This window comes from Caballeronia glebae (assembly GCF_001545035.1).
GTDB classification, from domain to species: domain Bacteria; phylum Pseudomonadota; class Gammaproteobacteria; order Burkholderiales; family Burkholderiaceae; genus Caballeronia; species Caballeronia glebae.
The window spans coordinates 55,897-151,454 of the sequence record NZ_FCOJ02000012.1 but is presented as its reverse complement, the minus strand read 5'-3'; the positions used below and the strand labels follow the sequence as shown (position 1 = coordinate 151,454).

The window sequence follows — 95,558 nt, the reverse complement described above, 5'->3', positions numbered from 1 at the left end:
TTAGTTGGGACTCCGCGTCGCGTTGCCTCTTCCGAGTGAGCGGGCGCGCGTTCAAGAAGGGATATTTCAACAGCCTGCTAGGGGTGACGACGGCGCGAAAAGCCTTCCGTGCGACGGCTGAGAACCGCTCGCTCGCGCCGGGCGGTATTTGAAACCATCCGAAGGCAGCGGCCCTACGAGAGATTTTTCGCACGACCGCTTTACCAAGCTCAACATTGGTGCGCGCGGTGTCGGGAAGGCGATACGAGCAAAAGAGGTCGAACCTTTCGGCGCGGCCGATGCGCTTTCGCGAGGACGCTACCTTTCGGCCGTTCGCTTCCTTTCCGTTTGCTTGATCGACAGCGACCTAACGAGCGTCCGTACAACAGTTATTAGGGCATCCGGGCACATATGTCACTTCTACGCGCTGCCCCCCCGGCTCAGAGAAGCTTCTAGGCTCACTCTCTACATAGACTCGCCCGTACACCGATAAGCTTGTGCTATGTAGCCCAAATTGCTGCATAGCGTTCCACACTCTTGTGGCGCGCTCTTCCGAAAGCTTGCTCGGGTTCGTTTCTGACGGTTCTGCCAACCCTCTCACAAGGATGCCGTCTGTGACTTCGAACTGACGCATATCGGCCGCCCACTTAGACAGTCGCGAAAGCTCACTTACCATGACATCGGCCGAATTCTTCTGGAACTGCACATCGATCTGCCTTCCCGGTTGATTCTGAGATCCGTCGCACGCATTTGATTGCGTACACCACGCCAAAGCCGCTACCGCTAACGCTTTCTTAATCGGAATAGACACAGTAACCCGCAACGCTGTCGGCATTCTTAATCGCAAGTTCTGGGTCCGCTCGACCCCATGTTTTGAGCATTGGAACAATTCCATACTTAGGATCTTCTGTCGCCATGGTATCGAGGAAATGGGTAGCTTCGTGGATTATCGTCGAGACACGAGAATCGCCTCCGCCGCTCCTTGGTCTCATTGTGCAAAAGCCGAGACTGATGGCGATTGTGTGTGTTGCTGTATCAGGGGCGCACACGTGCGCGGCCTCCGCATCTCGGCCACGCGGATTGGGCAAACATCCAGTCGCCTTGTCCCCTTCGCTATCGGAACGGACAACATTCTCAGGGCCGAATTCGCGCACGACCTCAAGCACCCTTCCTAGACCATTGAGAAGATGCTCGCGCATACTTTCGTCATTGCGCCCGAACCATTGGAACACTCGATCTTTCTCGCTTGTGTGCCACGCGTTTAAAGCTTTCAGCCGTACTCCTATTTTCGCGACGGCTTCCGCCTGTGCATCGGCAAAGACCTTTCTAAATTCCGCATTAGTCATGTTCGGACATATGCGTTCGGTGTTCACATCTATGACCACCGACGAACCCTCGATTGTGTTGGTCATCGACGAATGAATTTCAAAGAATTCCTTTGCCATTACTCTGCTTCCTCAACCTCGACCGTGATTTTTTCGGCCGCGCTGGTCTTGATGCGTTGTGTCCGTCCTGCTTGGTCAGTCACACCTTCCACGATTACGCCGTTACTGCTAACCAAGCGATAGGGCACGCTAGCAAGGGGTCTACCGCTCGTTCTGTCGCGAAGCACGTACTCTTCGTCGAAAACGGAAGCGGCTGGCAGCGCACTCGCGAGCGGCAACGCGCTCGTGCCGCGCGCATTGCCGCTATCAACTCCGCTTTTTAGAAAAATGCCTGGATTCTTCCCGATCAGGACTCGATTCTGTTTACACGGACAAAGCACAACATCGTTATCAACGACGGCACAGCGGCCCTTTTCCTTTATGCCCCGTCCGGTCCCATGTATCTTGTACTTGCCTTTGCAGTTCCCGCATGTTGCTTCGTCGTCGCTGAGAGCAACTCTTCTTCTATCGTCGCGAATTGTCGATGAACCAGCGATGACGATGCCGCCTGTAGTCGTTGGGTCGCCTTCGCGTATTGCTGCCTTACGCATGAGCCGATCCCGCGCCGCAAAGGCTGGGCGGCACATATCCCGGTTCGAACAGTCCTGGAATGGTCATGCCTTCTTTTTTCGAGGCGTCACACACCAATTGCGGTGCCGTCGCGATCTTGTCGCCGCTGCTCAGACGTGAGCCAACAAGGGCAGCTTCGAAGCCATCGAATTCCGCGCCACTTGATACTTGCAGAATTCTTCGACCACGTCCGCTTGTTGCCCCAACGGTCGCGAGCCAACACATGAGTTCGTCTCGTTCTTGCATGACGTCTTCCGCAATTTTGTTATGGATAACAAAGTTATCGGATTTGAACGCCGAACGGAACAGACACGCGTCATTTTGTGTCGATGAAACCATGCAAAAAGCCACGCAAATTATGAGCAAGCGGTGCACGGCAGAGATGCTCGACTAGAGCGCAAGATTGTGCCAATGTGATTGCCTGATGGCATCTACAGATTCGGTGAATGCGTGCGATCCCGGATCGTTACTTCGTATTCCGAGGGCGGCGTTCATTGCACGGTCGCGTGGCGCACACGGGGCAGTGCTAGTAGACCGACGCGAAACCGGGAGCCGGCTAAAGTAACTAAAGTAACAAAACAAGAAAGCAAAAAAAAGCGCCGCAGGCAAAACTCCACCCGCGACGCCCAGCGTTGCCCAACGCTCAAAGCCCTTTACTTGGTCCAGGAATCCACCCGATCCCCATGCGCGCTGATCCACGCGTCGGCGGCAGCCTGAGGCTTCTCGCCATTCTGCGTGGCGAGCATCACGCTATCGATCTCACCCGGCTTCCACTGAAACTTCTTCAGGAACGCCACCACCTGCGGCGCCTTCTTCTCCAGCTCCGGGTTGATCACGTTATCCACGTGTTCCGACTCGCCGAACACCTTCTTCGGGTCTTCGAGGAACTTCAGCTTGTACTTCGCGAACATCCAGTGCGGCTTCCAGCCCGTCACGATGATCGGCTTCTTCGCCGCCTCCGAACGCGCCAGTTCCGCCGTCATAGCCGAGCCCGAACTCGGCAGCAGCTTGTAGTCGAGGCTATAGGCCTTGATCGCTTCGCTCGTCTTCTGCATCACGCCCGCGCCCGCATCGATACCGACGATGCGCGAATCGAATTCCGCCTTCTTCGCTTCGAGATCGGCCAGGCTGTTGACGTCGACATTCTCCGGCACGATCAGGCCAATCTTCGCGTCCTGAAAGTTCGGGCCGAGATTCACGACCTTCGACTTGAAGTTGTTCCAGTACGCGCCGTGCGTGACCGGCAGCCACGCCGAAAGCGTCGCGTCCAGATCGCCGCGCGCCACGCCTTGCCACATCACGCCCGCCGCCACCGGCACGAGCTGCACCGGATAACCCAGCTTCTTCTCGATGATGCGCGCTGCCACGTTCGACGTCGCGACGCTATCGTCCCAGCCCTCGACGTAACCGATTTTGATCGTCGGCTTATCCGCGGCGTTCGCCATCAGGCTCGAAGCGAGGGCGGCGCTCATCGCCCCCAGAACGAGCATTCTTCTCATCGGTTTCATTTGGTTTCCCCTTAGCGGCCCACGCCGTGTAGCGAACAGAATCACCAGCCAGAATTGGCCCGTAGCGCACTTTTCCGACACTCAGTTGTCAAGAAACGACGCGTCCCTTCAGGGTTTTACTTATCGACGACGAGGTCGCTCAAAGGCTTGCTGCAGCACAGCAGCACCATGCCCTGATCGATCTCGCGCTGACGAATGCCACCCGCATGCTTCATGCTCACTTCGCCGGACACGAGCTTCACCTTGCACGTTCCGCACATGCCCTGCGTACACGACGAAGGCAGACGCACGCCCGCTTTCTTCGCCGCATCGAGCACGTGTTCGCTGCTGCCGCATTCGATGTCGCGCCGGCTCTTCGCGAAGTTCACCTTGAACTTCGTATCGACGGGCGCGGCTTCGATCGTTTCGATCGTTTCGATCTTTTCAACCGTTTCGATCTGCTCCGCCGGCGCGGGCGCGAAGCCGAGCGCCTCTTCATGCGCCGCGACGAAATCAGTCTGCGTCGCGAGCGCCTCGCCGACGTGCGCCGTCGTCAGTTCAGCCGCGACTTCCTCGATAACGCCGAACGAGAAGCTCTCCTCGTGATAATGCTTGCGATCGAAACCACCCGCGTCGAGTAGATCGCGCACCGCCTTCATATACGGCGCGGGGCCGCACGTGAAAACCTCGCGTTCTAGAAAGTCCGGCGCGATCAGCTTGAGCAACGGCAGGCTCAAAAAGCCCGTCACGCCGGGCCAGTTCGTGCGCGCGCCGACGCGCTCGCAGACGAACGCCGTGCGAAAGTTCTTGTGATTCGACGCGATCAGATCGAGTTCGCGCGGGAAGATGATGTCGTCGGGCGTGCGCGCGCTATGCACGAACACGATGTCGGCATCGTCGCCGAGTTCGTGATGCGCGCGGCTCATCGACATCAGCGGCGTAATGCCCGAACCCGCCGATAGAAACAGATACTTGCGCGCCGGATGACGCGCGCACGTGAACTCGCCCGACGGTCCGAGCACGCGCACCGTCGCGCCCGCCACGAGGTTGTCGTGCAGCCAGTTCGACACCGGGCCGCCCGGCACGCGCTTCACCGTGATGGAGATCGTGTGCGGACGCGTCGGCGCGGACGAGATCGTGTAGCAGCGGTTGATCCGCTCGCCGTCGATATCGAGTTCCAGCGTGATGAACTGTCCCGGCTCGAATGTGAACGTGCGCTCGCCGGGCGCCTTGAAGAAAAAGCTTTTGACGTCGTGCGTTTCCTGCCGGACGTGACAGCAGACGAGCGTTTCGTCCGTGTCGCAATCCCAGCGCACGGGCAGCGTCCCCCAGAACTTCGCCTGGGTGACACGGCTGTCGGTCGGCTCGAACGTAGCCTGATCGCGCATCATGTTCTACTCCTGCTACGACTGCTTCAGCGCATGAAGGAAACGACTTTCTCACCGTGCGACGCATCGACGCCGTGCTCGGGCGTGTCGGCGTAATCGGCAAGACGTCCGATATACCACTCGCAAAACTTCTCGACGAGACCTTCCGTGAACGGCGAGTACGGGCCCGGTTCGTAGGCGTTGCTCGCGACGCCGAGCTGCGAGTACTCGACGAGCGTGCGGTCCTGATCGTTCGTCGCGCGCCACACGGCGGTGAGATTGTCGACGTCGTAATCGATGCCCTCGCGCGCATCTTTGTGCACGAGCCATTTCGTGCGCACGAGCGTTTCGCCCGACGCGAGCGGAATCACGCAGAACGTCACGATGTGATCGCTCATGAAGTGATGCCACGAGTTCGGCTGCGTCCAGAACGACAAGCCGCCCAAGTCCGCGCGCTCGAAGCCGCCGAGCAGTTTCTTCGATGCGACCTTCGCGTCGAGCGTCTGCGATTCGCCGTCGCGATCGAGCGGCAGGCGTTGCGTGCGAAAGCCCGTGACGAGATCGGCGAGACGCTCGATTTCCGCGGACGGCAAGCACATCGCCTCCCATTGCTTCGCGCGCTCTTCCACGGTCTTCTCGAACGCCGCCATGCCTTCTTCGTTCGCGGGCGAGCGCTGATAGCCGAAGCCGTATTCATAGAGCGAAATGGTCAGTTCGGGATGGTTCGCGACGCAGTGATAGCACTCGCGATTGTTCTCCATCGTGAGCTTCCAGTTGCCTTTCTCGACGATATCGATGCTCGCCGCGATCTTGCATTCCCTCAGCCCGTGCGGCGCGAGATACGGCTCCATCGCTTCGCGCATCACGGCGAAATCGGCGGGCGGTTCGTCGGCGAGACAGATGAAGATGAGGCCCGCGAGATTCTGCACATGCACCTTCTTCAGGCTGTGCTTGCAGCGGTCGAACTGGTCGCCCATATGCTCGGCGAACATCAAGTCGCCGGAGAGGTTGTAGGTCCAGCTGTGATACGGGCACACGATGTTGCCGAGCGAGCCCTTCTCCTGATTGCACAGGCGCGCGCCGCGATGCCGGCACACGTTGTAGAAGGCGCGGATTTCCATGTCGTCGTCGCGCACAATCAGGATCGAGTCGTTGCCGATCTCGACCGTCGTGTAATCACCCGGCTCGGGAATATCCGGTTCGATGGCGACCTGAATCCAGGTCTTGCGGAAAATAGCGTCGAGATCGAGCGCGTGAATTTCCGCGCTCGTGTAGAACGGCGCTTCGAGCGTGTGGCCCTTTTTGCGGCGTTCGATCATTGCGCGAACGTCTGCCGAAACTCTCATCGTGTGCTCCGTTTTGCGTCACGTCTGGTGCCCCGCCAAACACCTTTGAACGCGGGCTGCTGCAAGCGTATGTGAGTCAGAAAAGCTAGTAATCGACGAGTTGATGTTCGCGCAAATACGCCAGAATCACTTGTGCTTTTTCGACGGGACTCCCTTCAATTACGACGCTGCCGCCGCGACTTTCCGTCGTCGTCGCGCCGAGCATGCGCGCATGGCCCGAGCGCTTTTCGGGCGCGGCCAGCTTCTTTGGTTTCGCTGCGACCGGGCCGATGCTCCACGCCGCGCTTTCCTTGTCGACGGGCGCACTCGCCGCGACCGGCGCGACGTGGCCTTCGCGCATGCGCGCATACGCATAGCGCGGCGCGGCGTTGGCGAGCGGATGCACGGCGACGAGCGCGGGCATTGGCGCGCGCACGCGGCGTCGCAAACCCTTCGGCATGAACTGGCGCACTTCGATGCCTTCGGTCGTGACATCGACATCGACGGCCGCGCCGACGAGCGGAACGTTCAACGCATCCGCGAGCTTGTAAGGCAGCGTGCCGCTGTCGTAAGCGCCTTCGGCGCGCGTGCCGGTGAACACGAGGTCGTAGCCCGCGAGTCGTGCTGCGAGCGCCGCGCACGCATCGCCCTGTGTGTTGAGCACTTCGACTTTCGGCGCGCCGAGCGCGAGATATTCGGTGAGCGCGGGATTCGCCGGATCGCCCGCATGAAGCACGTCGAGTTGCGCGCCGTGCGTCCTGGCGATGCCGATGGCGATGGTCAGCGCGGCGGCATCGTTGCGGCTGTAGCGCGCGACGCCGCTGACGGGATGACGTCCGGTGGAAACCAATACGGCGATCTTCATGCGGCGACTCCTTCGACAAGCTGCGCGGTCTGCGCGATCGAAGCTCCGCTGGCACGCGCGGCGCGCGCGGCGGCGGCGGCATCGGTCAGCGCTTTGATCGTTTCCTGCGTATCCGCGACGACCGTGAGATTCGCGCGCTTCGCGATCGGCGCGCTGGCGTCGAGATTCACGGCGATCACGTGACGGCAATCCTTGATGCCCTGCAAGTGCTGCACCGCGCCCGAAATGCCGAACGCGATATACACGCTCGCCTCGACGGTCTTGCCCGTCGCGCCGATCTGCTTGTCGCGCGTGAACTTGCCGTCGTCGACGGCCACGCGGCTCGCGCCGATCGCCGCGCCCAGCGTGACCGCGAGCGCTTCGAACGCGGCGATGTCCGACACGCCGTTGCCCGCCGACACGATGAAGTCGGCTTCCTCCAGCGCGACCTGCGCCGCGTCCATCTCTTCGATGCCGAGATCGACGTAAGCGCTCGCTTTCGATGCCGGCGCGATCCCTTGTGGATTCACCGCCTCGCCCGCGCCGACGAAGGGCAGCTTCGCATCGACGGCATTGATGGCGAGCAGCACGATGTCGGGCAATGCGCGCGAAGCCAGCGCGCGGCCCGCATGCGCATACGACGCAACATGCGCCGCATCGATTTCGACGACCTGCGTGGCGATGGACGCATCGGCGCGCGCGGCGTAACGGCGGCCGAGATCGCCGTCGCCCGTCGCGTTGTCGGGCATGAAGATATGCGCGGGCGCGAACGCCGCGACGCAGGCCGTCAGCGCGCGCACTTCTTCATCGGGCGCGTAATTGCGGCGATCGAAGGCGGGCAGCTCGACGTAGCGATCCGCGCCCAAAGCCGCGGCATCGTCCTTGAACTCGCCGAACGCGATCAGCACGACTTCCGTGCGATCGTCCGCGAGCAATGCGGCGGCGGCGAGCGCCTGGCGCGCGTGATCGTCGAGCGCGCCGCGATCCGTGTGCGCCGCGACGAGCAGCGCGCGCGTCGCGGGCTTCGTCGTGCGGCGCGGCTTCGTCGCTTCCTTGTGGCCGCCGTTCGTGAAGTTCAGCACGACGCCATTGCCCACTTCGCCGAGCGTGATGCGCTTGAGCCCCGCCGCCGTGACGATGAACGGCCGGCGCGGATCGATTCGTTTGATGTCGTTCATGTCTTCACTCCAGCGCGGCGGCAACCAGCTCCGCCACGTCGAGCACTTCGGGACGAGGACCGACCACGCCTTCGAGCATCGCGGTGCATTGCGGGCAACCGACCGCGACGATCTCCGCGCCGATCGACTTCGCATCCGCGATACGGATATCCGGAATGCGCTGTTTGCCGGGGATATCCGTCAGCGGCGCGCCGCCGCCACCGCCGCAGCAACGCGCGCGCATGCCGTGACGCTCCATCTCGACGACCTTGATGCCGATGGTCTTCAACAGCTTGCGCGGCGCTTCCGTTTCGCCGTTGTAGCGGCCGAGATAGCACGGATCGTGATACGTGATCTTCTTGTCCGCGAGCACGGCGGCGGCTTTGGGCGTGAGCTTGCCGCTCGCGACGAGTTCCGCCATGAACGCGCTGTGATGCTGCACTTCGTAATAGCCGCCGAGCGCGCGATATTCGTTGCGCAGGCTATGCAGCACGTGCGGATCGGCGGTGACGATGCGACGGAACTGGTATTGCGACAACGTGTTCATCAGCTTCGATGCGCATTGCTGGAACGTGGCTTCATCGCCGAGACGCCGCGCCGTGTCGCCCGTATCCGTTTCGACGCCGCCGAGCACCGCGTAATCGACGCCGGCCTTGTTCAGCACCTTCGCCAATGCGCGCAGCGTGCGCTGATAGCGCATGTCGAACGCGCCTTCGCCGGCGATCAGCAGGACATCGACGGGACGTCCGGGCTGCGCGACCTGCACTTGCAGATCCACCGACCAGTCGTAGCGCGCGCCGATGTCGTAACCGTTCTGGCTGCCGGTCTCGCGCAAGTTCGCGAGCGTGATCGGGCCTTTGCCGGGGACATCGCCCTCCACGAGCGTCTGATTGCGGCGCATGTCGACGATCGCATCGACGTGCTCGATCAGCATCGGGCACTCCTGCACGCAGGCGCGGCATGTGGTGCAGGACCAGATCGTGTCCGCTTCGATCATCTGCGAGATGAGCGGTTTGGCCGGACCGCCCGTGTGCTTGCCGACCGGAATGCCGGGCGTCGGGCTGCCCGCGTATTGCGAGTCCGATCCGCCGACCATGCCGACGACGAGATCTTGAATGAGCTTCTTCGGATTGAGCGGCTGACCCGATGCGAACGCGGGGCACGCGGCTTCGCACTTGCCGCATTGCACGCAGGCATCGAAGCTCAGCAGTTGATTCCAGCGAAACTCGACCGGCTTGCCGACGCCGTATTCCTTCGCGTCGAGCACGGGCTTTTTCAGGGCCGTGGGCGGCACGACTTCCTGCTCATTGCGGCTCTTTGCGTGAAAGCGTTCCTGACGCGGATGAAACGCGAGATGCAGAAGGCCCGCCATCGCGTGCTTCATCGGGCCGCCTTGCGCCGCGCCGAAGGTCATCGTGTACGCGCCGGCCGCGATCAGCAACGCGACGATGATCGCGAGCGCGCCGGACATCCACGATGCGGGCAGCAGCATGAACAACGCGAGGCCGAGCGCGAACGAGCCGAGCAAAAGAGGCAGGCTGTCCCACGGTCCATGCGACAGACGCGCGGGCACGTCCTTCGCGCGACGGCGCTTGTACACGAACACCGCGCCGACGAGCATGACGATCGCCGCGAGGAAGATCGCGCGGTCGAGCCACACCGAGTAGATCGCGAGCCCGTAGTTGAGGAAGACGAGCGCCATCGCGAGGATCGCGCCGCCCGCCGTCGCGACGTGCGTCTTCGCGATATACGGATCGCGCGCCACGACATGATGCAGATCGACGAAATAGCGCTTCGGAATGGTCAGCAGATTGGCCCATCCGTACAGGCCGGCCGCCGTCGCGCGGCCTTCGCGCCAGTAGGCTGCGCGCTTCAGCAGGGCGAACGCTAGGCCCGCCATCGAAAGCCACAGCAACGCGGTGATGACAAACACGGGGTTCATCGTCGATTACCTTGTCAGAAGTCTTTGCAGAGGCGCAGCGAATCGTAGATCGCGCTATGGATGTTGTGCATCGAGATGCAGTCGCCGACGCGAAACAACAGGAAGCGTCCGTTGCCGAGTTCTTCGCTCAATGAAGGCTGCGGCTCCGATGCGAACAGCTTGTGCACGTCGACTTGTCCGCGATTGAGCGCCTCGGGCTTCAGCTTCCAGTAGAGCGCATCGTTCGGCGTGATGCCGTTTTCGATGATCACCTGATCCACCGCGCGCTCTTCCTGTTCTTCCGTGTACTCGTTGCGAATCACGGCGATCTTCTTGCCGTCTTCCTCGTACACTTTGTCGAGCCAGTAGTTCGGCGTATGGATCACGCCTTGCGCATAGAGCCGGCGATAGAAGATCGGGAACGTGGTGCCGCCGGTGTCGTCGGCGACCTTCACATCCGGCGTGACGATCTCGACGTTATTGCCACGCGACGCGATGAAGTCCGCGACGCCCGCACCCGCATGCGTACTCACGCCGTCGTAGACGAGCACGTTCTTGCCCGGCTCGACCTTGCCCGAAAGAATGTCCCACGAACTCACCGCGAGACCTTGCTCGACGCCCCACGCGCTCACCTGATTCGTGAACGACGAGCCGCCCGTCGCGAGCACGACGATGTCCGGCTTCTCCGCCATGATCATCTTGTCGTCGGCGGCGACACCGAGACGGCGATCGACGCCGAGGCGCTTCGTCTCCATGTCGAACCAGCGCACGATGCCCGCCATCTGCTCGCGCTGCGGCGCTTTCGCGGCGAGCATGATCTGGCCGCCGACATAATCGTTCTTCTCGAACAGCACGACGTCATGACCGCGCGAACGCGCGACACGCGCCGCTTCGAGTCCCGCCGGCCCCGCGCCGACCACGACGACCTTGCGCTTCGGCCCGCGCGTCTTCTCGATGACATGCGGCATCGTCTCTTCGCGCGAGGTCGCCGCGTTCTGCACGCACAGCACGTCGAGCCCGTTGTATTGGCGGTCGATGCAATAGTTCGCGCCGACGCACTGCTTGATTTCATCTTCACGGCCATCGCGAATCTTGATGACCATGTGCGGATCGGCGATCTGCGCGCGCGTCATGCCGACGAGATCGACCATGCCGTTCGCGAGCAGACGCTCGGCCTGACCCGCATCGCGAATGCTTTGCGCATGCATGATCGGCAGCTTGACCACCGACTTGATGCCCGCTGCGAGATGCACGAACGGCTCGGGCGGCAGCGCCATCGGCGGCATGCAGTTGGCGAGCGTGTTGTGCGTATCCGCGCCGGAACCGATCACGCCGACATAATCGATAAGGCCGCTTTCGGACATCGCCTGCGCGATCTCCTTCAGGTTCTCGTGCGAGAGGCCGTCTTCGTGAAACTCGTCGCCGCACATGCGCAGGCCGACGCAGAAATCCGCGCCCACTTCTTCACGCACGGCCTGCAGCACTTCCACGCCGAAGCGCAGGCGATTTTCGAGCGAACCGCCCCACTCGTCCGTGCGAAAGTTGGTGCGCGGGCTCCAGAACTGATCGATCAGATGCTGGTGCGCCGCCGAGATCTCGATGCCGTCCATACCCGCATCCTTCACGCGCTTCGCGGCCGCGGCGAAGTCCTGGATGATGCGCTTGATCTCTTCCACTTCGATGATCTTCGCATTGCCGCGATGCACCGGCTCGCGCACGCCCGAAGGCGACATCAGATGCGGCCAGTGCTCGCCGTGCCATGCGGAACGGCGGCCCATGTGCGTCGCCTGGATCATGATGAACGCGCCATGACGATGCATGGCTTCGGCGAGACGCGAGAGCGGGTCGATAACCTTGTCGGTCGCGAGATTCACCGACTTCCACCAGCCTTGCGGACTGTCGATCGAAACCGGACTCGAACCGCCGCACACGGCGAGGCCGACGCCGCCCTTCGCCTTCTCCTCGTAATAGCGGATATAGCGGTCGCCAGGCAAACCGCCCGGTTCGGCATAGACCTCCGCGTGCGCAGTGCTCACGATGCGGTTGCGCAACGTGATCTTGTTAAGCTGGAGAGGTTTGAAAAGGTTCGGGTAACGCATTGCGATCGACCTCGGGATGAATGGGCTCTCGTACTTTTTCAGCGCTTACGCTGCAATCGGCGACACTTCGAACACGCAGTGATCGTGTCCCTCGGCCGCGCATTGCGTCTCGATCGATTTCGAGCGCGGGCCTTTCTTCGCGCTGTCGGGCGCGGTGTCGTTCACCCAGTCCATCGCGCCCGCGAACCAGCCCGAGAACATGTAGCAGAGCTTGCCCTGTTTGCCCGGCTGCGCGAGCACAAACGACGAGTTATGCAGATGAATGCGCGCATGCGATGTGGTCGGATCGGCTTCGACGATAGTGAAGAGGCCCCAGCCGCGCTGCGACAAACGCTTCAGGTAATGCTCGAAGCACGCCATCCCGCTGATGCCGTGCTTCTCGGCTTCCTTGTCGCACCAGTGATAAGCGGACTTATAGCCCGCCTTGTAAAGAATTTCGGCATAGGTCTCGCGGCCGAGCGCGTCTTCCACCGCGACGTGATTGTTCGTGAAGAAGTGACGCGGCACGTAGAGCATCGGCAGCGCGTCGGTGGTCCAGACGCCGGTTTGCGGATCGACGTCGATAGGCAGTTGCGGTTGCATCGCGGGATTCCTGTGTATTTATCGTTGATGGTCAGACGTTCCAGACTTCACCGAAGAAGCGCATCCAGTTATCGCCCATCACCTTCTTGATGCGCGACTCGCTCCAGCCGGCCTTTTCCATCGCGGCGGTGAGGTTCGGGAATTCGCCGATCGTGCGAATGCCTTCCGGATTCACGACCTTGCCGAAGTTCGTCAGACGGCGATAGCGGCCCTTGTCGTGCGTGATCCAGTCGAAGAATTCGGTGCTATAGCCTTGCGTGAAATCCGTGCCGATGCCGACGTTGTCTTCGCCGATAACATTAATCGTGTATTCGATAGCTTCGAGATAATCGTCGACGGTCGCGTCCGGACCTTTCTTGAGGAACGGCGAGAACATCGTCACGCCGACGAAGCCGCCCGCATCGACGATCTCGCGCAGTTGATCGTCCGTCTTGTTGCGCGGATGATCCTTGAGGCCCGAGGGGCAGCAGTGCGAGTACGTCACCGGCTTCTTCGAGCAGGCGATCGCATCGGAGGAAGTCTTCGCGCCGACATGCGAGAGATCGACCATGATGCCGACGCGATTCATCTCGTGAATCACTTCCTTGCCATAACCCGAAAGCCCGCCGTCCGGTTCATAACAACCCGTGCCCACGAGGTTCTGGGTGTTATAGCAAAGCTGAACCACGTTCACGCCCAGCTCTTTGAATACTTCGATATAGCCGAGGTTATCCTCGAACGCATACGAGTTCTGGAAGCCGAAGATGATGCCGGTCTTGTTCTCTTTCTTCGCGCGCAGGATGTCGTCGGTCGTGCGCACGAGCGTGAGAATTTCGCTGTATTCGCGGATCTGCTGCTTCATTTCCGCGATGTTGTCGATGGTCTTCTGGAAGTCTTCCCATACCGAGACGGTGCAGTTCACGGCGGTGACGCCGCCCTTGCGCATATCTTCGAACACGGAGCGCTCGAACTTCGAGATGTTCAATCCGTCGATGATGATGCTGTCGTTGTGGAGGGTGCTCATCTTCATGTGCTCCGTGTCGCCTGAAAGGTGGGGTGTTCGACGTAGCGCCGGCAGACTTTTCAGCGATGTCGTGGTGCGTTCGCCGTTGCGTCTATTCTTGACTTTCGCCTCGCCGGTCAATTTATGAATTTAGACGTGTTCTTTACCTTTTCCGACATGCGCGTCTGTTTTCGACAAGTGGCGAATTCCGTTTCGGTGTAGCGCTTTTTTTGTTTGGTCTGTTGCACTGCGCCGGAACGATCGTGCGCTTGCACGGTGCACGCCTTGCCGCGCATGGCCCCGTGCCAGTGCGGAGCGCAGCGGAGCATGCGCGATGCCTTGCATTGCTCAGGGTTTAGCCTGATGGCATGGTAGTTGCAATCGAAATCAAAATTAGAAAAGTGGCGCGCGCTGCGCATAACGGCGCCAATCAATAGATTCCAAGGAATCAGTTCTCACATGTCCTCCGATCGCACGGCGTCGCTGTCGCACTTCGCGTTCATGCCGCTCCCCAACTTCACGATGATTGCGTTCACCAATGCGATCGAAGTCCTGCGCATGGCGAACTACCTGACGGGGCAGCCGTTGTATCGCTGGTCGATCGTGAGTCCGGAAGGCGGACCGGTGACGGCGAGCAACGGGCTTGCTGTCGATACCGGTCCGGTGGAATGCGTGGGGCAACCCGACATCGTGTTCGTGGTCGGCGGAATCGACGTGCAGCGTTCGACCACGCCCGCGCATCTGTCCGCCTTGCGCCGTTTCGCGCGCACGGGCAGCGTGCTCGGCTCGCTTTGTACCGGCACTTATGCACTGGCGCGCGCGGGCTTGCTCGCCGGCTATGCGTGCGCGATCCACTGGGAGAACATGTCGGCGCTCAAGGAAGAGTTTCCCGACACGCGCTTTCTCAAAGAGTTATTCGTGATCGATCGCGATCGCGTGACGTGCACGGGCGGCGTCGCGCCGCTCGACATGATGCTGAACCTGATCGCGGCGCGCGTCGGCACGGCGCGGGTCACGCAGATCGCGGAGCAGTTCATCGTCGAACATGTGCGCGATACGAACGCGCAGCAACGCATGCCGCTCGTCGCGCGTCTCGGGTCGGCTAACAAATCGCTCTTCGAAGTTATCTCGCTGATGGAGAACAACATCGAAGAGCCTTTGTCACGCGAAGAACTGGCGCGGCTGGCGGGCATGTCGCAGCGGCAATTGCAGCGGCTATTCCGCGAGCATCTGGGCATGACGCCGACGCATTACTACCTGACCTTGCGCTTGCGGCGCGCGCGCGAGTTGCTGCTGCAGACCGACATGTCCATCATGCACATCACGATGGCGTGCGGCTTTCAGTCGGCGTGTCATTTCTCGAAGAGTTATCGCGACGCGTTCGGCACCGCGCCGACGCGCGAACGGCGCAAGCAGGTGCCGCCGTTGTCAGCCGTTCCCGCGATGGTGGCCTGAGCGCTCAGATCGACATGTGAAGCCGCGTTTCGCAGACTTCGCATCTGCCGACTCTTTCCGTGCGGAATACGCCGTCCAGCGCAAAGCCGAGCGCCTTGTAAAAGCGCAGGCCACGCGCGTTTTCTTCGAGCGCCCAGAGCGTCATTTCCCGATAACCTTCGCTTGCCGCCGCGTTGATGGCTTCGTCGATCAGCATCCTGCCCGCGCCCTTGCGCCAGTGCGCCGGGTCGATATAGATGGCTTCGATTTCGGCGTCGGTGCTGCCTTTGTCGTGATCGCGCGAGGCGCCCCATGCGATCCAGCCCAGCGTAACGTCGTCGCGCTCCGCGAGCATCACGCGTGGCATGCCGCGCGCGATCAGCTCGGACCATAACGCCCGGCGTTTCGGAATGGAAAGCGAATCGAGGTATTCGGCGGGAAAGATCGAGCGATACGCGGCCTGCCAGGCCTTGACGTGGATGCGCGCGATCTCCGCGGCATCGGTGGGATGCGCGAGGCGGACGGACAACGCGGTGCGGAGGTAATCGGCCTTCATGCGTGAAGTATGACGCCGATTTTCGTTCGCGGGATTGGTTTCGCTTAGCTTTGGTTTATCGCCCCCGCAGCAAAAAACAACCGCGGGGGCCACCAACTTCAAGCCGCCTTCAACAGCCCATGCGGGTCGAGGACGAATTTGCGCGGCGCACCACCATCGAACTTGCGATACCCTTCCGGCGCTTCATCGAGCGGTACGACCGTCACATTCACGATATCCGCGATCGGCAAACGGTCCCACAGAATCGCCTGCATCAGATTGCGGTTGTACTTCATGACCGGCGTCTGGCCCGTGTGGAACGAATGCGACTTCGCCCAGCCGAGACCGAAGCGGATGCTCAGGCTGCCCTTTCTCGCGGCGGCATCGGCCGCGCCCGGATCGTCGGTCACATAGAGGCCCGGAATGCCGATCGCGCCCGCCGCGCGGGTGATTTCCATTAGCGAGTTGAGCACCGTCGCGGGCGCTTCGTGGCCGGCGTCGCTGCCGTGTCCGTGCGCTTCGAAACCCACGCAATCGACCGCGCAATCCACTTCCGGCTTGCCGAGAATCTGCTCGATCTGCTCGCCGAGCGTAGCGTCCTTCGACAAGTCGATAGTCTCGAAACCCATCGCGCGCGCATGCGCGAGCCGTTCCTCGTTCATGTCGCCGACGATCGTGCAGGCCGCGCCCAGCAAGCGCGCCGACGCAGCCGCCGCCATCCCGACCGGTCCCGCGCCCGCGATATAAACCGTCGAGCCCGGGCCGACGCCCGCCATGACCGCGCCGTGATAACCCGTCGGAAGAATGTCGGAGAGACAGGTCAGATCGCGGATCTTCGACATCGCCTGCGCCTTGTCGGGAAACTTCAGCAGATTGAAGTCCGCGTAAGGGACCATCACATATTCCGCCTGGCCGCCGATCCAGCCGCCCATATCGACATAGCCATACGCGCCGCCCGCGCGCGACGGATTCACGTTGAGGCACACGCCCGTGTGTTGCGCCTTGCACGTCGGGCAGCGGCCGCATGCGACGTTGAACGGCACCGACACCAGATCGCCGATGGCGAGCGTCTCGACATCGCGCCCCACTTCGATCACTTCGCCGGTGATTTCATGGCCGAGCACGAGGCCGACCTCGGCGGTCGTGCGGCCGCGCACCATGTGCTGGTCCGAGCCGCAGATGTTCGTGCTGACCACTCTCAGAATGACGCCGTGGCCGATGTCGCGGCCGCGTGGATCGACCATCCTCGGATAGTCGATGGATTGCACTTCGACCTTGCCCTGCCCCAGATAAACGACGCCGCGATTGCTGCTCATTGATCGTCTCCTTGTTTCGTGGACGGCACGCGCGATACATCTGAGCGATGACCGCGCCCGTGCAACGAGGGTAGCGCTCTCGTGAAGCCGCGACCGTCACTCAATGCGACGCACGTTTGACTGAAACCGACATCGCACGCAGCAAACCTTTCGACCCGGTTTTTATTGATTGACCGTTCAAAATAAAAAAACTAGTATCGGCGCAAATCGTCAGTCACAGAACCGCCATGCCCAAGCTCGGAATGCGCGATATCCGCCGCGCGCAACTCATCGACGCCACGCTGCATACCATCGACCAGTCGGGACTCGCGGGCGCGACGCTCGCCTCGGTCGCACAGCGCGCAAGTACGTCGACGGGCATCGTCAGCCACTATTTCGGCGACAAGGACGGCCTGCTCGAAGCCACGATGCGCCATGTGCTGCGCTCGCTGTGGCAAGGCACGTCGCGCCGCCGCAAAGCCGCGAAGACCGATCCGCGCTCGAAATTGCGCGCGGTGGTCGCGGCGAACTTCGACGTCGAACAAGTGAACGGACCGGTCATGAAAACGTGGCTCGCGTTCTGGTCGGAAAGCATGCACAAGCCGGAGTTGCGCCGGTTGCAGCGCGTGAACACGCGGCGTCTGCATTCGAACCTGTGCGCGGATTTCGCGCGGGCATTGGCGAAACCCGCCGCCCGCCGCGCCGCGAGCGGCCTCGCCGCACTGATCGACGGGCTGTGGCTGCGCGGCGCGCTAGCCGGCGAGCCGTTCGACACGAAGGGCGCGCTGCGGCTCGCTTACGAATACATCGACCTCGTGCTGGAAGCGCGCGGTTGACCGCACAAACTTAAAGTTAAAGGAGCGCGACATGACCGCATTCGGAGAGCAACGGCTTTACATCGGCGGCGAATACGTCGATGCGACGAGCGGCGAAAGCTTCGACACGCTCGATCCCGCCACGGGCGAAACGCTCGCGCGCGTGCAGCAGGCATCGCAGGCGGACATCGATCGCGCGGTGCGATCCGCGCGCGAAGGCCAGCGCGAATGGGCCGCGATGACCGCGATGCAACGCTCGCGCATCCTGCGCCGCGCGGTCGATCTGCTGCGCGCGCGCAACGACGAACTCGCCGCGCTGGAAACGCGCGATACCGGCAAGCCGATTGCGGAGACGCGCGCCGTCGATATCGTCACGGGCGCGGATGTCATCGAGTATTACGCGGGGCTCGCGACGGCCATCGAAGGCGAGCAGATTCCGCTGCGCGAATCGTCGTTCGTCTATACGCGGCGCGAACCGCTCGGCGTATGCGCGGGCATCGGCGCGTGGAATTACCCGATTCAGATCGCGTGCTGGAAGTCGGCGCCCGCGCTCGCAGCCGGCAACGCGATGATCTTCAAGCCGAGCGAAGTCACGCCGCTCACCGCGTCGAAGCTCGCGGAGATCTATACCGAAGCGGGCATGCCCGCGGGCGTCTTCAACGTCGTGCAAGGCGACGGACGCGTCGGCGCGATGCTCGCGGAACATGCGGGAATCGAAAAGATTTCGTTCACGGGCGGCGTCGAAACCGGCAAGAAAGTGATGGCGCGCGCCGGCGGCTCGACGCTCAAGGAAGTGACGATGGAACTCGGCGGCAAGTCGCCGCTCATCGTGTTCGACGATGCGAATCTCGAACGCGCCGCCGATATCGCGATGAGCGCCAACTTCTTCAGCTCGGGCCAGGTATGCACGAACGGCACGCGCGTGTTCGTGCAACGCGGAGTGATCGGCGCGTTCGAAGCGCTCGTGCTGGAACGCGTGAAGCGCGTTCGCATCGGCGCGCCCGACGATCCGCGCACCAACTTCGGTCCGCTCGCGAGCGCGGCGCAGTTGCAGAAAGTGCTCGGTTATATCGAGAGCGGCAAGCGCGAAGGCGCGCGGCTCGCCGCGGGCGGCGCGCGCATGACCGAGGGCGCGTTCGCGCGCGGCCAGTATGTCGAGCCGACCGTATTCGCCGATTGCCGCGACGGCATGCGCATCGTGCGCGAGGAAATCTTCGGCCCGGTGATGAGCCTGCTCGCGTTCGATGACGAAGACGAAGTCATCGCGCGCGCCAGCGATACGGACTATGGCCTCGCGGCGGGCGTCGTGACGGAGAACTTGTCGCGCGCGCATCGCGTGATTCATCGGCTCGAAGCGGGCATCTGCTGGATCAATACGTGGGGCGAGTCGCCGGCCGAGATGCCGGTGGGCGGCTACAAGCAATCGGGCGTCGGACGCGAGAACGGCATCGTCACGCTGAATGCCTACACGCGCATCAAGTCCGTGCAGGTCGAGCTCGGCCCCTATCAGCCCGTGTTTTGAGGAGCATGGCGATGAGCGCGAACGAATACGATTACATCATCGTCGGCGCGGGATCGGCGGGCAACGTGCTCGCGTCGCGTCTCACGGAAGACGAAGACGTGACCGTGCTGCTGCTCGAAGCGGGCGGCCCGGATTATCGCTTCGACTTTCGCACGCAGATGCCCGCGGCGCTGGCGTATCCGTTGCAGGGGCGACGCTATAACTGGGCGTATGAAACCGAGCCCGAGCCGCATATGAACAACCGTCGCATGGAATGCGGGCGCGGTAAGGGGCTGGGCGGATCGTCGCTCATCAACGGCATGTGTTATATCCGCGGCAATGCGCTCGATTACGATAACTGGGCGTCGATGCCCGGCCTTGAAAACTGGAGTTATCTCGACTGTCTGCCGTATTTCCGCAAGGCCGAGACGCGCGATATCGGACCGAATGCGTATCACGGCGGCGATGGTCCCGTGCACGTGACGACGAGCAAGCCCGGCAACAATCCGCTCTTCGCCGCGATGGTCGAGGCCGGCGTGCAGGCGGGCTATCCGCGCACCGAAGATCTGAACGGCTATCAGCAGGAAGGCTTCGGTCCGATGGATCGCACCGTGACCGCGAAAGGACGACGTGCGAGCACGGCGCGCGGGTATCTCGATCGCGCGAAGCAGCGCGGCAATCTCACGATAGTTACGCATGCAACTACCGACCGCGTGTTGTTCTCGGGAAAGCGCGCGATCGGTGTCGCTTATCTGCATGGCTCGGAGCGCGTGAGCGCGCACGTGCGGCGCGAGGTGCTCGTGTGCGGCGGCGCGATTGCATCGCCTCAGGTGCTGCAGCGCTCGGGCGTGGGAAGATCCAGTTGGCTCAAGGAGCTGGAGATTGCCGTGGTGCACGATCTGCCGGGCGTCGGTGAGAACTTGCAGGATCACCTCGAAATGTACATGCAGTACGAATGCAAGGAGCCGGTGTCCTTATATCCGGCGTTGCGGTGGTGGAATCAGCCGGCTATCGGACTGGAGTGGATGCTGAACGGGACGGGCGTCGGCGCGAGCAATCAGTTCGAAGCGGGCGGTTTTATCCGCACGCGCGACGATGATCTTTGGCCGAACATTCAGTATCACTTTCTGCCGGTCGCGATCAATTACAACGGTTCGAATCCGATCGAGATGCATGGGTTTCAGGCGCACGTCGGATCGATGCGCTCACCGAGTCGCGGACGCGTGAAGCTCAAGTCGCGCGATCCGAATGCGCATCCGGGCATTCTCTTCAACTACATGGCCGATCCGCTCGACTGGCGCGAGTTCCGCGATGCGATTCGCATCACGCGGGAGATCATGCGGCAGCCTGCTTTGGAGCGGTATCGCGGGCGCGAGCTTCATCCTTCCGACGATCTGCAAAGCGATGCCGATCTCGACGCGTTCGTGAAGGCGAAGGCGGAGACGGCCTTTCATCCTTCGTGTTCCTGCAAGATGGGATATGACGATATGGCGGTCGTCGATGGGGAAGGACGCGTGCACGGGATGGAAGGATTGCGCGTCGTCGATGCGTCGATCATGCCGCAGATCACGACCGGCAATCTCAATGCGCCGACGATCATGCTCGCGGAGAAGATCGCGGATCGGATTAGGGGAAGGGAGGGTTTGGCGCGGGTTGATACGGATTATTTTGTGGCGGGGGGGAGAAGGGCGCGGGGTTCCGCGTAGGTGGAGGAACCATCAATGAGGCGTGCCGCGCCGTGATGCTCGCGGGCCTATCTCCGCGCACGCGGAGGAACCTCGACGTCATTCGCGAGCGTGGCCATCGCCGGCGGTCTATCTCCGCGCACGCGGAGGAACCGTCATCGACCTGCTGATGCCGCCCCTCGACAAGGGTCTATCTCCGCGCACGCGGAGGAACCTTGACCGACCTCGTCAATCTCGACGTGATCGCGGGTCTATCTCCGCGCACGCGGAGGAACCGCTGTCGGCACGTAGAAGGGCATCCACCGAAAAGGTCTATCTCCGCGCACGCGGAGGAACCTCAATGTCCCGCCAGAACAATCGCGCAAGGCTGGGTCTATCTCCGCGCACGCGGAGGAACCGAAGCCGCCGCCGAAGACATTGATTCGTTCGCGGGTCTATCTCCGCGCACGCGGAGGAACCCAGATGGTGAGCGGCGAGATAACGCCCCGCCAGGGTCTATCTCCGCGCACGCGGAGGAACCCCCTATCTTGAGACTGAGGGTTACGGCGTCCCGGGTCTATCTCCGCGCACGCGGAGGAACCATTTTCCTTCCGCCGATGTGTTTTCCGATGTAGGGTCTATCTCCGCGCACGCGGAGGAACCGAGGTCTTCGCCCATTCGATCGCCTGCCAGACGGGTCTATCTCCGCGCACGCGGAGGAACCTTCGCGAAGACGCGGAAGCAGTACGGAAACATGGGTCTATCTCCGCGCACGCGGAGGAACCGGACTCCGACGAATGGCTCGCGAAGCGCACCGGGGTCTATCTCCGCGCACGCGGAGGAACCTCTACCTCATAACATCCTGATCGCAAAGCAAAAACCGCCAAACCGACCCAATCTCAAAACCGTATTTTCAAAGAACGAAATACACCTAACCCGATAACATCCGCCGCACGACATACATCCCATCGACATCGACAAGCTCTCGCGGCGGCACACCAAGATGCGCGATGCCGATGCCACCCACCGCGTCCAATTCGCGCCACACCATCACGACGCTACCCCGCGGCTCATGCCCATGCCAATCGGCAAGCATCGACCACGTTCTCTCACGCACTCCCTTGTTCATGCGCGGCGCCACATAAACACCCGCCGACACCTCCAGCATCACCGACGCCAGAAAGCCGCGAAACCGGTCCGCGACATCAGACGTCACCACCACGACCAGCGCCATCGTTGTCCTCCAGCTTCTCATCCAGACGCAGCACTTGCTTCACGCGATCGATCATCGCGGGAATGACGGCCTTCTTGCGAAACACGCGCGACGCCTCGCGCCGCACGATCCGGTCGATGGTCTGATCGCTCCGCTCGGCCTCCTTCGCAGCGGCGAAAGCGATCGAAAGCGTGATGTCATCGCGAAAGAGATCGGCGATATCGAGAACGAACGCCTGTCCCGAATCCTCGTGAATGAACCCGAGTTGCGGTATCGCCGCGAGCAACTGCACGGCGATGGCCGCCGCTGCCTGCACCGCCGTCGCCGCATGATTGATCGCCTGATTGGGCAGATCGGCGGCCCCGGGATTCGCACGGTCATAACGACGCCCATCCCAGTCGATGCCGAACTGCTGCGCCCGCAGCCGATAGATCGTCTTCACGCGCGCGCCTTCGATGCCGCGCAGCGTGTCGAGATCGCGGTGCGGCAGCACCTCGCCCAGACGCAACGCATACATGTGCCGCGCGACGCTCAGGCGCCTGCGCGGACTGCCCCACAATTCGGCCTGCCGGCGCGCGACGCTCGAACGGTCCGGCATCAGCGGCGGCGCAGTGTAGGTGCGCACGCCGTCGACGCCTACCGCCGCGAGCAAGGTCCCGTGACGCGCGAGCAGACGCAATGCGTCGTGAGTCACACTGCTGCCCGGGCCGAGCAAAATCATCGACACCGATTGATGCGGAATCTGATCGACGTGTTGTCCGCTCGTGAAATGCAGACATCCGTCGATCACGTTCAGCTCACCGCGTTCGAGCCACAAAAGGCCATGACGATCCGCATGCGGAACGCGCGATGTATCGAGTCCGAGCCGGCCCTTCAGCACGGGCTTCTCACCTGACTCACGCCGATATCGACGCCGGGCTGAGCAGCAACATCCCGAACCCGAACGCGCGATGACGCCCCACGCCGCGCATGAGCAATCGCGCGAACGCCTCCGTATTCTCGACGCGAAGATGACCGCTGAAAGTGGCATCCGGACCGGTAATCGTGCGTGACTGGCGCAGTCCGTCGCCTTGCGTGGCCGCCTGTGTCCGCCGCATCACGGCCGTGAGCTGGAAGCGCGTCATGCGCGCTTCCACGAGTTTCGCGGCGCCGGTGGTCTCGAACTGCTCGGCGAGCCAACGTGTGTAGACGCCCTCGCGCGCGAGGTCCTTCTCGTCTTCCCGGCGCGCTTCGGGCTCGCGATACGCATCCCGCTCGCTTCCGTGCTTGCGATCGTTCACTTTGACGCGACGCATGGGCCGCACCCGCACTTCGAAACCCAGCACGCGGCCAGCGTCCCATTGCAGCGGAAACGCGCGCACACCGAGTCCGGGACTTCGCGGCCCTGCATCGAGACCCAGCGCTTCGGCCAGATCGGGAGCCGCGCACAGCGCAGCCGCCTCGCGCAGTTCTTCGGCCGAGTTGCGCGTATAGGCGAGAAGGCCGGCGCGCTCATCGCGATAGTAAAACGGCTTGGGCGCACACGCGCCGAACACGCGATGGAGCGCCGCATGCAATGCGTAGCCGAGATCGCCGCCCGCCGGCAGCCCGCCTTGCCGTGAAGCCCACAGCACGAACTTGCGCGGGTCGGGCTGGCAGTGCATCAGATTGAACGTGGTCATGCGGATCTTTCCAGCGAGTTCGATTGTTTCGGTGAGGCCGTCGCGCGCGGGTCGCTGCCTTCGAGCACCCGCCGCCATCCGCCATGCACGCCGGTCTTCCAGTTGCGTTCGTCGCATACGTCACGCGATTGTGCGTGACGCAGCGCGCCTTCGCCCTCGGGCAACTGAAAATGGAATTCGCTCTGTGCGGGCGCGGGCGCGCGTTGCAGCGCGTCGAGCACGTCATCGGCATCGATCATGTCGACGAACACGCGCGTCGTCGGCAGGCAAGGCTTGCGGCCGATGAAAAGCGGACGCTTCGGCCGATCGAGCGCGACCGCGATGTCATCGAGCGTCGGTTGCTCGTGGGCCGGTTCGAGCCGGATGGCGACGAGCGCATCGAGTCCCGCGTGATATTCGCGATGGCGCAAGTGCGGGCTCTTGTACGAGTCCTCGCCGCCCTGACGCGTCTCGGGCTCGCCACGCGTCGTCCATGCCTCGTCGCGCTTGCCGAGTTGCGCCGTCTGAAAATCGACGAGCCGCGCGCCGCTGGCATCGAGCCGCGTGCCCATCACGAGGCGCGCCTGCAAGCGGTCGTGCAAGGCGAAATCGGCGCGATCGTAGCCGAGCGCATTGGCGATCAGACCCGTCACCATCGACAAGGCCGGGAAGTCGCGGATTACGCCATAGCTGTCGATCGTTTCGCCGCCGAACGCAACGAGCGGTGCGCGCAAGCGCATCAGCAGATGTCGGGGCATCTCACGCTCCTTCGACGATGCGATTCCGAACCCATTTGCCGAGTTGATCGAGCGAGAGGCGCTCGGCCTTCGGTATCGGCGTCTCGTCGTCGAGCGCGAGATAGCGCCGGTCGAGCGGCGCGCCATACGCGGCGTCGTGTTTTTCGATTTCCCGCGCGAGTTGCCCAATTGCTTGACCGCGAATATTCGCGCCCTTCAGCTTCAGCGCCGTTTCGAACGCGCCCGCGAGACTGCGCGGCTGCCAGTCGCCCGTTTCGACGAGCATCAGGCTCGCGTGAGCGAACGGCGCGGTCGATCCGCGCTTCGCGCCCGGACTGACGGTCGCGATGAGATGCAACAAGCTGTTGACGACCTGTCCCGTCAGTTCGCGCCGCTCGGGATGCGCGTCGAAACACTCGGCCATGCCGATGCCTTCGAGATTCGCCACGAGTTGCGGCACGTCCACGACGACATAGCCGTAATAGAGGCCCGACGCGAGTTCCGTGTCGAAAATGCCTGCGGAGCCGCGCTCGCCGGTCTCGCGCAAGAGATCGTCGACGACCGTGAAATAGTCGTTCTCCACCTGCGCTTCATGGACGGTGAACGCGTGCGCGACGTACACGGCGGCATCGCGCGATGCGAGTACATCCGAAGTCACCATGCGACCGAACAGCGCCGCTTCGAGACCGCTGCCGTGCCTGAGCGCTTCGATGTTCGACTTCTCGTCCTTGAGAAACTTGGCGACAGCGGATGCCAAAGCCTTCTCTTCCGGGCATTCGCGCGCGAGCGTTGCACAACGCTGCACGAGATAGTCGACTTCCGCCTTGCCGAGCAGAACGGCCTGTCCGGTTTCCAGCGCATCCTTTCCCTTGAGGCTTTTCCCGCCCTTGTCGAGCAGGCCTGCGTCGCGCAAGGCTTCGGCCGCGGCCTGAGCGAGATTCTCGGGCACGTCGTGTTTGATCATTTCGTCGCGGATCATCGTGAGCGTGCTGCGCGAGCGAATCGCCATCGGCACGCCGAGCCGCGCAAGCGAATGGTGATCGTCCGCCGTGCGCCAGTGGCGTTTGAGACATTGCGACGAAATGCGTGTGCGGATGGCATCGCCCATCGGGAGGCGTTTGGCGAGGCCTGAATCGTCGCGATTGAGGAGCGCGGCGGAGTAGCTTTGCAGCGTGTGGATCTGGACGAAGCGCGGGAGGGCCATGTTCGATTCCTTCTGTTTCTGTTTCTGTTTGAGTACGCGTGTTGATGAATGGCGACGGTCAAGGCTTCTTTGCGCTTTCAGGCTTGGCGCTCGCATGGTCATGAACGAACCTGATGCGCAACGCCTCCGCCCAGCGCTTGCCCTTGGGATGTTCCGCACTTTCGTTGAGAACGAATGTGCCCAGATCTGCCCAGTTCGGCTTGACCTTCCTGCTTTCCATCAAGCGAAGAACACGTTGCAGGAGCGGGAAGAACGCGTCGCCACGCGCGTTGAAAAGCCGCGTGACGCGCGCGTCCGACACGCCCGCCCGCCTTAGCTGGTTTCCGAATTGCGAGCTCGCCTTGTCCGCGCCTTCCTCGGGAATGTGGTGGCCCGTCAGCGCGATGCCGTTGACGATCACGGCCCATCGTTTCCAGCGTTCGACGCTCAACTGGTCGCAGTCCACCTTCGCACGGTGCAATGCGCGCGTGAGGGCCGCAATCTGCTGCACTGTCAGCGCTTCGGCGTCCGGATCGAGACGTTTGAGCGCGACATAATCGGCCTTCATCGAGCCTTCGCCTAATCGGCCCGCATCAATGAAACGGGCGAGCGCTTGCGCCTGAAAAGCAAAGACGCGCCACGTGCTCAACGCGACGCCTTCAATTTGAGTCATTTGAAACCTCTTCGAACGATTCGGATTGCGCGTCGGGGTGCGCGTCGGATTGCGTGTCTTTACGCGCTTCATCGCGCTGCTTCAATACGCGAGCGAGTTGAGGGTGCGCTTTCTCGTAGCGCAAGCCACCGCGGAAACGCGCAAGCGCCGCACCGCGAGCGCGATAAACACGCTCCGCACTGCGGGGTCCCGCGACGAACGCTTGCTGCAACACCTCGGCGGCCCGATCAGCGAGTGCGAGAAGCCATCGATCGTGCTCGCTGACGCGGTCGTCGGCTTCGATCTCGTTGCCCAGATCGTCGAAGAAGCGCCGGTCTTCTCCTTGCTCGAACGCTCTCGCAAAGTTGCCGGCCCGGCTCTTGGTGTCGTCGCTCACGTTCTGATCGCCGTTGCCCAACAGCGCGCACAACGCGCCCCAGAGCGTCTTGCGGACTTCGCCGATTACTTTGATGCGCTCTTCCGCTGCTTTGGCGATCTCGTCGCTTTTTTGCCGCGACATCAGGCGGCGCATGGTTTTGGTTATGGGAATGCGTCGTTCGTGATACCCCTCGGTCTTTCCCTGACCGCGCGTGATACCTTGAGCGAGAATGAACACGCCTTCCGTGCCGTCGTCATCCAGCACTGTGCGGGCGATGTTTGTTGCGCATTCACCCGAGAACGCGAGCGTGCTCGCGAGCTTGTAGTCGAAGCCTTTCGCCGTGATCGAGAGCGCCTTGCCTTCCGCGACGTTGACCGGCGTCCAGGCGTCGCCCGTCATGCCGCAGCGCTCCTTCGCGGCGATGCGCGTAACCTTGCTGCCCGTACCGATCGCGCCGAGCGTTTCGCCTTGCGCCTCTATGCGCACGCGCCGGCACACTTCGATATAGAAGGGATCGAGTTCGGAGAAGGAAAGGCTGGCGGCGCCGTCCCAAGGCTGAAGCCACACGAGTGCGACGCCGCCTTTTTCCTTCAGCTCGACCTTCTCCACAATCCGCTCGCGGGCGCCAAGCAGAAGCTGTACATCACGCGCCCAACGCTTGCCCCACCGTCCGACTGGCACTACGCCGAACGCCGGACGACTGGCGAAACCACCGTTCATCCGCGAAATGCCATAGTTGCCCGCGCCAAGAAAACCCTCTTGCGTCTGCAAGCTGACGAGCGCGAAGATCCAGTCCTCGGCCGTTGCATGAACCATGCGCTGCGCCTTGAGATCGTGATTCCTCGATGTCACCAGCATGTCCAGCGCATCGGGCGTCTTGATCCGCTTCTTCCACGCACGCGTTGCCCCGCGTTCGCACGGCGGCTGCATGAAAGCGGGACGATCGTCCGGCGCGATGAGCGAGAACGCCGCGCCGTCGCTATCGCCGGGTGTCAGCGCAAGCAGAGCGGCGCGCCATTCGTTAGCAGTTTCGTAGGGCGTCTCGCGCTCGGCCGCATGAAGCGCGATTGCCGCCAGTTGCACGAGAAACGCGTGCCACGGATGCCGTTGGTGCGGACGCAGCGCGGGAAAGTCGCACACTTCATCAGCGTTGAAGGCAACAAACAGTTCCGGCAACGTCGCGTGCCGTTCCTGTCGATTGCTGTTTCGGTAGCGAATCAGCGCTTGATCGAGCAAGCTGAATTGAATGTCCATGAAGGGCTCTAGCTATTGTTTAAGCGGATCTTCTCGATCCCGAAACGGCTATACGAATAGCGAGCCGCGCCCAACGCAAACTCGAAACCGCCGTCATGACGGACGATGGAAGTCGGCGTCGCGTCCGGATCGAGCCCGCTCGGCAGCATGTGAAAACGGATAGCGATCTGACGGACGTCCGAGCCGAATGGCCCACGTTCGGGCGGATCGAATTCGACGAGACGATCCGCCGCGCCGAGACGCGTGGCGATGCGCTCGTCGCCGTCCGGGAATGCCAGTCCTTCGAATCCCTCGTCATACAGAAGCGTCTGGAGTTGCGCGATGGATCGCTTGGCGCTCGTGCCACCTTCAAGTTGTTGCGCCAGTTGCTCCCACGACGCGCCGAGTTCCCGTTGTATGGAATGCAGGCAATCGGGATGGGTCGCGCGTTCCACCAGCGCGCGGTTTTCGAGCGGAATCACGCGGCTGGATTGTTCGCGGATCAGGCGGCGCGTCGCTTCGATCATGCGCAGGTCGGGATAAACGCCGCCGCCGCCTTTTAGCCGCCCAAGCCCGTTGCGCGGCGCTTTGAGGCAATCGTCGAACGAGCCGTTCGCGGGTATCAGCACCCACGCGCGCGCTTCATGAAAGCCCTTCGGCCGTTCGTCCGCGTTGCGCTCATGACGGTGCAAACGGCCGATTCGCTGCAAGAGCACGTCCATCGGGCAGATGTCCGTGATGAGCAGGTCCGCGTCGATATCGAGACTTTGTTCGAGCGTCTGCGTGCCGACGACGATGCACGCCCGCATTCCATTGCGCACTTTGCCGACGCGTTCTTCTACTTTCGCATCGAGACGCGGCCGGTCCTGTCGGCTGAAGCGGCTGTGATGCAAGGTTGGCACGCCATCGAGATCGAACAGCCATGCGCGATCGCCGGATGCATCGACCAACGCTTCCACCGCCTTTTGCGTGGCGATTGCGGCCGGCACCGTATTGCGAACGATCAGCACGCGCGCGCCTTCTTGCGCCGCGTCGAATGCAAGGCGGGCGACGCGCTCGTGGTCGTCGATTGCGTTGAGGGTTTGCCAGTGGACTATCTTCGACGCGCCCGAGGCGGGCAGTGCTCGAACGGTACGACCGCTGGTGAGCGCAGGGTACGGCCATTCCAAGGCCTCTTCGATGTCCGACGCCGCGACTTGCTCGCCCGCGCTTGCGATGCGCTGAAACCGCACGCGCTGACTCGACCCAAGCGTCGCCGACAAAAGCAGTGCATGGCCGCCCGTTGCGCAATGCGCCTTCAGGAGTTGCTCCAGCACTTGCGACATATAGGCGTCGGATGCATGAACTTCATCGACGACCAGCAAGGACCGGCAAAGCGTTGCATGACGCAGATGCGCATGTCGCACTTTGAGCGCCGCGAGCAATGCCTGATCGATGGTGCCCACGGCGATCGTCGCCGCGAGAAACCGCTTCGGCGACTCGGCGGCCCAGCGCTGGTGCGCCTTCTCATCGCCGGGAAGATCGGACCACAAGACCTGGAAATCCGGCAATGCGGACTTTTCGTTGCCATCCGCGCTTTCATAGCCCGGCAAGGCGCGCACGACGACCGGCGCATTCGCGGGCCAGAGACGCCCGACGAATTTGCGGACGCGCTCATAGACTTGAGCGGCGGCCACGCGCGTAGGCAGCGCGAAATACAGCGAGTCGACCTTGCCTGCCTCGAAGAGCTTCGCGAACCGCCATAGCGCGGCTTCCGTTTTGCCACTGCCGGTTTCCGATTCGAGTATGAGCAGCGGGCCGAGTCCTTCCTCTCCCAGCGCGCTTTGAGCCGGGTGTGGCGCCTTCACTCCAAATGTGGATTGAAAAGAGAATCCGTCGCGAATCAACTGTGCGCGAAGCGCCGAAGTATCGAGCCCAATGGCTCCGACAGCCTTCGATGCCCGGTCGCGCGCGTCTTTCAGCGTGCGCGCGGAACCCGGTTCGCTGAACTCGAAGAAGCGCACGTCGGAGCCAAGCCAGTCCGCGAGTTGCACGAGGCCCGCGAACAAGTGGACGAAAGCCGGCGTGGACGGCAGCGGTTCGCCGCCGGGTTCGAACGCGAGCGGAAAGTGCTGGCGCAAGGCGTCGCCGATTTGTTTCAGCGTGTTGGCAGGACTGTAGAGTTCGCGACCCGACGCATCCCGCACGGGCCGCCATATCAGCGGATCAACTCCACGTCGATCCTGGACGGGACGACCGTGGTGGCCCAAGCTCGCACGCAAAAGGTCATCGACCCCGCCGTCCCATTTCAACATTGCTTCGATAGGCAGCCCTGCTAGCAACTCTTCTTCCAGGCCGAACGCAAAGACTGCCTCGACACCGTGCCCCGCTTTTTGCGGCCACTCGCGCGGCGCGGAAGCTTTCCATCGTTTCGCCTGAAAGCCGCTGTTGGCTTTACCGAAGTCGTGCAGATAGACGAGCGCTGCGAGCCGCTCGATATCTTGTCCGGTCAATGCGCGGCCGGCGGTGTGGATCAGGGCATCGCGAATGCGCCCGCACTCTGCAATCGCCAGGAAGCACGCCGCGACATCCAGCATATGATCGCAAAGCGGATGAAAGGGCGAGTGCTCGTCTCCGTCGCGCGGGCGCTTGCCCCACGCGATGAAGGTGTCGGTTTGGTTTGCTTCTGCTTTTGTATCCATGCGCCGTCGAGTCGTGTGTAATTGCCTCTTGGCAGAGATGTCACACTGCCGTCATTTAGTTTGGATACCTATTTTTTTACGATAAGAACAGGTCGGCCTCCATACGAATTTGCTGAATTTTCGTGGAGGAATGTCTGATTGTTTGTGCAGCGTCAGTTCGGAGTTGCGATGTTTGACAGCGGTCCGAAGGCTAGACATACTCTTGGCCGCGTGCCAAATTCAGAACATCGATTTGGTCGTTTGTTCTTTTAAATCACGAAGATAGTTGGTAGAGGTTCCTCCGCGTGCGCGGAGATAGACCCTGCATCGGCTGTGTAAAAGGCGGCATGGGGTAGGTTCCTCCGCGTGCGCGGAGATAGACCCGTGAACGTGCTCTCGATATTGGTAGGCGGCGAGGTTCCTCCGCGTGCGCGGAGATAGACCTCGGTGGCGAAATGATCTCGAAACTCTTTGGGGGGTTCCTCCGCGTGCGCGGAGATAGACCCGACGAGGCGCGCATCGATGCGATCAAATCCATGGTTCCTCCGCGTGCGCGGAGATAGACCCGCGCGCGTCAAACGGCATCAACAACCTTTTCGGGGTTCCTCCGCGTGCGCGGAGATAGACCCCGCACTGAGTCGCTCTATATCAACAATCGGACGGGTTCCTCCGCGTGCGCGGAGATAGACCCCAGCTGCCCGTCTTAGAGGCGCACTGGCGCACGGTTCCTCCGCGTGCGCGGAGATAGACCCTCGGACGAGAGTCCGCCGAGTTTCGAGTCTCGGGTTCCTCCGCGTGCGCGGAGATAGACCCGGCGTGAGCGGCGGCGGCATGTTCGCGTTCTCGGTTCCTCCGCGTGCGCGGAGATAGACCGGAGGGTTCTAGATGGCTCTCGATCCACGCATCGGTTCCTCCGCGTGCGCGGAGATAGACCCGTGTGCGACGACGATCAAGCGGTCAAAACGCAGGTTCCTCCGCGTGCGCGGAGATAGACCGTGACCAGAGGAGAAAAAATGTTCAGTGTGTCAGGTTCCTCCGCGTGCGCGGAGATAGACCCGAGGACGAACTCGATGCGCGCTCGCTATTCGTGGTTCCTCCGCGTGCGCGGAGATATACCTCGAAAATCTCCATGAACAAATCCCCGCCGTCGGGTTCCTCCGCGTGCGCGGAGATAGACCGTATGACGATCGACTACAGCACGCTGCTCGGCCGGTTCCTCCGCGTGCGCGGAGATAGACCCGCGCCCGCGATGCTTTTGGACGCCATCGCGCGGGTTCCTCCGCGTGCGCGGAGATAGACCGTACGCTGACAAGTACGAACTGCTGTTCGTATTGGTTCCTCCGCGTGCGCGGAGACAGACCTTCTGGCTATTGCCGAAAAGCATCACGCATTGCGGTTCCTCCGCGTGCGCGGAGATAGACCCCAGTAGACCGCGCAAAAACGCTTAAAGCCTTAGGTTCCTCCGCGTGCGCGGAGATAGACCCCACTCGCCCGCGTAGCAACTTTTGAAGGTGGCGGTTCCTCCGCGTGCGCGGAGATAGACCCACCCGATCGCGCGCATAGCCAAGCCGCTGGTAGGTTCCTCCGCGTGCGCGGAGATAGACCGTAGCGGGACGAACACCCGTGGAGTTTGAATTTGGTTCCTCCGCGTGCGCGGAGATAGACCCCTTGCTCATCTGATTTCCTCGAGCTCGTACGCGGTTCCTCCGCGTGCGCGGAGATAGACCCGCGCCCGATTCGACCCGGCGGCAGTCATTACGGGTTCCTCCGCGTGCGCGGAGATAGACCTCCAACGGTCGAAGTGCTGGAGCAAATCGCACGGGTTCCTCCGCGTGCGCGGAGATAGACCGCCATCGGTAGTAAGAAGCGAACTGCGCAGCCTGGTTCCTCCGCGTGCGCGGACATAGACCCAATAGCCTCGCTGCGGCCCGACAAGAGCGCGAGGTTCCTCCGCGTGCGCGGAGATGGACCCTGCGAGCCGCGATCAATGCCGAATTTGGCGTCGGTTCCTCCGCGTGCGCGGAGATAGACCCTTATTCGGCCTCGCTGCCGCTTTCTTTTGATGGGTTCCTCCGCGTGCGCGGAGATAGACCGTTTCTCGCGATCATTCCTGCGTGGAACCGCGCGGTTCCTCCGCGTGCGCGGAGATAGACCTCTGCTGAATGTGTGCGCATTGTTGAATATTTCGGTTCCTCCGCGTGCGCGGAGTTAGACCGCAGGCTGCGTTTGGTGAAATGTTCACAGAATTGGTTCCTCCGCGTGCGCGGAGATAGACCCGGCGGAATTCCGCCCGCCGCAGGCGGCGTCATGGTTCCTCCGCGTGCGCGGAGATAGACCCCGATGCGGGGTTATCGCGGACCGCCAGCTTGAGGTTCCTCCGGTGCGCGGAGATAGCCCCCCCTTGCCGTAGCATGTCGCGCACGAATCGCGGGTTCCTCCGCGTGCGCGGAGATAGACCCAAGGAGAACGCAGCATGAACTCGCCGCTTCGCGGTTCCTCCGCGTGCGCGGAGATAGACCTTTTCGCGGTCAATGCGTCGAGGTTGAACTTCCGGTTCCTCCGCGTGCGCGGAGATAGACCGCTGGCCCGAGACGAGCAGCGAGCAGTCCACGCGGTTCCTCCGCGTGCGCGGAGATAGACCCATGCCGCGTCCATTCCATCCCTTTCGAGCGAGGGTTCCTCCGCGTGCGCGGAGATAGACCCGAGATTGTCGGGATACGTCGACCTGCTCGCAAGGTTCCTCCGCGTGCGCGGAGATAGACCCTGATCCTCTGTCCAGTAATCGGGTGACGGCCCGGCTCCTCCGCCTACGCGGAGCCCACCGCTCCGGCCAAACCTCACCCCTCAAACCTCCCCCGCGCCGCCTTAACAACCCCCACCACCGCCTCCGCACTCAACCGCGCCGCGATCGCCCTCACATACTCATGATGCCGCGCCTCAAGCGGCGCATCGAGATACTGCGCATGCAGATAGCGAATCAACGCAATACGCCGATGCTTCAACGCGATGCTCCGATCCAGCAGCGCGAGCGCCGCGCCCGCGTCATGCTCCTTGCACACACGCTCGGACAACTGCGCCGCCGCATCGCGCGAAGCATTCATCGCACGATCGCGTGCCGCGCGTCAGCCCGCAGGCGCCACGCATCGAAATCCGCGCGACGCCAGTCGAGTTCGAGCCCGAGACGTTTCGTGCCCTCGCGAATCTTCGGCTTGTGCAGCGTCAGCGTGAGCGCATCGAGCGCGGGCCACTCCTCGAACGAGAGCGCGGCAATCTCCACCGCGAGCGTCTCAAGCAAACGCGTATGCGACTTCGCTTCGAGAAACGCACTCACACGATTGCACCACGCTTCGTAATCGATCAGACCATCGTTCGATTCATGCGGCATGCCGCGATAACGCAGGCTGGCGTCGATGCACACGGGCTGCGGTGCTTCATGCTCATGCTCGTACAAGCCGACGCGCGTCTTCACGATCAACTCGTCGACGATCACGCGCCAGCCTTGTCCGCCAGCTTCGAGCGGTTCGAACGGCTTCATGAGAGCAACGGCGCGGCGGCGTCGAGCATCATCTTCACGAAGTAATCGGCGAAACTGCGGCGCACGATCATCTCGAAGCGATCGCCGCCCAGCGGCACGAGCGTCAGGGAAGCCTTGAAATAATGGCTCTGCGCGCACTGTCCTTCGCTGAAAAGCTTCGGATGCAGATCGAGCGGACAGCCGCGCGAGAGCACTTCGCGCGTCTTCGGACCATCGATTTCGAGCACCGTATAACCGCTGCCGATATCCACCGCCGCCGAGAACTGCCCGACGAACGCCTCGCGCAGCTTCGCTTCGAGCGGCGCGGCACGCGATGCGTCGTGCGCCGTATCCGAACGGACGAGCCATTCATCGGGACCGAGCCACAGCATCGCGTAACCGTTGCCGCGCGCGATGGTGTTCGCCTTCTCGGGCGGCGTGCAGCCGATCACGTTCTGCACCGCGTTCACGAAGGCCGGATCGCGCGTATCGCCACGCACGTTCACGAGTGCGAGGAACGGCCGCTCCGTCAGACGAAACGCCTTCGGCGAACCGCTCTGATGCGCCTTCATCAACGCATCGGCGCCGACGAGCGGAGACTCCTGCCACACACCCTGTCCGCTGATTGCGCGATCGACGACCGTCGAAGAACCTTTGATCTCATTCAACATGTTGACGTGCTCCTTCGCTGTCGTAGAACACCGAACTGGTGATTTTCGCGTTGACCCGCTTGCCGTTCGCGAGCGGAATCATGACCGATTCGCCGATCTTGTCGAGACCGCCCTTCACGACGGCCAGCGCAATCGAGCGCTTCAAAACAGGGCTGTAATAGCTCGACGTGACGTGTCCGAGCATCGGCGCGGTCTCGCCCTGGAACGGACCCGCGACGATCTGCGCGCCTTCGGGCAGCACGAACGAGGGATCGTCGGTGAGCAGGCCGACGAACTGCTTGCGCCCCTGCTTGGCCGTATCCGAACGCGTGAGCGACCGCTTGCCGATGAAGTCCTTCGACTTCGCGACCAGGCCGCCCATGCCGAGGTCGTAAGGCGTCATCGAGCCGTCCGTATCCTGACCGACGATGATGTAGCCCTTCTCCGCGCGCAGCACGTGCATGGTTTCCGTGCCGTACGGCGTGATGTCGAATTCCGCGCCCGCGACCATGAGCGCTTCCCAGACCGCGCGTCCGACGTTCGCGGGCACGTTGACTTCATACGCGAGTTCGCCCGAGAAGCTGATGCGCATCACGCGCGCCGCCGCGCCCGCCACCGTGCCATCGCGATAGCTCATGAAGGGGAACGCCGCGTTCGCGAAGTCGATGTCGTGACACACCTTCTGCAGCACCTTGCGGCTGTTCGGGCCGACGACCGCGAACGTCGCCCAGTGATCCGTCACGGATGCGAGACGCACGCGCATGTCGGGCCATTCGGTTTGCAGCCAGCGTTCGAGCCACGTGAGCACGCGCGCCGCGCCGCCGGTCGTCGTCGTCATCATGTAGTGCTGTTCGCCGAGACGCACGGTCACGCCGTCGTCGAAGATCATGCCGTTCTCGTCGAGCATCAGACCATAGCGGCACTTGCCGACTTCGAGCTTGCTCCACGGATTCGTGTACATCCAGTTCAGCAGCTTCGCCGAATCCGGACCTTGAATGTCGATCTTGCCGAGCGTCGATGCGTCGAGCATGCCGACGCTCTGACGCACCGCGAGCGATTCACGCGCGACCGCCGCGTGCATGTCCTCGCCCGCCTTCGGGTAGTACCACGGACGCTTCCAGTTGCCGACATCCTCGAACATCGCGCCGTTCTCGACGTGCCATTCGTGGATCGCGGTCTTGCGCACCGGATCGAGAAACTCGCCCAGCTCGCGGCCCGCGAACGTGCCGAAAGTGACAGGCGTGTAATTCGGGCGGAAGGTCGTCGTGCCGGTCTCGGGAATCGTCTTGCCCAGCGCTTGCGCGAGGATCGCCATGCCGTTGATGTTGCCGAGCTTGCCCTGATCGGTGCCGAAGCCCATCGCCGTATAACGCTTCACGTGCTCGACCGATTCGAAGCCTTCGCGCGCCGCCAGATAGATGTCCGCCGCCGACACGTCGTTCTGGAAATCGACGAACTGCTTCGGGCCGCGCGTCGACATTTCCTTGTCGCCGACGATCCACAGCGGCAGCATCGGCGCTTCGACGATCTCGGCAACTTGCACGGGATTCGGCTTCACGACGATATGACCCGCCGCGCGCGCCGCTTCCACGCCGCCTTCGGCGCCGATGCGGATGCCGCGCGAGAGCGAGAACTCGCCCGCGCATGCGCCGACGCTGCTTTCCGGTTGCATCGCCTTGCCCGGCACGAAGCACGCTTTTTCTTCGTGCCAGTGCGCCTTGCCGCCCGATTGCGCGAAGAGGTGCAGCACCGGGCTCCAGCCGCCCGACATCGCGACGAGATCGCATTGCAGGTCCGTCTGCTTCTGGCCGACCTGACCCTTCGCGAACGAAGCCACTTCCACCGATGCGACGCGCAACTTGCCGCGCGCGGCGGTGACGACCGCGTTGTTCAGCACGCGCACGCCATAGCGACGCGCGGCGGCGGGCAACGTGCCCTTCGATTCGGCCGGACGCGGATCGACGACGGTCACGTCCGCGCCCGCCGCCTTGAGATCGAGCGCGCATTGATACGCGTCGTCGTTGTTCGTGAACACGACTGCGCTGCGGCCCGGCAGCACCGCATAGCGATGCAAGTACGTCGACACCGCCGACGCCAGCATGACGCCCGGCAGATCGTTGTTGCCGAATACGATCGGACGCTCGTGCGCGCCGGTCGCGAGCACGACGCGCTTCGCACGCACTTTCCACATCAGTTCGCGCGTGCCGCTGCGCCGGGAGATCGGCAGATGTTCCGTCAGACGCTGCGTGATCGTGACGAGGTTGTGATCCTGATAACCGAACGCGGTGCTGCGCGACAGAACCTTCACGTCGGGCATCTTGCGCAGTTCGGCTTCGATTTTTTGCACCCATTGCAGCGCGGGCTTGCCGTCGATTTCCGCGCGGCACGACAGCAGCGAACCGCCGAGTTCGCGCTGATCGTCGACGAGAATCACGCGCGCACCCGACAAACCCGCCGCATGCGCCGCCGCGAGACCCGAAGGTCCGCCGCCGACCACGAGCACGTCGCAATGCGCGAAGCACTTGTCGTAGCGATCGGCATCCAGTTGCTTGGGCGCTTCGCCGAGACCGGCCGCATCGCGAATCACTTCTTCGTACTTCGGCCACAACTTGCGTGGCCACATGAAGGTCTTGTAGTAGAAGCCCGCGGGAATGAAGCGCGCGATCTTCTGATTGACCGCCATGCGATCTTTCTCGATGTTCGGCTTCGCGTTCACGCTTTGCGCGACGAGTCCTTGATAAAGCTCGACTTCGGTAGCGCGCGCATTCGGCACCGTGTACGCGCCGGTTTCGAGTTGCACGATGGCGTTCGGCTCTTCGACACCCGCCGTGACGATCCCGCGCGGACGGTGATATTTCCAGCTACGCGCCACGAAGCGCTCGCCATTCGCGAGCAGCGCGGACGCGAGCGTATCGCCTTCGAATCCCTGATACGTCTTGCCGTTGAACGTGAAGGTGACGGGAATCGCACGATTGATGCGCCCGCCCATTCCGAGTCGGTCTTTCTGGCTCATTTCGACGTGCCTCCCTTGTTTGCACCATCAGCTTCCATCACAGCCAGCGGACGGTCGAACGTCTCGTAGCCCTGGATTTCATATGAAACCGTATCGCGCTGCACCTTGAACCAGCGGCGGCAGCCTTGCGCGTGCATCCACTGCTCGCGATGCACGCCGCGCGGATTCTTGCGCATGAAAAGGTAATCGCCCCATTCGCGGTCGGTGAGCTTTTCGGTGTCGAGCGGACGCGCGATGTCCGCTTCGCCGCCGCAGGAGAATTCGGTTTCGGCGCGCGGCCCGCACCAGGGGCATTCGATCAGCAACATGTCTTTTTCCTCGATGCGGTTTAGTGAGCCACGGCAGCCGCGCCGTGTTCGTCGATGAGATGTCCGGTATAGAAGCGCTCCAGCGAGAACGCCGCGTTCAGCGCATGCGGCTCGTCCTTCGCGATCGTGTGCGCATACGCCCAGCCCGAGCCCGGCGTCGCCTTGAAGCCGCCCGTGCCCCAGCCGCAGTTGAAGTAGAGACCCTTCACGTCCGTCTTGGAGATGATCGGGCACGCATCCGGCGACACATCGACAATGCCGCCCCACTGACGATTCATGCGCACGCGCGAGAACACCGGGAACATTTCGACGATCGCCTCCAGCGTGCCTTCGATGATGTGAAAACTGCCGCGCTGACCGAAGCCCGCGTACTGATCCACGCCCGCGCCGATCACGAGATCGCCCTTGTCCGACTGGCTGATGTACGCGTGCACCGCGTTCGACATCACGACCGTATTCACGACCGGCTTGATCGGCTCCGACACGAGCGCCTGCAACGGATGGCTTTCGAGCGGCAGACGCACGCCGGCCATGTCCGCGAGCGTCGTCGTGTTGCCCGCGGCAACGATCGCGACCTTCTTCGCCTTGATGAAACCCTTGGTCGTATCGACGCCCGTCACCTGGTTGCCGTCGCGCCGAATGCCCACGACCTGACAGTTCTGGATGATGTCCACGCCCGCACGGTCCGCGCCGCGCGCGAAGCCCCACGCGACCGCATCGTGACGCGCGACGCCGCCGCGACGCTGAATCGACGCGCCCAGCACCGGATAGCGGCTGTTGAGATTGATCGTCGGCTCGATTTCCTTGATCTGCTGCGGCGTGAGGAACTCGGCATCGACGCCATTGAGACGGTTCGCGTTCACGCGACGCTCGGTATCGCGCACGTCCTGCAGCGTGTGCGCGAGATTCATCACGCCGCGTTGCGAGAACATCACGTTGTAGTTGAGGTCTTGCGAGAGGCCTTCCCACAGCTTCATCGCCTTCTCGTACAACGCGGCCGATTCATCCCACAGATAATTCGAACGCACGATGGTCGTGTTGCGCGCGGTATTGCCGCCGCCGATCCAGCCCTTCTCCAGAATCGCGACGTTCGTGATGCCGTGTTCCTTCGCGAGGTAATACGCGGTCGCGAGACCATGGCCGCCGCCGCCGACGATCACCACGTCGTACTCGCGCTTGGGCTCGGGGCTGCGCCACTGGCGCTCCCAGTTCTCGTGATACGACATGCCGTTGCGCAGCAGGCTGAATATCGAGTAGCGGCTCATGGGTGTTTCCTTCAATGCGAGGTTTAAGCGTTTGGGCTAATCAGCATTCGATGACGTTCACGGCGAGGCCACCGCGCGACGTCTCCTTGTATTTCGTCTTCATGTCCGCGCCGGTTTCGCGCATCGTCTTGATGACCGAGTCAAGCGACACGTAGTGCGTGCCGTCGCCCTTCATCGCCATGCGCGCGGCGTTGATCGCCTTGATCGCGCCCATCGCGTTGCGCTCGATGCACGGAATCTGCACGAGGCCGCCGACGGGGTCGCACGTCATGCCGAGGTTGTGTTCCATGCCGATTTCGGCGGCGTTTTCCACTTGTGCGGGCGTGCCGCCCATCACCGCTGCGAGCGCGGCGGCGGCCATCGAACACGCGACGCCGACTTCGCCCTGGCAACCCACTTCCGCGCCGGAGATCGAAGCCGTTTCCTTGTAGATGATGCCGATAGCCGCGGCCGTCAGAAGGAAGCGCACGATGCCTTCGTCGTTCGAGCCGTGCATGAACTTCACGTAGTAAAGCAGCACGGCGGGAATCACGCCGGCGGCGCCATTGGTCGGTGCGGTGACGACACGGCCGCCCGCCGCGTTCTCTTCGTTGACGGCCATCGCGTAGAGATTGACCCAGTCGAGCATCGACAGCGGATCGCGCAGCGACTCTTCCGAATGCGAACGCAGCGACGCGGATAAATCCGCCGCGCGGCGCTTCACATGCATCGGACCGGGCAACTCGCCGCGCTCCTTGCAGCCGCGCTCGACACACGCGGCCATCACGCGCCATACAGCGAGCAGGCATTCGCGCACGTCGGCTTCGCTGCGATTCGCGCATTCGTTGCGCATCGTCACGTCGGCGATAGACAGACCTGTCTCCTGGCAGACGCGCATGAGATCGTCGCCGGTGCGAAACGGATGCGGCACGGTGTTGCCCGCACGCAGACCGTTCACGCGATCGCCTTCGCGATTCACCACGAAGCCGCCGCCGACCGAGTAATACTCCTTCTCGACGAGCAACTGGCCGCTCTCGTCGAACGCCTGAAAGCGCATGCCGTTCGGATGCACGATGCTCGAACCCGGCGCGCCCGGCATCAGCTTGCGATAGAAGCCGATATGTTCGCGCTCCTCGAACACCACATCGTGCTTGCCGAGCAACTTCAGACGCTTCGTCGCGCGAATTTCCGCGAGACGCGGCGCGATCGTGTCCGGATCGATGAGATCGGGCAGGTTGCCTTCGAGGCCGAGCAGCACGGCCTTGTCGGTGCCGTGACCCTTGCCGGTCGCGCCGAGCGATCCGAACAGTTCGGCGCGCACGCGGGTGACGAAAGCGAGCAGATTGGCGTCTTCGATATGCGACGCGAAACGGCACGCCGCGATCATCGGGCCGACGGTATGCGAACTCGACGGTCCGATGCCGATCTTGAACAGATCGAAGACGCTTACGTTCATTGGCGTGTCCCTTGGGTTGGCGAGGAGTTCCGGTATGGCGCTCATTGCACCAAACCCAGAAAAGACCCGATAGAACAAAAACGCCATCGAAATGGGACCGCGACGTCAGCGCCACATTTGGCGCGACGGCGGCGTCGTTTTCCGTGGAATTTGCGGCGCGGGGACGCAAGCCCGGCGCGCGGTTTTCGCCAAGAACCCGCGTAACAGAGCATTTCGCATCCAGGGCGTTTTTGCGCATCTTCGTTGCACTTTCAGGATGTTTGAGACTCGTCCGATGCGTCACGCGGGCGCGTATCGGTATATTCCCTAGGTCATCAGGCGAGCCACCCCGACACGCTTCGGATCGCTCCTCCTTCCGCCTTTTCATTCGTTTCTGGTGTGCATCGATGGAATCTCACGCCCTACCCGACCAGTTCCTCAAATCCTGGATCTTCGCCTTCCTCGTCGGCGCGGCTGTCGTCGCCGCGCTTCAGGCAGTCGATCTACTTGCAGTCGATCGCGTGCTCACGCGTCAGGCGCCCGTCTGGGCCACGCTGGCGCTGCTCTGCTCGATCGGTCCCGTGTTGCGCTACTTCGGCGTGTTGAAGGCCGAAATTGAGCAGCGCTGGGGCGACTACACGATCGCGAGCGTGCTCGGCCGCGCGACGGGCGCGCTCGTCGGCGGCGCTTTCGCGTGGGGCTTCGCCGTGCTCGGCGGCTGAAGCGCCCCTGTTCGCTTCGTCGCCGTTCACGCGGCCGGCCTCCCGCGAGGCCGGCCGCGTTCCATTTCTGACGCACGCCCGAGGCTCGCGGCCGAGTGTTATGCTCGGCGGATAACGTCCAGCCGCATGTCTCCCGCATGAATGCCGCAGAATCTCTTCCGCCGTCCTCCGTCGACGGTCAATCGAAATCGCGCATCCGCTTCGGCATCATTCTGCTGCCGAACTTCACGCTGACCGCGTTTGCCGGCTTCGTCGATCTGTTGCGCCTGTCCGCCGACGAAGGCGATTTCAGCCGCCCCGTGCGCTGCTCGTGGAGCGTGATCGGCGAGACGCTCGCGCCGGTGCGCGCGAGTTGCGGCATCCAGATCACGCCGTGGGAAACCTACGAGCAGGCGGAGCCGTTCGATTACGTCGTCGTCGTGGGCGGTCTGCTGCATTCCGGCCCCGCGACGAGCGAAGCGACGCTGCAGTTCATCCGCCGCGCGGCCGCGTCGAATGCGACGCTCGTCGGCATGTGCACGGGCGTGTTCTCGCTGATGCGCGCGGGCGTGCTCGACGGGCATCGCATCTGCGTGAGCTGGTTTCACTACTGGGACTTCGTGGAGCGATTCCCGCACGCCGACGAGCAATCGCTCATCGCGGACCGCCTGTTCGTGATCGACCGAAGGCGCATCACGTGCTCGGGCGGGCGTGCATCGATCGATGTCGCGGCCGCCATTCTTCTGCGTCACTTCGAAACGGCGACGGTGCAGAAGGCGCTGCGCATTCTGCTCGTGGACGACATGCAGAAGGGGAATGCGCCGCAGCCGCATCCGCCGGGCCTCGCGCCCGCGACGCATCCCAAAGTGAAACGTGCGATCCTGCTGATGGAGCAGCACGTCGGCCGCTCGCTCACGCTCGACGAGCTGGCGCACAAACTCGATCTCTCGACGCGGCAACTGGAGCGCCTCTTCAAGGCGGAGACAGGCAAGGCGCCGCAAGCGTATGCGAAGCAGGTGCGGCTGCGCACGGCGGCGTGGCTTCTGACCAGTTCCGACAAGACAGTCGCGGATATCGCGTCGAGCTGCGGCTTCTCCGATGCCTCGCATCTCGGCCGCGAATTCCGCAAGCAATTCGGCCTGCCGCCGATGATGTATCGCGAGCAAGGCGGCGCGCCGGATACGTCGGACGCGATTCAGGCAATGGATTACGACGAAACTTTCCCGGGCCGCGCTCAGGCGATCTAGCGCAATCTGTATACGTTTTCCGCGGCTCATCAAACCAAGGAGGAACGGCATGGAGACTCACGGCTACTCACAGGAAGAATGGCAGGTGCGCTGCGATCTGGCGGCGCTGTATCGCGTGATCGGGCACTTCCGCTGGACCGACATGATCTTCACGCACATCAGCGCGCGCGTGCCGGGCCGCGAACATCACTTTCTGATCAATCGCTATGGTGTGCTGTTCGACGAGATGCGTGCATCCGATCTCGTGAAGATCGATCATGAAGGACGACCGGTCGATCCGGGCGCGCGCGACGATCCCACTCGGTATCGCGTGAATCCGGCGGGCTTCACGATTCACTCCGCCGTTCATATGGCGCGGCACGATGTCGCGTGCGTCGTGCATACGCATACGGCGGCGGGCGCGGCGGTATCGGCGCAGAAGCAGGGCTTGTTGCCGATCAGTCAGCATGCGTTGAAGTATTACGGGCATATCGCGTATCACAACTACGAAGGCATTGCGCTGGATCTCGCCGAACGCGACCGCCTCGTCAACGATCTCGGCTCGCATAACGCAATGATTCTGAAGAACCACGGTTTGCTGACTTGCGGCAAATCGATCCCGGAGGCGTTTCAGGAAATGTATTTTCTCGAACGCGCCTGCGAGATTCAGATTCGCGCGCTGGCGGGGAATGCGGAATTGAATCTGCCGTCGCAGAAGGTGTGCGAATTGACCGCAGAGCAATATCGTCGCGATGAAGCCGACGGGATCATGGCGCTGCAGTGGGAAGCGGCGTTGCGAATGATCGAAGGCGGCGCGCGGACCGATTATCGAAGCTGACGCACGCTCCTAAGCGGTTTCCGGCTGCATGGCTTCGCGCCGCCGGAAACCGCGCAAGAGTGGGAATTTTCCGACTTTGCAATGCGCAATGCCTTGCCTGCTGAATTGCGCAATTCGTCTACGGTATAGTCATATTCTTCTTGGTACGAATAGTTTGTCGCGCTGAATAATAAGGCTTCCTATCCTTTTATTCGGGTGACACCGCTGCTTCAACAAAGAATGGAAGTTCAATGACTAAACGCAGACACCCTGCTTCGGCGCGCCTCGGCATGAAGGCGCTAATGGTCTATCAGGATTGCCGCGCAGGCGCAGCACGCGCGCGCACGGCGCAAGCACTCGTCGATGCCTTGCGCGAACGAGATGTAGACGTTGTCATGGCGGCGAGCGCCACGGATGCCATCGACGTCATCGGCGCCGATCCCGCCATTCAATGCCTGCTGCTCGACTGGGAACTGCCCGACGCACAAGACAGCGCAGCGCATCGCGGGCCGCTGGCCGTACTCGACGCCATGCGCAAACGCAGCGAGACCGTGCCCGTTTTCCTGATGGCCAGCCGCACGCGCGCCTCGGCCGTGCCGGTCGAAGCAATGAAGATGGCCGACGATTTCATCTGGCTGCTCGAAGACACGGAGTCGTTCATCAGCGGCCGCGTCATCGCGGCTATCGAGCGATACCGTGAAACCGTGCTGCCGCCCATGTTCCGCGAGCTGGTGCGTTTTTCGCGCGTGCACGAGTATTCGTGGCACACACCGGGCCACACCGGTGGCACGGCGTTTCTCAAATCCGCGCCGGGCCGCGCGTTCTTCGAGTTTTTCGGCGAGTCGCTGTTTCGCTCCGATCTGTCGATCTCCGTCGGAGAGCTGGGTTCGCTGCTCGATCACAGCGGCCCGATCGGCGAAAGCGAGCGGTACGCCGCGCGCGTGTTCGGTGCGCACCGCTCGTATCACGTGACGAACGGTTCCTCCACGTCGAATCGAGTCATTCTGATGGCAAGCGTCGCGCGCAATCAGATCGCCCTGTGCGACCGCAATTGCCACAAGTCGGTCGAACACGCGATGACCATGTCGGGCGCGATTCCCACTTACCTCGTGCCCTCGCGCAATCGCTACGGCATCATCGGGCCGATCATGCCTGAGCGCCTCACCGCCGCGGCAGTGCGGCGCGCGATCGAGCAGAATCCGCTCGTGAAGGAACGCGACGGCGTCAGCCCCACGCCCGTGCACGCGCTCGTGACGAATTCCACTTACGACGGGCTGTGTTACAACGTCGCGCGCGTCGAGTCGTTGCTCGGCGAAAGCGTGGACCGGTTGCATTTCGACGAAGCGTGGTACGGCTATGCGCGCTTCAACCCGATCTACCGCGAACGCCACGCGATGCACGGCGACCCCGGCGCGCACGATGAAACGCGACCCACGGTCTTCGCCACGCAATCCACGCATAAGCTGCTTGCGGCGCTGTCTCAGGCCTCGCTCATTCATGTCCGCGACGGCCGCAATCCGATCGAGCATGCGCGCTTCAACGAAGCGTTCATGATGCATGCGTCGACGTCGCCGCAATACGCGATCATCGCGTCGAACGACGTCAGCGCGGCGATGATGGACGGCAACGGCGGCCTCGCTCTCACTGACGAATCCATCCGTGAAGCTATCGCCTTCCGCCAGATGCTGAGCCGCTTGCACACGGAGTTCGAAGCAAACGGCGACTGGTTCTTCACCGGCTGGCAGCCCGATACGATCACGGATCGCGCCTCTGGCCAGCGCGTCGCCTTTCACGAGGCGAGCGAAGACTTGCTCGCGACCGATCCGTCGTGCTGGGTGCTGCATCCTCATGAGGACTGGCACGGCTTCGGCGATATCGAAAGCGGCTACTGCATGCTCGACCCGATCAAGATGTCCATCGTAACGCCGGGCGTCGCGCGCGAAGGCGGACTGCTCCCGACAGGCATTCCCGCGTGCGTCGTCACCGCGTACCTGGACGCGCACGGCATCGTGGTGGAAAAGACCGCCGACTTCACCATCCTCATACTGTTCTCTCTCGGCATCACGAAAGGCAAATGGGGCACGCTCGTCAATACGCTGCTCGACTTCAAACGCGACTATGACGCGAATGCGCTGCTCGATCATGTCCTGCCGGATCTCATCACGCGGTACCCGCAGCCCTATCGCGGCCTTGGCTTGCGTGATCTGTGCGGCCGCATGTTCGGCGCGATGAGGGAACTGGAAACAACGGAGCTGATGTCGCGCGCCTATTCGACGCTGCCGCGCCCCGACCTCAGTCCGACCGAAGCCTACGAAAAGCTCGTGCGCAACGACATCGAACGGCTGACGCTCGATCAGCTCGAAGGACGCACCGTGGCGACGGGCGTCGTGCCTTATCCGCCGGGCATTCCGCTTCTGATGCCCGGCGAGAATGCCGGCGCGGCGAACGGGCCCATCCTCGGTTATCTGAAAGCGCTTGAGGCCTTCGACACGCGCTTCCCGGGCTTCGCCCACGATACGCACGGCGTGGAAGTCGAAGACGGGGTGTATCGCATTGCATGCATCAAGGCTATCGAGGGGAAACAATAATGATTGAACGTACCAGCAAGCGGCTGCGGTATCGCGTGTTGATCGTCGACGAGACGCTCGCCAGTCCGTCGAGCATCGGGGGCCACGTCGTGCGCGATCTGACGAGCGAGTTCGAGGCGCGCGACATTGAGGTCATGCGCGCATCGACGCTGGATGACGGCGAGTCCATCGTCGCCGCGGATGCCGACATCGACTGCATATTCGTTCACTGGAACACGCGGCGCGCGGATCACAGCAGCGACGCCACGGCGCTGAGCCTTCTGCGCACGATTCGCGCGCGCAATGCGCAGGTGCCGATTTTCCTGATGAGCGATCGCTCGGGCGAGCGGCCTCCCGATCTCGAAGCGATGTCGCTCGCCAACGAATTTGTCTGGACGCTCGAAGACACGGGTCCGTTCATCGCCGGACGCGCGCTCGTCGCCATGCGCCGCTATGCCGAGAGCCTGCTGCCGCCGTTCACCAAAGCGCTGCTCGACTATGCGGCGACCCGCGAATATTCCTGGGCCGCGCCCGGTCATCAAGGTGGCGTCGCGTTCACCAAGTCGCCGCAAGGCCGCCTCTTCTTCGACTTCTTCGGTGAAAACATCTTCCGCAGCGACACCGGTATCGAGCGTACCCCGCTCGGTTCGCTGCTCGATCACGAAGGTCCGTGCGGCGAAGCGGAACGGTACGCTGCACGCATATTCGGCGCGCACGTCAGCTATTCCGTGCTGAATGGCACGTCGGGCTCGAACCGGACGATCATGTCGGCGGTCGTGGCCGACGACGAGTTTGCCGTGTGCGACCGCAACTGCCACAAGTCGATCGAGCAAGGGCTCGTCATGACGGGCGGCATTCCTGTTTTCCTTCTCCCCACGCGCAACCGCTACGGCATCATCGGGCCGATTGCGCCGGGCGAGTTCAGCGCGGCGTCGATCGAAGGCAAGATCGGCAATCACCCGCTCGTTTCGCGCGCGAAGAAGCGTAAGCCGGTCTATGCCGTCGTGACGAACTGCACCTACGACGGCATGTGTTACGACGCTTCGGCGGTGCAGCGACTGCTCGAAGAATCCGTGGACGTGATTCACTTCGACGAAGCTTGGTACGCCTATGCGCGCTTCAATCCGCTGTATGAGAACCGCTTCGGCATGCGCGGCGACCGGCGCGAGCACAGTGAGAGCGACGCCACCGTGTTCGTCACGCATTCGACGCACAAACTGCTCGCCGCGTTTTCGCAGGCATCCTACGTGCATATCCGCAACGGACGAAGGCCAATGGTCCACAGCCGCTTCAACGAAGCGTACATGGCTCAGGGCACGACCTCTCCGTTCTATCCGATCATCGCCGCGAACGAAATCGGCGCATCGATGATGGATGGCCCGCAAGGCCGCATGCTGACGCAAGAGGTCATCAACGAAGCGGTCGACTTCCGGCAAGCGCTCGCCCGCGCGCATCGGGAACTGTCGAACAAGGGCGAATGGTTCTTCTCGCCGTGGAATGCGCCCGAAGTCACCGATCCGCAAACCGGCGCGCGTATCGCTTTCGCCGATGCGCCAAGAGATATCCTCGCCACCGACCCGAACTGCTGGGTGCTTCACCCCGGCGATACCTGGCACGGCTTCGACGCCATTCCCGACGGCTGGTGCATGCTCGATCCGATCAAGGCGGGCATTGTCTGCCCCGGCATGGGCGAGGACGGCGAGCTCGAAGCGTCGGGCATTCCCGCCGCCGTCGTGAGCGCGTATCTCTACCGGCACGGAATCATCCCGTCGCGCACGACCGACTTCATGGTGCTGTGCCTCTTCTCGGTCGGCATCACGAAGGGCAAATGGGGCACGCTCGCGAACACCTTGCTGCACTTCAAGCGCGACTACGACGAGAACCGTCCGCTCGCTGAAGTCTTGCCCGATCTCGTTAAGGATGCGCGCGAGCGCTACGACGGCATGGGCCTGCGCGACCTCGCCAACGCGATGTTCGACATGATGAAAGCCACGGCGATGGATAAATCGCAGGCGGCCGCATTCGGCACCTTGCCCCGGCCGGTCCTCACGCCCCGCGCGGCGAACGCGAAGCTGATGAAGGGAGACGTCGAACTGCTTTCGCTCGAACAGATGTCCGGGCGCACGATCGCAGTCGGTGCGATTCCCTATCCGCCGGGGATTCCCATTCTCATGCCCGGCGAGGACACCGGTCCGCTGGACGGACCGTGGCTCGCGTATTTGCGTTCGCTCGAAGCCTGGAGCGCGGCGTTTCCCGGTTTCGAGAAGGAAGTCGAAGGCGCCGTGCTACAGCAAGGCAAATACCATTTTTGGTGCGTCAAAAAAAATAGGGCGTAACGATGAGCAATGTCGTAAGGAAAGTCGGCGTCGTGCCCGCCACGCTAATGGTCGCGGGAAACATCATGGGTTCCGGCGTGTTCATGCTGCCTGCCAACCTCGCCGCGACGGGCGGTATCGCGATCTTTGGCTGGCTCGTGACGATCACCGGCGCGGTCGCGTTGTCGCTCGTGTACGCGAAGATGTCGTCCATCGATCCCTCGGCGGGCGGCTCTTACGCGTTCGCGCGCAAGGCCTTCGGGCCGTTCGCGGGTTATCAGGTCAACATGCTGTACTGGCTCTCGGCATGGATCGGGAATATCGCGATCGCCGTGGTGGGAGTGGGCTATCTCAGCTATTTCATTCCGGCGTTGAAGCATCCGCTCGTGCTGACGTTCGCTTGCATCGCCGTCATGTGGCTGTTCGTGTTCGTCAACATCCTCGGGCCCTCGGTCATGACTCGCGTGCAATCGGTCACGACCGTGCTTGCGCTCGTGCCGATCGTCGGCGTGGCATTCGCGGGCTGGTTCTGGTTCAAGCCCGAGTTGTACATGAGCGCGTGGAACGTCAGCGGACATGACTCCTTCGACGCGGTTCAAAGCACGCTGAATGTGACGCTGTGGTCGTTCATCGGCGTCGAGACCGCGGCCGTTTCAGCGGGCATCGTCGAGAATCCGAAGAAGAACGTGCCGATCGCAACGGTCGGCGGCGTGCTCATCGCGGCCGTGTCGTATGTGCTTTCGTCCACGGCCATCATGGGCATCATCCCGAATCACGCGCTTCAGATATCGGCTTCGCCCTTCGGTGACGCGGTGAAGATCATGCTCGGCGAGAAAGGCGGTGCGATCGTCGCGTTATGCGCCGCGTTGGGCTGCCTGGGCTCGCTCGGCGGATGGATTCTGGTCACAGCGCAAACGGCCAAAGCCGCCGCCGACGACCGGCTGTTCGCGCCGATCTTCGGCAAGGTGAACAAAGAAGGCGTGCCGGTCGCCGGACTGGTCGTCGTCGGCCTGCTGATGACCGCGACACAACTCACGAGCATCTCGCCGAACGCGAGCAAGCAATTCGGCGTGGTGTCGGGCGTCAGCGTCATTTTCACGCTCGTGCCGTATATCTTCACGTGCGCGGCGCTGCTCGTGCTCGGCCAGGGACATCTGGGCGACTTGAAGCGCCGTTACACGGCCATCATGCTCGTCGCGTTTGTGTACTCGCTGTGGGCAATCGTCGGGTCTAACCCGCAGCAGGTGCTGTGGTCGTTCGTCGTCGTGCTCGCAACCACCGCGACCTACGCGGTGACATATAACCGCACGCACAAGGCGGCCTTTCCGCTCGATCCGCCGGCCGCTCAATGAAGCGCGCATTCGCCTGATCCAGACGAGCGCGCTTATCGGCGCTCAGTTGCCGGCGGCGACGTATGCCTTCACCGCCGGCAACCCCTCCTTCCCGTCGAACGTCTTCACGCCCGCGAGCCATTTGTCGAGCACGGCCGGATTCGCCTTGAGCCACTCGCGCGCCGCCTTGTTCGCATCCGTCTTGTTCATGATCGGCAGCATCACGTGGTTCTCGATATCTGTGGTGAACTGCAGGTTCGACACGAGCTTCGCGACATTCGGGCAGCGCGTGTCGTAGTCGGTCGGCGTGACGGTCAGCACTTTCGCCTCGCCATAGTTCGGACCGAATACATCGTCGCCGCCCGCGAGATAGTCGATCTTCATCTGCACGTTCATCGGATGCGGCTCCCAGCCGAGAAACACGATCGGCTTCTTTTCGCGAGTCGCGCGATTCACTTCGACGAGCATGCCCGCCTCGCTAGACTCCACCAGCTTGAACTTGCCGAGTCCGTACATGTTGTTGTCGATCATCTTCTTGATGAGCGCGTTGCCGTCGTTACCCGGCTCGATGCCGTAGATCTTGCCGTCGAGCTTGTCGTAGTTCTTCGCGATGTCGCTGAAGTTCCTGATGCCCGCCTGATACGCATAATCCGGCACCGCGAGCGTGTACTTCCCGCCCGTCAGGTTCGGCGTCGGCAAAACCTTCACCTGATTAGCTTTCCTGAACGAATCGATCATCGGGTCCATCGTCGGCGACCAGTAGCCGAGGAACACGTCGATCTGCTTGCTCTTCACGCCGGCGAACGTAATGGGAACCGATGCGATCGTCTTCGTCGGGTTGTAGCCCAGCCCCTGAAGAACGGTTGATGCAAGTCCGGTGGTCGCGGCAATATCCGTCCAGCCGACATCCGCGAAGCGCACGTTCCTGCACGCGGCGGGCTCGGCGGCGTTCGCCACGTAGGCACCCGACAGCATCGCCGCCGCCATCGACGCGATCCACAATCGTTTCATGTATCTCTCTCCCAGGTTTTTTGAAGGCATGGCGCGGCCCGCGCGCGAGGCCATCGAAGCCCGCGCGGACCGTAGAAAACAAACAGGAAAACCGTCAGGCCGATAAGCGCCGCTCGACGCTCGGCGCATGCCCGAATTGCGCGCGATATGCCTTGCTGAAGTGACAAGGCGAATGAAACCCGCACACGCTCGTCACGCGCGCGATCGACGCATCGGTGTTGCGCAGAAGTTCGCGTGCGCGGCGCAATCGCAGCGTCAGGTAGTAGTGCGTCGGCGACACGCTGAGGAACATCTTGAACATGCGCTGCAGATGCCGTTGCGACAGATGCACGAGCCGCGCGAGTTCTTCGAGCGACAACGGCTCTTCGATGTTCGCCTCCATGAGCCGCACGACCTCGACGAGTTCGGCGCGCGAAAAGCCGACGCGCGCATCGACGGGAATGTGCTGATAATCGGTCGATCCGCGTATGCGCTCGACGATGAACTGCTCCGACACTTGCGCCGCATGCGCCTGCCCGAGCCGCATGCCGACGAGATTGAGCATCAGATCGAGCGGCGCGGTGCCGCCCGTGCACGTCATGCGGTCGCGATCGATCACGAAGAGTTCGTCGGCAAAGCGCACGTGCGGAAAGCGCTTGTTGACCGGCGACATGTCTTCCCAGTGCAGCGTGCAGCGATAACCATCGAGCAGCTTCGCGGCGAGCAGCGCATACGGCCCGGTACAGATGCCGCCGAGCGGAATGCCCGCTTCATGCGCACGCTGCAAGAGTCCGATGATCGTGTCGTCGACATAATCGGCGACGTGCCAGCCCGCGCAGACGATCAACACGTCGGGCATGCCCGCTTCGTCGAGCGTCGTCGTCGGCTTCACAGTGATGCCGTTGCTCGCGCGCGCGGGCTCGCCGTCGGGCGTGATGACCGACCACGTGTAGTGCTGCGCGCGGCCGACGTAGTTGGCCATGCGCAGCACCTCGACCGCGCTCGTGAACGCGATCATCGAGAAGTTCGGCAGCGTGAGGAAGCCGAAGTGCGCGAGATTGGACAACGGTGATTCGATAACCGCCGGGACGATCGCCTCGCGCTTCATAACCGTGCCTTTGTGTCAGCCCTGTTGCGCCGCCGGTTCGCGGCGTACTTTCATCACGCTCTTCAGACCGGCGAACAGCGGCGCGCGCGCCATGCCGGGCATGCGTCCGAAGCTCTCGGTGATGCGGTCCAGAATGATCGCGAGCAACACCACCGACAAGCCGCTCTCGAAGCCGAGACCGATATCCAGACGCTGAATCGATGCGAGCACGTCGTTGCCGAGACCGCCCGCGCCGACCATCGACGCGATGATCACCATCGACAGCGCCATCATGATCGTCTGATTCACGCCGGTCATGATCGACGGGAGCGCGTTCGGAATCTGCACCTTGTAGAGCAGCTGGAACGACGTGCAGCCGAATGCCTGGCCTGCTTCCACGATCTCGCGATTCACCTGCTTGATACCGAGCGCGGTGAGGCGCACGGCCGGCGGCATCGCGAAGATGACGGTGGCCAGAATCCCCGGCACGCGGCCGAGGCCGAACAGCATCGCGGCGGGAATCAGGTAGACGAAGGCGGGCATCGTCTGCATCAGATCGAGCACCGGGCGCACGGCCATTTCGACGTACTTGCTCTTCGAGGTCCAGATGCCGAGCGGAATGCCGAGCAGCAGGCTGATGACCGTCGACGACAACGTGAGGCCGAGCGTGATGACCATCTGATCCCAGAAGTTCGTCGCGTAGATCAGCAAGAGCGACGCGAGGACGAACACGGCGAATCGCCAGCCGACGCGCCACAGGCCGATGCCGACGAAGATCGCCATCAACGCCCACATCGGCACGGCCTGCAGGCTGTGCTCGACGGCCGCCGCGAACGTTTCGATGACCTTGCCGATGGAGTCGAAGGTTTTCGCGTCGTGATCGAGGAGATAGTGGACGCCGTGGTCCACCCAACTGCCAAGCGGAATGATTTCAGACATGGGAACCTCGATGGTGCGTAAGGACCTTCAGGACATTGGTCTTGTTGATCGAACCGCAATACGAGCCGTCTGCTTCGACGACAGGCAGCGGGGCGGGGCTTGCGACCACACGGTTCACGACGTCGTCGAGCGCCATGTGACGCTCGATGCACTCGATCGGATTGATGCGCGACGCGGCGTTGCCGTTGGCGTCGCGCCCGACGAAACCGCGGATGCGGCGCTCGCCGTCGAGCACGAACGCGTAGTCGGCGCTGCCGTTGAGCGTCGCCGCGACGCTCGATGCGTCGATTTGCGGCGAATGCTTCATGAGCGGCACGTCGTCCGTCTGCATCAGGTCGCCGGCCGTCAGATAGCGGCTCGTGTCGATGCCTTCGAAAAAGGCCTCCACGTAGTCGTCGGCCGGATTCGTGATGATTTCCTGCGGCGTGCCGATCTGCACCACGCGGCCGCCTTCCATGATCGCGATGCGCGTGCCGATCCGCATCGCCTCTTCGAGATCGTGCGACACGAACAGAATCGTGCGGCGCTGCTCGCGTTGCAGATCGAGCAGCACGTTCTGCATTTCCTTGCGCTTGAGCGGATCGAGCGCCGAAAACGCCTCGTCCATGATCATCAGCGAAGGGTTCACGGCGAGCGCGCGCGCCAGTCCCACGCGCTGCTGCATGCCGCCCGATAGTTGCGCAGGCAACTTTTGCGCGAACGGGGCGAGGCCGACCTGCTCAAGCACGGTCATGGCGCGCGCTTCACGCTCCTTCTTGCCGACGCCCGCGACCTCTAGGCCGAATGCGGCGTTGGAAAGAACCGTGCGCTGCGGCATCAGCGCGAACGACTGGAACACCATGCTCATGTCCTTGCGTCGCAGGGCCGTGAGTTCCGAGCGCGGCACCGCGGCCACGTCGCGGCCATCGATCAGCACCTTGCCCGCAGTCGGCTCGACCAGCCGGTTGATGAGCCGGATCAGCGTGGATTTGCCCGAACCGGACAAGCCCATGAGCACGAAAATTTCACCTTCCTTGACGTCGAAGGAGACGTTATGGACGCCGACAATCTGTCCGGTGCGCTTGAAGACCTCTTCCTTCGTCGCGCCGCCGGCCAACATGTCGAGCGCCTGTTTGGGACTGTTGCCGAAAACCTTGCACAGTCCCTCGACTACGACCTTGGGGGAATTCATCGAATATCTCCTGGCGGTGGGCGGACGTGCGTCCGCGCTGTGCATACATAGTTGCTAGAAAAAAGTCGCGTCAGCCGACTATTTGCGACAACCACATGAGGAAATACGACACTGGAATAAGCGCGAACGTGCCGACGCCCTAGCGGAGCCTTGCTGGATAAGGGTTTGCGGGAAGCGGAGTGAACGATCTTGCGATTTTCAGCGTGTCGCGCAGGAACAAGTCGCGAAGCTATTTTGCGATGCAGGCGGCTTGCGAAGCGCGCGTCAGCAAGACGAAAGGAAGAGGTACTGGCGTCGCGCGGATAAAGTGCGCGGGAAAGATGCGTCCGGCGAGAAGCCGAAGCGATTTGAAACTGCTAGAAAAACTACATGAAACTGAGAAACTGGCGGGCGGGTCGTACGGCTCGTGCCGTCGTGTATTGCTAGTGTTGTGTTTCCCGCGCCGCCGTCAGCAACGCATTACAGACGGACGCCGAAAGCCGTGCCGCGCGCCTTGCGTTGACGCTCGGATTCACGGAAACGTGCTTGATACGAGTAGTCTTTGTCCATCGGCAGGTGGGCCGATTCAAACATCGATGCGAATTTTTGCAGCATTGCGAAGAGGTAGCTCATGACTGACTCCGGTTAGTGGCGAGGGTTTTCCCTTAGAAGAGATTATAGGGTTGTCCCTAACCGATTTCTAGTGCAATGCAACATTTCTTGGGAAGAAATTTGGTAGTTTTTCTACATTTTTACCGATTCGAGATCTTCTAAAAACGGGGACGGGGCGGAAAAGCCCATCCGATGCGGGTTCCGATGCCGGGACGAGCGCAGGCGCGACACGGCGCCACGGAACGTGGGTGTCGCGCGAAAGTGACAGCGGGGATCAGTGCGCCGAGGAAGTGGCGCGATGGTGCGTGTGCCGCGCGTGCTTTTTCGGCGCGGAATCGGGCCTGACGGCGCTCACGGGCTGAACAGGCGGCGTGTCTACGGATGCGTCCGGCATGTCGGATGCGCGGCGCACGCTGACGTTCGCGGAATCGGTTTCGAAGAGTGACGCGAGCGTCGCTTGCTGGTTGAGCATCAGTTGCTCGGTGCGGTCCTGCTGCAGTTTGCTGTCGTGGCTCATGCGCAGCAGCACGGCCGTTTGCGCGATGCCCGTCGCCACCGTGACGAGCATCACGCAGACGATGATCGTCAGCATGGTCTTCATGCGGCGCGCGTGGGCGGCAGCCGATGTGCGCTGCTCCGCTAGCACCGCGTAAAGCGCGTCGACGGTATCCGCGAACGCCGTGGCGCGGGCGCGGTCGAGTTCGGGCGCGGCGGCATTGCGCACGCTGGCCTTCGCGAGCGGCGCGGCTTCGTTGCGATCGGCTGCGATCAGCGCGGAAGCGAGCGCGGCCGGCGACTGCGCCGCGCTCTCCGGCGCGACGGACGTGCTGAGGTTCGCCGAGCGCGTCGCCACCGCGGCGATCGCGCCAGTTTTTCCGGCGGAAGTGCCCTCGTCCGGTTGCGGCACACCGAGGCACTGTAAATCGTCCTCGAACAAGCCCTGCGCCGGCGCGACCGATGCCACGCTGTCACGCATCGCGCGTTTGGCAACCGCGGATTCCGGCGCATTGCCATTGCCGCACGGCGGCACGGTCCCGCCATTCGATTGCACCGCCGCGAGAAACACCTCTGGCAACTCGAAACCTTCGAAAGTGCCTTGGCGGATATCGGTGTTCATCGCCTGAAGCTGCGCGCGTTCGGCGTCTTCGGCGAACAGGTCGAGCGTTTCACCGGCGCGCGCGCCTTCGCTCAGTTGCGCGAGACGCTGCGCCGAGCGTGCGGCGCGGGCGAGCTTCTTTTCCGTGTCGGCGCTGACGGGCGTCGACTGTACGTCATGCGTTTGCGTGGCCCGCCGGCGTCGCGACGAGGCGTCGGAATCTCTCTTTACTGCGGAATCTGGCATAGGTCCGAAAGGCGGCTGCTCCACGGCGCGGCGCGCAAGGCACACCGGCGCATCGGCGATTATTTTCGAGAGGCCGCATTGTCGCATGGCCGCGTGCGCAAACCCGCATCCCCAGGGCGATTTCAGGTGGCGTCGTCCTCGCGAAACTCGCGCACGGCGTCGAGCTGGCGCAAACGTTCGCAAATCGCGCGATATTCCATCGCCGACGCGCGCGACAGTTCCACCCGCACCTCGTCGAGATCGGGTGAATCGTCGCTCTGCTGCACGACGAACTGCTTCACGCGCACGCTGCCGGGCCCGAGCGCCTCGTGCAGCGCATGAAAACTGAGCGCGCCGCGATCGACGAGCATTGTCAGTTGACGGCGCTGCTTCACGCTGATGAAGCGGCGTTCGAGCGGCTTGATGCCCGCCAGAATCACGAGGATGATCGCCGTCGCCGCGATCGACGCCGTGTAAAGCCCGCCGCCGACCGCCAGCCCGATGGCCGCGACGGACCAGAGGCTCGCGGCGGTGGTCAGGCCGCGGACGATCTCGCCGCGCAGCAGGATCGAGCCCGCGCCGAGAAAGCCGATGCCCGACACGACCTGCGCCGCGACCCGCGACGGATCGAGCACGACGTGATCGTTTTTCAGCGCATCCGCGAAGCCGTAGGCCGACACGATCATGATGAGCGCCGAGCCGACGCACACGAGCATGTGCGTGCGCAGGCCCGCCGCCCACGAGAGCCGCTCGCGCTCGAAGCCGATCACGCTGCCGAGCGCCGCGGCCATCACGAGCCGCGACACGAGTTCGATATTTCCCAACATGTTCTCGCTCTCCTGTCGATAAGTCGCCCGCGCGCGCCGCGTTCCGGGCCGGTTTTGCTATTCTCTGCTGTTGCGTATGCCTCGCACGGCCGCGCGTCCCTCGGACCAATAAGAGTCTTCGTATGCAGGATCAGCAATCAAACGCATCGTCGGGCATGCAATCGACGAACCCGGAATCCGCCGCGCCGTTGCGCGCGCATTACACGAACGTCGTGCTGCCCATATGGCGCGGGCCGGGGTTCAACGCGGCGCTCGGCCTCGCGTATGAAGCCGTCGCGCCGGGCGATCACGCGCCGTTGCCGCCGAAGCGCTATCGCGCGATGGCCTGCGCGCGCCAGCTATTCCTGTTCTCGGAAGCCGGCGATCTCGCGCACGCCGCGACGCTCTTCGAATCGCTACGGCACTATTTTCTGGACAAGCGCAACGGCGGATGGTTCTACAGCGTGGATGCAAACGGCGCGCCGCTGGAGCGTCAAAAGGATCTCTACACGCACGCTTTCGTCGTTTTCGCGTGCGCGCATTACGCGAAGAAAAGCGGCTCGGCCGACGCTCTGGCGCTGCTCGATGAAACCTCGCGGCTCGTCGAGGCGCGCTTTTCGAGCGGCGGCGATCTGCTGAACGCGGCGCTCGCCGAGGATTTCGGCGCGACCATCGAGACGCCGCTGCAAAATCCGCTGATGCATCTCGCCGAAGCGTGGCTCGCCGCGCGCGACGCAACCGGCGATGCCGCCTACGACAAGCGCCTCGCGCAACTCGCGAAGTCCGTCGCCGATGCGTTCGTACACGAGCCGAGCGGCTCGATCGCCGAATTGCCGATGGGCACGGCCGGCAACCGGCTGGAGCCGGGCCATCAGTTCGAGTGGTATTTTCTGGCGCTGGGCAGCGCTCACGCCGCGTTCGAAGCGGCGGGGCTGAACGAGCGGCTCGCGCGCGCCTTCGACTTCGCGCAGCAGCACGGCGTGGACGAGGCAACGGGCGGCGTCCATGCCGCCATCGATGAAACCGGGCGCGTGATCGACGGGACGCAGCGCATCTGGGCGCAGACGGAATATCTGCGCGCGCTGGCCACGCGCGGCGATGCCGTCGGCCGGCAAATCGAGCGTTTTCGCGCGCGCTTCCTGCATGAAACCGGCTGGGTGGAATGCCGCTCGGCGGCGGGCGAGATCACCCGCGTCGAAATGCCTTCGACGACGCCGTATCACCTCGCGACGTCTTATGCGGCCTTGCCCCTCTGAGCGCGCTCGCGCTCAGGTTAGCTGAAACACCGAAACCGCCGCCTTCAACTGCCGCGTCTGCTCGTGCAGGGACGACGCGGCGGCGGCGGCCTGCTCGACGAGCGCCGCGTTCTGCTGCGTCATCTCGTCCATTTGCGTGACGGCCTGATTGACCTGCTCGATACCCACGCTCTGCTCCAGCGACGACGCGCTGATCTCCGCCATCATCTGCGTGACGCGTGAAATCGACGCCGATACTTCGCGCATCGCCGCGCCCGCGCGCTCGACCAGCACGGAGCCGTCGCTCACCTGCGCGACCGACTCGCCGATCAGTTCCTTGATTTCCTTCGCCGATTGCGCCGAGCGCTGCGCCAGGCCACGCACTTCGCCCGCGACGACCGCGAACCCGCGCCCTTGTTCGCCCGCGCGCGCCGCCTCGACGGCCGCGTTCAACGCGAGGATGTTGGTCTGGAACGCAATGCCGTCGATGACCGAAATGATCTCCGCGATCTTGTCCGAACTCGACGCGATGCCGCGCATCTTTTCCACGACGTCATCGACCACGCTTGCGCCGCGCGAGGTCGCGCTGAGCGCTTCGCCCGCGAGCGTGTTCGCCTCGCGCGCGTGCTCGGCGTTCTGGCGCACGGTCGCGGTCAGCTCTTCCATGCTCGATGCGGTTTCTTCGAGCGACGCCGCCTGATTTTCCGTGCGCGCGGAGAGATCCGCGTTGCCGCTCGCGATTTCATCGGCGCCGAAGTTGATCGAATCCGACGTCTCGCGCACCGTTTTCACCGTGTTCGCGACGCTTGCCTGCATCGTCGCGAGACCCGCGAACAGACGGCCGATTTCGTTCGTGCCGCGATCTTCGATGCGCTCGTCGAGACGACCGTTCGCGATGCGCTCGAAATGGCGCCCGGCTTCTTCCAGCGGCTCGATCACGCCACGGCGCAGCGCAACGTGCGCGAGCGCGATGCCCGCGACCACGACCGCCAGAATCGCGATGCCCACCGCGCGGAACCACGCGTAACGCGTGTCGATCGACGAGAGATAGCCGCGGCCGGCTTCATCGCCGAAATTGACGAAGTTCTGCTGCTCCGCGAGATAGCGGTCCTGGAAGCCTTGCGTCGGCTGGTCGAGGAACGCCTGGATATTGCCCGCGTCGAGATACTGCACGAGCTCGCTCAAAGCCTTCGCATACTCGGCGTATTTCGACTGCAGCGCGGTCATGCGCGCGGCGTTTTCCTCGCCGGTCTTCGGCGCGTTCAGAAACGCCGTGAACGACTTGTCCGCCGCCGCGATCTGCTCGCGCGCGTGCTGGACGATCTCCGTCGGCTCCGTGCCGCCGCGCACCATGCGCGTACCGGCACGGGAGAGGTTGATGCGCGCATCCATCAGATGTTGCGTGGTCTTGTTGACCGCGTTGACCTGCTTCAGCGCGATGTCGGACAGGCTGCCGACATCGTCATGCGTGCGCGAGAGGGACCAGAAACCAAGTCCTTCGGTCACTAGTTGAAAGAGACAGAACAGCACGAGAACTGCGAGCAAACCCGATGAAACCTTGATCTTTCCGAACATCACTTGCACCCACGCTTTCCGAATTTAGGCCCGCACATGCGGGGACACTGCGGGTTTACGGCAGTCGGACGATAAACCTTGAATCGTTTGCCGCCACGGTTGGTCTACGCGAATGCAGGGAACGCGCCGCTTCGGCGAATCGTCATCGAAGGGGCGCGCGTGCCGCCCGAAACGCACCACTGCACAATTTTTGCGTGACTTCCTTGCAGTGCGCGCGAACGCTTCCTATTGTCTTTGCAGGACGGCACCGAACCCACCCAAGGAGTGTCCGAATGGCCGAAATAGTCGATATCGCGCGCGGTGCGCTGAATGCGCAACCGTTCAGCGCCTTGCTCGGAACGAAACTGATGCAGGTCGATTCAGCGAGTCTCACGCTGTGTCTGACGATCAGGGATGAGCTGAGGCAACAACACGGCTACGTGCACGGCGGGGTGGTGAGCTATCTCGTCGACAATGCCCTGACCTTCGCGGGCGCGCTGCGGCTCGGGCCGAAGGTCGTGACCGGCGAATACAAGATCAACTATCTGCGCCCGGCCGTATCCGGAACGCTGATGGCGCGTGCGCGCGTCGTCCACGCGGGCATGACGCAGGCAACCTGCCAGTGCGACGTATTCGTCACCGATGGCGGCGCCGAGCGGCTCGTCGCGGTCGCGCAGGGCACGATCACGCGCATCGGCGAGGGTATTACCGCCGAGCCGGTCTTCCACGCTTAAATCTTTAAACTCCGTCCTTGAAGCAAAAAACCTCGCCGCGGCGAGGTTTTTTGTTTTTGGCGCGGATGGATTACTTCGCCGCGACGGTCTTTTGCGTCTGCTCGCCGAGACCTTGAATGCCGAGCTTCATCGTCTGACCGGCCTTCAGAAACACCGCGTTCGGCTTCACGCCCATGCCGACGCCCGGCGGCGTGCCCGTCGAGATGACGTCGCCTGGCTGCAGGCTCATGACCTTCGAGAGATACGCGACCAGTTGCGCGACCGTGAAGACCATCGTCTTCGTGTTGCCGTTCTGATAGCGCTTGCCGTCGACTTCGAGCCACAGATCGAGCTTCTGCGGATCGGCGACTTCGTCCTTCGTGACGAGCCACGGGCCGATCGGACCGAACGTGTCGAAGCCCTTGCCCTTGTCCCATTGCGTGCCGTGCTCAAGCTGCCATTCGCGCTCGGACACGTCGTTAATCACGCAATAGCCCGCGACGTAGTCGAGCGCGTTCGCTTCATCGACGTATTTCGCTTCCTTGCCGATCACCACGCCGAGTTCGACTTCCCAGTCGGTCTTCACCGAGTTGCGCGGGATTTCGACGTCGTCGTCCGGGCCGTTGATCGCGCTCGTCCACTTGTTGAAGATGACCGGTTCGGTCGGCACCGGCAGATTCGATTCGGCGGCGTGATCCGCGTAATTCAGGCCGATGCAAACGAACTTGCCGATGCGCCCCACGCACGGTCCGATGCGCGGACGGCCATCGACGACCGGCAGCGACGCCGGATCGGTCGCGCGCAGTTTCGCCAGGCCCGCTTCGGTGAGCGTCGCGCCGGCGATGTCGTCGACAACCTTCGACAGGTCGCGAATCTGGCCCTCGGCGTCCAGCAGACCCGGTTTTTCCTGACCCTTGGGGCCGTAACGAAGCAGCTTCATCTGATGTGATCCTCCTGGTTCCGAAAAAACATGGCGGTCGGTCAGTTCGACCAGCCGCCATCGATGATATGAATCTGGCCCGTCGTATACGACGATTCGTCCGAGCCGAGGTAAAGCGCGAGCGCCGCGATCTCGTCGGCACGGCCGACGCGTCCCATCGGCTGACGCGCGACGAACGCGGCCTGCACCTGATCCACGCTCGCGCCCTGCGTTTTCGCCTGCTCCGCGATGCGGTTCGCAAGCGACGGCGACTCCACCGTGCCGGGACAGATCGCGTTGCAGCGGATGCCGCGCGTGACGAAATCGGCCGCGACGGACTTCGTGAGGCCGATCACGGCCGCCTTCGACGCACCATACACGAAGCGGTTCGGCACGCCCTTCACGCTCGACGCCGCCGACGACATGTTGATGATCGAGCCGCCGCCTTTTTCCAGCATCTTCGGCAGGAAAGCGCGAATCGTACGATACATCGCCTTGGCGTTCAGATCGAAGGCGAAGTCCCAGTCTTCCTCGCTCGCCTCCAGAATCGAGCCGGCGTGCACGAAGCCCGCGCAGTTGAACAGCACGTCGATCGCGCCGATTTCGTCGGCCAGCGCCCGGATTGCCTGCGCGTCGCGCACGTCGAGCGTGCGCACCTCGAAGGACTTGCCTTCGAGCGATTCCGTGCGGATGTCGGTCGCGATCACGCGCGCGCCCTGCGCCGCGAACAGTTCGGCCGTCGCGAGCCCGATCCCTTGTCCCGCCGCCGTGATCAGCGCGGTCTTGCCTGCCAGTCTTTGTACCATCTACTGCTCCAGTCGGAAGTGTTTTTAAGACATGCCCGGTATATCAGCCGTTTCAGAGGCGATAAAACGCGCGGGCGTTCGCGCCAAAAATCGCGTCCTGTTTTGCTTTTTCGAGATGCGACGTGAAGCTTCGGGCCGTGTCGTGCCACGCGGAGTAGCTGCCGTTCATGTCGAGCACGGGCCAGTCGCTGCCCCACATCAGCCGTTCCGGTCCGAATTGTTCGAGCAGATGCGTGACGTAGGGCCGCAGCGTTTCGTCGGTCCAGTTCGGATTCGCTTCGGTCGCGAGGCCGGAAAGTTTGCAATGCAGCTTCTGCGGCAGTTGCGCGAGTTGCGCGATGCCATCGGCCCACGGTTGCCAGCCCACGTCGATGCCATCGCGGATCGGCGGCTTCGCGCCATGATCGACGACGATGCGCAACGTCGGATAGCGCGTGGCGAATGCGATCAACGATGGCACATGCCGCGCGAAGATCAACGCGTCGAATGCGAGATCGAGGTCGATCAGCCGCTCGATCGCCTCGCTGCGCGGCGCGTGCTCGATCCAGCTATCGTCGGGCAAGTCTTGCAGCATCGGACGCACGGCCTTGAACTTCGGCTCGCGCGCAAGTTCGTCGATGATCGTCGTGGCATCGGGCGAATCGAGTGGAACCCATCCGACGACGCCCGCGATCGAATCGTCATTGCGCGCGAGATCGAGCAGGTAACGCGTTTCCTCGACCGTCGGCGCAGCCTGAACGACGACCGTTTTCTGAACGCCGGCTGCCTCGCGCAGCGCGGCGAGATCGTCGGGTCCGAATACGCGATACAGCGGCTTCATCTCAGGCCTGAGCCAGCCATAATCGCCGCGCGCGGGGTCCCAATAGTGCTGATGCGCATCGATGTTCATCGGCGTGGTCATTGCGGCACCGGCGCATCTGCGTGAAGCAAACCTTCCGCGCGCAATGCGTCCCAAAGCGCGGGAGGAACCGGCGTTGCGAACGATGCGGCGTTCTCGCGCACTTCGTCCGGCGTGCGCGCGCCCATCAGCACCGTGGCCAAAACTTTATGCGCATAAGGAAACTGGATGGCGGCCGTCGACAGCGCGACACCATGCTCGCGGCATACGCGCTCCAGCTTGCCGACGCGCTCGACGATGTCCTTCGGCGCATCGCCGTAATTGAACTTGAGATCGCCGTGCGCGTTGGCGTCGAGGCCGCGCGCGAGGATGCCCGAATTGAACGCGCCGCCGAGCAGAATGCTCACGCCGCGTTTCTCGCATTCGGGCAAGAGTTCGTCGAGCGTGTCTTGTTCGAGCAGCGTGTAGCGGCCGGCGAGCAACGCGCAGTCGATGTCGAATTCGGCCATTGCTTGCATCACAGCCGCCGCCTCGTTCACGCCGAGGCCGACCGCTTTCACGCCGCGCGCGTCTTTCAACTCTTCGAGCGCGCGGAAACCGCCTTCATCGGTCAGTTGCTTCCAGTAGTGCGCGTTTTTCTCGCCATGCGTAACGTGGCCGATATCGTGGATCAGCACGACGTCGATTTCGGTCATGCCGAGCCGCATCTGGCTGTCCTCGAACGAACGAATAATGCCGTCGTAGGTGTAGTCGTAGATCGCCTGAAACGGCAGCGGCGCCGCCCAGCCTTCGCTGCCGTCGTAGGGCGTCGTGCGCGGCACGAAGCGGCGGCCGACTTTCGTCGATAGCGCGAAATCGCCGCGCGGATAGCGCCGCAATGCATCGCCGAGCCGATGCTCCGCTTTCGTGTGGCCGTAGTGCGGCGCGGTATCGAAGAAGCGGATGCCGGCTTGCCACGCGGCGTCGACGGTCGCGCGCGCCTCGTCTTCCGTCAACTCGTGATACAAGCCGCCGAGCGGCGCGGTGCCGAGCGACAGCGCGGTCACTTCCAGAGCCGTCCGGCCAATTCTGCGTCGACGTGAAACTGCCTCTTGCGCTTCTGCGGTCATCTGCAAACCCCGAATGATTTTGAGATGGCGAGCTCAAGCCGCCACAGTAACGCGTCCCACGCCGCGGGGCAAACACGCGGGGCCAACCGGCTCGAAGGTTTTGTAAGTCAGGATGAATTCCTGGTGCCCGAGCGCTTCCGACTTCGACGCCGCGCCCGCCGCCACCGCGACGGTCACATCGAAAATCTCGCGGCCCACTTCGTCGAGCGTCGCGCGGCCTTCGAGGATGCGGCCTGCATCGACGTCCATATCGCCGGACAGATTGCGAAACGTCGACGGATTCGCGCAGACCTTGATCACGGGCGAGATCGCCGAGCCGACCACCGAGCCGCGCCCCGTCGTGAAGAGAATCACGTGACAGCCGCACGCGATCAGCTCGCCGATCTCGGCGTTATCGCTGATATTCGGGAAGCCGAAGCGCGGTTCGCCGTCGGGCACGACGTCGAGCAGATAGAGACCGCCCGTCGGCGGCACGTCGCCCGGTTTGATGATGCCGACGATCGGCGACGCGCCGCTCTTCGAGTACGCGCCGAGCGATTTTTCTTCCTGCGTCGTCAGCCCGCCGTCCGCGTTGCCGACCGAGAACGAGCCGTGGCCCATCGTCGTGTAATAGCGCGCGGCTTTTTGCACGCATTCGACGATTGCATCGCCCAGTTCGGGCCGCGCCGCACGCCGCTTCATATGAAACTCGCAGCCGACGAGCTCGCCCGTTTCCTCGAAGATGCACGACGCGCCTTTCTCGATGAACGTATCGAACGCGCGGCCCACCGCCGGATTCGCCGTGATGCCGCTCGTGCCGTCCGAGCCGCCGCAGATCGTGCCGACGATCAGTTCGTCCAGCGCCATCGGCACTTTTGGTTGCGCGGCGAGCGTCGTGCGCGCCTCGCGCACCCAGTCGAGACCGTTCTGGATCGTGCTGCGCGTGCCGCCTTTTTCCTGGATCGTGAGCACGGCGGCGGCGCGGCCGCTCGCGCGCACGACATCGGCGAGATAGTGCTTGTTCATGCTCTCGCAACCGAGCGACACGAACAGCACCGCGCCGACGTTCGGGTGCGTGCAGATGCGCTCCAGCATCTTTTCGGCATAGCTGTTCGGATAGCAGCCCGGAAAGCCGATCAGATGCACGGGCGCTTCGGCTTGCGGATCGAAGGAATCGAAATCATCGAACGATGGACGGAAGTGCGCGACGATCTCGCGCGCGACGTGATGCGCGCATTCGACGAGATACGCCACCGCGACGATATTGCGGATGCCCTTCTTGCCATCGGCGCGAAGATAGCCTTGCAGTGCGGGACTGTTCATGACTGTGCTTTAGTGCTGTACGTAGGCGTGCCCGGCGTCGTGCGTAAATGTCGGGATGTAGTCGCTTTCCAGATTGTGCGTATGCAGATGCTCGCCGCGCGCGACATCGGCGCTTACGTGGCCGATGATCGCGCCGTAGCGCAGCACCTTTTCGTCCTTCGGCAACGCGCGCCGCGCGACCTTGTGCGCAAGCTCGATGGTGGTCGCGAGCGTGACCGCCTCGCCTTCGATCATCAGCGTTTCGCCGGCGGGCAGGCGCGCGGCGGCGATCAGGCAGTTGTCTTCCGGACTCAGCAAAATGAGGCGCGGGTCGGTTGTTTCTTGCATCGTCAATATCTCAAGTGAGCTCAAATGTGCTCAGGTTTGTGCTTCGCCACCCGCGAGCCGCGCCACCATCAGCGAACCGAGGATGATCGCGCCGTAGATCGCCTGAATCCAGAACGAGGGAACTTGCGCAAGTGTCAGCAGGTTTTGCACGACGCCCAACAGCAAAACGCCTGACAGTGCGCCGAGCATCGTGCCCTTGCCGCCGTCGAGCGAAATGCCGCCGATGACCGCCGCGGCGAACACCGTGAAGATCATGCCGTTGCCCTGGTTCGCGTTGATCGCGCCGACGTAGCCCGTCACGATCAAGCCGCCGATCGACGCGAGCACGCTGCCCAGAACGAACACGCCCCACGTGATGCGCTCGACGCGAATGCCCGCCGCCCGCGCCGCTTCCGGATTGCCGCCGATTGCATAAAGCGCGCGGCCGAGACGGTGATAGCGCAGCATGAACGCGGCGAACGCGAACGCCGCCGCCGCGAGCCACACGGAGATGGGCAGGCCGAGCACGAGCGTCGTCGCGAGCGTGAAGAACGACGGCGGCATGTCGAAGAGCGTGCCGCCTTTGGTCGCGCCGACGAGCATCCCGCGCAGCACGATCAGCATCGCGAGCGTGACGATGAACGCGTTCAGCCGCAGCCGCACGACCAGAAAGCCGTTGACGAACCCGATCGCCGCGCCCACCACGACGATCGCGGCGAGTCCCGCCGCCGCGGGCCATTCGAGCCCGAAACCCGCCGACGCCGCGGGCATCACGAGCATCGCGCCGACGGCGGGCGCGATGCCGACCGTCGATTCGAGCGACAGATCGAACTTGCCCGTCAGCACGATCAGCGATTCGGCGAGTACGACGAGCGCGAGCGCCGCCGATGCGCCGAGGATGCTGATCAGATTCGCCTGCGTCAGAAAGCTCGGACTGACGAACGCGCCGATCGCGAGCAGCAGCACGAGCGCGGGCAACAGCGCGAGGTCGCGAAAACGCGCGAGTTCGATGCGCGGGCGCTGGCGTTGCATCGGCGCGCCGGTCATGGCGGCGCTGGAAACGTCATGCTTCATGGAGGCTCACTCCTTCGACGGATGCGATGAGTTCATGGTCCTGCCATCCGGCAGGGAATTCGGCGGTGACCGCGCCACGGAACATCACGAGGACGCGGTCGCAGGTGCGCAGGTCGTCGAGCTCGCCGGAGACGACGAGCACCGCCTTGCCTTCCTCGCGCACGCGCTCGACGACGCCGAGCAGCGCTTCCTTCGACTTCACGTCGACGCCCGCGGTCGGATCGATGAGCACGAGCACGTCCGGATCGGTCGCGAGCGCGCGCGCCATCACGACCTTTTGCTGATTGCCGCCGGACAGACCTGACACTTCGTGCTCGGGTCCAAGTGTTTTGATGCCAAGCGCCGCGATCATGCGGCGGCCGAACGCGTTTTTCTTCGCGGGCGACGCGAATCCGAAGCGTCCGAGCGTGCGCGCGATCGTCATCGACGCGTTTTCCGCGACGGATTGCGACAGCACGAGTCCCTCGCGATGCCGGTCCTTCGGCACGCAGCCGATGCCGTTCGCCAGCGCGGCGGGCACGTCGCCGGGCGCAAGCGCGCGGCCATCGACGCTGATCGTGCCGCTGCGTTGCGCCTTCAATCCGGCGATGGCTTCCGCGACGCTCGTGCGACCGCTCGTCGTCGCCCCGGTGATGCCGATGACTTCGCCGCGCCGCACGTCGAAGGTGACATTGCCGTAGTCGTCGCCGGAAAGCTCGGACACGGACAGCGCGACGGATGCGTCGGCGGGCAACGGTGCGCGCGTCGCCGCGTCCGCGACGGCGAGACCGCCCTGCTCGCCCGTCATCGCTTCGATCAGCTTGTCGCGCGGCAACGCCGAAACCGGCGCGCTGACGATATGCCGTGCATCGCGCAGAACGGTCACTGCCTGACAGATTTCATACACTTCCTGCAAGTGATGGGAAATGAACAGGAAAGTGACACCTTCTGTTTGCAACTCTTCGATACGCCTGAAAAGACGCTTGATCTCTTCGCCGTCCAACTGTGCAGTCGGCTCGTCGAGGATGATGAAACGCGCGCCGTACGACAGCGCCCGCGCGATCTCGACGAGCTGCCGCGCCTCGACAGTCAGGTCGCCGGCGCGCGCGTCCTCGCGCACGTCGATCTTCCAATGTTCGAGCAGCGCGCGAGCGTCGCGGCGCATCGTGCGCCAGTCGATCACGCCGCCGCGCCGATGCTGCCGGTTGATGAACAGGTTCTCCGCCACCGACAACTCGCGGATGATCGTCGAGTGCTGATAGACGCACGCGACGCGTTCGCGCCACGCGTCGCGATCCGCGAGCGGTGGCGCAACTTCGCCGTTGAAGCGGATCTCGCCCGCGTCGGGGCGGCGCAGACCCGTGATCATCGAGACGAGCGTCGACTTGCCCGCGCCGTTGCGCCCGACGAGCGCGTGCGATTCGCCGGGCAGCACGCGCATCGTGACGTCCGACAACGCCGCCGTCGAACCGTAGCGCTTGGTCAGCCCAAGCGCTTCCACCACTGGCGCGCTCATTTGATCGTGTTGCCCCAGAGGGACTTGTCGTCGACGTTGGCCTTCGTCACGAGCGGCGCGGGCAACTGATCTTCGAGAATGCCGGGCGCGCGCTGGACGATCGTGCTGCCGTGGTCCGTCGGGCCGGGCTTGAACGTCTGTCCGGCGAGCGCCGCCTTGATATAGAAGAGGCCGTATTTCGCGTACAGATCGGCGGGCTGGGAGATGGTCGCGTCGATTTCGCCGCGGCGGATCGCATCGTATTCCTGCGGAATACCGTCATTGCTCACGATGACGATGTGCTTCGGGTCCCCCGCCTTGACGAGCAGTTGCTTGCGACGCAGCGTTTGCAGCGTCGGCGACAGATAGACGCCGCCCGCCTGCATGTAGATCGCCTTCACATCCGGATTCGCGGTCAGCAGGCTGTCGAGCGCGGTCGCGGCGGCTTCGCCTTTCCACGCGGCCGGAATTTCCAGAAGACTCAACGACGGGAATTTCTTCAGGCATTCGCGAAACGCCTCGGAGCGGTCGCGGCCGTTCACCGACGCCAGATCGCCCATGATCTGCACGACCTTGCCCGACTTCACGTGCTCGCCGATGTACTCGCACGACTTCGTGCCGTACGCGCGGTTGTCGGCGCGCACGACCATCGCGACCTTACCCTGCGTCGGCGCGACGTCCACCGCGACGACCGGCACGCTCTTCGCCGACGACGCATCGAGCGCGCGGCTGATCGCGGCGGAATCCAGCGGCCCGACCACGATGCCCTTCGCGCCGAGATTCAGCAGGTTGTTCATGTCGGTGATCTGCTGCGCGGGATCGCCGTTCGAATTGACGGGCGCGAGGATATCGAGGCTCATCTCCTTCGCGTATTTCGGCAGGTAATTGTTGTACGACTGCCAGAACGGCGAAGTGAGCAGCGGTAGCCCGAGGCCGACTTTGCCGCTTTCGGCGGCGTGGGCGACGCCGATGGTGCCAAGCGCGCCGATGGCGGCGACGACGACAGCGAATTTCCGGGTGAAGGTCATACGATTTGTCTCCTGATGTCTGCGTTCTTCGTGGCTGCAACGTGGGTGTTGCGGGAAAATCGTCGATGCATGAATTCACCAGTGAACGTATTATTCATATACGCACAATTCGAAGTCAAGAACGACGCGTCGCAGACGGATCGGTAGTTTCCCTAGCCGGTTTTTCGCGCATGGCATCGGCGTTCGCTGACGGAAGGCTTAAACTCGGCGCGAATTCATGAACCGACCCAGACTGCACATGGACCTGGAAGACAACGACGCCGACCGCTATCGCGCGCCCGCGCTCGACAAAGGGCTCGATATTCTCGAATTGCTGTCGGAGCAGAAGTCGGGGCTCACGCGCGCGGAAATCACGAAACTGCTCGGGCGCAACGCGAGCGAGATGTATCGGATGCTGGAGCGGCTCGTCGCGCGGCAGTACGTCGTGCGTTCGCCCGAAGGCGATCGATATTCGCTGAGCCTCAAGCTGTACGCGCTCGCGCATCGGCATCCGCCGATGAACCGGCTTATCGCCGAAGCGCTTCCGGTGATGCAACGTTTCGCCGATGTCGCGGAGCAATCCGTCCATCTCGCGGTCTACGATCGCGGCAATCTGCTCGTCATCGCGCAGGTGGATGGTCCCGGCACGTGGGGCATTTCGGTGCGGCTCGGCTCGCGGGTCGGCTTGATCGATACCGGCTCGGGCCGCGTCATGCTCGCGTTCCAGACTGAAGAGCAGCGCGAGCACATGCTCGCCGAACATACGAAGGTCAAAGGCGAACTCGCGCTCGATCGCGCGGTACTCGAAGCCGATTACCAGCGGATTCGCGAACTCGGCTATTCGAAGAAGGACAGCCAGCAGACGTTCGGCGTCACGGACGTGACGTATCCGCTGCTCGGGCCCTCCGGCCAGGCGATCGCCGCCCTCACCTGTCCGTATATGCGCCGCATCGATGAATACGTGGCGCCGTCGGTCGAAGACGTCACACTCCAGTTGAAGGACGCCGCCGCGTCGCTTTCAATGATGCACGACTGAACGCGCACGCTTCGCGCGTTAGAATGGCGGCCCTCTCAAAAGACGGCGCGCCGGGATGACCTGCCGCCGTGTTCAACCCGACGCATTCCCGATGGCAAAACTCCTTTCCGACTCCGAATTCCTCCGCTTCACCGAACTCCAGCAAAAGCAGGCGAACTTCACGATCACATCCGACGAAGCCGACGAGCTGCGCGAGATCGTCGCGCGCGCGCAGCAGAAACGCGACGATCGCGCCGCCGCGATGCAGGCGATGGAAACGTATATCGCGCAATTCGACATCACACCCGACGAGCTTTTTTCGGCCGAGCAGATCGGCGATGCGGCGCGCACCTTCGGCCTGATTCCCGCCGCGAAGAAGGAACGCACGCTGCCGCCGCAACTGACGCACAACGGCAAGCCGTATCAGTGGACGTCGCGCGCGCTGCCCGACGACATCCGCGTGCCGCTCTTCGATGCGTTCACTTCGGGGCAATCGGTGAAGCCGTTCATCGCGACATTGAAGGACACGTCGCGCTGCGCGTTGACGATCGCGCGGCTCGAAAAGGAAACGGGAAGTACGTACGCCGAAACATTGCTCGACGAGCTTTCGCTGTCGCGCGCCCAGATCGACGACGCGCTCGCCAAACTCGCGGCCTAAGTCCCGCGCGGCTGCGACGGCGCATCGCACAGCCGCATCCTGAAGCCGACGACGCCCGGGTCTTCGGTCTTCGTCAATTCGAAGCCGGAGTTGCGCGCAAGGGCGATCATGCCGGCGTTCTCGCGCAACGCTTCGCCGACCATCCAGCGCGTGCCGCGCTGTTTCGCATAATCGATGATGCGCGACAGCAGCAGCGAGCCCAATCCCCTGCCCTTCATATCCGAGCGCGCCGCAACGGCGAATTCAGCGGTTTCGTTGTCCGGATCGGCTATCGCGCGCGCAACACCGAGCGTCTCGCCCGCGCCTTCGCCATTCGCCCGCGTGACGATGAGCGCCATTTCGCGGTCATAGTCGATCTGCGTCATGCGCGCGAGTTGTGAATGATCGAAGCTGCGGACAGCGCCGAAGAAACGCAGACGCAAATCCTCGGCTGTATTCGCGGCGACGAATGCCGCGTGCGCTTCTTCGTCCTCCGGGCGAATCGGCCGGACGGTGACGCGCATTCCGCGCCAGTCGAGCGTCTCTTCGAGGCGGCGCGGATACGGCACGATCGCCAGTGGCTTGCGATGCGCACCCAGCGTGAGTTGCGGTTCGTGAACGGCGACTGAATCGCGCGTCACGCGCAGTGTGAGACGCAGCGCAACGATTTCTTCGATATAGCAAACGAGTTGCGATAACGCAGTCAGCGCGTTGAGCAACGTCTCGGTGGGCAGTTCGCGCGAGCGCGGCGAGCGCATGACGAGATCGCGCGAAAGCACGGGATTGAGCGGCGGCAATGCGAACTCGTGAAGTGCGTCGGCAAGGCCCAGCGCGCCTTCGGCCTTGAACTCGAACACCGGACCGAACACGCGATGGTTGAGCAGGCGCGTCTGAATCTCGACGGCATCGCTTGTGAGCGAGTCGGGCGGTCCCGGTTTCACCGAAATGCCGAAACGGGCGAATATGCGCGCGGCACGTTCGCCATTCAATTCGGCGATGCCGCTTCCGAGCGCAGCACGGATCTCGCATTGCGCGGCATCGATGTCTTCCGGAATATCGACGGGAAGGCCGTCGGGCGTTTGCATCAACAACTCGCGGCCTTGCCGGAAATCGACGAGGCGCGCGAACCCACGCGCCAGGCGATGCGGCGTCGTGTGCACCGGAATGCCGTTCGCGTGCAGTTCGTCGCGCGTGGCGGAATCGACGCAGCCGAAGAAGCACGCGAGCAGTCCGCGATAGGCGTGACGCCGCTCGGCGATCAGCGTGCGCGCGACTTCCGCGACGGGCGCGCTGTGCGTCGGTGCATGCACGACGAATACGGTGCCGGTTTCGCGATGCGATGCGAGCGCTTCGAGCGCCGCGCCGAAATCCGCGGGCGTGGCGTCGTCGCCGAGCAGGAGAGGATTCCCCGCGTGGGCGCGAGGCAACGCGGCGGCCACGGCGTCGCGCGCGGCGATCGGCCATTGCGCGAGGTCATCGCCCGCTGCGCCGAACGCGTCCCGAGCGAGGGCAGCGACGCCGCGGTCGCTCGTGATGACGGTGGCGACATCGCTCGCCGCGACGCGCCCGATGCCCAACGTTTCGATTTCGTCGAGCAGATCGTCGAGCGAATCGACGCGGACGAGTCCGGCACGACGAAAGGCCGCGCCGTAGAGTCGATCGAAGGGATCGTCACGACCGGTGCGCAGCACGAGCACGGGTTTGTTACGCGCGGCGGCGCGCGCGGCGGACATGAATTTGCGCGCCGATCGGACGGTTTCGATGGCGAGCAGGATCGCACGAGTCGATGCATCGCTTGCGAGGAAGTCAAGGATGTCGCCGGAATCGACATCGGCTTCATCGCCCAGCGCGACGATGCGCGAGAAGCCGAGTCCGCGGGCACGCGCCCATCCCAGTACACCGTTCGTCAATGCATTCGATCCCGACACCCACGCGACGCCGCCTGATTTGACACTGCACGCGGGGGCGCCGAGACATGCGCCGATTGCAGGCGTTACTACGCCGAGACTGCCGGGTCCGATTATGCGCACGAGAAAAGGTCGCGCGGCGGCGAGCGTGCGGAGGGTCCATTCGTCCGCGTCTGCAGGGGAGGAATGCAGCTTGTCCTGCGATGACGATGAACCACCGCGCTGCGTCGCTTCACCAACGATCACTACGGCTTTCGTTCCGCGTCGACCTAAGCGCTCGACGAGGTCCGGCCAGGTGTGCGGTCGCGTGCACAGCACGGCAACATTCGGCGCTTCGGGCAACGCGTCGACGTCCCGATACACGGGTTCCCCGCCGAGTGACTCGTGCTTCGGATTGACGGGCCAAAGCGAGCCTGTGAATCCCGCGCATTGCATACGCGCCCATACCATTTCGCCGACACTGCCTGCGCGCGATGAAGCGCCCACGACGGCAATCGATTTCGGCGCGAACAGGGTGTCCAGGTTACGAACAGTCATGGGGGCTCCGGCACTAACGGCAGTTGAGTCAGCGCTTAGGATAGGCGATTTTGTTTTGGAGAGGATGACGAGGAGCGGACTGAGGCGCGGGGTGTGACTTTATGCGCATAAAGTCCCTGCGCTGCACCGGCTTCGCATGTCTCTTGCCGGAATCGATCTCCCACCGCGCGGGAGGAGCCCGTCAACTTTATGCGCATAAAGCTCCAGCCCGCCCGCGTTCGCTTCGACGCAGCGGCGGACTTTATGCGCATAAACCTCGGCCGAACGGCTAACGACCGTGTTCATCACTGAATTTCACTGGAAAAATAACTACGTCAATGTAGAATTCAACGGACTTGAAAATTCGGAGCAAAACGTGGCGGCGGAAATCATAGCGATCACGCAGCAGAAGGGCGGCGTCGGCAAAAGCACGATTGCGATGCATCTAGGTGCAGCCTTTCACGAAAAGAAGAAGCGTGTGCTCGTTGTAGACGCCGATGGTCAGAACACACTGATCCATTGGTCGAGCGCCGCGTCGGATGGCGCGAGCGGTATTCCGTTTCCCGTCGTCAATCTCTCCGAGGCGGGCGGACAGATCCACCGCGAGATCAAGAAGTTCGTCAACGACTACGACATCATCGTGGTGGATTGCCCGCCGTCCATCACCGAGAAGGTATCCGGCGTCGTGCTGCTTGCGGCGAGCGTCGCGGTGATTCCGACTTCATCGTCGCCCGCGGACTATTGGTCGAGCGTCGGCCTCGTCAAGCTCGTTCAGCAAGCGCAAGTGATGAACGAAGACCTGCGCGCCGTCTTCCTCCTGAACAAGACGGAGGAGAAGCGGATGCTCACGCGCGAATTGAAGGTCGCGCTCGAAGAGCTCGGCTTCCCGCTGTTGAAAACGCAGATCCCCACGCGCGAGTGTTACAAGCAGGCGATGGCGCTTGGACAGACCGTGCTTCAAATGAGCGATCGCGGCGCACGCCTCGCAGCGGCGGAGGTCCGCGCGGTGGCGGACGAGATCCTCGACATGCTCTCCTGACTTTATGCGCATAAAGGACCCTGAATGAAACCGTCCCAATTTGCCAAGGGCTTCAAGGCTCGCCCCGATTCGACGAGCAGCGAGAAGCGCACAGCACTCGATCGTCTCAATGCGATCGATGGCATCGTCGATATGCAACACGTAGGGCAGGCTGCGGCGAACGGCCGATCGAGCGCCTTCGTCGTCGAGGAACCCGGCGACGTCAATGCCGGCCCCGAGTCAGACGAGTATCGCGCGTGGAGGCGTGCAAATCGCTATACGACGGGTCAAGTGATCGAACTGCCACTCAAGTCGATCAAACCTAGCCCGTTCAACCCGCGGCATTTCTATCTAAAGACCTCGACTGCCGAGTTGGCCGTCAATCTGGCGAAACAGGGCCAGCAACAGGCAATCCACGTGATTCCCGACTACGAGAATCCCGGGACGTTCTATGTCAGCGACGGCGGCCGGCGCGTGCGGGCGCTTAAAGAGGCGAACAAGGAATCGGTGAAGGCAGTGGTCGTCGATCTGCCGATTGGCATTCAGAGCTACAAGCTGGGTTACGACCTGAACGTTCAGCGCGATTCGCAGACTGTGTTCGACAATGCCGTGGTCTGGCGACGTTTCCTCGATGAGCAGCATTTCCAGAGCCAGCGCGAACTGGCGGATCATCTGGGCCTCGACGAATCGACGATCGCCGTGGCCTTGTCGATCGCGAAACTTCCTGAGAACGTCATGCACGAGATGGTCGCTCGGTCAGACCGATTCGGCTCGAACATGGCGTATCAGATTGCGCGCTATCACACCGCTCGCGGCAGCGACGCCACACTGCGGCTCATCAACAAGATCACGTCGGACGACCTGAGCACGCGTCAGGTCGCCGATATCGTCAAGGGTCGTGCGAGTGCTCAGGAAGCACCGAAGACTCCCAGCCGCCAACGCTATGCACAGCGACTCGAAATCAAGCTCGACGGCATCGCGGTCGGCGATCTGAAGTCATATGGGGAAGACCGTCTCGAATTGAGTCTGCGCGGTTTGTCGCGCGAGAAGCGTGATGAGTTGCTGCATCAGATCGAACTGATGCTTCAGCCTGTCGAAACCAAAAAGTAAATGCTCGGAAGGGCCGCCGAAACGTGCTTCGGCGGCCCTGCTAAGTCAGCTGTTTGTCAGAGAAACTTCGCGGCAACGGCAGCGTAACGGCTACGCGCGGGGCCATCAATCAGCGCGATTGACTCAGCGTGAATGCCAGCAAGTCGCCATCCGTAGGTTCACCCCACGTCTTTCGCGCCAGCCAGTCGAAAAAGGATGTCTCGGCTAGCTTCGAATCCAGTCCGCGCTTGCGCCAATCGTCGCGCATGTGTGTGCCAAGGCCCGGCAGCACATCGTCCTCGAAGGACTGACGCGCGACCTCCCGTTCTTCCTCACCTTGCTCTTCGTACAGCACGCGCGCTTCCTTGCGGCGGTAGGCCGAGAATTCGCTCAGCAAGCGGGCTTTGAGATCGTCAGCGCCGGAAGCGGCCGCCGACGTGCGCGAGGCCGCACCGCTCGTCGCGGGAGGCAGCACTTCTACCGGCGGTGCATAGCCTTTCTTGAGCGCGTCCTTGAAAAGGGCTGCGGCGCTACGAACCGGCGGCAAAGACGTGCTGCGCATGCGCTGCTCGGTCATCTGCAAGGCGGCGCGGATGCGGTTTTCCTCGCTGTCGGCGTACAGCGTCTGAGCGTCCTTGAGCGGAATGCCAATCTTCACCATCCGATCCACCAGCGTGCTGTCGAACACGTTCGGATGTTCGTCGAGCGCGAGCATCGGCTGCTTGCGTTCGGTCACGCGAAACTGGATCTCCGCGACGCGGCGCCCTTCGCGATGCTCCACCAGTTCGACGAAAATATTCGTCACCGCGTTCACCTCGGCAATCGCTGGCCGCAAGTAATCGCGCTTGAAGTATTTGTATTCGCGCTTGGCTTCGTCGCCGGCTTCGGTATCGGGCGTACCCGAGAGAATGGGCCGCCACCACTCCCACGTCTCGCGCATCGTCAAATGACTGGGATTGGTCAGGTAACGAACGCAGATTTCATAGAGGGCAAGGCCAGCGCTACTACGCAACTGGCTCTGGAACTGCAGGCTCAGGCGCGCATACTGGACAGGGTCCAGCAGCTTTTTCTTAATCTTGGGCGCGAAGGAGAATTCGACCCATACGCGGCGTGTCGTCGGATCTTCGAGGATTTCGGCATCTGCGATCAAAGTCGAGATGCCCCATTTGCGACCGGGCTTCTGGCTCGACGTGCCGGTACTCCACTCCACCTGCACCGACACCATGCGACGCAAATGCTCTTTGACGAGTGCGGTGTCGTTCGAGTCGAACGCGGAGTTCGCGACGATATCGGATAGCAGTGCGCGATATGTGTCACCGGACTCATCGGCTTGCTGAGCGACGGCGAGGAGCACGTTGAACAGCTTCCTGGTGAGCAGCGTGATCTTGCCGCTTTTCGGCTGGATCGCAATGGCCTCGACTGCCTTGCGCAATTCCGCCGAACTGGGGCTGACGACATCGGTTTTCTTTGCGCGCTTGGTGGCCATGAAATGGTCGAGATCGATATTGCGAGCAAGGATACCGATAGGGGTGAACCCCGTCTATAGGGACGTCTTCACCGTTATGGGGTGATTCCAGGACAGGTGATGCGACTCACTGCGGTGCGTTCCCGTAAACGCTCACCGCTCACCCGTCGAGTTCATCCGATAAGCATAATGCCGATGCGGGTAAACGGATTGCGGCGCTTTTCCAGCGCGATCACGAAGCTCGGACAGCATCCCGAAAAGGCTCACCGCAAAAATTTTTCGGCTGGGTGAACGCGGTGTGGTGCGCCGGAGACAGTGCGACATCGACCATATTTTGCTCGGCTGAGGGATCGTTGCGGTGCAAACCCGTCGATGGGCGAACTCACTCCAAGGGCAAACCGAACTAGAGTCCCGCAAAGTCTCACCTTTGAGGAATCGTACTAACCCGATCCATCGACTCTGAGGCCCGAGCAGACGGCATCGCACTGTCGATTGCCTCCCGAAATCGCTCACCTTGCCTGATTCAAAGGCTCACAAGACACTCACCTTGCCCCCTGTAAATGCTCACCTATACGCATCGCGGCTATGGAAAATTCGCTCTTCCAGGCACTTATCTCGCTTTCCTAATGTAAATGCGAGGCAACGAGCTCCCGCAAACTCTCACCGCTCGATTTTTCGCGACATCGAGCAGCCTATGTCCGCGTCTCCCGAATTCCCTCACCATACTCGGCTTCGACGGACGCAATATCTATCTATCTACTTGATTTAAAGCGGATTTTTCGAAATACCAAACCGCGACCTCCGTTATCGGATCCCGCTACCGTACAGGTTGTCCCGAATTTTCTCACCATGAGGTGACTCCGGCTTGAGCAGAAATGCCGAAAAAGAAGGCGCGAATTATCCCGAAAAAGCTCACCTTAAGCCATTCTGACGGGCAAATCGAAGCCGAAAAGGAGATGAGAGGTCAACGCAGGGACTTGCACCGCTCACCTCATTCCCGAAAAAGCTCACCCTTAACACCAAAGAGTGGAATTCCGAGGCCTAAATGGGCATGCGCGCCCGAAAACCCTCACCTTTCCCTCCGTATTTTCCCTGAAAACCCTCACTGATCGGTAAAAGGTACTCCGGAGCGCCCTCAAATCACGTGGTTTGTGAGACCCCGCAAATCCTCACCTTTGGGGACGGGGCAAGCGACAGGCGACTCCCATGCACCAATGCTTTCACGACAACGTCCTCCCGGATTCGCTCACCGAGCGGTTAACGAGGCTCCCCGAATCCCCTCACGATACTTCCCGGGAGTACTCACCGACGTTCCCGAAGCCCGTCACCGATCCCTCCCGCAGAGCTTCACCATAGTTCCCGTACAATCTCACCTGACATCCCGCAAACCCTTTTGGGATAAGGCTTTGGCTGGGCGTTAACGCTGTTAACAAGGTTCAAGGGTGTTTACTTCTATTACTCTCAAGCGGTGCCGCGAGTAGTCACTGGACCAACAATACAAAAAAATGCGTGGAACAACGACACACGACGAAAATCGAACTAAAATTCGCGTTAAATCATAGGCTTGCACATACATCCTCAGGATGTTTCACGAAAGCCGCTAAGATCGTGAGATCGCGTTGTTAGAAAACATCCACATTGTTCCAAGTCGATGCGTTCTTCCATCACCAAACGAAAATCATAATGATTGATACGTAAAACGTTATGATCGTAATGTCGAACCGCTCAATCCCAGTCATGGACCTACACATTCGCGACACTCTGCGCCAGGAAATCGAAGCGATGCGAGCCACCGGCGCACGGCGGCAAGATCTTTCGCAGCATGCCTGCAAGCGACTTTTCTTCGACCTTGGCATTCGACCTTCCGTGACGACCGTCCGCGAATTGACTCAAACCGGTAGCGCGAGCGACATTCCCAAAGATATCGAAGCCTTCTGGACCAGTCTTCGCTCGACGCTGCGCGTGCGTATCGACGCGGGGGCGATGCCGGACTCGTTACAGGAACGTGCAGGCGAGCTGCTGGCGGCGCTATACGACGAGGCTCAAACGGTCGCGCGTTCCGCCTTGACGGAGGAGAGAACCCGTCTCGACACCGCCATGCAATCCGCGCAAGCCCAGATTCGCGATGCTGATATTCGCCGCGAGGCGATCGAGCAAGCTCATCAGCGTGCGGAAGCGCGCGCCGAAGCCGGCGCTGCCCAGATCGCCGCACTGCAAGCCGAATTGAGGGCGCTTCGAAATCAGGGATCGGATGCTCAGGCAGGGTTGCGCGAAGTCATCGCCCGTTGGGAAAAGGAGAACGAGGCGCTCTCCGAGCGACTGCATCAGGAACAGGATTGCTCGGCGCGGCTTCGCGATCGCATCGACGAACTCCAGGACGAGTTGCGTCACAACACCGAGCATTACGCCCAGCAGATCAAGGACGCGGTCAAGGAAGCCGAGCGGCGCGTTCACCCGATGCTCGTCGAACTCGACTCCCTGCGCGGCATGGCCGCCACCTATCAGTCGGGTGCGCGAGAGGCGAGCCAAAAAGAATTCGGTTTCATTCAACAACTTAGCGCAGCCAGGAGCCGCGCTGATCGACTCGAATCACAGGTGCGAGCGCAGTCCGACGAAATCGATGCGCTGGTTCTCGAGCGCGACGCACAGCGCGTTCAGTCGGGCGCGAGCGCCGAAGTCGGCGCGTTGATCGCGTCCCTGGCGATGCAGGGACGCCTCAGCTCGGCCGAGATCGCAAAGCTGGGCACGCAAGTCGATGCGCACGTCGCGGCGCCTGCAGCCTGTCCGGCGTGCGAGGCGGGCGACCCGGAACTGCAGCGTCATGAAGACGAATACGAACTTTCCTGCCCGAACTGCGAGCGAACCTCGGGCGCGGCGTCATCGAAGCTCGCGGCCGTCGATGGATTCGTCCGGTCGGCGCGCGTCAGTACGTCCTGATCGGACGTCGAGCGAGCGCAATCGTCAAAGGTGAGGGTTTTCGGGATCGTCGACGGACATATGCGGATGCGCGCCAGCGCTTTCGTCGACGCGCGCGTGGGCCAGGTCCCGCTCCCGTATTTGCTCACCCATCCATTCTTGCCACGCCCGATGCAGCCGATGCACGGAGATCGTCTGCTGGAATCCGAGCCACTGGCCGACGCGTTCCGGGTCCGTTCCGTCTTCGAACACTTCCGCGGCGTACGTGTTACGCAAGGTCTGTGGACTTGCCCGCGCGACACGCGACGCAGCGATGCCCGACGCAGCAACGACGGCGTCGATCGCGCGCAGCATCGTCGCCTTGTGCATGGAGCGCCCGGTTGGAGCCGCCGGGAAGAGCAACTCACCGGCAAGGTCCGCCGTCTTGCGTTCGCTGATCCAGTTGTCGAGCAATTCGATGGCGAAGGGGGCGAGCCGCGCTTGCCGGATCAATAGCGGGTTCGACGCATCGACGGTGATGTAGGGCGCGCCGGGCGCATAGCAATCCACGGTCAACTGTGCGGCTTCGCCCGTTTTCACGCCTGCGCCGAGAAATACGGCGACCAACGCCCGATCGCGCCGCTCGCGCCAGCGCTGTCCGGCCGGCAACGCGCCGATCGGCGAAAAGAGATGCCCGACCAGATGCGCGCGCTCGTCGTGAGTGAGAAAACCGGTCGGCTCGTTGTCGCGTGCCTTGCGCCATGCCGCGTTACCGTCCTGAGCGATGAACCGCGCCGGATTCGTCGCCGCCGACTCCACTTCCCGCACATGGTCCAGCACGCGCTCGATCAGCCGAAGGTAGCGCATGCGCTGCTGGCGGCGGATGTCCAGCTGCGCGACGAACTGCTCGATGACGGGACGTTGCACCGTATGCAGTGTCGCGCGCTTCGCGGCCAGCCACTCAAGAAAATTTCCCCACTGCGCGCGATACACATCGGCCGATGATGCCCTGAACGACTGCTGGGCAAGCCATGCATCGAACGCGGCGTACGGATCGGCCTGCCAGTCGGCGCGCTGTTGGTCGAAGAGATCGGAAGTGTTCGGCATATTGTTCGAAGGCGCGCTGCGCGCTGTATTGCACTGCGCACAGGGTCGGGCTTCGAGCGCGCGACGTCAAGCGCAGGTGTTTGCCGAGTGTCGAGAACTGTCTTGCCGCGCGTGCGTTTCGTCGACTACTGTCGTTGATACGGCTTCTTTCCATCCACGAGCACAAGAGCAAAAAAAAGGGGCGAGCGATGGCGCAGCAATCCTGGCAGGAACGCCGAGCGAACGGACGCGCCGGGCGCGAACGCACGCCACGGGCCGCGCACGAGGCGATCGGCGATATCGATCGCGATCCCATCGAACTATTGCGGATAAGCAGCAAAGGTCGTGTCGATGCGCTGATTCCTTTGCGTTACGGTCGCATGCTGGTGTCGCCGTTCACGTTTTATCGCGGCAGCGCCATCGTGCAGGCGCACGACCTGGCGGCCACGCCGGACAGTGGCATCGCCATTCAGATTTGCGGCGACTGTCATTTATCCAATTTCGGCGGCTTTGCAACGCCGGAGCGCACGCTCATTTTCGATCTCAACGACTTCGACGAAACCGCGCTCGGGCCGTGGGAATGGGATTTGAAACGCCTCGTCGCGAGCTTTACGATTGCCGGCCGGCATCTCGGCCACGGCGATCTTGCCGCCGACGAATTCGCGTTTCTCGTGGCGCGCAGCTATCAGACGCATCTGCGCGAATACGCCGAAATGAGCGTGCTCGATCTTTGGTACGAGCGCATCACCTTCGATCGCATGTACGAGACCGTGCAGAACGAAGACGCGCGGCGGCGTATCAAGCGCGGCGTCGAACGGGCTTCGCGCCGCACGCACGAGACGATGCTGCCCAAGCTCGCGGACCGGACCGGCGACACGTGGCGTATCCGCGATGCGCCGCCGGCCGTGTTTCACATCCACGGCGAGAGCACGCTGATCGACGAGAACGACGGCTGGATGACGCTCAAAGGTCGTCGCGAGGAAATTATCGCGGCGCTCGTGCGCGATTATGTGGCGACGCTGACGCCGGAGCGCGCGAGGCTGCTGTCGCAATTCACGTTGCAGGATGTCGCGTTCAAGGTGGTCGGTGTGGGCAGTGTCGGCACGCGCTGCCTCGTTTTGCTGCTCACGGATCATCACGACAAGCCGCTTTTCTTGCAGATGAAGGAGGCATCGATGTCCGTCGTCGCGCGATACACGACACATGCGAAACATGCGAAGCACGCCGGCGATTTCGATCACGACGGTCAGCGCGTCGTTCACGGACAACGTCTGATGCAGGCGGCCACGGACCCATTTCTCGGCTGGGCGACGGGGCCGCTCGGACGCACGCTGTACATCCGTCAGTTACGCGACATGAAGATTTCCGCCGAACTCGACACTTTCAGCGACGACGTGTTCCGCGAGTACGCCTCGCTCTGCGGCTGGGCACTCGCCCGCGCGCACGCGAAGTCCGGCGGATGCGCGCCGGAGATTTCGGGCTACCTGGGCCGCAGCGACCGCATGGCGGAAGCTCTGATGCGCTACGGGCGCGCCTACGCGAATCAGGTGGAAAAGGACTACGAGGTATTTCGCGCTGCGTGCCGCGATGGCAAGCTCGAAGCGCGTTCCGATGCGGAGATGGCGGCAGACTTCGCGCCTTGAAACGACTCGATGCGGGGCGGAATAATGCGGGGCACGCGGGTCATGCCGCGTGCCGGGCGCATGCGTGTCAATGCGCAGCGATGACTGCCTGCGGTCGACCTTGTCGTGCGGCGCGCTCGTAGGCGTCTACGGCGAAGGCGAAAACCGCGGATAAAGCATCGGAGGATGCAACATCGACGACATCATCGGTTTCGGGAAAATGAAAGTTATCGGGACGCGCGAACAGCTCGCGCAATGCGGCTTCATGCCGCCCGGCAAATCCGAGATCCGCTACGGCCTCCGCCTCGATGGCGTGTAACAACCGCCAGGTCAGCGGCACCCCTTTGTCGATATAGCGCGCCGCAACCTGACGCGTGATGCGTTCGAGATCACGCACAGCGCGGGCGAACTGCCTTCTGCTTAGATTTTCACCGTTCGACTCCATGATTCACCCCTTCCCACGCGGTCTTATTGTACTGTACAAATATACAGTACTTGCTGCAATGAAAATAGCGTCGCGCTAGTCGAACCGGGTGTATGTGCGATTCCGCCTACGTGGGTTTCAGACATGCGCCGCTATGCGTCCCGACGAACGAAGCGCATCGTTTCACCATGCTTGGGAACTCTCCTGAGCGGAACGCGCAGGCGCTTTTCTGCGTTCGTTCGACGGCATGGCGCGGCCAACAGCGCTGCAAACCACGGGAGAACTGACATGAACAAGGATCAAGTCGAAGGCGTCGGCGAGCAGGTCAAGGGCAAGATCAACGAGGGCGTCGGGAAAGTGACGGGGGACAAGGCCCAGGAAGCCAAGGGCGATTTGCAGCAGGCGGCGGGCAAGGTTCAGAAAGGCGTGGGCGATGCACGCGAAGATCTGAAGGACAGCGTGAAAAAGAACCCGTAAAAACGGGCTGATCGGCGCCGCAATGCCGGTGCTGTTTTGAACGGGACGTGCTCGATGCTCGTCCCTTTTTTCATGTGCGCGTGAAGTCTCGGGGCACAGGACTTTATGCGCATCAAGTTTCCGGGCTGTGCGCGCTTCAGCCGTGAATGACGACGAGCAGCGCTCTGGCGTCCGCCCGACCCACGTTGCGGATCGCGTGCGCTTCGTCCGCTGCATAGCGCGCGGTTTCTCCCGCCTTTAGACGACGCGTCGCGCCCGACGCATCCACTTCGATCGAACCGTTCAACACCGTGAGATGCTCGCGCGTGCCCGGCTCGTGCGCGTTTGACGTAAGCGCGGCGCCGGATTGAAGCGTAAGTTCGTACCACTCGAACCTACCGGCGAGTTCGATCGGCCCCCACACGCGTAGCTGATAGCCGCCGTTGTCGCCGCTCAAGGTCGGTATCTCATGCGGCCCGGACACCCGGATTGCTTCGGCGGGCCTCTGCTGCGCGAACAATTGATCGAGGCTGATACCGAGCGCGTTGGTCAAGCGCCACGCGACGGCGATCGTCGGATTGGCCTTGTCGCGTTCGATTTCCGATAGCATCGATTTCGATACGCCGGCCGCGCGCGAGAGATCGTCGAGCGTCAGCTTTCGTTCATTGCGCAAGCGTTGGATGATTTCGCCGACGCGTGGCGGCGTTGCTCCAGCGCCCGCGAGCTCACCCGTCTTTCCTTCTGAACCCGTGCTTGCCATGAATCGATCAATCTCGTAAAGTGTTCGGTATATCGGAATCTGGTTCGAAATATCGAACATGTCCGATGCGATGGATGCACTATAACAGGGCTATGGGTCGCACGCGCGTGGCGAGGCGCGCGGGTTGCGTTGGCACGCCAACAACAAGGATTGCGATGAAAGACCGATTTCTCTCCCACGTGCGCTCGACGATCGACGAAATTCGCGCTGCGGGTTTCTACAAAACGGAGCGCGTCATTGCGAGTCCGCAGTCATCGGACATTCGGCTCGCGAACGGAACGGGCGTGCTGAACTTCTGCGCGAACAATTATCTCGGTCTCGCGGACGATCGCCGGCTCATCGAAGCAGCGAAGGATGGCCTGGATGCCGATGGCTTCGGCATGGCGTCCGTGCGCTTCATATGCGGCACGCAGATCGTGCACAAGGAACTCGAACAGGCAATCGCGCGTTTCCTCGAAACCGATGACGCGATCCTCTATTCGAGTTGCTTCGACGCGAACGGCGGCCTGTTCGAAACGCTGCTAACCGAAGAAGACGCGATCATCAGCGACGAGCTGAATCACGCCAGCATCATCGACGGCGTCCGGCTCTCGAAGGCTCGGCGTCTGCGCTACAAGAACAACGACCTGGCGGATCTCGAAGCGCGCCTTCAGGAAGCCGACGCCGCCGGCGCACGCTTCAAGCTGATCGCGACCGACGGCGTATTTTCGATGGACGGCATCATCGCCAACCTCTCCGGCATCTGCGATCTAGCCGACCGTTACGGCGCACTCGTCATGGTTGACGATTCCCACGCCGTCGGCTTCATCGGGGAGAACGGACGCGGAACGCCGGAGCACTGCGGCGTGCTGGATCGCGTGGACATCATCACCGGGACGCTCGGCAAGGCCCTCGGCGGCGCTTCGGGCGGCTATGTCGCCGCGCACAAGGAAGTGATCGAACTGTTGCGGCAACGCAGCCGGCCGTATCTGTTCTCGAACACGTTGGCGCCGAGTATCGCCGCGGCGTCGCTCAAGGTACTCGAACTGCTCGCGAGCGATGAAGGCGCGGCATTGCGCCGGCGCGTCCGCGAGAACAGCACGCACTTTCGGCGCGCGATGTCCGCGCTCGGCTTCGATCTCGTCCCCGGTGAACATCCGATCGTTCCGGTCATGCTCGGCGATGCTCAGCTCGCGTCGAAGATGGCCGATGCTTTGCTCGACGAAGGCGTCTACGTGATCGGCTTTTCATACCCCGTCGTGCCCAAAGGACGCGCACGCATCCGAACGCAGATGAGCGCGGCGCACACGCCGGAACAGATCGATCGCGCAGTCGATGCGTTCGCGCGCGTCGGCCGGTCGCTCGGCGTCATCCGCTGAGCCCAGCCGCAAACCTTTATGCGCATAAAGCCACGAGGGTCGGGCCACAAGCCCGCGACCTTCGGAGCAACACCATCAAGACCAAACGTCAGGATCAACGCAATGAAAGCCCTCGCCAAACTCGAACGCGCACCCGGCCTTACCTTGACACGCGTGAAGCGGCCTGAAGTCGGCCACAACGACGTTCTCATCCGCATCCGCAAGACAGCGATTTGCGGCACCGACATTCACATCTGGAAATGGGACGAATGGGCGCAGAAGACGATTCCCGTGCCGATGCATGTCGGTCACGAGTACGTCGGCGAGATCGTGGAGATGGGAGAGGAGGTGCGCGGCTTTGCCATCGGCGATCGCGTGTCGGGCGAAGGCCATATCACTTGCGGCTTTTGTCGCAACTGTCGGGCAGGCCGCCGTCATTTGTGCCGCAACACGGTCGGCGTCGGCGTGAACCGTGAAGGCGCCTTTGCGGAATTTCTCGTGATCCCGGCGTTCAACGCGTTCAAGATTCCGCCCGATATTTCCGACGACCTCGCCGCGATCTTCGATCCGTTCGGCAACGCGACGCACACTGCCCTCTCGTTCAATCTCGTTGGCGAGGACGTGCTGATCACAGGCGCCGGTCCGATCGGCGCGATGGCTGCGGCGATCGCGCGGCATGTCGGCGCGCGCAACGTCGTGATTACCGACGTGAACGACTATCGCCTCGAACTCGCCCGCAAAATGGGCGCGACGCGCGCAGTCAACGTGGCGAACGAAAACCTTCGCGACGTGATGGGCGAACTCGGCATGACCGAAGGTTTCGACGTGGGTCTGGAAATGTCCGGCGTGCCGAGCGCATTCACGGCGATGCTCGAATCGATGAATCACGGCGGCAAGGTGGCGTTGCTCGGCATTCCGCCGGCGCAGACCGCGATCGACTGGAATCAGGTGATCTTCAAGGGGCTCGAAATTAAGGGCATCTATGGACGCGAGATGTTCGAGACCTGGTACAAGATGGTCGCGATGCTGCAAAGCGGCCTCGATCTTTCGCCGATTCTCACGCACACCTTTCCCGTCGACGACTATCAGCGCGCATTCGACACGATGCTCTCCGGCAACAGCGGCAAGGTCGTGCTCGACTGGACCGCAACCGAGGCCTGAGCCGCGCGCATCACTGGGCGTTGTTCGCGGATGCCTTCGAAAATTCGGCTTGAATGGCGACGTGGACATCGTCGCCGACGGCCGGATACCACGTCGTCAATCCGAACTGCGCGCGGCTGAAATGTCCATCGGCTGAAAAGCCGAGCGTTTCCTGCTTCGTGAGCGGATTGACCGCGTGACCGTTGAACGTCACGTTCAGCGTGACCGGCTTCGTCGTGCCGCGTATCGTCAAATCGCCCGTCAATATGCCCTTGTCGTCGCCGGTGCGTTGAAACGCCGTGCTGACGAAGACGATTTCCGGATAACGCTCGACATCGAACATGTCCGCCCCTTTCAGCATGCGATCGAGCAGCGGCACGTTGGTGTTGACGCTCGACGCATCGATGCGCGCGCGCACCGAGCTTCCGGACATCCCGTCCGCATTCCAGTCGAGTTGCGCCGTTGTTTTGTCGAATCGGATGACGAAGCGCGAGTAATGAAAATGATCGACATCGAAACTCACGTTCCAGTGATGCGGATCGAGCTGATAACGTCCCGGCGGCACGCTCGATTCGCTCGATGACACATGATGTGTAACGACCTGCAGCGGCGTGCAGGCCGTCAACGCGATTGCCGCCAGAAAAGGAACGAGACGCTCATAAATCTTCATCGCGCATTGCCTCGAATTCGGAAATAGAAACTCCGGCAAGTTTCGCCGAGATCGTGAAAGCGTGCGCGAGCCGTCACGGTCTTTTCGTCGACGCACACGAAAATGGTGCGATCAGGTAGAGTTCGCATCGACTTCCATCTCAAAAAAAGGCGCCTTCGCGTACGCGCGTTGGCGGAGAACGCATGCGCACATGGCTGTCCCGTCTTCGAACCTTCCGCGCGCGCTTGTCGGTGGCTGTCGCGCTCACGCCGTTGGCCTGGTTGCCCGCCGCGCATGCGAGTTGGTGCGGCGACGGTCTCTGGGTCGACGCGATGGTCGCCTCGCATCATGTTCACCCGGACAAGGATTTCGAGCAATTCAATCCGGGCATCGGCGCCGAATGCTGGGTTGCGCCGCAGTGGGCGATTACGGGCGGCTACTTTCGCAACTCGTTATCCAAGCCGTCGTTCTATGGCGGCGGCGTATGGGGGCCGGACTTCCTTCACTGGAACTACATCAGGCTCGCCGTGATGGCCGGACTCATCTCCGGCTATGACTACGGCAGCTATGGCATCGGCCATAACCATACATTGGGGCCGGTTGCCGCGCCGCTCATCATGCTGGAATACAAGCGCGTCGGCGCGAACATCATCCTTATTCCACCGATACCTTCGAGCGATCTTCCTTTCACGCTTGGTTTCATGCTCAAAGTGAAGTTCTGAGCAATCCTTACTATTACTAAACCCCTCGCCTCACTGCGAGCGCGCCGCGTGCTGCAAACATTCCAGCAACAACGTAGCGGCGGGCGTCAACGGACTGTCCCGCCGCGTCACGATTCTGACCGACACCGCGGGCAACGCATCGGCGATAGGAAAGATCGCGAGTCCCTCGCTGACCCACGGATGTTCGAGCAACGCGGCGGGCATCGCGGCCAGCGCATCCGAGCCACGCAACAACCCATGCGCAATGATGAAGCTCGGACATTCGATCACGCGTTTGGGCACCATCAAACCGCGCTCGGCGTAAGAAGCGAGCAGCGCCTGCGTCGAACTTTCCGGCGACGGATTCAGCAACCATTCCGCATCCGATAATTCCGCGAGCGACGTGCAGTTGCGCAACGGATGATCCGCTCGCCCGACGATCGCGGAGTGGCTCTCGTACAACTCGATGTGATCGAACTCCGGCGCGAGATGCTCGGGCACGACGACGGCAACGACGAAGTCCAGCGAACCGTCGCGCAAACGCGGCATCGCGACGCCCGGAAAGCCTTCGATGAAACTCACGCGCGCTTCCGGCATCTGCTTGCGAAACGCGCGATACGCCTGCGGCAGTATCGATAACGCCGCGGTCGGCGTGACGGCCGCGCTCACGCTGCCCGCGCCGGCGCCTTTCATCTGCGCGATGTCGTCTTCGGCGCGGCGCATTTCGCTCACGATCAGATGCGCGCGCACGCGCAACTGTTGCCCGAACGCCGTCAACTGCACGCCGCGCGCGGTGCGCAACACGAGCGGCACGCCAAGATCCTGCTCCAGTTCCTTGATGGCTTTCGTCAGTGCCGCTTGCGAGAGATGAAGGCTGCGCGCGGCCGCGCGAATGCTGCCTTGCTCGGCGGTCGTGAGAAATGCGCGCAATTGGTGGTACTTCATGCTCATGAGCGACATCCTAGGGTTATTGCCGACAACTAATAGTAATCACGCAATAAATTTACCGTCTTTTGGTTTGCTTTACGGCTTTATATGCTTGGCACACATCGAGTCGCATCAAGCAAGGAGTGTCACATGTTGTCAATCGAGCCCGTTATCCCCGGAATTGCAGCCATCGCATCGGAATTTGTCGATGTGCGCCGGCGCATTCATGCGCATCCGGAACTTGCATATGAAGAAACACTGACGAGCGATCTCGTCGCCGGATTGCTCGCGCAATGGGGCTACGAAGTGCATCGCGGGCTGGGCAAGACGGGCGTCGTCGGCGTGTTGAAGGAAGGCGAGGGCGGCAAGCGTATCGGTCTGCGCGCCGACATGGACGCGTTGCCGATCGAGGAAACGACCGGCCTGCCCTACGCGAGCAAGCATGCGCGCACGATGCACGCATGCGGTCACGACGGCCATACCGCAATGCTCCTGTGCGCCGCGCGTTATCTTGCCGAAAGCCGCCAGTTCTCGGGCACGCTGATCGTGATCTTCCAGCCCGCCGAGGAAGGCGAGGCGGGCGCGCGCGCGATGATCGAAGACGGTCTCTTCGAAAAATTTCCGTGCGACGCCGTGTTCGGCCTGCACAACATGCCCGGTCTGCCCGCGGGCGACATGTTCTTCACGCCCGGTCCGGGCATGGCGTCGTCGGATCGCGTGAACATCACCGTGCGCGGCGTCGGCGGTCATGGCGCGATGCCGCACGTCGCACGCGATCCGATGCCCGCGGTCGCATCGATCATGCTCGGTCTCAACAGCATCGTCGCGCGCGAAATCGATGCGCAAAAGCCCGCGGTCGTCACGGTCGGCAGCGTGCAGGCGGGCGAGGCGTGCAACGTGATTCCCGAGACCGCGCTGATGAAACTCTCGGTGCGCTCGCTCGACGCGGGCGTTCGCAAGCAGCTTCAGGAGCGCATTACCGCGCTCGTGAACGCGCAGGCTCTGGCGTTCGGCTGCACGGCCGAGATCGACTATGAACTCGGCTATCCGGTGCTCGTGAATCACGCGGAACCGACCGCCTTCGCCACCGATGTCGCGACCCAGATGCTCGGCGCGCAACGCGTCGATCCCGCCGCGCGGCCGCTGATGGGCAGCGAAGACTTCGCCTTCATGCTCGAAGCGTGTCCGGGCACGTATGCGTGGATCGGCAACGGCATCGGCTCGAAGGGCGGCTGCATGGTGCACAACCCCGGCTACGACTTCAACGACGACATCCTCGCGATCGGCGCGAGTTACTGGGTGCGCCTGGCCGAAGCCTGGCTCGCCGACTGATCTTCGACCGACGCACCGGAGCACATGATGATTACACCCACGATGGCCAGCGACGGCGCATCGCCCGCGACGCCGGCGACCACGAGCCGCGCGGCGCGCACCCGCCTCGTCCTGGCGGCGGCGGTCGGCAACGCGCTCGAGTTCTACGACTTCATCGTCTATGCGTTCTTCGCGCTCACCATCGGCAAGCTGTTCTTTCCGGTGCACGATCCGGTCGGCCAGTTGCTGCTCGCGGTGGCGAGCTTCGGCGTCGGGTTCTTCACGCGGCCTGTCGGCGGTTTGCTGATCGGCATGTACGCGGATCGCGTCGGCCGCAAGAAGGCGATGCTGCTCACGCTCGGCCTGATGGCGCTCGGCACGGCGATGATCGCGGTCGCGCCGACTTACGCGCAGGCGGGCATCGCCGCGCCGATCATTCTCGTGATCGCGCGGCTGATTCAGGGCTTCTCGGCGGGCGGCGAGGTGGGCGCATCGACGACACTGCTGCTCGAACAGGCGCCCGCGAACCGTCGCGGCCTTTATGCATCGTGGCAGTTCTCAAGCCAGGGGCTTTCGGCGCTCGCGGGCGCGCTGACGGGCGTCGCGCTCACGGCATCGCTTTCGACGGCGCAACTCGAAAGCTGGGGCTGGCGCGTGCCGTTCTTCATCGGCACGGCGATCGTGCCGGTCGGCTGGTGGCTGCGTCACACGATGGAAGAAGCGCCGCCGCAAAACGTGGCCACCGCACCGAAAGCGCCGAAAATCCCGCTCTTCGCCGTGCTGCGCGAACATCGCCGCGCGGTGCTCAACGGACTGGGTCTGACGATCGGCGGCACGTCGGCGCACTTCATCATCGTGTTTTATCTGTCGATCTACGGCGTGAAGACGCTCGGTCTGCCGAGCTGGACGGCGATGCTCTCGGGCTGCGTGTCGGGCGCGATTCTCTTCGTCGTCGCGCCGATCGGCGGTTATCTGTCGGACCGCATCGGCCGCAACAAGCTCGCTCAGACGACGCGCATTCTTCTGATGCTCGCAATCTGGCCGGCGTTCGCGCTCTTGAACCAGTCGCCGACGGCGGGCACGCTGCTCTCGGTCGTCACGGTGCTCTCGATCGTGCATTCGCTCAACGTCGGTCCGACCGGCGCGATGCTCGGCGAACTGTTCCCGCGCTCGGTGCGCGCAACGGGCGCGGCGATCGTCTACAGCATCGGCGTCGCGATCTTCGGCGGCTTCGCGCAGTTCTTCGTGACGTCGCTCATCGTCATCACGAAGAGCGTCATGGCGCCCGCGTGGTACGTGATCGGCTGCGGCGTGTTCTCCGTGGTCGCGGTGGCGTGCATGCGCGAAAGATCAAAGGAAACGCTCGACTGATCCCAAATCCTGCGAGACACGCGCGCCGGATGCGTATCGAGGTGTATAACTCGACGTGTCCGGGTTTCGAAAAGGCCGCCCGCGCGGCCTTTTTTACTGGATCCCACACTATGAAGAAAGCGCGATAAAAGGGGACTTCCATGCGCAAGCTACGTTCGCAAAGCTGGTTCGGCGGCAAAGACAAAGACGCCTTCATCCATCGTTCGTGGATGAAGAATCAAGGCATTCCTCACGATCAGTTCGATGGCCGGCCGGTTATCGGCATCTGCAATACGTGGTCGGAACTCACGCCGTGCAACGCGCATTTTCGCGAGCTTGCCGAATACGTGAAGCGTGGCGTGCGCGAGGCGGGCGGCTTGCCGCTGGAATTTCCCGTGATGTCGCTCGGCGAATCGAATCTGCGGCCCACGGCGATGCTGTTTCGCAATCTCGCATCGATGGATGTCGAAGAGTCCATACGCGGCAATCCTATCGATGGCGTCATTCTTCTCGTCGGTTGCGACAAGACGACGCCCGCCTTGCTGATGGGCGCGGCGTCGTGCAATCTGCCCGCCCTCGCGGTGTCGGGCGGGCCGATGCTCAACGGCCGTTTTCGCGGCCGCACCATCGGCTCGGGCACGGGCGTGTGGCAGATGTCCGAGGAAGTGCGCGCGGGCACGATGACGCAGGAAGAATTCGTCGAAGCCGAGTCGTGCATGAACCGTTCGCGCGGCCATTGCATGACGATGGGCACCGCCTCCACGATGGCCTCGATGGTCGAATCGCTCGGCATGGGCCTGCCGCACAACGCCGCGATTCCCGCCGTCGATGCGCGCCGTCAGGTGCTCGCTCATATGGCCGGACGACGCATCGTCGGGATGGTCAAGGAGGATGTCACGATGGACAAGATCCTCACGCGCGAGGCCTTCGAGAACGCGATCCGCACGAACGCGGCCATCGGCGGATCGACGAATGCGGTCGTGCATCTGATCGCGCTGGCGAAGCGTATCGGCGTGGAACTCACGCTCGAAGACTGGGAACTCGGCAGCAACGTGCCTTGCCTCGTGAACCTGCAACCATCGGGCGAATATCTGATGGAAGACTTCTACTACGCGGGCGGCTTGCCCGCAGTGCTGCGTCAGCTCGGCGAGCAAGGCCTTTTGCATCGCGATGCGCTCACGGTGAACGGCAGCACGATCTGGGACAACGTGAGCGCCGCGCCGAACTACGACGAGAAAGTCATCACCCGATTCGAGCAGCCGTTCAAACCGCACGCGGGCATCGCGGTGCTGAAGGGCAATCTCGCGCCGAACGGCGCGGTCATCAAGCCGTCGGCGGCGACGCAATCGTTGCTGAAGCATCGCGGGCGCGCGGTCGTGTTCGAGAACGTCGAAGAGCTTCACGCGAAGGTCGACGACGATTCGCTCGATATCGACGAACATTGCGTCATGGTATTGAAGGGCGCGGGGCCGAAGGGTTATCCCGGCTTCGCGGAAGTCGGCAACATGCCGCTGCCGAAAAAGGTGCTGCAAAAAGGCATCACCGACATGGTCCGCATCTCCGATGGCCGCATGAGCGGCACGGCCTATGGCGCGGTCGTGCTGCATGTGTCGCCGGAAGCGGCGGCGGGCGGTCCGCTCGCACTCGTGCAGACCGGCGACATGATCGAACTGGATGTAGAGGCGCGCCGTCTGCATCTCGAAGTATCGGACGAAGAACTCGAAAAGCGCCGAGCCGCGTGGCAAGCGCCCGAGTTGCCGAAGCGCGGTTACTACCGTTTGTACGTCGAGCACGTGTTGCAGGCGGATCAGGGCGCGGACCTGGACTTCCTCGTCGGTTCGAGCGGCGCGCCGGTGCCGCGCGATTCGCACTAAGGAGGCGTCGATGTCGAACCTGAAAACGCCGCCCGGCATGTGGCCGGTGCTGTACGCCTATTTCGACGCACTGAATCGCCTCGACAGCGACGCCACGCGCAAGCAGATCGACGCGACCATCGCGGCGGGCGCGCCGGCGATCGTCACGCTCGGTCTCGCGACCGAAGTGAATCGACTGTCGGAAGCGGAAAAGCGCACGATGATCGACGATTGCGCCGCGCACATCGCCGGCCGCGTGCCGCTCGCGGTCACGATCACCGGCGACAGCGTCGATGCTCAAGTCGCGCTCGCCGATCATGCGCTCGAACGCGGCGCGGCGTGGCTCATCCTTCAGCCGCCGTCGAAACGCGGCGAACCCGAGGCGTTCTACTACGACTTCTTCGCGTCGGTGCTCGAACGAACCGGCGCGAACGCGGGCATTCAGAACGCGCCCGAATATCTCGGCGTGGGTTTGTCGGCGGAATCGATCGCCGCGCTCGCCGCCGAGCGCCCGAACTTCCGCTTGCTGAAGGGCGAAGGCCCGGCCGTGACGATACGCGCGACCATCGAGCGATTGCGCGCGCTCGAACAGACGCTCGCGGTATTCAACGGGCGCGGCGGTCAGGAACTCGTGGACAACTTGCGCGCCGGCTGCGACGGCCTGATCGTCGCGCCCGACGCGTTCGATCGTCAGGTCGCCATTCACGGCGCCTTCGCCGAAGGTCGCGAACACGATGCCGAACGGCTGTATGCGGAAGTGCTGCCGGAAATCGTCTTCGTGATGCAGTCCCTGGAAACGCTCACCTGTTACGGCAAGCGCATCGCGGCGTGGCGCATGGGCTTCGACGTGTTGCACGATCGTGGCGCGCGTCCCACGCCGTTCGGTATCGAATGCGCGCGCCGTTTCGCGCAACGTCTCGGACCGACATCGCGCGTTTTGCGCCGATGAATCATCGAGCCGGGCGGCGTGTGAAACGCTGCTCGGTGACGGATGCGCCCCATTGCGTGCCTTCGGCTTCATCGCTCAACGTGAAGCCGAACGATTCGTACAAGTGGCGCGCGGCGTCCAGGCTCTTGAACGTCCAGAGATAGGTTTCGTCGTAGTGCGCGTCGGCGAAGCTCATCGCGCGCGCCATCAATTGCTTGCCGATGCCGCTGCCGCGCAATGCATCGTCGATGATGAACCAGCGCAGATGCGCGACGCGCGTGGCCAGATCGCCGTCGATCGCGAGCGAGCCGAGCGTGCGCTCGCCTTGCATCACGAGCCACAGCGCCTTGCCTTTCGCGGGCAGGCTTTCGGCGAACGCGGCCAGTTCGGTCGCGACCTTGCGCTCGAAGAACACGCCGAAGCTCGCATGATGCGCATAGAAACGCGCGTGCAGGCTCGCCACATCGCCGATGCAGCCCGGCTGATATCCCTCGACGATGCGCGTGCTTTCCGTGAGCGCGGCGTGCGGCGTCTTGTGGTCATGAGCGTGCGCGAGCGCATCGGCATAGAGCGCGAGCGAGCGCACGAGCGTCTGCTGATCTTCGGGCACCATGCGGCGCAGCGCGTCCGAGACCTGGTCGGTCGCGAACTTGTCGATCTTTCTACGCAGCTTCTGCCCGGCCGTTGTGAGAAACAACTCGGACGAGCGCGCATCTTCGCTCGATGTCTGCCGCGTGACGAGCCCCGCCGCTTCGAGCCGCGCGATCTGCCGGCTCGCATTCGATTTGTCGAGCCGCAGAATCTGCGCGATGTCGCGAGCCTGAATGCCGGGCGTCGCGCCGATCTCGATGATCGCATGCACCGCCGACGGCGCGAGCCCGCTGTCCGCGAGCGTGTTGCGCATGAAGCCCAGCTCGCGCACGAGCTTGCGCGAGAAGTCGCGCAGTTCGAGGATGGTTTTGTCGCGGGATTGAACGGGTGTGTCGATGAAGTCCATGTCGCCTCCATCGGTTGCGGTGCGCAACCAGATTCGTTCAATTTAGTTGCGATCTGCAACTTTCGCAAGAAAAATCGCGCTCCCGAAAGTTCTCACCGATGCGCGCCTCACGCGGCCGTTTCGGGCGCGCTGTCGAAACCGAACACATCCGCGAAGCCGCCGTGCATCGCGCCGGTCGCTTCGATGGCGCGCGCCACGCGCGGCGAGCACAACGCAGCGAGTTCGTCTTCGTGACGATAGTCGCGCATCGCGTTCGTCAGCGGCGGGCCGGCCGTCGCGGGATGGCTGTAGATTTCGAGCACGCCGTCGGGCGCCGCCGCAAGCAGCGCGAGCCACGCGGCTTCATCCATGTGACCCGTTTGCGCGATGCCCGCGACCCGGTCGTTATGAAGGATGCCCGCGTTGTCGAGGCGCCGCTTCATCAGCGCGATCCA

General features: G+C 62.7%; 81 protein-coding genes, 2 pseudogenes and 3 CRISPR repeat arrays (1 of these 86 running past the window's edge). Of the genes and pseudogenes, 28 read left to right on the top strand and 55 right to left on the bottom strand.

Features of this window, described 5'->3' with window-relative positions; genetic code table 11:
• Positions 1 to 773: 773 nt before the first annotated feature.
• The 12 genes from AWB82_RS11190 to AWB82_RS11140 form a co-directional block, all read right to left on the bottom strand.
• Positions 774 to 1,424, bottom strand: a complete 651-nt coding sequence (locus AWB82_RS11190) for a M35 family metallo-endopeptidase (protein WP_086967196.1) — start codon at positions 1,422 to 1,424, stop codon at positions 774 to 776.
• Positions 1,424 to 1,954 carry a PAAR domain-containing protein gene (locus tag AWB82_RS11185; RefSeq protein WP_086967213.1) on the bottom strand — a complete coding sequence of 177 codons (531 nt, stop codon included), beginning with the start codon at positions 1,952 to 1,954 and terminating at the stop codon, positions 1,424 to 1,426. Before AWB82_RS11185 ends, AWB82_RS11190 begins: the two co-directional genes overlap by 1 nt.
• Positions 1,947 to 2,312, bottom strand: a complete 366-nt coding sequence (locus AWB82_RS37030; protein WP_143756701.1) for a hypothetical protein — start codon at positions 2,310 to 2,312, stop codon at positions 1,947 to 1,949. Before AWB82_RS37030 ends, AWB82_RS11185 begins: the two co-directional genes overlap by 8 nt.
• A gap of 314 nt (positions 2,313 to 2,626) precedes the next feature.
• Complete coding sequence (locus AWB82_RS11180; protein ID WP_407642990.1) at positions 2,627 to 3,463, bottom strand: glycine betaine ABC transporter substrate-binding protein; 837 nt, start codon at positions 3,461 to 3,463, stop codon at positions 2,627 to 2,629.
• A gap of 134 nt (positions 3,464 to 3,597) precedes the next feature.
• A complete protein-coding gene (locus AWB82_RS11175; RefSeq protein WP_407642989.1) occupies positions 3,598 to 4,851 on the bottom strand; it encodes a hybrid-cluster NAD(P)-dependent oxidoreductase in 1,254 nt (417 codons plus the stop codon).
• 23 nt (positions 4,852 to 4,874) lie between these two features.
• Positions 4,875 to 6,173: an aromatic ring-hydroxylating oxygenase subunit alpha gene (locus AWB82_RS11170; protein ID WP_086967194.1), complete on the bottom strand. Its 1,299-nt coding sequence runs from the start codon at positions 6,171 to 6,173 to the stop codon at positions 4,875 to 4,877.
• A gap of 85 nt (positions 6,174 to 6,258) precedes the next feature.
• On the bottom strand, positions 6,259 to 7,017 hold the full coding sequence (locus tag AWB82_RS11165) for a drug:proton antiporter (RefSeq protein ID WP_086967193.1): 759 nt from the start codon (positions 7,015 to 7,017) through the stop codon (positions 6,259 to 6,261).
• Complete coding sequence (locus AWB82_RS11160) at positions 7,014 to 8,174, bottom strand: electron transfer flavoprotein subunit alpha/FixB family protein (protein ID WP_086967192.1); 1,161 nt, start codon at positions 8,172 to 8,174, stop codon at positions 7,014 to 7,016. Before AWB82_RS11160 ends, AWB82_RS11165 begins: the two co-directional genes overlap by 4 nt.
• Before the next feature lie 4 nt (positions 8,175 to 8,178).
• Positions 8,179 to 10,095, bottom strand: a complete 1,917-nt coding sequence (locus AWB82_RS11155; protein ID WP_086967191.1) for a (Fe-S)-binding protein — start codon at positions 10,093 to 10,095, stop codon at positions 8,179 to 8,181.
• 14 nt (positions 10,096 to 10,109) lie between these two features.
• Positions 10,110 to 12,173 (bottom strand): NADH:flavin oxidoreductase, encoded by a 2,064-nt coding sequence (locus AWB82_RS11150; RefSeq protein ID WP_086967190.1) that lies wholly within the window; start codon positions 12,171 to 12,173, stop codon positions 10,110 to 10,112.
• Positions 12,174 to 12,218: 45 nt separating this feature from the next.
• Entirely contained in the window at positions 12,219 to 12,755 is a 537-nt protein-coding gene (locus AWB82_RS11145) for a DUF5943 domain-containing protein (protein WP_086967189.1), read from the bottom strand.
• Positions 12,756 to 12,786: 31 nt separating this feature from the next.
• Positions 12,787 to 13,758 (bottom strand): dipeptidase, encoded by a 972-nt coding sequence (locus tag AWB82_RS11140; RefSeq protein WP_086967211.1) that lies wholly within the window; start codon positions 13,756 to 13,758, stop codon positions 12,787 to 12,789.
• 438 nt (positions 13,759 to 14,196) lie between these two features.
• On the opposite strand from AWB82_RS11140, the gene AWB82_RS11135 reads away from it, so the two are divergent.
• Positions 14,197 to 15,192, top strand: coding sequence for a GlxA family transcriptional regulator (locus tag AWB82_RS11135; RefSeq protein ID WP_086967188.1), 996 nt, complete (start codon positions 14,197 to 14,199; stop codon positions 15,190 to 15,192).
• Positions 15,193 to 15,196: 4 nt separating this feature from the next.
• Here AWB82_RS11135 and AWB82_RS11130 read toward each other — a convergent pair whose 3' ends face one another.
• A complete protein-coding gene (locus tag AWB82_RS11130) occupies positions 15,197 to 15,727 on the bottom strand; it encodes a GNAT family N-acetyltransferase (RefSeq protein ID WP_086967187.1) in 531 nt (176 codons plus the stop codon).
• Between the two features lie 98 nt (positions 15,728 to 15,825).
• The gene (fdhA, locus tag AWB82_RS11125; protein ID WP_086967186.1) at positions 15,826 to 17,022 is read right to left on the bottom strand and encodes a formaldehyde dehydrogenase, glutathione-independent; all 1,197 of its coding nucleotides are present in this window, start codon (positions 17,020 to 17,022) and stop codon (positions 15,826 to 15,828) included.
• 227 nt (positions 17,023 to 17,249) lie between these two features.
• Here fdhA and betI point away from each other — a divergent pair, with 227 nt between their 5' ends.
• From betI to betA, 3 genes are read left to right on the top strand one after another with little or no spacing between them, the layout of a single operon-like run.
• Complete coding sequence (gene betI, locus AWB82_RS11120; RefSeq protein ID WP_086967185.1) at positions 17,250 to 17,837, top strand: transcriptional regulator BetI; 588 nt, start codon at positions 17,250 to 17,252, stop codon at positions 17,835 to 17,837.
• Between the two features lie 31 nt (positions 17,838 to 17,868).
• Entirely contained in the window at positions 17,869 to 19,338 is a 1,470-nt protein-coding gene (gene betB / locus AWB82_RS11115) for a betaine-aldehyde dehydrogenase (protein WP_086967184.1), read from the top strand.
• A gap of 11 nt (positions 19,339 to 19,349) precedes the next feature.
• On the top strand, positions 19,350 to 21,023 hold the full coding sequence (gene betA / locus AWB82_RS11110) for a choline dehydrogenase (RefSeq protein ID WP_086967210.1): 1,674 nt from the start codon (positions 19,350 to 19,352) through the stop codon (positions 21,021 to 21,023).
• A gap of 44 nt (positions 21,024 to 21,067) precedes the next feature.
• Positions 21,068 to 21,827: a CRISPR direct-repeat array (repeat unit 28 nt; unit sequence GGTCTATCTCCGCGCACGCGGAGGAACC).
• An 85-nt stretch (positions 21,828 to 21,912) separates the two neighbouring features.
• On the opposite strand, the gene cas2e is transcribed toward betA, so the two are convergent.
• The 15 genes from cas2e to AWB82_RS11035 form a co-directional block, all read right to left on the bottom strand.
• Positions 21,913 to 22,215 carry a type I-E CRISPR-associated endoribonuclease Cas2e gene (gene cas2e / locus AWB82_RS11105; protein WP_086967183.1) on the bottom strand — a complete coding sequence of 101 codons (303 nt, stop codon included), beginning with the start codon at positions 22,213 to 22,215 and terminating at the stop codon, positions 21,913 to 21,915.
• Positions 22,187 to 23,074: a type I-E CRISPR-associated endonuclease Cas1e gene (gene cas1e, locus AWB82_RS11100; RefSeq protein WP_086967182.1), complete on the bottom strand. Its 888-nt coding sequence runs from the start codon at positions 23,072 to 23,074 to the stop codon at positions 22,187 to 22,189. Before cas1e ends, cas2e begins: the two co-directional genes overlap by 29 nt.
• A 16-nt stretch (positions 23,075 to 23,090) precedes the next feature.
• Entirely contained in the window at positions 23,091 to 23,855 is a 765-nt protein-coding gene (cas6e, locus tag AWB82_RS11095; RefSeq protein WP_086967181.1) for a type I-E CRISPR-associated protein Cas6/Cse3/CasE, read from the bottom strand.
• Positions 23,852 to 24,592: a type I-E CRISPR-associated protein Cas5/CasD gene (gene cas5e, locus AWB82_RS11090; RefSeq protein ID WP_086967180.1), complete on the bottom strand. Its 741-nt coding sequence runs from the start codon at positions 24,590 to 24,592 to the stop codon at positions 23,852 to 23,854. The genes cas6e and cas5e overlap by 4 nt, the downstream gene beginning before the upstream one ends.
• Position 24,593: 1 nt before the next feature.
• Positions 24,594 to 25,775: a type I-E CRISPR-associated protein Cas7/Cse4/CasC gene (gene cas7e, locus AWB82_RS11085; RefSeq protein ID WP_086967179.1), complete on the bottom strand. Its 1,182-nt coding sequence runs from the start codon at positions 25,773 to 25,775 to the stop codon at positions 24,594 to 24,596.
• Between the two features lie 58 nt (positions 25,776 to 25,833).
• Positions 25,834 to 26,427, bottom strand: coding sequence for a type I-E CRISPR-associated protein Cse2/CasB (gene casB / locus AWB82_RS11080; RefSeq protein ID WP_086967178.1), 594 nt, complete (start codon positions 26,425 to 26,427; stop codon positions 25,834 to 25,836).
• Complete coding sequence (locus AWB82_RS11075; RefSeq protein ID WP_086967177.1) at positions 26,414 to 28,039, bottom strand: type I-E CRISPR-associated protein Cse1/CasA; 1,626 nt, start codon at positions 28,037 to 28,039, stop codon at positions 26,414 to 26,416. The genes casB and AWB82_RS11075 overlap by 14 nt, the downstream gene beginning before the upstream one ends.
• Before the next feature lie 8 nt (positions 28,040 to 28,047).
• On the bottom strand, positions 28,048 to 30,699 hold the full coding sequence (locus AWB82_RS11070) for a CRISPR-associated helicase/endonuclease Cas3 (protein ID WP_086967176.1): 2,652 nt from the start codon (positions 30,697 to 30,699) through the stop codon (positions 28,048 to 28,050).
• Positions 30,700 to 30,972: 273 nt separating this feature from the next.
• A CRISPR array of direct repeats spans positions 30,973 to 33,015; the repeat unit is 28 nt; unit sequence GGTTCCTCCGCGTGCGCGGAGATAGACC.
• Positions 33,016 to 33,107: 92 nt separating this feature from the next.
• Positions 33,108 to 33,441: a CRISPR direct-repeat array (repeat unit 28 nt; unit sequence GGTTCCTCCGCGTGCGCGGAGATAGACC).
• Positions 33,442 to 33,515: 74 nt separating this feature from the next.
• The gene (locus tag AWB82_RS11065; protein ID WP_086967175.1) at positions 33,516 to 33,779 is read right to left on the bottom strand and encodes a hypothetical protein; all 264 of its coding nucleotides are present in this window, start codon (positions 33,777 to 33,779) and stop codon (positions 33,516 to 33,518) included.
• Positions 33,776 to 34,213, bottom strand: a complete 438-nt coding sequence (locus AWB82_RS11060) for a dihydroneopterin aldolase (RefSeq protein WP_086967174.1) — start codon at positions 34,211 to 34,213, stop codon at positions 33,776 to 33,778. The genes AWB82_RS11065 and AWB82_RS11060 overlap by 4 nt, the downstream gene beginning before the upstream one ends.
• A complete protein-coding gene (locus AWB82_RS11055) occupies positions 34,210 to 34,863 on the bottom strand; it encodes a sarcosine oxidase subunit gamma (protein ID WP_086967173.1) in 654 nt (217 codons plus the stop codon). Before AWB82_RS11055 ends, AWB82_RS11060 begins: the two co-directional genes overlap by 4 nt.
• Positions 34,853 to 37,855, bottom strand: coding sequence for a sarcosine oxidase subunit alpha family protein (locus AWB82_RS11050; RefSeq protein WP_086967172.1), 3,003 nt, complete (start codon positions 37,853 to 37,855; stop codon positions 34,853 to 34,855). The genes AWB82_RS11055 and AWB82_RS11050 overlap by 11 nt, the downstream gene beginning before the upstream one ends.
• Positions 37,852 to 38,163, bottom strand: a complete 312-nt coding sequence (locus tag AWB82_RS11045) for a sarcosine oxidase subunit delta (protein ID WP_086967171.1) — start codon at positions 38,161 to 38,163, stop codon at positions 37,852 to 37,854. The genes AWB82_RS11050 and AWB82_RS11045 overlap by 4 nt, the downstream gene beginning before the upstream one ends.
• A gap of 20 nt (positions 38,164 to 38,183) precedes the next feature.
• A complete protein-coding gene (locus AWB82_RS11040) occupies positions 38,184 to 39,428 on the bottom strand; it encodes a sarcosine oxidase subunit beta family protein (RefSeq protein WP_086967170.1) in 1,245 nt (414 codons plus the stop codon).
• Positions 39,429 to 39,468: 40 nt separating this feature from the next.
• Entirely contained in the window at positions 39,469 to 40,863 is a 1,395-nt protein-coding gene (locus AWB82_RS11035; RefSeq protein WP_086967169.1) for an L-serine ammonia-lyase, read from the bottom strand.
• 386 nt (positions 40,864 to 41,249) lie between these two features.
• Between AWB82_RS11035 and AWB82_RS11030 the strand changes: the two genes are divergently transcribed.
• The 6 genes from AWB82_RS11030 to adiC all read left to right on the top strand — a co-directional run bounded on the left by AWB82_RS11030 (position 41,250) and on the right by adiC (position 49,820).
• On the top strand, positions 41,250 to 41,564 hold the full coding sequence (locus tag AWB82_RS11030) for a hypothetical protein (protein WP_086967168.1): 315 nt from the start codon (positions 41,250 to 41,252) through the stop codon (positions 41,562 to 41,564).
• Between the two features lie 137 nt (positions 41,565 to 41,701).
• Positions 41,702 to 42,790: a GlxA family transcriptional regulator gene (locus tag AWB82_RS11025; protein WP_086967167.1), complete on the top strand. Its 1,089-nt coding sequence runs from the start codon at positions 41,702 to 41,704 to the stop codon at positions 42,788 to 42,790.
• A gap of 49 nt (positions 42,791 to 42,839) precedes the next feature.
• Positions 42,840 to 43,607, top strand: coding sequence for a class II aldolase/adducin family protein (locus AWB82_RS11020; RefSeq protein WP_086967166.1), 768 nt, complete (start codon positions 42,840 to 42,842; stop codon positions 43,605 to 43,607).
• Positions 43,608 to 43,837: 230 nt separating this feature from the next.
• The gene (locus AWB82_RS11015; RefSeq protein ID WP_235023258.1) at positions 43,838 to 46,174 is read left to right on the top strand and encodes an Orn/Lys/Arg family decarboxylase; all 2,337 of its coding nucleotides are present in this window, start codon (positions 43,838 to 43,840) and stop codon (positions 46,172 to 46,174) included.
• Positions 46,174 to 48,489: an Orn/Lys/Arg family decarboxylase gene (locus AWB82_RS11010; protein ID WP_086967164.1), complete on the top strand. Its 2,316-nt coding sequence runs from the start codon at positions 46,174 to 46,176 to the stop codon at positions 48,487 to 48,489. Before AWB82_RS11015 ends, AWB82_RS11010 begins: the two co-directional genes overlap by 1 nt.
• A gap of 2 nt (positions 48,490 to 48,491) precedes the next feature.
• Positions 48,492 to 49,820, top strand: coding sequence for an arginine/agmatine antiporter (gene adiC, locus AWB82_RS11005; protein ID WP_086967163.1), 1,329 nt, complete (start codon positions 48,492 to 48,494; stop codon positions 49,818 to 49,820).
• 42 nt (positions 49,821 to 49,862) lie between these two features.
• Here the strand turns inward: adiC and AWB82_RS11000 are convergent, their stop codons facing one another.
• From AWB82_RS11000 to AWB82_RS10975, 7 genes are all read right to left on the bottom strand, one after another.
• On the bottom strand, positions 49,863 to 50,810 hold the full coding sequence (locus AWB82_RS11000) for a choline ABC transporter substrate-binding protein (protein WP_086967162.1): 948 nt from the start codon (positions 50,808 to 50,810) through the stop codon (positions 49,863 to 49,865).
• A 94-nt stretch (positions 50,811 to 50,904) separates the two neighbouring features.
• Positions 50,905 to 51,897 (bottom strand): GlxA family transcriptional regulator, encoded by a 993-nt coding sequence (locus AWB82_RS10995; RefSeq protein WP_086967161.1) that lies wholly within the window; start codon positions 51,895 to 51,897, stop codon positions 50,905 to 50,907.
• Positions 51,898 to 51,912: 15 nt separating this feature from the next.
• A complete protein-coding gene (gene choW, locus AWB82_RS10990) occupies positions 51,913 to 52,815 on the bottom strand; it encodes a choline ABC transporter permease subunit (protein ID WP_086967160.1) in 903 nt (300 codons plus the stop codon).
• The gene (locus tag AWB82_RS10985; protein WP_086967159.1) at positions 52,808 to 53,986 is read right to left on the bottom strand and encodes a quaternary amine ABC transporter ATP-binding protein; all 1,179 of its coding nucleotides are present in this window, start codon (positions 53,984 to 53,986) and stop codon (positions 52,808 to 52,810) included. Before AWB82_RS10985 ends, choW begins: the two co-directional genes overlap by 8 nt.
• A 459-nt stretch (positions 53,987 to 54,445) precedes the next feature.
• On the bottom strand, positions 54,446 to 54,598 hold the full coding sequence (locus AWB82_RS37920; protein ID WP_200818082.1) for a hypothetical protein: 153 nt from the start codon (positions 54,596 to 54,598) through the stop codon (positions 54,446 to 54,448).
• A gap of 253 nt (positions 54,599 to 54,851) precedes the next feature.
• The gene (locus AWB82_RS10980) at positions 54,852 to 55,919 is read right to left on the bottom strand and encodes a hypothetical protein (protein ID WP_086967158.1); all 1,068 of its coding nucleotides are present in this window, start codon (positions 55,917 to 55,919) and stop codon (positions 54,852 to 54,854) included.
• Positions 55,920 to 56,041: 122 nt separating this feature from the next.
• Positions 56,042 to 56,725 carry an MgtC/SapB family protein gene (locus AWB82_RS10975; protein WP_086967157.1) on the bottom strand — a complete coding sequence of 228 codons (684 nt, stop codon included), beginning with the start codon at positions 56,723 to 56,725 and terminating at the stop codon, positions 56,042 to 56,044.
• A 122-nt stretch (positions 56,726 to 56,847) separates the two neighbouring features.
• Between AWB82_RS10975 and AWB82_RS10970 the strand changes: the two genes are divergently transcribed.
• Positions 56,848 to 57,960: an AGE family epimerase/isomerase gene (locus tag AWB82_RS10970; RefSeq protein WP_086967156.1), complete on the top strand. Its 1,113-nt coding sequence runs from the start codon at positions 56,848 to 56,850 to the stop codon at positions 57,958 to 57,960.
• A gap of 12 nt (positions 57,961 to 57,972) precedes the next feature.
• Here the strand turns inward: AWB82_RS10970 and AWB82_RS10965 are convergent, their stop codons facing one another.
• Positions 57,973 to 59,514 (bottom strand): methyl-accepting chemotaxis protein, encoded by a 1,542-nt coding sequence (locus tag AWB82_RS10965; RefSeq protein ID WP_086967155.1) that lies wholly within the window; start codon positions 59,512 to 59,514, stop codon positions 57,973 to 57,975.
• A gap of 272 nt (positions 59,515 to 59,786) precedes the next feature.
• Between AWB82_RS10965 and AWB82_RS10960 the strand changes: the two genes are divergently transcribed.
• Positions 59,787 to 60,227, top strand: a complete 441-nt coding sequence (locus AWB82_RS10960) for a PaaI family thioesterase (RefSeq protein WP_086967154.1) — start codon at positions 59,787 to 59,789, stop codon at positions 60,225 to 60,227.
• 70 nt (positions 60,228 to 60,297) lie between these two features.
• Here the strand turns inward: AWB82_RS10960 and AWB82_RS10955 are convergent, their stop codons facing one another.
• Genes AWB82_RS10955 through AWB82_RS10915 form a run of 9 tightly spaced genes read right to left on the bottom strand, consistent with a single transcriptional unit; the run spans position 60,298 to position 69,062 of the window.
• Positions 60,298 to 61,146 (bottom strand): ureidoglycolate lyase, encoded by an 849-nt coding sequence (locus AWB82_RS10955; protein WP_086967153.1) that lies wholly within the window; start codon positions 61,144 to 61,146, stop codon positions 60,298 to 60,300.
• A 41-nt stretch (positions 61,147 to 61,187) separates the two neighbouring features.
• Positions 61,188 to 61,931 (bottom strand): SDR family oxidoreductase, encoded by a 744-nt coding sequence (locus AWB82_RS10950; RefSeq protein WP_086967152.1) that lies wholly within the window; start codon positions 61,929 to 61,931, stop codon positions 61,188 to 61,190.
• A gap of 52 nt (positions 61,932 to 61,983) precedes the next feature.
• On the bottom strand, positions 61,984 to 62,820 hold the full coding sequence (locus AWB82_RS10945; protein WP_086967209.1) for an amidohydrolase family protein: 837 nt from the start codon (positions 62,818 to 62,820) through the stop codon (positions 61,984 to 61,986).
• A gap of 8 nt (positions 62,821 to 62,828) precedes the next feature.
• Complete coding sequence (locus AWB82_RS10940; protein ID WP_086967151.1) at positions 62,829 to 63,878, bottom strand: aldo/keto reductase; 1,050 nt, start codon at positions 63,876 to 63,878, stop codon at positions 62,829 to 62,831.
• Between the two features lie 33 nt (positions 63,879 to 63,911).
• Complete coding sequence (locus AWB82_RS10935) at positions 63,912 to 65,180, bottom strand: UxaA family hydrolase (RefSeq protein ID WP_086967150.1); 1,269 nt, start codon at positions 65,178 to 65,180, stop codon at positions 63,912 to 63,914.
• Between the two features lie 9 nt (positions 65,181 to 65,189).
• Complete coding sequence (locus AWB82_RS10930; RefSeq protein ID WP_086967149.1) at positions 65,190 to 65,507, bottom strand: UxaA family hydrolase; 318 nt, start codon at positions 65,505 to 65,507, stop codon at positions 65,190 to 65,192.
• Between the two features lie 30 nt (positions 65,508 to 65,537).
• Positions 65,538 to 66,533 (bottom strand): ABC transporter permease, encoded by a 996-nt coding sequence (locus AWB82_RS10925; protein ID WP_407642991.1) that lies wholly within the window; start codon positions 66,531 to 66,533, stop codon positions 65,538 to 65,540.
• 16 nt (positions 66,534 to 66,549) lie between these two features.
• Positions 66,550 to 68,055: a sugar ABC transporter ATP-binding protein gene (locus tag AWB82_RS10920; protein ID WP_086967147.1), complete on the bottom strand. Its 1,506-nt coding sequence runs from the start codon at positions 68,053 to 68,055 to the stop codon at positions 66,550 to 66,552.
• On the bottom strand, positions 68,052 to 69,062 hold the full coding sequence (locus tag AWB82_RS10915; RefSeq protein ID WP_235023257.1) for a sugar ABC transporter substrate-binding protein: 1,011 nt from the start codon (positions 69,060 to 69,062) through the stop codon (positions 68,052 to 68,054). The genes AWB82_RS10920 and AWB82_RS10915 overlap by 4 nt, the downstream gene beginning before the upstream one ends.
• A 238-nt stretch (positions 69,063 to 69,300) precedes the next feature.
• Between AWB82_RS10915 and AWB82_RS10910 the strand changes: the two genes are divergently transcribed.
• Positions 69,301 to 70,077 carry an IclR family transcriptional regulator gene (locus tag AWB82_RS10910; RefSeq protein ID WP_086967146.1) on the top strand — a complete coding sequence of 259 codons (777 nt, stop codon included), beginning with the start codon at positions 69,301 to 69,303 and terminating at the stop codon, positions 70,075 to 70,077.
• Positions 70,078 to 70,168: 91 nt separating this feature from the next.
• Positions 70,169 to 70,714, top strand: a complete 546-nt coding sequence (locus AWB82_RS10905) for a hypothetical protein (RefSeq protein WP_086967145.1) — start codon at positions 70,169 to 70,171, stop codon at positions 70,712 to 70,714.
• Here the strand turns inward: AWB82_RS10905 and AWB82_RS10900 are convergent.
• On the bottom strand, positions 70,711 to 73,137 hold the full coding sequence (locus tag AWB82_RS10900; protein WP_086967144.1) for a GNAT family N-acetyltransferase: 2,427 nt from the start codon (positions 73,135 to 73,137) through the stop codon (positions 70,711 to 70,713). The genes AWB82_RS10905 and AWB82_RS10900 overlap by 4 nt on opposite strands.
• A 355-nt stretch (positions 73,138 to 73,492) precedes the next feature.
• Between AWB82_RS10900 and parA the strand changes: the two genes are divergently transcribed.
• The 3 genes and pseudogenes from parA to AWB82_RS10890 all read left to right on the top strand — a co-directional run.
• Positions 73,493 to 74,155 (top strand): ParA family partition ATPase, encoded by a 663-nt coding sequence (gene parA / locus AWB82_RS10895; protein WP_086967207.1) that lies wholly within the window; start codon positions 73,493 to 73,495, stop codon positions 74,153 to 74,155.
• A gap of 24 nt (positions 74,156 to 74,179) precedes the next feature.
• Positions 74,180 to 74,285 (top strand): annotated as a pseudogene (locus AWB82_RS39145) (ParB/RepB/Spo0J family partition protein); the annotation flags it as partial.
• A 77-nt stretch (positions 74,286 to 74,362) separates the two neighbouring features.
• A pseudogene (locus AWB82_RS10890) lies at positions 74,363 to 75,244 on the top strand (ParB/RepB/Spo0J family partition protein); the annotation flags it as partial.
• A 109-nt stretch (positions 75,245 to 75,353) separates the two neighbouring features.
• On the opposite strand, the gene AWB82_RS10885 reads toward AWB82_RS10890, so the two are convergent.
• Positions 75,354 to 76,655, bottom strand: a complete 1,302-nt coding sequence (locus AWB82_RS10885) for a replication initiation protein (RefSeq protein ID WP_235023260.1) — start codon at positions 76,653 to 76,655, stop codon at positions 75,354 to 75,356.
• Here AWB82_RS10885 and AWB82_RS38255 point away from each other — a divergent pair.
• Positions 76,554 to 76,769, top strand: coding sequence for a hypothetical protein (locus AWB82_RS38255; RefSeq protein ID WP_235023261.1), 216 nt, complete (start codon positions 76,554 to 76,556; stop codon positions 76,767 to 76,769). The two genes, AWB82_RS10885 and AWB82_RS38255, sit on opposite strands and share 102 nt — an antisense overlap.
• A 1,656-nt stretch (positions 76,770 to 78,425) precedes the next feature.
• Positions 78,426 to 79,625, top strand: coding sequence for a DNA-binding protein (locus AWB82_RS10880; protein WP_086967141.1), 1,200 nt, complete (start codon positions 78,426 to 78,428; stop codon positions 79,623 to 79,625).
• A gap of 24 nt (positions 79,626 to 79,649) precedes the next feature.
• On the opposite strand, the gene AWB82_RS10875 is transcribed toward AWB82_RS10880, so the two are convergent.
• The gene (locus AWB82_RS10875; RefSeq protein WP_086967140.1) at positions 79,650 to 80,690 is read right to left on the bottom strand and encodes a tyrosine-type recombinase/integrase; all 1,041 of its coding nucleotides are present in this window, start codon (positions 80,688 to 80,690) and stop codon (positions 79,650 to 79,652) included.
• A gap of 188 nt (positions 80,691 to 80,878) precedes the next feature.
• Between AWB82_RS10875 and AWB82_RS10870 the strand changes: the two genes are divergently transcribed.
• Entirely contained in the window at positions 80,879 to 82,312 is a 1,434-nt protein-coding gene (locus tag AWB82_RS10870) for a DUF2252 domain-containing protein (RefSeq protein ID WP_086967139.1), read from the top strand.
• A gap of 67 nt (positions 82,313 to 82,379) precedes the next feature.
• Here the strand turns inward: AWB82_RS10870 and AWB82_RS10865 are convergent, their stop codons facing one another.
• On the bottom strand, positions 82,380 to 82,736 hold the full coding sequence (locus AWB82_RS10865; protein WP_086967138.1) for a DUF2471 family protein: 357 nt from the start codon (positions 82,734 to 82,736) through the stop codon (positions 82,380 to 82,382).
• 267 nt (positions 82,737 to 83,003) lie between these two features.
• Here AWB82_RS10865 and AWB82_RS10860 point away from each other — a divergent pair, with 267 nt between their 5' ends.
• Positions 83,004 to 83,192 (top strand): CsbD family protein, encoded by a 189-nt coding sequence (locus AWB82_RS10860; protein WP_086967137.1) that lies wholly within the window; start codon positions 83,004 to 83,006, stop codon positions 83,190 to 83,192.
• Between the two features lie 136 nt (positions 83,193 to 83,328).
• On the opposite strand, the gene AWB82_RS10855 is transcribed toward AWB82_RS10860, so the two are convergent.
• Positions 83,329 to 83,931: a helix-turn-helix domain-containing protein gene (locus AWB82_RS10855; RefSeq protein ID WP_086967206.1), complete on the bottom strand. Its 603-nt coding sequence runs from the start codon at positions 83,929 to 83,931 to the stop codon at positions 83,329 to 83,331.
• 155 nt (positions 83,932 to 84,086) lie between these two features.
• On the opposite strand from AWB82_RS10855, the gene AWB82_RS10850 reads away from it, so the two are divergent.
• Together AWB82_RS10850 and tdh are read left to right on the top strand one after the other, a co-directional pair.
• Positions 84,087 to 85,289 carry a glycine C-acetyltransferase gene (locus AWB82_RS10850; protein ID WP_086967136.1) on the top strand — a complete coding sequence of 401 codons (1,203 nt, stop codon included), beginning with the start codon at positions 84,087 to 84,089 and terminating at the stop codon, positions 85,287 to 85,289.
• A 102-nt stretch (positions 85,290 to 85,391) separates the two neighbouring features.
• On the top strand, positions 85,392 to 86,429 hold the full coding sequence (gene tdh / locus AWB82_RS10845; protein ID WP_086967135.1) for an L-threonine 3-dehydrogenase: 1,038 nt from the start codon (positions 85,392 to 85,394) through the stop codon (positions 86,427 to 86,429).
• 10 nt (positions 86,430 to 86,439) lie between these two features.
• Here the strand turns inward: tdh and AWB82_RS10840 are convergent, their stop codons facing one another.
• Complete coding sequence (locus AWB82_RS10840) at positions 86,440 to 87,078, bottom strand: YceI family protein (protein WP_086967134.1); 639 nt, start codon at positions 87,076 to 87,078, stop codon at positions 86,440 to 86,442.
• Positions 87,079 to 87,260: 182 nt separating this feature from the next.
• On the opposite strand from AWB82_RS10840, the gene AWB82_RS10835 reads away from it, so the two are divergent.
• A complete protein-coding gene (locus AWB82_RS10835; protein ID WP_086967133.1) occupies positions 87,261 to 87,779 on the top strand; it encodes a hypothetical protein in 519 nt (172 codons plus the stop codon).
• Positions 87,780 to 87,809: 30 nt separating this feature from the next.
• On the opposite strand, the gene AWB82_RS10830 is transcribed toward AWB82_RS10835, so the two are convergent.
• Positions 87,810 to 88,703, bottom strand: a complete 894-nt coding sequence (locus AWB82_RS10830) for a LysR substrate-binding domain-containing protein (RefSeq protein ID WP_086967205.1) — start codon at positions 88,701 to 88,703, stop codon at positions 87,810 to 87,812.
• A gap of 132 nt (positions 88,704 to 88,835) precedes the next feature.
• Here AWB82_RS10830 and AWB82_RS10825 point away from each other — a divergent pair, with 132 nt between their 5' ends.
• The 4 genes from AWB82_RS10825 to AWB82_RS10810 all read left to right on the top strand — a co-directional run bounded on the left by AWB82_RS10825 (position 88,836) and on the right by AWB82_RS10810 (position 94,148).
• On the top strand, positions 88,836 to 90,017 hold the full coding sequence (locus AWB82_RS10825) for a M20 aminoacylase family protein (RefSeq protein WP_086967132.1): 1,182 nt from the start codon (positions 88,836 to 88,838) through the stop codon (positions 90,015 to 90,017).
• Between the two features lie 27 nt (positions 90,018 to 90,044).
• On the top strand, positions 90,045 to 91,367 hold the full coding sequence (locus tag AWB82_RS10820; protein WP_086967131.1) for an MFS transporter: 1,323 nt from the start codon (positions 90,045 to 90,047) through the stop codon (positions 91,365 to 91,367).
• Between the two features lie 140 nt (positions 91,368 to 91,507).
• The gene (locus AWB82_RS10815; protein WP_086967130.1) at positions 91,508 to 93,220 is read left to right on the top strand and encodes an IlvD/Edd family dehydratase; all 1,713 of its coding nucleotides are present in this window, start codon (positions 91,508 to 91,510) and stop codon (positions 93,218 to 93,220) included.
• A gap of 10 nt (positions 93,221 to 93,230) precedes the next feature.
• Positions 93,231 to 94,148, top strand: a complete 918-nt coding sequence (locus AWB82_RS10810; protein WP_200818081.1) for a dihydrodipicolinate synthase family protein — start codon at positions 93,231 to 93,233, stop codon at positions 94,146 to 94,148.
• A 1-nt stretch (position 94,149) separates the two neighbouring features.
• On the opposite strand, the gene AWB82_RS10805 is transcribed toward AWB82_RS10810, so the two are convergent.
• Both AWB82_RS10805 and hpnK read right to left on the bottom strand, forming a co-directional pair.
• Entirely contained in the window at positions 94,150 to 95,124 is a 975-nt protein-coding gene (locus AWB82_RS10805; protein ID WP_086967129.1) for a bifunctional helix-turn-helix transcriptional regulator/GNAT family N-acetyltransferase, read from the bottom strand.
• A gap of 107 nt (positions 95,125 to 95,231) precedes the next feature.
• A protein-coding gene (gene hpnK / locus AWB82_RS10800) for a hopanoid biosynthesis-associated protein HpnK (protein WP_086967128.1) crosses the window boundary here: on the bottom strand, positions 95,232 to 95,558 show its end. It continues 507 nt past the right edge of the window; 327 of the gene's 834 nt are visible here — the last part of the coding sequence; the start codon falls outside the window, past its right edge; the stop codon is at positions 95,232 to 95,234.

Bases quoted from the DNA above. Each gene is read 5' to 3' on its own strand.
- AWB82_RS11190 (WP_086967196.1), bottom strand. From the start codon at position 1,424: ATGGCAAAGGAATTCTTTGAAATTCATTCGTCGATGACCAACACAATC.
- AWB82_RS11185 (WP_086967213.1), bottom strand. From the start codon at position 1,954: ATGCGTAAGGCAGCAATACGCGAAGGCGACCCAACGACTACAGGCGGC.
- AWB82_RS37030 (WP_143756701.1), bottom strand. From the start codon at position 2,312: ATGGTTTCATCGACACAAAATGACGCGTGTCTGTTCCGTTCGGCGTTC.
- AWB82_RS11180 (WP_407642990.1), bottom strand. From the start codon at position 3,463: ATGCTCGTTCTGGGGGCGATGAGCGCCGCCCTCGCTTCGAGCCTGATG.
- AWB82_RS11175 (WP_407642989.1), bottom strand. From the start codon at position 4,851: ATGATGCGCGATCAGGCTACGTTCGAGCCGACCGACAGCCGTGTCACC.
- AWB82_RS11170 (WP_086967194.1), bottom strand. From the start codon at position 6,173: ATGAGAGTTTCGGCAGACGTTCGCGCAATGATCGAACGCCGCAAAAAG.
- AWB82_RS11165 (WP_086967193.1), bottom strand. From the start codon at position 7,017: ATGAAGATCGCCGTATTGGTTTCCACCGGACGTCATCCCGTCAGCGGC.
- AWB82_RS11160 (WP_086967192.1), bottom strand. From the start codon at position 8,174: ATGAACGACATCAAACGAATCGATCCGCGCCGGCCGTTCATCGTCACG.
- AWB82_RS11155 (WP_086967191.1), bottom strand. From the start codon at position 10,095: ATGAACCCCGTGTTTGTCATCACCGCGTTGCTGTGGCTTTCGATGGCG.
- AWB82_RS11150 (WP_086967190.1), bottom strand. From the start codon at position 12,173: ATGCGTTACCCGAACCTTTTCAAACCTCTCCAGCTTAACAAGATCACG.
- AWB82_RS11145 (WP_086967189.1), bottom strand. From the start codon at position 12,755: ATGCAACCGCAACTGCCTATCGACGTCGATCCGCAAACCGGCGTCTGG.
- AWB82_RS11140 (WP_086967211.1), bottom strand. From the start codon at position 13,758: ATGAGCACCCTCCACAACGACAGCATCATCATCGACGGATTGAACATC.
- AWB82_RS11135 (WP_086967188.1), top strand. From the start codon at position 14,197: ATGTCCTCCGATCGCACGGCGTCGCTGTCGCACTTCGCGTTCATGCCG.
- AWB82_RS11130 (WP_086967187.1), bottom strand. From the start codon at position 15,727: ATGAAGGCCGATTACCTCCGCACCGCGTTGTCCGTCCGCCTCGCGCAT.
- fdhA (WP_086967186.1), bottom strand. From the start codon at position 17,022: ATGAGCAGCAATCGCGGCGTCGTTTATCTGGGGCAGGGCAAGGTCGAA.
- betI (WP_086967185.1), top strand. From the start codon at position 17,250: ATGCCCAAGCTCGGAATGCGCGATATCCGCCGCGCGCAACTCATCGAC.
- betB (WP_086967184.1), top strand. From the start codon at position 17,869: ATGACCGCATTCGGAGAGCAACGGCTTTACATCGGCGGCGAATACGTC.
- betA (WP_086967210.1), top strand. From the start codon at position 19,350: ATGAGCGCGAACGAATACGATTACATCATCGTCGGCGCGGGATCGGCG.
- cas2e (WP_086967183.1), bottom strand. From the start codon at position 22,215: ATGGCGCTGGTCGTGGTGGTGACGTCTGATGTCGCGGACCGGTTTCGC.
- cas6e (WP_086967181.1), bottom strand. From the start codon at position 23,855: ATGACCACGTTCAATCTGATGCACTGCCAGCCCGACCCGCGCAAGTTC.
- cas5e (WP_086967180.1), bottom strand. From the start codon at position 24,592: ATGCCCCGACATCTGCTGATGCGCTTGCGCGCACCGCTCGTTGCGTTC.
- cas7e (WP_086967179.1), bottom strand. From the start codon at position 25,775: ATGGCCCTCCCGCGCTTCGTCCAGATCCACACGCTGCAAAGCTACTCC.
- casB (WP_086967178.1), bottom strand. From the start codon at position 26,427: ATGACTCAAATTGAAGGCGTCGCGTTGAGCACGTGGCGCGTCTTTGCT.
- AWB82_RS11075 (WP_086967177.1), bottom strand. From the start codon at position 28,039: ATGGACATTCAATTCAGCTTGCTCGATCAAGCGCTGATTCGCTACCGA.
- AWB82_RS11070 (WP_086967176.1), bottom strand. From the start codon at position 30,699: ATGGATACAAAAGCAGAAGCAAACCAAACCGACACCTTCATCGCGTGG.
- AWB82_RS11065 (WP_086967175.1), bottom strand. From the start codon at position 33,779: ATGAATGCTTCGCGCGATGCGGCGGCGCAGTTGTCCGAGCGTGTGTGC.
- AWB82_RS11060 (WP_086967174.1), bottom strand. From the start codon at position 34,213: ATGAAGCCGTTCGAACCGCTCGAAGCTGGCGGACAAGGCTGGCGCGTG.
- AWB82_RS11055 (WP_086967173.1), bottom strand. From the start codon at position 34,863: ATGTTGAATGAGATCAAAGGTTCTTCGACGGTCGTCGATCGCGCAATC.
- AWB82_RS11050 (WP_086967172.1), bottom strand. From the start codon at position 37,855: ATGAGCCAGAAAGACCGACTCGGAATGGGCGGGCGCATCAATCGTGCG.
- AWB82_RS11045 (WP_086967171.1), bottom strand. From the start codon at position 38,163: ATGTTGCTGATCGAATGCCCCTGGTGCGGGCCGCGCGCCGAAACCGAA.
- AWB82_RS11040 (WP_086967170.1), bottom strand. From the start codon at position 39,428: ATGAGCCGCTACTCGATATTCAGCCTGCTGCGCAACGGCATGTCGTAT.
- AWB82_RS11035 (WP_086967169.1), bottom strand. From the start codon at position 40,863: ATGAACGTAAGCGTCTTCGATCTGTTCAAGATCGGCATCGGACCGTCG.
- AWB82_RS11030 (WP_086967168.1), top strand. From the start codon at position 41,250: ATGGAATCTCACGCCCTACCCGACCAGTTCCTCAAATCCTGGATCTTC.
- AWB82_RS11025 (WP_086967167.1), top strand. From the start codon at position 41,702: ATGAATGCCGCAGAATCTCTTCCGCCGTCCTCCGTCGACGGTCAATCG.
- AWB82_RS11020 (WP_086967166.1), top strand. From the start codon at position 42,840: ATGGAGACTCACGGCTACTCACAGGAAGAATGGCAGGTGCGCTGCGAT.
- AWB82_RS11015 (WP_235023258.1), top strand. From the start codon at position 43,838: ATGACTAAACGCAGACACCCTGCTTCGGCGCGCCTCGGCATGAAGGCG.
- AWB82_RS11010 (WP_086967164.1), top strand. From the start codon at position 46,174: ATGATTGAACGTACCAGCAAGCGGCTGCGGTATCGCGTGTTGATCGTC.
- adiC (WP_086967163.1), top strand. From the start codon at position 48,492: ATGAGCAATGTCGTAAGGAAAGTCGGCGTCGTGCCCGCCACGCTAATG.
- AWB82_RS11000 (WP_086967162.1), bottom strand. From the start codon at position 50,810: ATGAAACGATTGTGGATCGCGTCGATGGCGGCGGCGATGCTGTCGGGT.
- AWB82_RS10995 (WP_086967161.1), bottom strand. From the start codon at position 51,897: ATGAAGCGCGAGGCGATCGTCCCGGCGGTTATCGAATCACCGTTGTCC.
- choW (WP_086967160.1), bottom strand. From the start codon at position 52,815: ATGTCTGAAATCATTCCGCTTGGCAGTTGGGTGGACCACGGCGTCCAC.
- AWB82_RS10985 (WP_086967159.1), bottom strand. From the start codon at position 53,986: ATGAATTCCCCCAAGGTCGTAGTCGAGGGACTGTGCAAGGTTTTCGGC.
- AWB82_RS37920 (WP_200818082.1), bottom strand. From the start codon at position 54,598: ATGAGCTACCTCTTCGCAATGCTGCAAAAATTCGCATCGATGTTTGAA.
- AWB82_RS10980 (WP_086967158.1), bottom strand. From the start codon at position 55,919: ATGCCAGATTCCGCAGTAAAGAGAGATTCCGACGCCTCGTCGCGACGC.
- AWB82_RS10975 (WP_086967157.1), bottom strand. From the start codon at position 56,725: ATGTTGGGAAATATCGAACTCGTGTCGCGGCTCGTGATGGCCGCGGCG.
- AWB82_RS10970 (WP_086967156.1), top strand. From the start codon at position 56,848: ATGCAGGATCAGCAATCAAACGCATCGTCGGGCATGCAATCGACGAAC.
- AWB82_RS10965 (WP_086967155.1), bottom strand. From the start codon at position 59,514: ATGTTCGGAAAGATCAAGGTTTCATCGGGTTTGCTCGCAGTTCTCGTG.
- AWB82_RS10960 (WP_086967154.1), top strand. From the start codon at position 59,787: ATGGCCGAAATAGTCGATATCGCGCGCGGTGCGCTGAATGCGCAACCG.
- AWB82_RS10955 (WP_086967153.1), bottom strand. From the start codon at position 61,146: ATGAAGCTGCTTCGTTACGGCCCCAAGGGTCAGGAAAAACCGGGTCTG.
- AWB82_RS10950 (WP_086967152.1), bottom strand. From the start codon at position 61,931: ATGGTACAAAGACTGGCAGGCAAGACCGCGCTGATCACGGCGGCGGGA.
- AWB82_RS10945 (WP_086967209.1), bottom strand. From the start codon at position 62,820: ATGAACATCGATGCGCATCAGCACTATTGGGACCCCGCGCGCGGCGAT.
- AWB82_RS10940 (WP_086967151.1), bottom strand. From the start codon at position 63,878: ATGACCGCAGAAGCGCAAGAGGCAGTTTCACGTCGACGCAGAATTGGC.
- AWB82_RS10935 (WP_086967150.1), bottom strand. From the start codon at position 65,180: ATGAACAGTCCCGCACTGCAAGGCTATCTTCGCGCCGATGGCAAGAAG.
- AWB82_RS10930 (WP_086967149.1), bottom strand. From the start codon at position 65,507: ATGCAAGAAACAACCGACCCGCGCCTCATTTTGCTGAGTCCGGAAGAC.
- AWB82_RS10925 (WP_407642991.1), bottom strand. From the start codon at position 66,533: ATGACCGGCGCGCCGATGCAACGCCAGCGCCCGCGCATCGAACTCGCG.
- AWB82_RS10920 (WP_086967147.1), bottom strand. From the start codon at position 68,055: ATGAGCGCGCCAGTGGTGGAAGCGCTTGGGCTGACCAAGCGCTACGGT.
- AWB82_RS10915 (WP_235023257.1), bottom strand. From the start codon at position 69,062: ATGACCTTCACCCGGAAATTCGCTGTCGTCGTCGCCGCCATCGGCGCG.
- AWB82_RS10910 (WP_086967146.1), top strand. From the start codon at position 69,301: ATGGACCTGGAAGACAACGACGCCGACCGCTATCGCGCGCCCGCGCTC.
- AWB82_RS10905 (WP_086967145.1), top strand. From the start codon at position 70,169: ATGGCAAAACTCCTTTCCGACTCCGAATTCCTCCGCTTCACCGAACTC.
- AWB82_RS10900 (WP_086967144.1), bottom strand. From the start codon at position 73,137: ATGACTGTTCGTAACCTGGACACCCTGTTCGCGCCGAAATCGATTGCC.
- AWB82_RS10880 (WP_086967141.1), top strand. From the start codon at position 78,426: ATGGACCTACACATTCGCGACACTCTGCGCCAGGAAATCGAAGCGATG.
- AWB82_RS10875 (WP_086967140.1), bottom strand. From the start codon at position 80,690: ATGCCGAACACTTCCGATCTCTTCGACCAACAGCGCGCCGACTGGCAG.
- AWB82_RS10870 (WP_086967139.1), top strand. From the start codon at position 80,879: ATGGCGCAGCAATCCTGGCAGGAACGCCGAGCGAACGGACGCGCCGGG.
- AWB82_RS10865 (WP_086967138.1), bottom strand. From the start codon at position 82,736: ATGGAGTCGAACGGTGAAAATCTAAGCAGAAGGCAGTTCGCCCGCGCT.
- AWB82_RS10860 (WP_086967137.1), top strand. From the start codon at position 83,004: ATGAACAAGGATCAAGTCGAAGGCGTCGGCGAGCAGGTCAAGGGCAAG.
- AWB82_RS10855 (WP_086967206.1), bottom strand. From the start codon at position 83,931: ATGGCAAGCACGGGTTCAGAAGGAAAGACGGGTGAGCTCGCGGGCGCT.
- AWB82_RS10850 (WP_086967136.1), top strand. From the start codon at position 84,087: ATGAAAGACCGATTTCTCTCCCACGTGCGCTCGACGATCGACGAAATT.
- tdh (WP_086967135.1), top strand. From the start codon at position 85,392: ATGAAAGCCCTCGCCAAACTCGAACGCGCACCCGGCCTTACCTTGACA.
- AWB82_RS10840 (WP_086967134.1), bottom strand. From the start codon at position 87,078: ATGAAGATTTATGAGCGTCTCGTTCCTTTTCTGGCGGCAATCGCGTTG.
- AWB82_RS10835 (WP_086967133.1), top strand. From the start codon at position 87,261: ATGCGCACATGGCTGTCCCGTCTTCGAACCTTCCGCGCGCGCTTGTCG.
- AWB82_RS10830 (WP_086967205.1), bottom strand. From the start codon at position 88,703: ATGAAGTACCACCAATTGCGCGCATTTCTCACGACCGCCGAGCAAGGC.
- AWB82_RS10825 (WP_086967132.1), top strand. From the start codon at position 88,836: ATGTTGTCAATCGAGCCCGTTATCCCCGGAATTGCAGCCATCGCATCG.
- AWB82_RS10820 (WP_086967131.1), top strand. From the start codon at position 90,045: ATGATTACACCCACGATGGCCAGCGACGGCGCATCGCCCGCGACGCCG.
- AWB82_RS10815 (WP_086967130.1), top strand. From the start codon at position 91,508: ATGCGCAAGCTACGTTCGCAAAGCTGGTTCGGCGGCAAAGACAAAGAC.
- AWB82_RS10810 (WP_200818081.1), top strand. From the start codon at position 93,231: ATGTCGAACCTGAAAACGCCGCCCGGCATGTGGCCGGTGCTGTACGCC.
- AWB82_RS10805 (WP_086967129.1), bottom strand. From the start codon at position 95,124: ATGGACTTCATCGACACACCCGTTCAATCCCGCGACAAAACCATCCTC.